Source organism: Paraburkholderia xenovorans (assembly GCF_046030735.1).
Taxonomy (GTDB): domain Bacteria; phylum Pseudomonadota; class Gammaproteobacteria; order Burkholderiales; family Burkholderiaceae; genus Paraburkholderia; species Paraburkholderia xenovorans_A.
In genome coordinates this window covers 57672-173014 of sequence record NZ_JAQQBV010000006.1, presented here as the reverse complement: position 1 = coordinate 173014, position 115343 = coordinate 57672, and the positions used below count along the sequence as shown (strand labels likewise).

The 115343-nt window shown below is 63.6% G+C and carries 95 protein-coding genes and 3 tRNA genes (1 of these 98 only partly in view); 42 read left to right on the top strand and 56 right to left on the bottom strand.

Annotation, left to right across the window (positions count from 1 at the left end; genetic code table 11):
• The 4 genes from PQQ51_RS08135 to PQQ51_RS08120 all read left to right on the top strand — a co-directional run.
• On the top strand, positions 1 to 171 hold the end of the coding sequence (locus PQQ51_RS08135) for a benzoate-CoA ligase family protein (protein WP_408496252.1). The gene continues 1446 nt to the left of window position 1, outside the view; the window shows 171 of its 1617 coding nt (coding positions 1447–1617); the start codon falls outside the window, past its left edge; its stop codon occupies positions 169 to 171.
• Positions 156 to 986, top strand: coding sequence for an alpha/beta fold hydrolase (locus PQQ51_RS08130; RefSeq protein ID WP_408496251.1), 831 nt, complete (start codon positions 156 to 158; stop codon positions 984 to 986). The genes PQQ51_RS08135 and PQQ51_RS08130 overlap by 16 nt, the downstream gene beginning before the upstream one ends.
• A 197-nt stretch (positions 987 to 1183) precedes the next feature.
• Positions 1184 to 1522: a hypothetical protein gene (locus PQQ51_RS08125; RefSeq protein ID WP_408496250.1), complete on the top strand. Its 339-nt coding sequence runs from the start codon at positions 1184 to 1186 to the stop codon at positions 1520 to 1522.
• A gap of 81 nt (positions 1523 to 1603) precedes the next feature.
• Entirely contained in the window at positions 1604 to 3715 is a 2112-nt protein-coding gene (locus tag PQQ51_RS08120; protein ID WP_408496249.1) for a phosphocholine-specific phospholipase C, read from the top strand.
• Between the two features lie 153 nt (positions 3716 to 3868).
• On the opposite strand, the gene PQQ51_RS08115 is transcribed toward PQQ51_RS08120, so the two are convergent.
• Positions 3869 to 4249 (bottom strand): DUF5594 family protein, encoded by a 381-nt coding sequence (locus PQQ51_RS08115; protein WP_408496248.1) that lies wholly within the window; start codon positions 4247 to 4249, stop codon positions 3869 to 3871.
• Between the two features lie 148 nt (positions 4250 to 4397).
• Between PQQ51_RS08115 and PQQ51_RS08110 the strand changes: the two genes are divergently transcribed.
• Positions 4398 to 4766 (top strand): hypothetical protein, encoded by a 369-nt coding sequence (locus PQQ51_RS08110; protein ID WP_408496247.1) that lies wholly within the window; start codon positions 4398 to 4400, stop codon positions 4764 to 4766.
• Between the two features lie 84 nt (positions 4767 to 4850).
• Here the strand turns inward: PQQ51_RS08110 and PQQ51_RS08105 are convergent, their stop codons facing one another.
• From PQQ51_RS08105 to PQQ51_RS08090, 4 genes are all read right to left on the bottom strand, one after another.
• Positions 4851 to 6200 (bottom strand): dicarboxylate/amino acid:cation symporter, encoded by a 1350-nt coding sequence (locus tag PQQ51_RS08105; protein ID WP_408496246.1) that lies wholly within the window; start codon positions 6198 to 6200, stop codon positions 4851 to 4853.
• A gap of 101 nt (positions 6201 to 6301) precedes the next feature.
• Complete coding sequence (leuD, locus tag PQQ51_RS08100) at positions 6302 to 6919, bottom strand: 3-isopropylmalate dehydratase small subunit (RefSeq protein ID WP_408496245.1); 618 nt, start codon at positions 6917 to 6919, stop codon at positions 6302 to 6304.
• The gene (gene leuC, locus PQQ51_RS08095; protein ID WP_408496244.1) at positions 6916 to 8331 is read right to left on the bottom strand and encodes a 3-isopropylmalate dehydratase large subunit; all 1416 of its coding nucleotides are present in this window, start codon (positions 8329 to 8331) and stop codon (positions 6916 to 6918) included. The genes leuD and leuC overlap by 4 nt, the downstream gene beginning before the upstream one ends.
• A gap of 17 nt (positions 8332 to 8348) precedes the next feature.
• A complete protein-coding gene (locus PQQ51_RS08090; protein WP_408496243.1) occupies positions 8349 to 9227 on the bottom strand; it encodes an alpha/beta fold hydrolase in 879 nt (292 codons plus the stop codon).
• 94 nt (positions 9228 to 9321) lie between these two features.
• On the opposite strand from PQQ51_RS08090, the gene PQQ51_RS08085 reads away from it, so the two are divergent.
• Positions 9322 to 10224: a LysR family transcriptional regulator gene (locus PQQ51_RS08085; RefSeq protein ID WP_408496242.1), complete on the top strand. Its 903-nt coding sequence runs from the start codon at positions 9322 to 9324 to the stop codon at positions 10222 to 10224.
• A gap of 46 nt (positions 10225 to 10270) precedes the next feature.
• On the opposite strand, the gene PQQ51_RS08080 is transcribed toward PQQ51_RS08085, so the two are convergent.
• Together PQQ51_RS08080 and PQQ51_RS08075 are read right to left on the bottom strand one after the other, a co-directional pair.
• A complete protein-coding gene (locus PQQ51_RS08080) occupies positions 10271 to 12160 on the bottom strand; it encodes a DUF3857 domain-containing protein (protein ID WP_408496241.1) in 1890 nt (629 codons plus the stop codon).
• Between the two features lie 438 nt (positions 12161 to 12598).
• On the bottom strand, positions 12599 to 13507 hold the full coding sequence (locus PQQ51_RS08075; protein ID WP_408496240.1) for a LysR family transcriptional regulator: 909 nt from the start codon (positions 13505 to 13507) through the stop codon (positions 12599 to 12601).
• 133 nt (positions 13508 to 13640) lie between these two features.
• Between PQQ51_RS08075 and PQQ51_RS08070 the strand changes: the two genes are divergently transcribed.
• From PQQ51_RS08070 to PQQ51_RS08055, 4 genes are all read left to right on the top strand, one after another.
• Positions 13641 to 15767: a 3-hydroxyacyl-CoA dehydrogenase NAD-binding domain-containing protein gene (locus PQQ51_RS08070; RefSeq protein WP_408496239.1), complete on the top strand. Its 2127-nt coding sequence runs from the start codon at positions 13641 to 13643 to the stop codon at positions 15765 to 15767.
• An 81-nt stretch (positions 15768 to 15848) separates the two neighbouring features.
• Positions 15849 to 17057, top strand: coding sequence for an acyl-CoA dehydrogenase family protein (locus PQQ51_RS08065; protein ID WP_408496238.1), 1209 nt, complete (start codon positions 15849 to 15851; stop codon positions 17055 to 17057).
• A gap of 12 nt (positions 17058 to 17069) precedes the next feature.
• Positions 17070 to 18206, top strand: a complete 1137-nt coding sequence (locus PQQ51_RS08060) for an acyl-CoA dehydrogenase family protein (protein ID WP_408496237.1) — start codon at positions 17070 to 17072, stop codon at positions 18204 to 18206.
• Between the two features lie 89 nt (positions 18207 to 18295).
• Positions 18296 to 19876 (top strand): aspartate:alanine exchanger family transporter, encoded by a 1581-nt coding sequence (locus PQQ51_RS08055; protein WP_408496236.1) that lies wholly within the window; start codon positions 18296 to 18298, stop codon positions 19874 to 19876.
• A 31-nt stretch (positions 19877 to 19907) separates the two neighbouring features.
• Here PQQ51_RS08055 and PQQ51_RS08050 read toward each other — a convergent pair whose 3' ends face one another.
• Complete coding sequence (locus PQQ51_RS08050) at positions 19908 to 20810, bottom strand: LysR substrate-binding domain-containing protein (protein ID WP_408496235.1); 903 nt, start codon at positions 20808 to 20810, stop codon at positions 19908 to 19910.
• Positions 20811 to 20955: 145 nt separating this feature from the next.
• Here PQQ51_RS08050 and PQQ51_RS08045 point away from each other — a divergent pair, with 145 nt between their 5' ends.
• Entirely contained in the window at positions 20956 to 22161 is a 1206-nt protein-coding gene (locus PQQ51_RS08045) for an MFS transporter (protein ID WP_408496234.1), read from the top strand.
• A gap of 104 nt (positions 22162 to 22265) precedes the next feature.
• Positions 22266 to 23072, top strand: coding sequence for a 2,5-didehydrogluconate reductase DkgB (gene dkgB / locus PQQ51_RS08040; RefSeq protein ID WP_408496233.1), 807 nt, complete (start codon positions 22266 to 22268; stop codon positions 23070 to 23072).
• A gap of 95 nt (positions 23073 to 23167) precedes the next feature.
• On the opposite strand, the gene PQQ51_RS08035 is transcribed toward dkgB, so the two are convergent.
• From PQQ51_RS08035 to PQQ51_RS07965, 15 genes are all read right to left on the bottom strand, one after another.
• Positions 23168 to 23244, bottom strand: a tRNA-Pro gene (locus tag PQQ51_RS08035).
• 63 nt (positions 23245 to 23307) lie between these two features.
• Positions 23308 to 23757, bottom strand: a complete 450-nt coding sequence (locus tag PQQ51_RS08030; RefSeq protein ID WP_408496232.1) for a MerR family transcriptional regulator — start codon at positions 23755 to 23757, stop codon at positions 23308 to 23310.
• 46 nt (positions 23758 to 23803) lie between these two features.
• On the bottom strand, positions 23804 to 24214 hold the full coding sequence (locus PQQ51_RS08025) for an integration host factor subunit alpha (RefSeq protein ID WP_408496345.1): 411 nt from the start codon (positions 24212 to 24214) through the stop codon (positions 23804 to 23806).
• A gap of 69 nt (positions 24215 to 24283) precedes the next feature.
• Positions 24284 to 26719 (bottom strand): phenylalanine--tRNA ligase subunit beta, encoded by a 2436-nt coding sequence (gene pheT / locus PQQ51_RS08020; RefSeq protein WP_408496231.1) that lies wholly within the window; start codon positions 26717 to 26719, stop codon positions 24284 to 24286.
• Between the two features lie 156 nt (positions 26720 to 26875).
• Positions 26876 to 27889, bottom strand: coding sequence for a phenylalanine--tRNA ligase subunit alpha (pheS, locus tag PQQ51_RS08015; protein ID WP_408496230.1), 1014 nt, complete (start codon positions 27887 to 27889; stop codon positions 26876 to 26878).
• Positions 27890 to 28046: 157 nt separating this feature from the next.
• Positions 28047 to 28406: a 50S ribosomal protein L20 gene (rplT, locus tag PQQ51_RS08010; protein ID WP_006052502.1), complete on the bottom strand. Its 360-nt coding sequence runs from the start codon at positions 28404 to 28406 to the stop codon at positions 28047 to 28049.
• A gap of 29 nt (positions 28407 to 28435) precedes the next feature.
• Positions 28436 to 28633, bottom strand: coding sequence for a 50S ribosomal protein L35 (rpmI, locus tag PQQ51_RS08005; protein WP_006052501.1), 198 nt, complete (start codon positions 28631 to 28633; stop codon positions 28436 to 28438).
• Positions 28634 to 28878: 245 nt separating this feature from the next.
• Positions 28879 to 29403, bottom strand: a complete 525-nt coding sequence (infC, locus tag PQQ51_RS08000) for a translation initiation factor IF-3 (protein ID WP_084585254.1) — start codon at positions 29401 to 29403, stop codon at positions 28879 to 28881.
• Positions 29404 to 29451: 48 nt separating this feature from the next.
• Positions 29452 to 31359, bottom strand: coding sequence for a threonine--tRNA ligase (gene thrS, locus PQQ51_RS07995; protein WP_408496229.1), 1908 nt, complete (start codon positions 31357 to 31359; stop codon positions 29452 to 29454).
• Between the two features lie 250 nt (positions 31360 to 31609).
• Positions 31610 to 31686: transfer RNA gene (locus PQQ51_RS07990), tRNA-Val, on the bottom strand.
• Between the two features lie 108 nt (positions 31687 to 31794).
• Complete coding sequence (locus PQQ51_RS07985; RefSeq protein ID WP_408496228.1) at positions 31795 to 34038, bottom strand: RelA/SpoT family protein; 2244 nt, start codon at positions 34036 to 34038, stop codon at positions 31795 to 31797.
• Between the two features lie 57 nt (positions 34039 to 34095).
• Positions 34096 to 34455 (bottom strand): RidA family protein, encoded by a 360-nt coding sequence (locus PQQ51_RS07980; RefSeq protein WP_408496227.1) that lies wholly within the window; start codon positions 34453 to 34455, stop codon positions 34096 to 34098.
• A gap of 83 nt (positions 34456 to 34538) precedes the next feature.
• Positions 34539 to 35450 (bottom strand): alpha/beta fold hydrolase, encoded by a 912-nt coding sequence (locus PQQ51_RS07975; protein WP_408496226.1) that lies wholly within the window; start codon positions 35448 to 35450, stop codon positions 34539 to 34541.
• 274 nt (positions 35451 to 35724) lie between these two features.
• Complete coding sequence (locus PQQ51_RS07970) at positions 35725 to 36366, bottom strand: CoA transferase subunit B (protein ID WP_408496225.1); 642 nt, start codon at positions 36364 to 36366, stop codon at positions 35725 to 35727.
• 2 nt (positions 36367 to 36368) lie between these two features.
• Positions 36369 to 37073: a CoA transferase subunit A gene (locus PQQ51_RS07965; RefSeq protein ID WP_408496224.1), complete on the bottom strand. Its 705-nt coding sequence runs from the start codon at positions 37071 to 37073 to the stop codon at positions 36369 to 36371.
• 272 nt (positions 37074 to 37345) lie between these two features.
• Here PQQ51_RS07965 and PQQ51_RS07960 point away from each other — a divergent pair, with 272 nt between their 5' ends.
• Positions 37346 to 37891, top strand: coding sequence for a LuxR C-terminal-related transcriptional regulator (locus PQQ51_RS07960; protein WP_408496223.1), 546 nt, complete (start codon positions 37346 to 37348; stop codon positions 37889 to 37891).
• A gap of 45 nt (positions 37892 to 37936) precedes the next feature.
• Here PQQ51_RS07960 and PQQ51_RS07955 read toward each other — a convergent pair whose 3' ends face one another.
• Together PQQ51_RS07955 and PQQ51_RS07950 are read right to left on the bottom strand one after the other, a co-directional pair.
• Positions 37937 to 38368 (bottom strand): acyl-CoA thioesterase, encoded by a 432-nt coding sequence (locus PQQ51_RS07955; RefSeq protein WP_408496222.1) that lies wholly within the window; start codon positions 38366 to 38368, stop codon positions 37937 to 37939.
• Positions 38369 to 38534: 166 nt separating this feature from the next.
• Complete coding sequence (locus tag PQQ51_RS07950; RefSeq protein WP_408496221.1) at positions 38535 to 39311, bottom strand: SDR family oxidoreductase; 777 nt, start codon at positions 39309 to 39311, stop codon at positions 38535 to 38537.
• Positions 39312 to 39500: 189 nt separating this feature from the next.
• Between PQQ51_RS07950 and PQQ51_RS07945 the strand changes: the two genes are divergently transcribed.
• Positions 39501 to 41174: an electron transfer flavoprotein-ubiquinone oxidoreductase gene (locus PQQ51_RS07945; protein ID WP_408496220.1), complete on the top strand. Its 1674-nt coding sequence runs from the start codon at positions 39501 to 39503 to the stop codon at positions 41172 to 41174.
• A 186-nt stretch (positions 41175 to 41360) separates the two neighbouring features.
• Here PQQ51_RS07945 and aroC read toward each other — a convergent pair whose 3' ends face one another.
• The 3 genes from aroC to PQQ51_RS07930 all read right to left on the bottom strand — a co-directional run bounded on the left by aroC (position 41361) and on the right by PQQ51_RS07930 (position 45276).
• On the bottom strand, positions 41361 to 42461 hold the full coding sequence (aroC, locus tag PQQ51_RS07940) for a chorismate synthase (RefSeq protein WP_408496219.1): 1101 nt from the start codon (positions 42459 to 42461) through the stop codon (positions 41361 to 41363).
• Positions 42462 to 42705: 244 nt separating this feature from the next.
• Positions 42706 to 44643 carry an MFS transporter gene (locus tag PQQ51_RS07935; protein WP_408496218.1) on the bottom strand — a complete coding sequence of 646 codons (1938 nt, stop codon included), beginning with the start codon at positions 44641 to 44643 and terminating at the stop codon, positions 42706 to 42708.
• Positions 44644 to 44811: 168 nt separating this feature from the next.
• Positions 44812 to 45276 carry a CBS domain-containing protein gene (locus PQQ51_RS07930; RefSeq protein WP_408496217.1) on the bottom strand — a complete coding sequence of 155 codons (465 nt, stop codon included), beginning with the start codon at positions 45274 to 45276 and terminating at the stop codon, positions 44812 to 44814.
• A 251-nt stretch (positions 45277 to 45527) separates the two neighbouring features.
• Here PQQ51_RS07930 and PQQ51_RS07925 point away from each other — a divergent pair, with 251 nt between their 5' ends.
• The 3 genes from PQQ51_RS07925 to PQQ51_RS07915 all read left to right on the top strand — a co-directional run bounded on the left by PQQ51_RS07925 (position 45528) and on the right by PQQ51_RS07915 (position 48270).
• On the top strand, positions 45528 to 46877 hold the full coding sequence (locus PQQ51_RS07925) for an O-acetylhomoserine aminocarboxypropyltransferase (RefSeq protein ID WP_408496216.1): 1350 nt from the start codon (positions 45528 to 45530) through the stop codon (positions 46875 to 46877).
• Complete coding sequence (locus PQQ51_RS07920; protein WP_408496215.1) at positions 46874 to 47713, top strand: alpha/beta fold hydrolase; 840 nt, start codon at positions 46874 to 46876, stop codon at positions 47711 to 47713. Before PQQ51_RS07925 ends, PQQ51_RS07920 begins: the two co-directional genes overlap by 4 nt.
• 236 nt (positions 47714 to 47949) lie before the next feature.
• The gene (locus PQQ51_RS07915) at positions 47950 to 48270 is read left to right on the top strand and encodes an Mpo1-like protein (protein WP_408496214.1); all 321 of its coding nucleotides are present in this window, start codon (positions 47950 to 47952) and stop codon (positions 48268 to 48270) included.
• Positions 48271 to 48337: 67 nt separating this feature from the next.
• On the opposite strand, the gene PQQ51_RS07910 is transcribed toward PQQ51_RS07915, so the two are convergent.
• Positions 48338 to 49651, bottom strand: a complete 1314-nt coding sequence (locus PQQ51_RS07910; RefSeq protein ID WP_408496213.1) for a YihY family inner membrane protein — start codon at positions 49649 to 49651, stop codon at positions 48338 to 48340.
• A 120-nt stretch (positions 49652 to 49771) separates the two neighbouring features.
• Between PQQ51_RS07910 and wrbA the strand changes: the two genes are divergently transcribed.
• From wrbA to PQQ51_RS07890, 4 genes are all read left to right on the top strand, one after another.
• Positions 49772 to 50374, top strand: a complete 603-nt coding sequence (gene wrbA, locus PQQ51_RS07905) for an NAD(P)H:quinone oxidoreductase (RefSeq protein WP_408496212.1) — start codon at positions 49772 to 49774, stop codon at positions 50372 to 50374.
• Between the two features lie 20 nt (positions 50375 to 50394).
• Positions 50395 to 50835 carry a DUF2069 domain-containing protein gene (locus PQQ51_RS07900; protein ID WP_408496211.1) on the top strand — a complete coding sequence of 147 codons (441 nt, stop codon included), beginning with the start codon at positions 50395 to 50397 and terminating at the stop codon, positions 50833 to 50835.
• An 86-nt stretch (positions 50836 to 50921) separates the two neighbouring features.
• Positions 50922 to 52340, top strand: a complete 1419-nt coding sequence (locus PQQ51_RS07895; RefSeq protein WP_408496210.1) for an FAD-binding oxidoreductase — start codon at positions 50922 to 50924, stop codon at positions 52338 to 52340.
• A gap of 113 nt (positions 52341 to 52453) precedes the next feature.
• Positions 52454 to 53260: a metallophosphoesterase gene (locus PQQ51_RS07890; protein ID WP_408496209.1), complete on the top strand. Its 807-nt coding sequence runs from the start codon at positions 52454 to 52456 to the stop codon at positions 53258 to 53260.
• A gap of 9 nt (positions 53261 to 53269) precedes the next feature.
• Here PQQ51_RS07890 and PQQ51_RS07885 read toward each other — a convergent pair whose 3' ends face one another.
• Both PQQ51_RS07885 and PQQ51_RS07880 read right to left on the bottom strand, forming a co-directional pair.
• Complete coding sequence (locus tag PQQ51_RS07885; protein ID WP_408496208.1) at positions 53270 to 53449, bottom strand: hypothetical protein; 180 nt, start codon at positions 53447 to 53449, stop codon at positions 53270 to 53272.
• A 136-nt stretch (positions 53450 to 53585) separates the two neighbouring features.
• Positions 53586 to 54524, bottom strand: a complete 939-nt coding sequence (locus PQQ51_RS07880) for a LysR family transcriptional regulator (RefSeq protein ID WP_408496207.1) — start codon at positions 54522 to 54524, stop codon at positions 53586 to 53588.
• Positions 54525 to 54679: 155 nt separating this feature from the next.
• Here PQQ51_RS07880 and PQQ51_RS07875 point away from each other — a divergent pair, with 155 nt between their 5' ends.
• Genes PQQ51_RS07875 through PQQ51_RS07860 form a run of 4 tightly spaced genes read left to right on the top strand, consistent with a single transcriptional unit; the run spans position 54680 to position 59615 of the window.
• The gene (locus PQQ51_RS07875; RefSeq protein WP_408496206.1) at positions 54680 to 56332 is read left to right on the top strand and encodes an efflux transporter outer membrane subunit; all 1653 of its coding nucleotides are present in this window, start codon (positions 54680 to 54682) and stop codon (positions 56330 to 56332) included.
• A gap of 8 nt (positions 56333 to 56340) precedes the next feature.
• Entirely contained in the window at positions 56341 to 58554 is a 2214-nt protein-coding gene (locus tag PQQ51_RS07870) for an FUSC family protein (protein ID WP_408496205.1), read from the top strand.
• Positions 58544 to 58744, top strand: a complete 201-nt coding sequence (locus PQQ51_RS07865; protein WP_120345994.1) for a DUF1656 domain-containing protein — start codon at positions 58544 to 58546, stop codon at positions 58742 to 58744. Before PQQ51_RS07870 ends, PQQ51_RS07865 begins: the two co-directional genes overlap by 11 nt.
• A gap of 13 nt (positions 58745 to 58757) precedes the next feature.
• On the top strand, positions 58758 to 59615 hold the full coding sequence (locus PQQ51_RS07860; protein WP_408496204.1) for an efflux RND transporter periplasmic adaptor subunit: 858 nt from the start codon (positions 58758 to 58760) through the stop codon (positions 59613 to 59615).
• Between the two features lie 624 nt (positions 59616 to 60239).
• Here the strand turns inward: PQQ51_RS07860 and PQQ51_RS07855 are convergent.
• Complete coding sequence (locus PQQ51_RS07855; protein ID WP_408496203.1) at positions 60240 to 61919, bottom strand: methyl-accepting chemotaxis protein; 1680 nt, start codon at positions 61917 to 61919, stop codon at positions 60240 to 60242.
• A gap of 498 nt (positions 61920 to 62417) precedes the next feature.
• On the opposite strand from PQQ51_RS07855, the gene PQQ51_RS07850 reads away from it, so the two are divergent.
• Together PQQ51_RS07850 and PQQ51_RS07845 are read left to right on the top strand one after the other, a co-directional pair.
• Entirely contained in the window at positions 62418 to 63680 is a 1263-nt protein-coding gene (locus tag PQQ51_RS07850; RefSeq protein WP_408496202.1) for an MFS transporter, read from the top strand.
• A 242-nt stretch (positions 63681 to 63922) separates the two neighbouring features.
• Positions 63923 to 65827: a propionate--CoA ligase gene (locus tag PQQ51_RS07845; RefSeq protein ID WP_408496201.1), complete on the top strand. Its 1905-nt coding sequence runs from the start codon at positions 63923 to 63925 to the stop codon at positions 65825 to 65827.
• Between the two features lie 42 nt (positions 65828 to 65869).
• On the opposite strand, the gene PQQ51_RS07840 is transcribed toward PQQ51_RS07845, so the two are convergent.
• From PQQ51_RS07840 to PQQ51_RS07820, 5 genes are all read right to left on the bottom strand, one after another.
• Positions 65870 to 66685: a 5'-methylthioadenosine/adenosylhomocysteine nucleosidase gene (locus PQQ51_RS07840; RefSeq protein WP_408496200.1), complete on the bottom strand. Its 816-nt coding sequence runs from the start codon at positions 66683 to 66685 to the stop codon at positions 65870 to 65872.
• Entirely contained in the window at positions 66682 to 69033 is a 2352-nt protein-coding gene (locus PQQ51_RS07835; protein WP_408496199.1) for a UvrD-helicase domain-containing protein, read from the bottom strand. Before PQQ51_RS07835 ends, PQQ51_RS07840 begins: the two co-directional genes overlap by 4 nt.
• Positions 69034 to 69759: 726 nt before the next feature.
• Complete coding sequence (locus PQQ51_RS07830) at positions 69760 to 70788, bottom strand: Gfo/Idh/MocA family oxidoreductase (RefSeq protein ID WP_408496198.1); 1029 nt, start codon at positions 70786 to 70788, stop codon at positions 69760 to 69762.
• A complete protein-coding gene (iolG, locus tag PQQ51_RS07825; RefSeq protein ID WP_408496197.1) occupies positions 70788 to 71804 on the bottom strand; it encodes an inositol 2-dehydrogenase in 1017 nt (338 codons plus the stop codon). The genes PQQ51_RS07830 and iolG overlap by 1 nt, the downstream gene beginning before the upstream one ends.
• The gene (locus PQQ51_RS07820) at positions 71797 to 72678 is read right to left on the bottom strand and encodes a MurR/RpiR family transcriptional regulator (RefSeq protein ID WP_408496196.1); all 882 of its coding nucleotides are present in this window, start codon (positions 72676 to 72678) and stop codon (positions 71797 to 71799) included. Before PQQ51_RS07820 ends, iolG begins: the two co-directional genes overlap by 8 nt.
• Positions 72679 to 72953: 275 nt before the next feature.
• Between PQQ51_RS07820 and PQQ51_RS07815 the strand changes: the two genes are divergently transcribed.
• From PQQ51_RS07815 to iolB, 7 genes are all read left to right on the top strand, one after another.
• Positions 72954 to 74000: a sugar ABC transporter substrate-binding protein gene (locus PQQ51_RS07815; protein ID WP_408496195.1), complete on the top strand. Its 1047-nt coding sequence runs from the start codon at positions 72954 to 72956 to the stop codon at positions 73998 to 74000.
• 145 nt (positions 74001 to 74145) lie between these two features.
• A complete protein-coding gene (locus PQQ51_RS07810; protein ID WP_408496194.1) occupies positions 74146 to 75309 on the top strand; it encodes an ABC transporter permease in 1164 nt (387 codons plus the stop codon).
• 13 nt (positions 75310 to 75322) lie between these two features.
• Positions 75323 to 76153: an ATP-binding cassette domain-containing protein gene (locus PQQ51_RS07805; RefSeq protein WP_408496193.1), complete on the top strand. Its 831-nt coding sequence runs from the start codon at positions 75323 to 75325 to the stop codon at positions 76151 to 76153.
• A 65-nt stretch (positions 76154 to 76218) separates the two neighbouring features.
• Positions 76219 to 78252, top strand: coding sequence for a bifunctional 5-dehydro-2-deoxygluconokinase/5-dehydro-2-deoxyphosphogluconate aldolase (locus tag PQQ51_RS07800; RefSeq protein WP_408496192.1), 2034 nt, complete (start codon positions 76219 to 76221; stop codon positions 78250 to 78252).
• Entirely contained in the window at positions 78249 to 80237 is a 1989-nt protein-coding gene (iolD, locus tag PQQ51_RS07795) for a 3D-(3,5/4)-trihydroxycyclohexane-1,2-dione acylhydrolase (decyclizing) (RefSeq protein ID WP_408496191.1), read from the top strand. The genes PQQ51_RS07800 and iolD overlap by 4 nt, the downstream gene beginning before the upstream one ends.
• Before the next feature lie 10 nt (positions 80238 to 80247).
• Positions 80248 to 81174: a myo-inosose-2 dehydratase gene (gene iolE, locus PQQ51_RS07790; RefSeq protein ID WP_408496190.1), complete on the top strand. Its 927-nt coding sequence runs from the start codon at positions 80248 to 80250 to the stop codon at positions 81172 to 81174.
• Positions 81171 to 81971 carry a 5-deoxy-glucuronate isomerase gene (gene iolB / locus PQQ51_RS07785; protein WP_408496189.1) on the top strand — a complete coding sequence of 267 codons (801 nt, stop codon included), beginning with the start codon at positions 81171 to 81173 and terminating at the stop codon, positions 81969 to 81971. The genes iolE and iolB overlap by 4 nt, the downstream gene beginning before the upstream one ends.
• 63 nt (positions 81972 to 82034) lie before the next feature.
• Here iolB and PQQ51_RS07780 read toward each other — a convergent pair whose 3' ends face one another.
• The 9 genes from PQQ51_RS07780 to PQQ51_RS07740 all read right to left on the bottom strand — a co-directional run bounded on the left by PQQ51_RS07780 (position 82035) and on the right by PQQ51_RS07740 (position 92209).
• Positions 82035 to 84380 carry a hypothetical protein gene (locus tag PQQ51_RS07780; RefSeq protein WP_408496188.1) on the bottom strand — a complete coding sequence of 782 codons (2346 nt, stop codon included), beginning with the start codon at positions 84378 to 84380 and terminating at the stop codon, positions 82035 to 82037.
• A 378-nt stretch (positions 84381 to 84758) separates the two neighbouring features.
• Positions 84759 to 85496, bottom strand: a complete 738-nt coding sequence (locus tag PQQ51_RS07775; protein WP_408496187.1) for an ABC transporter ATP-binding protein — start codon at positions 85494 to 85496, stop codon at positions 84759 to 84761.
• Positions 85493 to 86245, bottom strand: a complete 753-nt coding sequence (locus tag PQQ51_RS07770) for an ABC transporter ATP-binding protein (RefSeq protein WP_408496186.1) — start codon at positions 86243 to 86245, stop codon at positions 85493 to 85495. The genes PQQ51_RS07775 and PQQ51_RS07770 overlap by 4 nt, the downstream gene beginning before the upstream one ends.
• Positions 86242 to 87483, bottom strand: coding sequence for a branched-chain amino acid ABC transporter permease (locus tag PQQ51_RS07765; RefSeq protein WP_408496344.1), 1242 nt, complete (start codon positions 87481 to 87483; stop codon positions 86242 to 86244). Before PQQ51_RS07765 ends, PQQ51_RS07770 begins: the two co-directional genes overlap by 4 nt.
• 58 nt (positions 87484 to 87541) lie before the next feature.
• Positions 87542 to 88480, bottom strand: a complete 939-nt coding sequence (locus tag PQQ51_RS07760) for a branched-chain amino acid ABC transporter permease (protein WP_408496185.1) — start codon at positions 88478 to 88480, stop codon at positions 87542 to 87544.
• Between the two features lie 2 nt (positions 88481 to 88482).
• Positions 88483 to 88932, bottom strand: a complete 450-nt coding sequence (locus PQQ51_RS07755; RefSeq protein ID WP_408496184.1) for an acyl-CoA thioesterase — start codon at positions 88930 to 88932, stop codon at positions 88483 to 88485.
• A gap of 89 nt (positions 88933 to 89021) precedes the next feature.
• Positions 89022 to 89552 carry an NUDIX domain-containing protein gene (locus tag PQQ51_RS07750; RefSeq protein ID WP_408496183.1) on the bottom strand — a complete coding sequence of 177 codons (531 nt, stop codon included), beginning with the start codon at positions 89550 to 89552 and terminating at the stop codon, positions 89022 to 89024.
• A 142-nt stretch (positions 89553 to 89694) separates the two neighbouring features.
• Positions 89695 to 90732 (bottom strand): threonine aldolase family protein, encoded by a 1038-nt coding sequence (locus PQQ51_RS07745; RefSeq protein WP_408496182.1) that lies wholly within the window; start codon positions 90730 to 90732, stop codon positions 89695 to 89697.
• A gap of 151 nt (positions 90733 to 90883) precedes the next feature.
• On the bottom strand, positions 90884 to 92209 hold the full coding sequence (locus PQQ51_RS07740) for a YbfB/YjiJ family MFS transporter (protein ID WP_408496181.1): 1326 nt from the start codon (positions 92207 to 92209) through the stop codon (positions 90884 to 90886).
• A gap of 120 nt (positions 92210 to 92329) precedes the next feature.
• Between PQQ51_RS07740 and PQQ51_RS07735 the strand changes: the two genes are divergently transcribed.
• Positions 92330 to 93244, top strand: coding sequence for a LysR family transcriptional regulator (locus PQQ51_RS07735; protein ID WP_408496180.1), 915 nt, complete (start codon positions 92330 to 92332; stop codon positions 93242 to 93244).
• 259 nt (positions 93245 to 93503) lie between these two features.
• Here the strand turns inward: PQQ51_RS07735 and alaS are convergent, their stop codons facing one another.
• Positions 93504 to 96128: an alanine--tRNA ligase gene (gene alaS, locus PQQ51_RS07730; RefSeq protein WP_408496179.1), complete on the bottom strand. Its 2625-nt coding sequence runs from the start codon at positions 96126 to 96128 to the stop codon at positions 93504 to 93506.
• A gap of 331 nt (positions 96129 to 96459) precedes the next feature.
• On the opposite strand from alaS, the gene PQQ51_RS07725 reads away from it, so the two are divergent.
• A complete protein-coding gene (locus PQQ51_RS07725; RefSeq protein WP_408496178.1) occupies positions 96460 to 97680 on the top strand; it encodes a CaiB/BaiF CoA transferase family protein in 1221 nt (406 codons plus the stop codon).
• Between the two features lie 63 nt (positions 97681 to 97743).
• Here PQQ51_RS07725 and PQQ51_RS07720 read toward each other — a convergent pair whose 3' ends face one another.
• Both PQQ51_RS07720 and ggt read right to left on the bottom strand, forming a co-directional pair.
• Positions 97744 to 98316 carry an RBBP9/YdeN family alpha/beta hydrolase gene (locus PQQ51_RS07720; protein ID WP_408496177.1) on the bottom strand — a complete coding sequence of 191 codons (573 nt, stop codon included), beginning with the start codon at positions 98314 to 98316 and terminating at the stop codon, positions 97744 to 97746.
• 58 nt (positions 98317 to 98374) lie between these two features.
• Positions 98375 to 100126 carry a gamma-glutamyltransferase gene (ggt, locus tag PQQ51_RS07715; RefSeq protein WP_408496176.1) on the bottom strand — a complete coding sequence of 584 codons (1752 nt, stop codon included), beginning with the start codon at positions 100124 to 100126 and terminating at the stop codon, positions 98375 to 98377.
• A gap of 333 nt (positions 100127 to 100459) precedes the next feature.
• Here ggt and PQQ51_RS07710 point away from each other — a divergent pair, with 333 nt between their 5' ends.
• Both PQQ51_RS07710 and PQQ51_RS07705 read left to right on the top strand, forming a co-directional pair.
• Positions 100460 to 102169, top strand: a complete 1710-nt coding sequence (locus PQQ51_RS07710) for a glutamine--tRNA ligase/YqeY domain fusion protein (protein ID WP_408496175.1) — start codon at positions 100460 to 100462, stop codon at positions 102167 to 102169.
• Positions 102170 to 102388: 219 nt separating this feature from the next.
• The gene (locus PQQ51_RS07705) at positions 102389 to 103321 is read left to right on the top strand and encodes a transporter substrate-binding domain-containing protein (protein ID WP_408496343.1); all 933 of its coding nucleotides are present in this window, start codon (positions 102389 to 102391) and stop codon (positions 103319 to 103321) included.
• An 87-nt stretch (positions 103322 to 103408) separates the two neighbouring features.
• Here the strand turns inward: PQQ51_RS07705 and PQQ51_RS07700 are convergent, their stop codons facing one another.
• Positions 103409 to 103858 carry an NUDIX domain-containing protein gene (locus PQQ51_RS07700; RefSeq protein ID WP_408496342.1) on the bottom strand — a complete coding sequence of 150 codons (450 nt, stop codon included), beginning with the start codon at positions 103856 to 103858 and terminating at the stop codon, positions 103409 to 103411.
• Positions 103859 to 103949: 91 nt separating this feature from the next.
• Complete coding sequence (locus tag PQQ51_RS07695; RefSeq protein ID WP_408496174.1) at positions 103950 to 104339, bottom strand: RT0821/Lpp0805 family surface protein; 390 nt, start codon at positions 104337 to 104339, stop codon at positions 103950 to 103952.
• Between the two features lie 260 nt (positions 104340 to 104599).
• On the opposite strand from PQQ51_RS07695, the gene PQQ51_RS07690 reads away from it, so the two are divergent.
• Positions 104600 to 104839 carry a hypothetical protein gene (locus tag PQQ51_RS07690; protein ID WP_408496173.1) on the top strand — a complete coding sequence of 80 codons (240 nt, stop codon included), beginning with the start codon at positions 104600 to 104602 and terminating at the stop codon, positions 104837 to 104839.
• 40 nt (positions 104840 to 104879) lie between these two features.
• Here PQQ51_RS07690 and PQQ51_RS07685 read toward each other — a convergent pair whose 3' ends face one another.
• Positions 104880 to 106259 (bottom strand): cytochrome-c peroxidase, encoded by a 1380-nt coding sequence (locus PQQ51_RS07685; RefSeq protein WP_408496172.1) that lies wholly within the window; start codon positions 106257 to 106259, stop codon positions 104880 to 104882.
• 216 nt (positions 106260 to 106475) lie between these two features.
• Here PQQ51_RS07685 and PQQ51_RS07680 point away from each other — a divergent pair, with 216 nt between their 5' ends.
• On the top strand, positions 106476 to 108056 hold the full coding sequence (locus PQQ51_RS07680) for an acid phosphatase (RefSeq protein ID WP_408496171.1): 1581 nt from the start codon (positions 106476 to 106478) through the stop codon (positions 108054 to 108056).
• 267 nt (positions 108057 to 108323) lie between these two features.
• Complete coding sequence (locus PQQ51_RS07675; protein ID WP_408496170.1) at positions 108324 to 108704, top strand: DUF427 domain-containing protein; 381 nt, start codon at positions 108324 to 108326, stop codon at positions 108702 to 108704.
• Between the two features lie 78 nt (positions 108705 to 108782).
• Here PQQ51_RS07675 and PQQ51_RS07670 read toward each other — a convergent pair whose 3' ends face one another.
• On the bottom strand, positions 108783 to 110153 hold the full coding sequence (locus PQQ51_RS07670; RefSeq protein WP_408496169.1) for a cytochrome-c peroxidase: 1371 nt from the start codon (positions 110151 to 110153) through the stop codon (positions 108783 to 108785).
• A 53-nt stretch (positions 110154 to 110206) separates the two neighbouring features.
• Complete coding sequence (locus PQQ51_RS07665) at positions 110207 to 112690, bottom strand: alkaline phosphatase family protein (protein WP_408496168.1); 2484 nt, start codon at positions 112688 to 112690, stop codon at positions 110207 to 110209.
• 267 nt (positions 112691 to 112957) lie between these two features.
• Here PQQ51_RS07665 and PQQ51_RS07660 point away from each other — a divergent pair, with 267 nt between their 5' ends.
• Positions 112958 to 113653, top strand: coding sequence for a GNAT family N-acetyltransferase (locus tag PQQ51_RS07660; protein WP_408496167.1), 696 nt, complete (start codon positions 112958 to 112960; stop codon positions 113651 to 113653).
• 84 nt (positions 113654 to 113737) lie between these two features.
• On the opposite strand, the gene PQQ51_RS07655 is transcribed toward PQQ51_RS07660, so the two are convergent.
• Positions 113738 to 113814, bottom strand: a tRNA-Arg gene (locus tag PQQ51_RS07655).
• 221 nt (positions 113815 to 114035) lie between these two features.
• Positions 114036 to 114866: an undecaprenyl-diphosphate phosphatase gene (locus PQQ51_RS07650; RefSeq protein ID WP_408496166.1), complete on the bottom strand. Its 831-nt coding sequence runs from the start codon at positions 114864 to 114866 to the stop codon at positions 114036 to 114038.
• Positions 114867 to 115343: the final 477 nt, after the last annotated feature.

Genomic DNA, 115343 nt, shown 5'->3' with positions numbered 1-115343 from the left:
TCTAAGATACTCGTCGACGAACTGAAGGGCTTCGTCAAGGGAAGGCTCGCACCGCACAAGTACCCGCGCGATATCGTGTTCGTCGACGATTTGCCGAAAACCGCGACCGGCAAGATTCAACGCTTCAAATTGCGCGAACTGTCATCAGGTGATCCATGCAGAATCCCGTAAGCGCCGCGACGGCCAGCGGCTTCGCCGAACTTCCCGCCACCGCGACACGCGCGCCGTTGCGCATCGAATATTGCTGGGTGAACGATGCGGCGGCCCATGCGCCGATCGCGGTCTTTCTGCATGAAGGACTCGGTTCGATCGCCATGTGGCGCGACTGGCCGCAAAGCGTGTGCGAGCGACTCGGCATGCGCGGTCTCGTGTATTCGCGCCCCGGCTACGGACTCTCCACACCGCGCGGACACGGCGAAAAATGGCCGGTGGATTTCATGACGGCACAGGCGCGCGATGTGTTGCCCGCGCTGCTGGCTGCACTCGATATCGGTCTGGAAGAACGGCGCCGCATGTGGCTGATCGGCCACAGCGACGGCGGCTCGATCGCGTTGCTCTACGCGGCGCTGCATCCGGATGCGCTGGCGGGCGCGGTGGCGATCGCGCCGCACGTGTTCGTCGAAGACATCTCCGTGGCGAGCATCGCGCAGACCAGGCTGCTGTACGAGACCACGGATCTGCGCAGCAAGCTCAGCCGCTATCACGCCGACGTCGATTCCGCGTTCTATGGCTGGAACGATATCTGGCTCGCCCCCGCTTTCCGCGCGTGGACCATTGCCGCGGAACTGGCGTCGATCCGCCAACCACTGCTCGCAGTGCAAGGTCACGACGACAACTACGGCACGATGGCGCAGATCGACATCATCGGCGAACGGGTGCCGCAAGCCCGGCTGGTGAAACTCGACGCGTGCGCACACTCGCCGCATCGCGATGCGCCCGATGCGTTGAACGACGCGATTGCCGCGTTCGTCGCGGAGCACGCTTAAGCCAGCGTCGTTCACCGACGAGAGGTCGCAAGCCTGGAGCGACTTCGGCCGGCACTTACTTTTTCCTTACTTTCCATTCGTCTCCATTCCTCACCGTCTATTCACAAAAGTTACACGGGTCACCGATTATTCTCCTGCATCGCTGACTTGGGCATCTGAATGCCCAGGCGCTTTTCCCCCGTGCCGGAGATCTCGCCATGTTCATCGTGTCGAAGCGAACTGCTGCCTCGCAGCGCAAACGTTTGGCAGGCGTGCTGTTCGCCGTGTCGCTCTGCGCATCGATCGGCGCGTGCAGTGACGACGACGGCCAGAAACCCGACGCCAACGCGACCACCTCGGCCGACGGCGCGCAGGACAACAACGCAACCGCTGCTTTATCCGCGAACCCGTCGGTAACGAACACGACGCCAGCACCATCGGCAACACCCGATCTCACGATTCAATCCCCTGCATTACCCGCATCGGGCACCGACGCCGCGCTGTCCGCCGCTGCATCGACGCCGCTCGCCACACCTGTCATCCATACCGTTGATTGAGTTCCGCGCCCCATCCGATGCGCGGCACGAGGCCGTGCGCCGGATGGTTCGTTCCTTCGCCGAAGATCGAAAGCCCAAACCATGACTTCAAACAATCGCCGTGATTTTCTACGTTCCGCCGCTTCCGCGGCCGGTTCCTTCACCGCCTTGAGCATGCTGCCGGCCGGCATCCGCAACGCGCTCGCCATTCCGGCCAACAACCGGACCGGCACCATTCGCGACGTCGAACACATCGTCGTGCTGATGCAGGAAAACCGCTCGTTCGACCATTACTTCGGCACGCTCAAGGGCGTACGCGGTTTCGGCGACACGCGCGTGACCACGTTGCCGGGCGGCAAACCGGTGTGGTATCAGCCGCTCGCCGCGGACCTCGGTTATGTGCTGCCGTTCCGCCCGAGCGCACCGAACCTCGGCCTGCAATTCCTGCAGGATCTCGCGCACGACTGGGGCAGCACGCACGCCGCGTGGAACGGCGGCCGCTACGATCAATGGGTGCCGGCCAAGGGCACCACGACGATGGCCTACCTCACGCGCGAAGACATTCCGTTCCACTACCAGCTCGCCGACGCGTTCACGATCTGCGACGCCTATCATTCGTCGCTGATGGGTCCGACCGACCCGAACCGCTACTACATGTGGACCGGCTGGGTCGGCAACGACGGCAGCGGCGGCGGCCCGGTGATCGATAACGCGGAACTCGGCTACGGCTGGTCGACGTATCCGGAAGTACTGCAAAACGCGGGCATTTCGTGGAAGATCTACCAGGACATCGGCACCGGTCTCAACGCGAACGGCGGCTGGGGCTGGGGGCAAAACCCGTACATCGGCAACTACGGCGACAACTCGCTGCTCTACTTCAACCAGTATCGCAACGCGCAGCCGGGCAACCCGCTGTACGACAACGCCCGCACGGGCACCAACGCCGCTGCCGGCGACGGTTACTTCGACATCCTCAAGCGCGACGTACAGAACAACGCGCTGCCGCAAGTGTCGTGGATCGTCGCGCCGGAAGCGTATTCCGAGCACCCTAACTGGCCGACCAACTACGGCGCGTGGTACATCGATCAGGTGCTGCAGATTCTCACGTCGAATCCCGACGTGTGGAGCAAGACGGTGCTGCTGATCAACTACGACGAAAACGACGGCTTCTTCGATCACATCGTGCCGCCGTTCGCGCCGGCCACGAGTGCGAACGGTCTGTCGACGGTCGACACCAGCAACGAAAACTACGCCGGCGATGCGAACAATCAGGCCGGCCCGTACGGCCTCGGTCCGCGCGTGCCGATGCTGGTGGTCTCGCCGTGGTCGAAGGGCGGTTATGTGTGTTCGGAGCTGTTCGACCATACGTCCGTGATCCGTTTCATCGAACAGCGTTTCGGCGAACAGCACAACCTCGGCGAATCGAACATCTCGCCGTGGCGTCGCGCGGTGTGCGGCGATCTGATGTCGGCATTCAACTTCAGCAATCCCAACGACACGTTCCCGACGCTGCCGAGCACGGCCGGTTACGTGCCGCCCGATCAGAACCGTCATCCGGACTATGTGCCGACGCCGCCGCTCGTGCAGTCGGTGCCGAAGCAGGAACCGGGAGTGCGCCCCGCGCGCGCACTGCCGTACGAGCTATTCGTGCGGATTCACGGCGAAGGCGGCAACAACACGGTGACGATGCGCTTCGTGAACACGGGCCGCCGTGCCGCGGTGTTTCTCGTCTACGCGGCGAACAGCGCCGACGCGCCGCGCACTTATACGGTCGAAGCCGGCAAGCGTCTGCAAGACCAGTTCCCGTTGAATGCGGACGGCACCTACGACTACACCGTGTACGGCCCGAACGGTTTCCTGCGCCGCTTCGCGGGCAAGCCGGTTGCGCGCACCTGGTGGCATGGCGGCGATATCGCGCGGCCGGAAGTGGCCGAAGGGTATGACGTCGCGAACGCCAACCTGCAATTGCGTCTGGAGAACGTGGGCAGCGCGCGCTGCCAGTTCACGATCGTCAATGCGTACGACGCGAGCAACGTCATCAAGCAATCGGTGCGCGGCGGCGATACCGATCAGTTGTATCTCGATCTGCGCAATGCGCACGGCTGGTACGACCTCGCGATCACGGTCGATACGGATCCGACGTTCGTGCGCCGCTTTGCCGGCCACGTCGAGAACGGTAAGGTCAGCATGAGCGATCCGGCATTGGGCGGTTAATTTATTCGCTCACGCTGCTGCTTGCTTGCGGGAAACGGAAACGGTCGCTGCTTTTTTGGCAGCGACCGTTTTTTTATGGCGCTTCAGACGGATATCGGCGCACAGGATGTGCCGGTCTGTCCGGGCATGCAGAGCCCGCTGGTGGCGGGAAATCTAGGAACCGAAATCGAGTCCGCCGATCAGCGCGACCGGCTCGGCTTGCGTGTGCGTCAGAAAATCGAGTTCGCGCGCATGCCGCCATGCTTCGAGCTTGCGCGGCAGTGCGGCCAGATACGCGGTAAAGCGCGCCGGGCCGGCGGGCCCCATGAGTTCTTCGATTTCGTCGCTGTCCCAGGTCAGATAGAGATTCAGCGGATGCGCGTAGTGGGCCAGCTCCTTCAGCGGCTCGGCGTAAATGCGCACCCGCGTGGGATGCCCATGGCCGCCGTAGGGCAGCACGTCGGTATGCACCGTCGTGGCAAAACAGGCGGCGAGGGCCTCGGCGATGCGAGGCGCGAATTGCCGGTCGAATCGGGCTGCACTTTCTGGACGCATCAGGTTCCCCACCGCTCTACGCAACGTGCGAAGCATCGTAGCACGCGAAGATCGACGCGCATCGAGCGCACGGGTCGCCTCCCTGCTGCATGCGCGCGCGTTTTCTTTTCTATAATCCGCGGCTCAACCCCACAACACGAGACGGTAGATGAAGTACAGGCGGTTTGCTCTTTTCCTCGCCGGCACAGGTTTGCTCGGCAATCAGGCCATGGCGGCCGATCTGATCGCCACCCAACCCGGCGTGATGTGTGTGTCCACGGCGGCGCTTGCGCAGCTCACGCTGCCCGATGGCGAGAGCCGCAGCCACGGCGCCGACGCGACGCCGGCGCAGCGGGCGCTCGCGCAAGCAGGCGGCTGCGTCGATATCGCGCCCGGCATTACGGTCAGCGTACAGAGCGCGCATAAGAATACCTCCGTGGTCAGTTATCAGCCGCCCGGCGCAGCGGCAAACGAAACCTTCGTGATTCCGAACATCGATTTCACGCCGGTGTTCACCGACGACGCAAGCGCGCCGTAATAAACCGCAGCCTGCCTTCGCGGCTGCGGCGTCGAACCGTCTTCAGAATCCGCGGCCTCGGTTCGTTGAGCGCCGCTCTCTGATTCATGTTCGTTGTTCCTCATTCCTCATTCTCGTCTGACTTACTTCCTTTTGTTCCTCCCGCTTCGTTTCTGTTTCTCTCTGTGGTTTCGCTAGTGCTGCTCTCAGCATGTCCCGGTCCAGTTCTTTCTCCCATGCGGCTATCACTATCGACGCCACGCCGTTGCCCATCGTGTTTGTCAGTGCCCGGCACTCGGACATGAAACGGTCAATCCCAAGTATCAGCACCATCGCCGTCACCGGTACCGTCGGCACCACCGAAAGACTCGCCGCCAATGTGATAAACCCCGCACCCGTCACGCCCGTCGAACCCTTCGATGTCAACATCGTCACCGCCAGCAACGTCACCTCCTGAGCCATCGTCAAATGCGTGTTGGTCGCCTGCGCAAGAAACAGCACCGCCAGCGTCATGTAAATGTTCGTGCCGTCAAGATTGAACGAGTAACCCGTCGGCACCACCAGGCCGACAATCCCCCGCGAACAACCCAGTCTTTCGAGCTTGTCCATCAATTGCGGCAACGCCGCTTCAGATGTCGATGTGCCAAGCACGATCAACAGTTCGTCCTTGATGTACACAACAAAGCGCCACAAACTGAAACCGCAACTCCGCGCAATCAACCCTAGACCACACGCGACAAACAGGAACGCCGTGAGATAGAACGTGCCGATCAGTTTCATCATCGGCAACAACGACACAATCCCGTATTTGCCGATCGTGAACGCAATCGCGCCGAACGCGCCGATCGGTGCAAGACTCGTGATCATCCGCACAACCCGGAAGAATGTTTTCGACAGCAGTTCGATCAGCCCCACCACCGGCTTCGCGGGCTCGCCCATCACGGCGAGTGCTGTGCCGAACAGCATCGCAATCAGCAACACCGGCAAGATGTCGCCCTGCGTGAACGCGCCGACGAACGTCTCGGGAATGATGTGCATGAAAAAACCGGCGAGCCCTTCGCCGTGCGCGGCCTGCGCGGCATAGGCCGCGACCGCGCCGCCGTCCAGCGACGCAGGATCGACATTGAAGCCGACGCCGGGCTTCAATACGTGCGCAGCCAGCAAACCCAGCGCGAGCGCAAGCGTCGACACCACCTCGAAATACAGCAGCGCCTTCCCGCCCACGCGGCCCACCTTGCGCATGTCGTGCATGCTGGCAATGCCGGTCACCACCGTGCAGAAAATCACCGGGCCGATAATCATCCGCACGAGTTTGATGAACGCGTCGCCGAGTGGCTTCATCGCCACTGCATCCGCAGGCAGGCAATGCCCGAACAGCACGCCGATCGCAATCGCGACGATCACCTGCACGTACAGCACCTTATAGAACGGCCTGCGCTTTATCTGTTGTTTCATGTCTCCTCCAATGTCTCAAGGCAAAGCGCAGCCCTTCCCTTCTGGCGGGGAATCGGTCACGCGCGATTTTCGTCTGGATGCGGCGCACGCGCCGCGACGCGTTACAGCACGGCTGCCCAGCTATGCCGCTGGAAATGCGCCCGTTCGAATGCTTCGATGTCCGGTAGCGACGCAAGCGTCAGGTCGATCGTGTCCATCCCTTCGATCACCATCCGCTTATGACGTGCGCCCAGCGGAAAGCTGAATACCTCCGCGTTCGCCGTCGTCACCGTTTGCTGTTCGATGTCGATATGCAATTGCGCGGCGGGTCGTATTTCGGCTTCATGCAGCAGAGCGTCGATTGCGCTGCGGTCGAGTTGAACCAGCAGCAGGCGGTTGTTCATCGCATTCGAATAGAAGATTTCCGCGAAGCTCGGTGCAATCACCGCATCGAACCCGAATTGCTGAAGTCCCCACACCGCATGTTCGCGGCTCGACCCACAGCCGAAATTCGAGCCGCCGATCAGGATGCGCGCGCCACGATACGCAGGCTGATTCAGCACGCAATCGCTACGCGGCGCGCCGTGCTCGTCGAAACGCAAGTCGTATAGCAAACCCTCGCTGAGGCCGGCTTTGTCGATGATCCGAAGAAACTGCTTCGGCATGATCTGGTCGGTGTCGAGGTTTTCGATCGGCAACGGCGCGGCGCACCCGTCGATTTCAGTGAGTCGTGTGCTCATGCTTGCGTCTCCAGCGTGCGGACATCGGTGATGCGGCCGGTCAACGCAGCCGCGGCGGCCATCGCGGGGCTCATCAGATGCGTGCGGCCGCCACGTCCCTGGCGTCCTTCGAAATTGCGATTCGTCGTGGACGCGCAGCGCTCGCCCACCGCGAGAAAATCGTCGTTCATCGCGAGGCACATCGAACAGCCCGGTTCGCGCCATTCGAAACCGGCATCGCGCAACGTCGCCGCGATCCCTTCCTGTTCCGCCTGACGCCGCACGCTGCCCGAGCCCGGCACGACCATCGCGCGCACACCTTGTGCAACGTGACGACCTCGCACGATCGCGGCGACCACACGCAAATCCTCGATACGCCCGTTCGTGCACGAGCCGATAAACACGCGATCGATCGGCGTGCCCGCAATCGGCTGGTCGGCGTCGAGGCCGATGTAGTCGAGCGCGCGGCGCAACGCGGCCGCGGCTTCCGGTGTCGCTTGCGTGGCTGCCGACGGAACGCGCTCATCGATCGCGATCGACTGGTCGGGACTCGTGCCCCACGTGACGAACGGCGCGATGTCGTGCGCGTCGAAACGATGCTCGATATCGAAGCGCGCGCCCGCATCCGATTTCAGATCGCGCCAGTCGTTCATCGCGGCCGCCCATCCGGCGTCGTCGAACGCTTTTGCATGCGCTCGCACGTAGTCGAACGTGGTCGCATCGGGCGCGATCAACGCGGCGCGCGCGCCGGCTTCGACGGTCATGTTGCACAAGGTCATCCGCGCTTCGGCGGACAGCGCCGCGATCGTCGAGCCGTCGAACTCCACCGCGTAACCACGCGCGCCCTGCGCGCCGATGCGGCTGATGACCCACAGGATCACGTCCTTTGCGGAGGTGCCGTACGGCAACGCGCCGTCGATCGTGATCCGCATGGTTTGCGCGACGCGATACACCAGCGTCTGCGTGGCGAGCACGTGCTCGACTTCCGACGTGCCGATGCCGAAGCCCAACGCGCCAAGCGCACCGTACGTGGTCGTGTGGCTGTCGCCGCACAGCACGACCATGCCCGGGCGAATCAACCCACGCTCGGGCGCGACGATATGTTCGATGCCTTGCAGCGGATCGTTCGCCGCATGCAGTTGAATGCCGGCCTGTTCGCAGTTGCGCGCGAGATTGTTCGCCTGCAGCAGCGACGCGGCATCGCGAATCACACGCGGCGATTCCGCGTGCGTCGGAATAATGTGGCTCACCACTGCGAGCTGTTGCCGTGGCCGGCGCACCGGCCGCGATTTTTCCGCGAGTCCGCTGAACGCCTGCGGGCTCGTGTATTCGTTCATCAGATGCAGATCGACGTACAGCAGCACGTTCTGCGCATCGAGCCGCGCCACGGTGTGCGAGTCGACGAGTTTTTCGTAAAGAGTGCGTTTGGACATGACGGGATCGGCCACGGCTAGGAATGCAGAAACGGCAGAACGCGATCGAGCAGCAACTCGGGCGCTTCTTCCGGAATGTAGTGACCGCAAGGCAGCGCTTCGCCGCTCACTCGCGTGGCCCAGCGCCGCCATTCGACGAGCGGCTCGAAGCACTGCTCGATCACGCCCTGCGCGCCCCACAACGCGAGAAACTCGCAATCGATCTTGCGTGCTTCAGCGAGCGACTCGCGGTCGTGTTCCAGATCGATCGTGACGCTCGCGCGGTAGTCTTCGCAGATGCCGTGCGCGGTCGCGGGGTCCGACAGGCAGCGCAGATATTCGGCGTACGCGGCCTCGGTAAACGGCGCGAGCCCTGCGCTGCGCGCGCCGATCGTCTGCTTCAGATAGAGGTCGGGGTCAGCGTTGATCAGCGTCTCCGGAAACGGCGCGGGGCGCACGAGGAAAAACCAGTGCCAGTAAGCGCGTGCGAACGCGAACGAGGTTTGCTCGTACATCGCGAGCGTCGGTGCGACATCGAGTGTGACGAGCTTCGTCACCGCCTGCGGATGATCGAGCGCCATGCGTGCGGCGACACGGCCGCCGCGATCGTGAGCGATCACCGCGAACTGTTCGAAGCCGTGCGCGCGCATCAGCGCGACCTGATCTTCGGCCATCCGGCGCTTCGAGTAGTTGCTGTGGTCAGGCGCGCCTTGCGGCTTGCCGCTGTCGCCGTAGCCACGCAAATCGGCGGCGATGACCGTGAAGTCCTGCGCGAGTCTCGGCGCAACCTTGTGCCAGATCGCGTGGGTTTGCGGATGACCGTGCAACAGCAGCAAAGCCGGACCGGCGCCGCCGCGGATCGCGTGAAGATGAATACCGTCGACCTGCGTCGACGCATCGGTGAAACCTGCAAACATCGTTGCCTCCCATATCTGAATGCAGTCTAATTGATGCCTGCAGGGATAGGGTTTCTATCAAGGCAATCCGGAATTAACTTTTGGGAACGAATCGATGGACGGCTTCTCCGACCTGAATCTGTTCGCGCTGGTCGCGCGCCACCGCAATCTGGCGGCCGCGGCGCGTGAGCTCGGCGTGACGCCGCCGTCGATCAGCAAGCGTCTCGCGCAACTCGAACAGCGGCTCGGCGTGCGGCTCGTCAACCGGACCACGCGCCGCCTGAGCCTCACCGCCGAGGGCGAGATCTATCTGGCGAACGGCTCGCGGATCCTCGACGATCTCACCGAACTCGAACAACTGGTGACGAGCAGCCGCGCCGCGCCGACCGGGCTGTTGCGCGTGAACGCGTCGTTCGGCTTCGGCCGCGCGCATGTCGCGCCGGCCATTTCGCGCTTCAGCGAGCGCTTTGCGTCGATGAAGATCCAGTTGCATCTGACGGACCGGCCGGTGAGCTTGCAGGAAGAAGGCTTCGACCTCGGCATCCGCTTCGGCGAGGTGCCGGATGCGCGCATCAACGCGCGGCTACTGCTGAAGAACCGGCGGCTGGTCTGTGCCGCGCCGGCGTATCTGAAACGGCACGGCGCGCCGGCCATGCCGCACGACCTGACGCGCCACGCGTGTCTCGTGCTGCGAGAAAACGAATCGGCGTATGGCACGTGGCATTTCACGCGCGGCAAGAAATCGGAGACGGTGAAGGTGGACGGCCCGTTGAGCAGCAACGACGGCAGCGCGGTGCTGAAGTGGGCGCTCGACGGCCGCGGCATCGCGGTGCGCTCGGAGTGGGAGATCGCCGGCCATTTGAAGCGCGGCGAGCTGGTGTCCTTGCTCACCGATTGGCCGCTGCCGAACGCGGACATTCATGCGATCTATCTGGAACGGCATCGGCTGTCGGCGAAACTCAGGACGTTTATCGACTTTCTCGGTGATGAGTTGCAGGCGAGCGTTCGCCTGGCGTGAGCGATGCGCTGCTCGAATCGAACTCTCGAGCAGCGCGTTGCTACCGTCAATACATCAGCGGGGTATTGAGATCGCGCCTGATCGCGAGCACCATCGCGCGCAACGCCGGATAATCAGCCGGCTCGACGACGGGACCGCGAGTGGTGATTTCAAGGCTCCGCGTCACCGTGATCTGCTGCCCGGTCCGGGAATAACTCGACGTATAGGTTCCGAACGGCGAAGTGAGCTTGAGCGGTTCGGGCACCGATGCAACCTTCACGCCGTCCGGCAACGTAAGTTCGACCGTTTCGCTCATTGAACGCCCTGAAAAGATCAGCGGCAGCTTACGTTCCTCGGGACCAAACGCGTCGCATGCACCGGCAATGTCGAATAGCGCCGCCAATCCGCGCGGCACGCGCATCGCGCCAGGCCCCGGCACGGCGGCATACGCAGGCAGCTCGAACTGGGTTGAAAGTGCGAACGGTTGCGTCAGATCGCGCGCATCATTGTGACTGAAGCTGCCCGAGCCGCTCTGCCCCGTCGTGGCCAGTACTCTTTCCGCAATCTCCTTCTCCCCGCCGGGCGGCAACGATGCGGCCGCCGATCTGATGGACCAGTCGAGTGCGCCCGACGCCGTCGTCACACTCGTGCCTTTGACGTTCCCTTCACTGTCCACGCTCATCCGGGACTTCGTTTCAACGCGCGAAGTCTGCGGGCTGCTCAGCGGTAACGAAACGAGTGCGGCGTGGCCGGTTCCGTCGTCCGCGATCAACGCCCGCTTTCCCGACAACACGTCGGGCAGCACGCCGAACATCGCATGGGCCGCCGTGGAGTCCGCGTAAAGCTGGAACTCGGGCAGGTAGGTGATCACATGGTTAAACGCACCGGGCGAAGCAGCGGCCTCCGGCACCCAATAGGCTCCTCTCAAATTGACCAGCACAGGGCTGCTCTTGATGCCTTTGACGGCGAGCAACGCTTCCAGCAGGGTCACATGATCCTTGCAGTCGCCGTAGCGCGCATCCAGGATCGATTGAGCACTGTGCGGTACGACGCCGCCATCGCCGAAAAAGATCGCGACATAGCGGATATTCATGCTGACCCAGCGATACAGCGCATCGGCCTGTGCACGTCTGTCGGTGACGCCGGCGGTCACCTGGTTCGCCAGCGCCTCTACTGCGGGAGTCACAGCCACCTGCGGCTCGGCTCGCTCGAGATAAGCCCGGCCAAGCGCATCGAGATCCGGAAAAGTGGTGATCACAACGCGCGGGCTACGATCGCTGCGCGCAGGCGCATTCTGCTCGCTCCGTTGCGCCTGCGTGTTTTTGATCGACCATTGCCAGGTCTGGCGCCCCGCATCGTCGGCAGAGATCAGACCGCCTTTCAGGTCTACCGCATCGATATGGAGCTTGAGCGCCGCCGGGGCATGAACCGTCACGCGAGCCGACTTGATCGGCTCGGCGTCGCTAAACACTTCCTTCGCGAAGAACTGGCCGGGAAACAGCGCGACTTTTTGCGTGAGACGCATGTGCAGCGTCAAAGTCGCACCGATCTCCACCGCGGGAAACACGACGGTTTTTACTTTTCTGTCGTTGAACATCGGGGCCGCCGCGCTAGCCGCACTCTGCTGCTCGAGAATCCTGTCCGCAGCGACGTCGATGCGTTTGCCGGCGGGCGTCGTCGTATAGGCGTCGAGGATTTCGATGCCCTGCATCGACGGGCTGTAGGTGAGCGGCATCTGGCTGAGCGCCTTGACTCCCTGGTCAGTGTCGATACGCACCGATACAGTATCTTCTTGTGTGAAAGTGCCATCGGCATTGACATCGTAGATGACCTCACTGCCAAGCACTGTCATATTGGGTTTGAAATCCGCCGCATACGCACTCGCGCAGAAACCGACCAGGCCTGGCAATATCAGGCCCACGAACGCCCGCACTATCTTCTTTCCTGCATCACCCATGCACGACCTCATCGAAACAACCTTGGATTGGAATAGCCCGCTTCAAGTGACCGTCGAATCGCACGCCCCTTTTTCGAACTCGCGTTTTCCGGATCGGACAGTCAATATCCTCGACAGACGCAACATGCGAGAAATGAAAACGACGCGCTTGATAAAAGAAACCCGCTTGCGAATGCAATCGAGCAGACAACGATGACCAACTTCAATGACAGGATTCTCATCTGGATTACACGGCACTCCTGTCCATAGCGCCCGGCCTCCTCTGCTGGAAGCACGTTCGACATGCGGCCCGTGCGCGACGCGAAGAAACAAACCTTAACGCTTATCGTGCGTCGTGCTAATAACCACCAGACAGGACTCATCGTCCCGACAAACAGGACAAGATGGATCCCCAGCCGGGAATGAGCCCGACAGGCCGGATGCCCCGCGTCTTCTCGATCAGACCGCCGGACCGCGCCCGCTGCCGCGCGCTTTCTCCAGCATGAACTCGATAAACGTGGATGCGGCCCGCGTGTGATGCCGGTTCGGCATATAGAGCATGTACATGTTCGTACCGAAGATACTGAGGCGCCACGCGTCGAGCGCGGTCACCACGTCGCCGCGCCGCAAATCGTCGTGCACCACGTAATCCGGCACGAGCCCGACGCCCAAACCCGCGAGCACCGCCTGGCGCAAAAACAGAAAGTTTTCCGAAATGATCGTCGGTTCGAGCAGCACCTCGTGCCGCTCGTCGCGTAAATAGGCGGCCACTCGCAATTGCCGGCCGACCACCGCCGCGGTGATCAGCGGCGCGGTGCGCAAATCGTCGAGCCGTGACGGCATGCCGTGGCTTTCGGCAAAAGCCGGCGAAGCGCACGCCACGTATTTCACCGGACCCATGTCGCGCGCGACCAGATTCTGCGGCGGCTCCGACATCACCCGCACGGCGATATCCACTTCGTCGCGCATCAGGTCTTCGACGCGGTTCTCGAACAGCACGTCCAGCACGATCCCCGGATAGAGACGCTTGAACGCGATCAGCCAGTCTGACATCACCAGTTGCCCGTAGCCGCTCGGCACGCTCAGCCGCACGCGCCCCTGCAGGCTCTGTCCGAGCGTCGTGACGGATTCGCGCGCGGCCAGCAGCGCGTTCTGGATCGCGCGACCGTGTTCGTAGAGTTGCAGGCCGATCTCGGTCGGCTCGACGCGGCGCGTGGTGCGCCGGACCAGTTGCAACCCGATCGAGCGTTCCAGCTGGTTCAGGTGATAACTCACATTGGCGCGGCTCATTTTCAGCCGGCGCGCGGCTTCGCTCAGGTTGCCCGCGTCCAGAATGTCCACCAGCAAGGTCAGCGAATTGACGTCCACGGTGGCGCCTTTGTCAAAATAATTTTGACAGTCTGTCAACCGTTGATGTAATTGTCAATAAAGCTTATCCAACCGACAATCGGAACACTTCGCCAGACCCGCCACGCCCCGAATCACAAACAGGAGACAGTTGATGACCCCCAGCCCGAACCCGTCGGCCGACGTCGTGACGCGCGAACTGCGCGGCAAAGTGCTGCTCGTGACCCTCGACCACCCGCCGGTCAATGCGCTCTCCGCCGAGGTCCGGCGCGGTCTGCTCGGCGCGATCGAAGCCGCGGATGCCGATTCCGCAGTCGAGGCCGTGCTGATCGTCGGCGCGGGGCGCAACTTCATCGCCGGGGCGGATATTCGCGAGTTCGGCAAGCCGCCGGTGCCGCCCGCGCTGCCCGACGTATGCAATCGCATCGAGGCGTGCACGAAGCCGGTGATCGCGGCGATTCACGGCGCGGCGCTCGGTGGCGGTCTGGAAGTGGCGCTCGCCGCGCATTACCGGATCGCGGTCGATGGCGCGAAGCTCGGGCTGCCGGAAGTGCAACTCGGTCTGTTGCCGGGCGCTGGCGGCACCCAGCGCACGCCGCGTCTGATCGGCGCGCCTGCCGCGCTCGATCTGATGCTGAGCGGCCGTCACGCCGGCGCGCAAGAAGCCTTGGCGCTGGGTCTCGTCGACCGCGTCGGCGCCAGCGACGACATCCTCGCCGAAGGACTCGCGTATGTGCACGAACTGCTCGCCGCGCACGCGCCGGTGCGCCGCACCCGCGACGCCGCCGCGCTCGGCGAGCGCGCCGCGAGCCTCGCCGCCGTCGCCACCGCCCGCGCGGAAACGGCGAAGAAATCGCGCGGCCTGTTCTCGCCGCTGAAAATCGTCGACGCGGTAGAAGCCGCGATCGAACAGCCTTTCGACGAAGGCCTGCGCATCGAACGCAAACTGTTCCTCGACTGTCTCGACAGCCCGCAGCGTGCCGGCCTGGTTCACGCGTTCTTCGCCGAGCGCGAGGTATTGAAGGCGCCCGAAACACGCGACGCAAAACCGCGCGCGCGGCGCACCATCGGCGTGGTGGGCGGCGGCACGATGGGCGCGGGCATCGCCGTCGCGGTGCTCGACGCCGGCTTGCCCGTGACGATGATCGAACGCGACGACGCGTCGCTCGCGCGCGGCCGCGCGCACATCGAGAAGGTGTACGACGGGCTGGTCGCCAAAGGCCGCATGAGCGCCGCAAAGAAAGCGGACGTGATGACGCGCTGGAGCGGCAGCACGTCTTACGATGCGCTCGCCGATACCGACCTCGTGATCGAAGCCGTGTTCGAGGATATCGCCGTCAAGCACGCAGTATTCGCCGAACTCGATCGCGTATGCAAGCCGGGCGCGGTGCTGGCCACCAACACGTCGTATCTCGACATCGACGCGATCGCGGCCGGCACTTCGCGTCCCGCCGATGTAATCGGCCTGCACTTCTTCTCCCCCGCCAACATCATGAAACTGCTGGAAGTGGTGGTGCCGAAGCAGGTCAGCGCGGACGTGGTCGCGACCGCGTTCGAACTCGCGAAGAAGCTGCGCAAGACGCCGGTGCGCGCGGGCGTGTGCGACGGCTTTATCGGCAATCGCGTGCTGGCCGTGTATCGCGCTGCCGCGGACGCGATGATGGAAGACGGCGCGTCGCCCTATCAGATCGATGCGGCGGTACGCAATTTCGGCTACCCGATGGGACCGTTCCAGGTAGTCGATCTGGCGGGCGGCGACATCGGCTGGGCCGCGCGCAAGCGGCGCGCGCCAACACGCAATCCGGCGGCACGCTATGTGGAAATCGCCGACCGTCTGTGCGAGCGCGGCTGGTTCGGTCAGAAGACCGGCCGCGGCTTCTATCTGTACCCCGAAGGATCGCGCAGCGGCGCGCCGGACCCGGAAGTCGAAGCGATCGTCGACGCGGAACGTCAACGCGCCGGCATTACGCCGCGCAGCTTCAGCGACGAAGAGATCATCCGCCGCTACATGGCCGCGATGATCAACGAAGGCGCGAACGTCGTGCACGAAGGTATCGCGCTGAGGCCGCTCGACGTCGACGTGACCTTCCTGTACGGCTATGGCTTCCCGCGCTATCGCGGCGGTCCGATGAAATACGCGGACACGGTCGGCTTGCCGAAGATTCTCGCCGACATCCGCGAGTTCGCGAAAGAAGACCCGCTGTTCTGGAAAGCGTCGCCACTGCTTGTCGAACTGGTGGAACGCGGCGCGGATTTCGCGAGCCTGAATCAGACAGTCTGACCGACGCCGCGCTATCGGGCGCAATCTACCGGCGGCCCTCGCCCGCCGCCGGTCCGTTCAATATCGACGGAACACCTCGCTATGGATCTGAACTTCACCGCTGAAGAAGAAGCTTTCCGCGCCGACGTACTCGCGTTTCTGCGCGACAAGCTCCCGCAACGACTCGCCGACAAAGTCCACGGCGGCCGCCGTCTCACCCGCGACGACATGGCCGGATGGCATGCGATTCTCAACGCGCAAGGCTGGCTCGCGAATCATTGGCCGAAGGAATACGGCGGTCCGGGCTGGACCCCGGTGCAGAAATTCATCTTCGAAAACGAGTGCGCGTTGGCCGGTGCGCCGCGCGTGGTGCCGTTCGGCGTGAACATGCTCGGGCCGGTGCTGATCAAATACGGCAACGAAGCGCAAAAACGTCACTGGCTGCCGCGCATTCTCGACGGCTCCGACTGGTGGTGCCAGGGTTATTCGGAACCCGGCGCGGGCTCCGATCTCGCGTCGGTGAAAACCAACGCGGTGCGCGGCGTCGATGCGGAAGGCGAGCACTACCTCGTCAACGGCCAGAAAACGTGGACTACGCTCGGCCACTACGCGAACATGATCTTCTGCCTCGTGCGCACCGCCACCGACGTGCGCAAGCAGGAAGGCATCAGCTTTCTGCTGATCGACATGAACACGCCGGGCGTCGAAGTGCGGCCGATCATCACGCTCGACGGCGAGCACGAAGTCAACGAAGTGTTTTTCACCGACGTGCGCGTGCCGGTCGACAACCTCGTCGGTGAAGAGAACAAGGGCTGGACCTACGCGAAGTATCTGCTCACGTACGAGCGCACCAATATCGCGGGCGTCGGCTTTTCGGTGGCCGCCTTCAACCGGCTGCGCAAGATCGCCGCAAAACAGCAGCGCAACGGCCGCCCTCTCGCGCAAGACCCGTCGTTCGCCGCACGCATGGCGCGCGTCGAGATCGACCTCGAGAACATGAAGACGACCAACCTGCGCGTGATCGCGGCCGTGGCCGGCGGCGGCGTGCCCGGTGCGGAGAGTTCGATGCTGAAGATACGCGGCACCGAAATCCGCCAGGAGATTTCGTCGCTGACGCGTCGCGCGATGGGACCGTACGCACAGCCGTTCGTCGAGGAAGCATTGCACGAGGGTTTCACCGGCACGCCAGTCGGTCCGGACGAAGCCGCCAGTGCCGCCGCCGCGTACTTCAACAATCGCAAGCTGTCGATCTTCGGCGGCTCGAACGAAATCCAGAAGAACATCATTTCCAAAATGATCCTCGGACTGTAAGGGGCGCCCGCCATGAATTTCCAGCACACCGAAGACCGCCGCATGCTGGCGGACACGCTGAACCGCTTCGTGAGCGAGCAATACGGTTTCGAGACCCGCGACCGTATCGCGCGTTCGGCACAGGGTTTCAGTGCAGAACTGTGGCAGCGATTCGCGGACCTCGGCATGATCGGCGCGTTGTTCGATGAAGCACACGGCGGATTCGGCGGCGACGGTTTCGATATCGCCGTGCTGTTCGAAAGCCTCGGACGCGGGCTCGTGGTCGAGCCGTTTCTGGATACGCTGATGGTCGGCACTGCGCTCGTGCAGAACGGCAACGATGGGCAAAAAAACCTGCTCGGCAGTTTGATCGACGGCTCGCAAATCGTCGCGCTGGCGCATGGTGAGCCTGACGGCCACTACGAACTCGCGCGCGTGACCACGCATGCGCAGCGCAACGGCAATGGCAACGGCTGGCGGTTGACCGGCGCGAAAGCGGTGGTTCAGCACGGCGAGCACGCGAACCTGCTGCTGGTGTCCGCGCGCACGGCCCACGCCGACGATGCCGAAGCAGGCATCACGCTGTTCGTCGTACCGAGCAATACAGTGGGTGTCAGCGTGCGCGGCTATCGCAAGATCGACGGCGGCCGTGCTGCTGAAGTCACGTTCGACAACGTCGCGTTAAGCAACGACGCGCTGCTCGGCGCACCCGGCGAAGGTTTCGCGACGCTCGAAAAAGCGCTGGCTCACGGCGTGCTCGCGCTGTGTTCCGAAGCAGTCGGCGCAATGGACGTAGCCAGGGACTACACGCTCGACTATCTGCGCACGCGCAAGCAGTTCGGCGTGCCGATCGGCAGCTTCCAGGCGCTGCAACACCGGATGGCGGATCTGTCGCTCGAGATCGAACAGGCGCGCTCGGCGGTGATCAATGCGGCCGCCGCGTTGCGCGCCGAACGTCGCGTGCGGGAACGCGCGATCTCCGCGGCCAAATACAGTATTGGGCGGATCGGCGCGCTCGTCGCCGAAGAATGCATTCAGTTGCACGGCGGCATCGGCATGACCTGGGAACTGCCGCTCGCGCATTATGCGAAGCGTCTCGTGATGATCGATCATCAACTCGGGGATGAAGATCATCACCTTCAGCGGTATATTGCGCTTGGGCAGGAGTGACGCGGCGCAATACGTTTAATCAGCCGGCATAAACACTTCGCTAGCAAGGAGACCAGACAGCACCGATCCGATCCACTGCCGGAGCCCCTATGGATTTCCTGAAGACCCTGTTCGAGCATCAGCCGTTGATGACGTTGTTTCTGACCATCGCCGTCGGCTATTTCATCGGCGAGATCAATATCAAAGGGTTTTCGCTCGGCGTGGGTGCGGTGCTTTTTGTCGCGCTGGCGGCCGGCTGGTTCGCACCGAAGTCGGCGCCCGCGCCGATGGTCGGCACACTCGGCCTCGCACTGTTTCTCTATACAGTCGGCGTTCAGTACGGCAAGCAGTTCTTCCTCGGCCTGACGAGCGCGGCGGGCCGTCGCGCGAATATCCTCGCGCTGATCGGCGTGCTCTGCTCGGGCGCCGCGAGCATCGCGATCCAGAAAGTCATGCAGATGAACCCCGGCTACGCGCTCGGGCTGTTCTCCGGTTCCGGCACCAGCACGGCCGCGCTGCAAGCCGCCATTGCGACGCTCGGCAACGACGACGCAGCGGTCGGCTATTCGGTCTCTTACCCGTTCGGCGTGGCCGGTCCGATCCTGCTGCTCTATCTCGCGTTCGTGCTGCTCTCGCCGAAAATCAGGGCCGCCGCGAATGCCGGGCTCGAAATCCTCGAAATCGCGCTGCGCAACCCCGAATACTGCGGCAAGACCCTGGCCGAAGTGCTCGCCGCGCTGCCCGCCGACGTGCAGATCGTCGCCGTGCGCAGCGCGCATCACAATGCGCCGGCATCGGCCGCACTCGTGCTCGCGGAAAACGACGTGGTGCTGGCCGTGAGTCCCAACGGGAGCGCGCTGGCCGAAACCCGCCAGCGTCTTGGCGAGGCCGCGCCCGGGCGCGTGCTGCGCGATCGCGGCGATCTCGACTATCTGCGCGTGTTCGCGTCGCGCGCGAATGTGGTCGGCCGCCCGCTCGGCGAACTCGCGTTGCCGGAAGGGTCGATCGTCGCGCATGTGCGCCGCGGCGACGCCGACATCATGCCGCGCCCCGATCTGATCCTCGAATTCGGCGACCGCGTCGGCCTGCTGACTAAACGCGCGGCATTTCCCGTCGTGCGCGCGTTCTTCGGCGATTCGATCAAAGGCACAGCGGAGTTCAGCTACATCTCGGTCGGGCTCGGCATGGCGCTCGGCTTTCTGGTCGGCGCGATCCAGATTCCGCTGCCCGGTCTCGGCGCGTTGGCGCTCGGCTTATGCGGCGTGTTGATCGTCGCGCTCGTGCTCGGCAAGCTGCGGCGCACCGGCAGCATCAACTGGAGCATGCCGCTGCCCGCGAATCTGGTGATGCGCAATCTGGGTCTGACGATTTTTCTTGCGCAGGTGGGGATGTCGTCCGGACCGAAGTTCGCGGCGACCGTGTCGGAAACCGGTCTGCTGATGCTGGGCCTCGGCGCGCTCGTGCTGCTCGCGCTGGCCGTGCCGATCCTGCTGCTCGGCCTGCTGGTGTACCGGCTGCCTTACGACGAAGTGGCGGGCATCGTCGCCGGCGCTTGCGGCAACCCGGCGATTCTCGCGTTCGCGAACAAGCTCACGCCGACCGACAAACCCGACATCGGCTACGCAATGATCTTTCCGGCGATGACGATCGTGAAGATACTGTTCGTGGATATCGTGCCGGCGTTGTGGTGAGTCGAGCGAGCTTCATCGATCTCATCGAACCTCATCGCGCGAATTCGGTGCCCTTCACTGCTTCGACGAGATAGTCGACGAACGACACGATGCGTGAAGAGATCGCGGTATTGCGGTAATAAACCGCGCTGATCGGCTGACGCACGTCTTCGGTCTGGCGGGGAAACAGCTGCACGAGCCGCCCTTCGCGACGATCGCGCTCCGTCATGAAATCGGACAGGCACACGATGCCGGCGCCCGCCAACGCGAGTTGCCGCAGCGTCTCGCCGCTCGACGACCAGATGGTCGGCGTGATCCGGTACGGCTCATCGTCCGCGCCGGCGAGCGGCCACACGTTCAGCGACTCAGGCTGGCTGAAGCCGAGCAGCGAACGCTTCGCGAGCTCATTGCGGTTCTTCGGGAGGCCGTGCGCTTTCAGATAGTCCGGGCTCGCAAGAATACGCAGACGGCTGCTGCCGATCGTCCGGCTATGCAGCGTCGAATCCTTCAGGCGGCCGATCCGGATAGCGACGTCGGTACGCCGCTCCAGCAGATCGATGATCCCTTCGTTGCTGTTGAACTCCAGTTCCACATGCGGATAGCGCTCGCGGTAACCCTGCACGAGCGGCACGATCACATGCAGCATGAACGGCGTGGCCGCGTCGATACGCAAGCGCCCCGACGGCCGCTCGCGACGCGCGGCCATCTGCTCTTCCGCGCCTTCGACCGACGCGATGATCGCCCGCGCGTCCTGCAGAAAGACGCGCCCTTCTTCCGTCAGCTCGAGGCGGCGCGTGGTTCGACGCAAAAGCGTGGTCTTGAGCTTGCTCTCGAGCCGACCCAACGTGCGGCTCGCGGCCGAAATGGTCAGATCGAGCTGTTGCGCGGCCGCGGTGATCGAGCCGCTGTCGACCACCGTGACGAAGGCCTGCAACTCATCCAGTGTGATATTCATTGTTGATTTCAAATCAAAACATATTCTTTTATAGACGAGTTTTTAATCAAAAGTAAAGGGCGCACACTGCGTCCTCGTCCTGATGGCGTTTTGTATTTGTTTCGCCGACAGCCTTCCAGATCGACCTCTCCACGGAGCAAACCGCATGATCCAGTCTACTTCTGCCTCCGCGCAGAACAGCCGCGGCGCGGCGCTCGCGCTACTGGCGCTCGCCATCGGCGCATTCGGCATCGGCACCACCGAGTTCTCGCCGATGGGCCTCTTGCCCGTCATCGCCGAGGGCGTCCACGTGTCGATCCCGAGCGCCGGCATGCTGATCACCGCGTACGCGATCGGCGTGATGCTCGGCGCGCCGCTGATGACGCTCGCGCTATCGCGCTGGTCGCGGCGCAGCGCGCTGATCACGCTGATGGGCATTTTCACCGTCGGCAATCTGTTGTCGGCGGTTGCGCCGAACTACACGACGCTGCTGCTCGCGCGCCTTGTCACGAGTCTCAATCACGGCGCGTTCTTCGGGCTCGGTTCGCTGGTCGCCGCGAGCGTGGTGCCGCGTCACAAACAGGCCAGCGCGGTCGCAACGATGTTCATGGGTCTGACGATCGCCAACATCGGCGGCGTGCCGGCTGCGACGTGGCTCGGCCAGACGATCGGCTGGCGCATGTCGTTCGTCGCCACCGCCGGCCTCGGCGTGCTCGCGATCCTGAGCTTGCTGGCCGCCTTGCCGCGAGGCGAAGCGGGACAACGCCCGCACGTGCGCGGCGAGCTGCGCGTGCTGACGCGGCCCGTCGTGCTGACGGCGCTCGCCACCACCGTGCTCGGCGCCGGCGCGATGTTCACGTTGTACACGTACATCGCGCCGACGCTCGAACACATCACCGGCGCGTCGCCCGGTTTCGTGACCGCGATGCTGGTGTTGATCGGCGTAGGCTTTTCGATCGGCAACATGGCCGGCGGGCGGCTGGCCGATCGATCGTTGAACGGCAGCCTGATCGTGTTTCTGTCGCTGCTCGTCGCCGTGATGCTCGCGTTCCCAGTTCTCGCAAGAACGCACCTCGGCGCCGCCGGTAGTGTTCTCGTGTGGGGCATCGCGACCTTCGCGGTCGTTCCGCCGTTGCAGATGCGCGTGATGCGTGCGGCGAGCGAAGCACCGGGGCTCGCGTCTTCGGTGAACGTCGGCGCGTTCAATCTCGGCAACGCGCTCGGCGCAGCGGCAGGCGGAGCGGCTATTTCGGCGGGATTCGGTTATGACGCGGTGCCGCTCGTCGGCGCTGCGATCGCGACCAGCGGGCTGTTACTCGTGCTGCTGCAGATGGCTCAGCAGCGACGGGCGAAACTCGTTGCGGCGTCTTGATGGCTTTTAGCAGCTTCGTAGCGGTTTTATAGCGGTTGCGTTGTGTCGTACACCTTGAACGTAGTCTCGCATTTTCATTTTTCATTAACGTGTTGGAGAACCTCATGAGCAGCATTCCCGCTTTCGGCCTGGGCACATTCCGTCTGCAAGGCCAGGTGGTGATCGATTCCGTGCGCAACGGCCTCGAACTCGGCTACCGCGCGATCGACACCGCGCAGATCTACGGCAACGAAGCCGAGGTCGGCGAAGCGATCGCAACGTCCGGTGTGGCGCGCAAAGACCTTTTTCTGACCACCAAAATCTGGGTCGACAACTACGCGAAAGACAAGCTCGTGCCGAGCCTCGAGGAAAGCCTGAGCAAGCTGCGCACAGACCACGTGGACCTCACGCTGATCCATTGGCCGGCGCCCGGCAACGGCGTATCCGTCGACGCATTCATGAGCGCGCTCGCCGACGCGAAAGCAAAAGGCCTGACCAAGCAGATCGGCATTTCGAACTTCAATATCGCACTGACGCGCGAGGCGATGGCCGCGGTCGGCAAGGATACGATCGCGACCAATCAGATCGAGCTGAGCCCTTATCTGCAGAACCGTAGAGTGGTCGGGTTTCTGCAGGACGAAGGCATTCACGTCACGTCGTATATGACGCTCGCGTACGGGAAGGTTCTGCAGGACCCGGTGATCGGCGCGATCGCGCAACGGCATCAATCGACGCCCGCGCAGATCGCATTGGCGTGGGCGATGCAGCTCGGTTATTCGGTGATTCCGTCGTCGACAAAGCGCGAGAATCTGGCGAGTAATTTGCTGGCGGCGAGTGTGCGATTGTCCGATGAGGATATGCGTGAGATCGCTGCGCTTGAGCGGAATGGGCGCGAGGTTAGTCCGCAAGGGCTTGCGGCTGAGTGGGATTGAGGAGCGTTTTTACTCCTTCGACGCACAGCGTGTTTTGCCCAGGCGGCGTAAACGAGAAAGCCCGGAAAACCTTGCGATTTTCCGGGCTATGTCTTTGGTCGGGGCGAGAGGATTTGAACCTCCGACCACCTGCACCCCATGCAGGTACGCTACCAGGCTGCGCTACGCCCCGAACAGCTAAAAATTATAACAGACACTTCATTCGATTAGAACCGTTGTCCGCCAACAAAGCGAACTAGTGACCCAACAGATCGATCACGCCGAGCAATTCCTTACGCAACTGTTCGACATCGACCGCAGCCGCCGCTGTAGTTGCCGCTGTAGTTGCCGCTGTAGTTGCCGCAGGAGCCGCTGCTGCTGCCAAACCCTCATGGGCTTCATTGGCAACCTCAGCGGGCGCCCCCTGTGCGCCACCACCATGCGAATCGAGCCGGTTGCGCGCGCCGTTGATCGTGAAACCCTGCTCATACAACAACTCACGAATCCGCCGGATCAACAGCACCTCATGATGCTGGTAGTACCGACGATTACCGCGCCGCTTCACCGGCCTCAACTGCGTGAACTCCTGCTCCCAGTAGCGCAACACATGCGGCTTCACGCCACATAGTTCGCTGACCTCACCAATCGTGAAGTAGCGCTTCGCCGGAATCGGAGGCAAGACGACTTTTTCGATCGTCGCTGTCATCGTCAGTTAGCCGTCGTGGTGGGTTGCGCAGGAACGCGCCGGTCGATCAGCGCGCGAAGCTTGCTTCGGCGCCGTTCTCGACCAGTGCTTTCAGCTTTTGACTTGCATGGAACGTCACGACACGGCGCGCGGCGATCGGGATCGCCTCGCCGGTCTTCGGGTTTCTGCCGGGACGCTGGGGCTTGTCGCGCAACTGGAAGTTGCCGAACCCCGACAGCTTCACGCTGTCGCCACTTTCCAGCGCATCGCGGATCACCTCGAAAAACGCTTCGACCATGTCTTTCGCTTCCCGCTTGTTGAGCCCGACATTGTCGAACAGCAACTCGGCAAGTTCAGCTTTAGTCAGCGTCGGCGTTTCGCTGGAAACGGTCGCGGGTGATGTCGGAATATCGCGAATCATGGCGCTGCGTTGCGCCGTAAGAAGGGCTTCGAAATCACTCGAGTTCATTTCATTCATATCTATCAAATGGCGCGCCAAGCTAAAAACATCGAATGCGGAAACAGCCGTGCAATTGTTAAATGCGGGTTATCCGCGCAACCGTGCGCCATATACTCGAGCCAGACGTTCCACCAGAGTTTGAATGGCCAGATCGACCGTCTCATCCTGAAGGGTTCCGCCAGTATCTTGCAACGTAACGCGGAACGCAAGGCTTTTCTCGTGAGCGGCCAGACCACCGGAAGTGTTTGATTTTGGACGGAATTCGTCGAAAAGCGCAACCCTCTGGACGGTCTTGCAAGCCACCTCGGACTGAGCCTTCTGCAGCTCGTCCAACAGCGCCTGAACCTCGATTTTCTGATCGACGACCACCGCAATATCACGGCGCACCGGCTGGAATCTAGAAACTTCAGACGGCGTCGGCAATACACGGTGCATTAATGCTTCTGCTTCGATTTCAAAAAGAATCGGTGCATGCGGCAAATCATATTTCTGCATCCAGCGCGGATGCAATTCACCAATCCAACCCACCGCGCGGCCGTCGAGTTCGATACGCGCGCTGCGTCCCGGATGCAATGCCGGATGCTCGGCCTTCACGAAACGTGCCACCGCCGGCGCGAGCAGCGCTTCCAGATCGCCCTTCACGTCGAAGTAATCGACGGTGCGGGTCGGCGCGCCCCACTGCTCTTCGAGCGCGGGACCGTACGCGAGACCGCCGATCATCTTCGGTTGCGCGAAGCCTTCGACGGTCAACTCACCCGCCTTGATCGACGGATCGTGCAGGAACACGCGACCGGCTTCGAACACGCGCACGCGATCGGCTGCGCGGCGATTCAGGTTCGTGCGCAGCACGTTGATCAGGCTGCCGAACAGCGTGGTACGCATCACGGACAACTGGCTCGCGATCGGATTCAGCAGACGCACCGGCGTGTCGTTGCCGGCGAAATCCTGTTCCCATTCCGCGTCGACGAAACTGAAGTTGACCGTTTCCGCGTAATCGCGCGCGGCGAGCGCGTGACGGATCACGTGAATCGAGCGCTGCGTTTCGTTGGTCGGCAGCATCTCGCTGGTCGCGACCGGCGGACGCGCCGGAATCTTTTCGAAGCCGTAAATACGCGCGACTTCTTCAATCAGGTCTTCTTCGATTTCGATATCGAAACGGTACGACGGCGGCAGCACGGAGAACGTATCGCCGTCGCGTTCGAACGTGAGGCCGAGACGCGTGAAAATCTGCGCGATTTCTTCCGCGCCGATCTCGATACCGATGATGCGGTTCGCGCGCGCGACCCGCATTTTCACCGGCTCGCGCCTGGGCACATTGACGATCTGATCGTCGACGGGACCGGCTTCACCACCGCAAATGTCGAGGATCAGTTGGGTGATGCGTTCGATATGATCGACGGTGGTCGCGTAGTCGACACCGCGCTCGAAACGATGACCCGCATCGGTCGAGAAGTTGTACTTGCGCGAGCGGCCACGAATGCTGTCCGGCCACCAGAACGCGGCTTCGAGATAGATGTGGGTGGTGTCGAGCGTAACGGCCGTGCTGTCGCCGCCCATGATGCCGGCCAGACTTTCGATATGCTGCTCATCGGCGATCACGCCGACGCTTTCGTCGAGTTCGACCGTATTGCCGTTCAACAGCTTCAGCGTTTCGCCTTTGCGGCCCCAACGCACGTCCATACCGCCGTGGATCTTGTCCAGATCGAACACGTGCGACGGCCGGCCGAGTTCGAGCATCACGTAGTTCGAAATATCGACGAGCGCGGAAATGCTGCGCTGACCCGAACGCTCCAGACGCTGCACCATCCATTGCGGCGACTTCGCGCGTGCGTTCACGCCACGGATCACGCGGCCGGAAAAACGGCCGCACAGATCGGGCGCCGAAATTTTGACGGGCAGCGTTTCGTTCAGCTTTACTTGCGCCGGCTTGATGTCGAGTGGACGCAGCGGTGCGCCGGTGATCGCCGAGGTCTCGCGCGCCACGCCGAACACCGACAGGCAGTCTGCCTTGTTCGGCGTCAGCTTGATTTCGAAAACGGTGTCGTCGAGATTGAGCGTTTCGCGGATGTCCTGGCCGATCGGCGTATCTTCCGGCAGGATCATCAGGCCGCTATGATCTTCCGACAGCTTCAGTTCGCGTGCCGAGCACAGCATGCCCTGGCTTTCCACGCCGCGCAGCTTCGAGAGCTTGATCGCGAACGGCGCGGCGCCCTCTTCGGCCGGCGGCAATTGCGCGCCAACCAGTGCGACGGGCACCTTGATGCCCGGCGCGACATTCGGCGCACCGCACACGATGTTCAGCGTCGCGCCCGTGCCTGCGTCGACCTGACACACGTTGAGCTTGTCCGCGTCCGGGTGCTTGACGACTTCCAGCACCTGGCCGACCACGATCTTCGAAGTCGGCGGCGCGGCCGGCCGCAGGTCTTCGACTTCGAGACCCGCCATCGTCAACGCGTGCGACAGTTCGTCGGTCGTCAGTTGCGGATCGACAAAGGTTCTCAGCCAGGATTCCGGGAATTGCATGGTTCTGTGTACGTTCTGATCAGGTTGGGTCCACGTCCGGCGGTGCCGATTGCTGCGTGATTCTGCTGCATGTTCATCAGGCACTGCCGGGGACGCTGGCGGCACGCACGCTGTGCGGTGCCGCGCTCTATGCTCGTCGCGTCGATACGCGCGGGCTCACGCGAATTGACGCAGGAAACGCAGGTCGTTTTCGAAAAACAGACGCAGGTCCTGCACGCCGTAACGCAACATCGTGAGCCGCTCGAGGCCGCTGCCGAAAGCAAAGCCGATATAGCGCTCCGGGTCGAGACCCATGTTGCGGATCACGGTTGGGTGAACCTGGCCGGAACCCGAAATTTCGAGCCACTTGCCCGCGTTCTTGCCCGTTTCGAACTTCATGTCGATCTCGGCCGACGGTTCGGTGAACGGGAAATACGACGGACGGAAGCGCACGAGAATGTCGTCGCGTTCGAAGAATTTTTTCAGGAAGTCGGTATAGACGCCCTTCAGGTCCGCGAAGCTGATGTTCTCGTCGATCCACAGGCCTTCGACCTGGTTGAACATCGGCGAGTGCGTCGCGTCGCTGTCCACACGATACGTGCGGCCCGGCACGATCACTTTGATCGGCGGCGTGTTGGTGCGCGCATAGCGCACCTGCATCGGGCTCGTATGGGTGCGCAACAGCAGTTGACGGCCGTCGGCATCCTTGCCGTCGACGTAGAACGTGTCCTGCATCGAACGCGCCGGATGATTCTCCGGGCTGTTCAGCGAGGTGAAGTTGTACCAGTCGGTTTCGATTTCGGGGCCGTCGGCCACGTCGAATCCGATCGTACGGAAAATCTGTTCGACGCGCTCCCACGTGCGCATCACCGGGTGCAGGCTGCCTGCACCGGTGCTGCGGCCGGGCAGCGTGATGTCGATGGCTTCAGCGGCGAGGCGCTGGTTCAGCAACGCGTCGGCGAGAGCCTGACGGCGGGCCGTCAACGCGGCTTCCACTTGTTGCTTGACGAGGTTGATCCGTGCGCCTTCGGTCTTGCGCGTTTCGGGATCGAGTTTGCCAAGGCCCTTCAACAGCTCGGTCAGCGCACCCGATTTACCAAGAAAGCGGGCTTTCTCGTTCTCGAGGGTGGTGACGTCGGAGGCTTCTGCGAAGGCTTTTTGCGCGTCGGCGACAATCTGGTCCAGATCCATTGATCCCATCTTTCAACGTCAGTGTTCAATCGAAGCAAAACTGGTTCAACCAACAAAAACGGGGCTCGGTGAGGAGCCCCGTTTTTGCTGCAGCGTCACCGAGACTACCGGATGTTCGCTGCAACGAACCACGCAGTGTTAATTGCCAGAAGCGCAATCAGGCTGCAACGGCGGCTTTCACCTGCTGAACGATCGCAGCAAAAGCAGCCTTGTCGAACACAGCCATGTCGGCCAGCACCTTGCGGTCGAGTTCGATCGAAGCCTTCTTCAGGCCGTTGATGAACACGCTGTACGTCATGTCGTGCTGACGCACCGCCGCGTTGATACGCGTGATCCACAATGCACGGAACACACGCTTCTTGTTGCGGCGATCGCGGTAGGCGTATTGGCCTGCGCGCATGACCGCCTGCTTGGCGATGCGATAGACGTTATTGCGACGGCCGCGGTAACCCTTGGCCAGCTTGATGATCTTCTTGTGACGGGCCCGTGCGGTAACCCCACGTTTTACTCGAGGCATGTCTTGCTCCTATGAGTGTCGGTTAAGGGTTAAGCGAACGGCAGCATTGCGCGCACGGAGTTCAGATCGGAATCATGAACTGCCGTCGAACCGCGCAAATGGCGTTTGTTCTTGGTGGTCTTCTTGGTAAGAATGTGGCGCTTGAAGGCTTGACCGCGCTTGACGGTACCGCCCGGACGCACCACGAAGCGCTTTGCAGCACTCTTCTTGGTCTTCATCTTCGGCATGACAACTCCATTATTAGATGGACATGGGTGTGCGGTCGGTCTGATGACCATTACCCGCCCTTCGAAACCCATTCCACTTGGTATGCAGACCGCCGATACCCCCAGCAGCCGCTTTTCGGGAAGCAGTGCGCTTTTATACGCACCATTCCGAAACCTGCCGATGCCGCACCGGACACCCGGCACGACATCCTTCAACCTTTAACACCCGAAGCTCGCGCCACACGGCGCGCCGCCACTCCGGCTGCTTACTTCTTTTTCTTTGGAGCGAGCACCATGATCATCTGGCGCCCTTCCATTTTCGGCATTTGCTCGACCTGACCGACTTCGTCGAGGTCGGTGCGCAGGCGTTCGAGCATGCGCATACCGATTTCCTGGTGGGCCATTTCGCGGCCGCGGAAACGCAACGTGATTTTCGTCTTGTCGCCGTCTTCAAGGAAGCGGATGAGGTTGCGCAGCTTGACGTTGTAGTCGCCGTCGTCGGTACCCGGGCGGAATTTGACTTCCTTGACCTGGACGACCTTCTGCTTGAGCTTGGCCTCGTGCTGCTTCTTCGCTTCCGAGTACTTGAACTTGCCGTAATCCATCAGACGGCAGACCGGCGGAACCGCTTGCGGCGCGATTTCGACCAGATCCACATCCTGCTGTTCCGACATGCGGAACGCATCAGCGAGTTTCACGATGCCGAGCGGTTCGTTCTCGACTCCGACCAGACGCACCTCGGGTGCCGTAATTTCACCGTTGATGCGGTGCGCAGACTTATCAGTAGCGATGTTACGTTTCCTCTAAAAATTAAAAAAACGAGCCGGGCTGCAAGTGGCTCAGTTGAACGACTGCACGTCCTGGCGCAGACGATCAATGAAAGTATCGAGAGGCATCACGCCCAGATCGACACCACCACGGGCACGCACGGCTACCGTTTGGGCTTCACGCTCTTTATCGCCGACCACCAGCAGGTACGGGACCTTTTCCAGCGTGTGCTCGCGTATTTTATAGCTAATCTTCTCGTTGCGCAAATCGGCCTCTACTCTAACCCCTTGTTTTTGCAACGATTGGGCCAGCGACTGCGCATATTCCGCCTGACTTTCGGCGATATTCATCACCACGACCTGCATCGGAGCAAGCCACGACGGCATTGCACCAGCATGGTGCTCGATCAGAATGCCGAGGAAACGCTCCATCGAACCGACGATAGCCCGGTGCAACATGATCGGCCGGCGGCGGCTATTGTCTTCCGCGACATATTCGGCGCCGAGGCGCTCCGGCAGCACCATATCGAGCTGCAACGTGCCGCATTGCCACGAGCGGCCCAGCGCGTCCTTGATGTGGTACTCGACCTTCGGCCCGTAGAACGCGCCCTCGCCCGGCAATTCTTCCCACGTCACGCCGCAAGCGGTGAGCGCGTCACGCAGACCCTGCTCCGCGCGATCCCAGGTTTCATCCGTACCCGCGCGCGAATCCGGGCGCAACGACAGCTTGATCTCGACGTTGTCGAAACCGAAGTCCTTATAGACGCTCATCGCCAACGTATTGAACGCGATCGATTCGCTGATGAACTGGTCTTCGGTACAGAAAATGTGCGCGTCGTCCTGCACGAAGCCGCGCACGCGCATCAGGCCATGCAGCGCGCCTGACGATTCGTTGCGATGGCACGAGCCGAATTCCGCGTAACGCAGCGGCAGATCGCGGTACGAACGCAGGCCGTGATTGAACACCTGCACGTGACCCGGGCAGTTCATCGGCTTGATCGCGTAGTCGCGCTTTTCCGATTCCGTCGTGAACATGTTTTCACGATAGTTCTGCCAATGGCCCGACGCTTCCCAGAGCGAGCGGTCCATGATCATCGGCGTCTTGATTTCGAGGTAACCGGCGTCGTTCACGCGGCGGCGCATGTACTGCTCCACCTGCTGCCACAACGTCCAGCCACGCGGATGCCAGAACACCATGCCCGGCGACTCGTCCTGCATGTGGAACAGATCGAGTTGCTTGCCGAGCTTGCGGTGGTCGCGCTTTTCCGCTTCCTCGAGCATGTGCAAGTACGCTTCCTGATCTTCCTTCTTCGTCCAGGCCGTACCGTAGATGCGCTGCAACTGCTCGTTCTTCGAGTCGCCGCGCCAGTAGGCGCCGGCAACCTTCATCAACTTGAAGACCTTCAATTTGCCGGTGGACGGCACGTGCGGGCCGCGGCAAAGATCGGTAAAGCTGCCGTGCGAATACAGTTTGATGTCGTCGCTGGACGGAATCGATTCGATGATTTCAGCCTTGTACTTCTCGCCGATGCTCTTGAAGTAGTCGACCGCTTCGTCGCGCGACACCACGCGGCGCGACACCGGCTCGTCTTTCTTCGCGAGCTCCTGCATGCGCTTTTCGATCTTCTCGAGATCTTCCGGCGTGAAAGGACGGCTGTACGCGAAATCGTAGTAAAAGCCGTTGTCGATGACCGGACCGATCGTGACTTGTGCTTGCGGAAACAGATCCTTCACCGCGTACGCGAGCAAGTGAGCCGTGGAGTGGCGAATGATATCGAGGCCGTCGGCATCTTTCTCGGTGACGATGGCCAGCGCCACGTCGTGATCGATCAGCGTGGACGTATCGACCAGCTCACCGTCGATCTTGCCGCCGAGCGCGGCCTTCGCGAGGCCGGGGCCGATCGACGCGGCCACTTCGGCGACGGTCACCGGATGCTCGTACTGTCGAACAGAACCATCAGGCAGACGTATCGAAACCATTGCGTTCTCCGTGGTGCCGACCGGCGGCGGCACATACAACCATCAAACAAGCCAAAAAAAATGCGGCCCCGCTTTCGAGGGGCCGCATTCACATTTCCTGCAAACTACATTGGCGAAAGTGGTCCTCGACTAGCGTCGCTCCGAAGTGGTTTCGGTCAACGTTCGCGGTGTCATAACCGTATTCGCCTTTTGCGCCAAAGCGCTTGCTGCAGTTTGCGAAACCCCGGCAAAACCGGAATTTCTCTTTCGTTGGTAGGCTCGATTGGACTCGAACCAACGACCCCCACCATGTCAAGGTGGTGCTCTAACCAGCTGAGCTACGAGCCTGAAGAAACGAGATTATATGGAGCGCCACAGCAGTTGGCAAGTACTTTTATGCACCGACTTTAAATCCGTGCCCACGTGCTTTTGTCACGGCACACGCATCGCAGCCCATCAGTTCTTTCTCGACGCGCGCACCACGCCCGTCACTTCGCCGAGTATCGTGCACGCGCGCTGAATCTGCGCGGCGCTCGACACCTCGACCGTGAATTGCATGAACGCAGCGTTGCGGCGCGATTGCGTCTTCACGCCGATCACATTCATTTTCTCGCGCGCGAACACTTCGGAAATATCGCGCAACAGACCCTGCCGGTCGGTCGCTTCGATGCTGAGATCGACCGGATAAACGGACTGGCCGCGCCCGCTCATCACGTCCGCCGACCACGCGGTTTGCAGCACACGCTCCGGCGCACGCTCGGCCATCCGCAGAAACGTCGGGCAATCGCTGCGATGAATCGACATGCCCTTGCCGCGCGTTACAAAACCGCTGATGTCGTCCGGCGGAGCGGGACGGCAGCAACGCGCCAGTTGCGTGAGCAACGCGTCGACGCCGACCACCAGCACGCCCGTGGAAGCACCGCGCGCAACACTCGCGCCGCTGCTGCGCTTCTCGAAGTGCTCGGGCGCCTCGACTACCGGCTCGGGCGGCGGCGCATCGTGCAGCGCCTGTTCGACGAGCCGCAGGCTGAACTCTTCCTTGCCGACCACGGAGAACAGATCGTCGGTCGTCTTGAAGCCGAGTCTGGCGGCAAGCTGATCGAGATTGACCGAAGTCTTGCCCTCGCGCTGCAAGGTCTTTTCAACCATCGCGCGGCCGCTCGAGATGTGCTCCTGCACTTCGACCGCGTTGAACCACGCGCGCACCTTCTGCCGCGCCCGATGGCTTTGCAGATAGCCTAGTTGCGGATTGAGCCAGTCACGCGACGGCCCACCTTCCTTTACCGCAACGATCTCGACCGTCTGCCCGTTCTGCAACTGCGTATTGAGCGGCACCATCGCACCGTCGACGCGCGCGCCGCGGCAGCGATGCCCCAACTCGCTATGCAGGTGGTACGCGAAGTCCACCGGCGTCGCGCCGTGCGGCAACGGAATCACGCGCGCTTGCGGTGTCAGCACGTAAATGTGGTCGTCGTCGAGCGTGGCCTGGCGTAGTTGCTCCCACGGTTGGGCCGCACGCTTCTCGCCGTGCTCGCCTTCCGAGACTTCGTCTTTCCACGCAAGCAGTTGACGCAACCACGCGATCTTCTCGTCGTACTTCTCATTGGCGCTGAACTGGCCCGCGTAACCGCGCGTGCCGGCTTCCTTGTAACGCCAGTGCGCGGCCACGCCGTATTCGGCGAACTGATGCATTTCCTGCGTGCGGATCTGGACTTCGAACGCACGACCGTCGTCGCCGATCACCACCGTATGCAGCGACTTGTAGCCGTTCGGCTTGGGCCGCGAAATGTAGTCGTCGAACTCTCTCGGCACGGGTTGCCACAGGTTGTGCACGATGCCGAGCACGGTGTAGCAATCCTTGATGTCCGGCACGATCACGCGAAACGCGCGCACGTCGTACAACTCGGCGAAGTCGATCTCTTTGCCGTGCATCTTGCGCCAGATGCTGTAGATGTGTTTCGGCCGGCCGCTGACCTCGGCCGGGACGTGCGCCGCAGCCAGTTCCTGCTGCAGGCGCGCGATCGCCTGCGCGACATAGCTCTCGCGCTCGACGCGTTTTTCATCGAGCAGCTTCGCAATGCGCTTGTAGGTAGCCGGTTCCTCGAAACGGAACGCGAGATCCTCGAGCTCCCACTTCAGTTGCCAGATACCGAGCCGGTTCGCGAGCGGCGCGTAAATATCGAGCGTTTCGCGCGCGACATCCGGCGACGGCGTGATTTTCGCGGCCGCGTAATAGCGCAGCGATTGCACACGCGACGCGAGGCGGATCAACACCACCCGGATGTCCTGCGCGAACGCAAGCAGCATCTTGCGCAGCGCTTCGACCTGCGCGCGGCGTGCGGCCTGCGCGTCGCGCCCGGCTTCGGGAATCGCATTCTGCGCGGCGCGCAAACTGACCGTGCCAAGACGCAGCAACTTGCGCACGTCGCTAACCAGTTGCGCGACTTCTTCGCCGAAGTTGTCCGCGATCACCCGCTCCGGGTCCTGCAGATGCGGCGTGAGCGCGAACAGCGCCGCCGCCAGCACCGCGGGCGGATCGACGTTGAGCGTGCGCATGATCGACGCGGTACCCGCCGCATGATCCGCGAGCATTTCGCCCGACGAGAGCCGCACCTCGCCCGCATGTTCGCGCACGAACGCCATCGCTTCGTCGAAGGAAGGGATGCGGCTCGGCGTACTCGGAACGATTTCGGTAGTCATGGTGCGACGGCCCACCGGGCCATACGGATCAACGGAGTTTCAACAACGGCTTCTGCACTATGCCTGGCTGCGCTGCGCCGCGACCACGACGATCTCGACGAGGCACTTCGGGTTCGCGAGCCGGGCTTCGACCGTGGCGCGCGGCGGCGTGTCGCCCTGCGCGACCCACTCGTCCCACACCGCGTTCATGCCGGCGAAATGCACCATATCCGAGATGTAGATCTGCACCGACAGCAACTGCGACTTGTCGCTGTTCACTTCGCCGAGCAGACGGTCGATGTGGCCCAGCACTTCGCGCGTCTGCCCCGTGATGTCCTGATCGTCGTCTTCGGCAATCTGGCCCGCGAGGTACACGGTGCCGTTATGCACGGCGATTTCCGAGAGGCGCTTGCCGACGTGGTGACGAATGACTGCCATGAAAGATCCTGAAGTTGGTTGAAAATTAAGCGAAGATACGTGCCGCATTGCGCACTGACAAGGACGCTGCGCGCAACTGCATATTATGACCCGTCAACGGAGGCACCGATAAAGAACTGCCGCGCGAGGTCGATCTGATCCGCCGCAAGAAAGGCCGGTGCGTGCCCGACACCCGCAATTTCCGCGCTCGACACAGCGCGCCCGGTCTCGACCATCTTCGCGACGGTTTCACGCGAGAGCAGATCCGAATGCTCGCCACGCACCACGAGGACGGGCCCCTGGAACGCCGCCAGCGAATGCCACAGCGCGGCTTCACCGAGTTTGGCCGCCTCCTCGGTGGTCGCCGCGAACGGCTGTGCGATGCGCGGGTCGTAGCGGAATTTCCAGACTCCGTCCTGCTCGTGCAGCAACGGCGTATTGATGTCGCGCCATTCGTCAGGCGTGAGTGGACCGAAAGTCTGCGCAAGCAACGCCGCGTGATCGATGCCTTGCTGCAGCGTCTCGAATTGAACGGGCTTGCCGAGATAATCGCCGATGCGCTGCACGGCCACCGGCTCGAGATGCGGACCGACGTCGTTGAGCAGCAATGTGCGGATCGGAGTGTCCGGCAAGCCGGCAAGCGCGAGCCCGATCAGGCCGCCCATCGAGGTGCCGAACCAGTCGACCGTTTCGACATTCAGCCGCGCGATCAGCGTGACCATGTCCGCGACATACTGCGGCACGCTATAGAAGTTGGGGTTGGCAAGCCACGATGACAAGCCCCGCCCCGCCACATCCGGGCACACCACACGGTAAGTCCCGGCGAATTGCGCCGCGACGCGGTCGAAATCACGCCCGGATCGCGTCAACCCATGCACGCACAGCAGCACACGCGGATTGGCAGGATCGCCCCACTCGGTGTAAGCGATACGATGCAGGCCGCCGGCGCTTGCACACTGCACATAACGTTGGCGCGGAGCGGGCCGCCCGGTGGTAGAGGCGATCGTTGCGGTCATCGGGGTTCCTTGCAAAAGCGCTGCGGGTTCGACTCGGACCCGGCTGAGGCGAGTCGAGTCGACATCGAATATTCATCCGATTGTAAACCGCTTTGCCGCTCAGCAAGGATCGGCCGAACGTCATAAGACGAGCCGGCACACATGCGAACGCACGCCGAGCAACCGCGCCGACGACAATAAAAAACGAAACGGGCGAGACTCGCGCCTCGCCCGTTTTTGAAACCGCTTCAGGCCCAAACTTTATGGCCTTCGTGACAGCCCACCCTCAGCTCATTCAGCTCACCGCGCTCACATCGAGCGGCGCGCCCGTCTTCGCCTTGATTTCCTCGACGGTGACGCCCGGCGCCAACTCGGTCAGCTTCAACCCGTCTTCAGTCACGTCGATCACACCCAGATCCGTGATGATCTGATCGACCACGCCCACGCCCGTCAACGGCAGCGTGCATTCGTCGAGAATCTTGTGCTGATCGCCCTTCGCGACGTGCTCCATCAGCACGACCACGCGCTTGACGCCCGCCACCAGATCCATTGCGCCGCCCATGCCCTTGATCATCTTGCCCGGAATCATCCAGTTGGCCAGATCGCCTTTCTTGCTGATCTGCATCGCGCCCAGAATCGCGAGATTGATGTGGCCGCCGCGAATCATCGCGAACGAATCCGCCGACGAAAAAATCGACGAGCCCGGCAGCGTAGTGACCGTCTGCTTGCCGGCGTTGATCAGGTCGGCGTCCACTTCCTCTTCGGTCGGCGACGGGCCGATGCCGAGCAGGCCGTTCTCCGACTGCAACCACACCTCGACACCGGCCGGCACGTGGTTCGCCACCAGCGTCGGCAAGCCGATGCCGAGGTTCACGTAAAAGCCGTCCTGCAATTCCTTCGCCGCGCGCGCGGCCATTTCGTCACGAGTCCATGCCATGATCAGTCTCCTTTCGCGCGGACGACGCGTTGTTCGATGCGTTTTTCCGGATGCGCATTGAGCACGATGCGCTGCACGAAAATGCCCGGCGTGTGGATCGCGTCCGGATCGAGTTCGCCCACTTCGACAATCTCCTCGACTTCCGCGACGGTGATCTTGCCCGCCATCGCGCACATCGGGTTGAAGTTGCGCGCAGTGCGGCGATAGATCAGGTTGCCCGACTTGTCGGCCTTCCAGGCCTTGACGAGCGCGACGTCCGCCGTCAGCGAATGTTCGAGCACGTAATGGTTTTCGCCGAACTGGCGGGTTTCCTTGCCTTCGGCGATCAGCGTGCCGTAGCCGGTATTCGTGAAGAACGCCGGGATGCCCGAGCCGCCCGCGCGCAGCTTCTCGGCGAGCGTGCCTTGCGGCGTGAATTCGAGTTCGAGTTCGCCGGCCAGATACTGGCGCTCGAACTCCTTGTTCTCGCCGACATACGACGAAATCATCTTCTTGACCTGGCGCGTTTCGAGCAGCAGGCCGAGGCCGAAACCGTCGACGCCCGCGTTGTTGCTGATACAGGTGATGCCCTGCACGTTGGAATCGCGCAGCGCGGCGATCAGCGCCTCCGGAATGCCGCACAGCCCAAAGCCGCCGACGGCAAACGTCTGGCCGTCCTTGACGATGTCTTTCAGCGCCTCGGCGGCGCCTGGATAGACCTTGTTCATCAGTATGTCCCTTCCTTTATGGAAACCCGAAACCGGTACACGGTGGACGGATCGTTGCGGCTGGTATGACGTTCCGCGGGCGCGAGCCCGACACGTCATTCTAGTCATCCCCGGCGCGCTGTGCGCTGAGGTTTCCCTGCACGCTCGTGCGACCGCTCGTCGCGGATGGCTGCGCCGCGTTGCGATGTGCCGCGTTGTGATGTGCGAAAGAGTACGCTGCGCGCGCCGTACGGCACAATACGCAAAACTACATAAGTACTTGCCGCCTGCCCATGCCCGCACTGGATTATCAAACCGCGTTCCACCTCGCGCCGATCGGACTGGTGCTGTCGCGCGAACGGATCATCGAAGACTGCAATGAGGAACTCGCGTCGATTTTCGGCTGCCCGCGCGAGGCGCTGCTCGGCCAGTCGTTTCAGATCCTGTATCCGACCGAGGACGAATTCGAGCGCATCGGCGTGCGCATCCCGCCGATCATGACCGCGCAAGGCAGTTATGCGGACGACCGCATCATGAAGCGGGCCAACGGAGAATTGTTCTGGTGCCACGTCACCGGACGCGCGCAGCAGCGCACCGACCCGCACGCGGCGGGCGTCTGGACGTTCGAAGATTTAAGCGCGACGCGGCGCGTGGCGGTCGAATTGACGCCGCGCGAGCGCGAAATCGCCGCACAACTCGTGACCGGCAAAACCAGCAAGCAGATCGGGCGCGCGCTCGATATCAGCCCGCGCACGGTCGATGTCTACCGCGCGCGGCTGATGCGCAAATACGATACGGGGAACGCGACCGAGCTATTGCAGCGGTTGCTCGGGCATTGAGCGGGTGGAGGGCGGCGGGGTTCGCCGCAACCGCACACTCGCCTCTCAAGCCACCTTGACGAGCGCGGCGCGCTCGACCGTCGCACGCAACGAGTCAGGCACAGGCACCGACTTGCCGGCCGCGTAGTCGATCCACACGCAGCGCGCGGCGCCACGTGCGTAGACGGTAGTAGGGTCGTCGGCGCGCACGAGCTCGAAGGCCGTGTCGAAACTGCTGCGGCCCGGCGTCGCCACCGACATCCGGCCAATCACGTCGCCCGGATAGTGAAGCTGTTTCAGAAACTCCATCGATGCATTGACGATCACAGGCCCCTGCCCGTCCGCGTTACTGCCCACAAGCCCCAACTGCTCGAACCAGGAAATCCGCACCTGCTCCATGTAGCGGAAATAGACCGTGTTGTTCACATGGCCGAACGCATCCATGTCGCCCCAGCGGATCGGCATCGCCATCTCAAAAACTGCGTGAAAATCGCTCATCGTGCTTCTTTCGTACTTCTTTGACAGGTTGAAACAGGTGGAGGCGACGCGCGGCCTGCAGCAAGACAGCAGACAACGTCGACCCTCACGGTGCGTGACGATCGGCGCCTGTAAAACAGTGTGCTTCGGGCCGACTTCTGCGTCGCAACGCGGCGTCGAAACGCGCTCAGGACAGACCGAAACCGTCGTCGGCGGCGATCACCGAGCCGTTGATGAACTGCGATTCGTCCGCGGCGAGCAGCAGCAAAAGACCGTCCAGATCTTCCGGCGTGCCGACCCGGTGACGCGGCAGCAGCGACACCAGCTTCTGCCCCTGCTCGGTCGACCAGTGGTGATGGTTGATCTCGGTGTCGATATAACCCGGGCAGATCGCGTTCACATTGATCCCGTGGCGGCCCCACTCGAGCGCCATCGCCTTGGTCATGTGGATGACCGCCGCCTTGCTGATCGAATACAGACCGATCTGCGGCAGCACGCGCAAGCCCGCCATCGACGCGATATTGATGATCCGGTACGACGGTTTCTGCGCGCCGTTGCCGCGCATGATCATGCGTTTGGCGACTTCCTGCGCGACAAAAAACGCGCCGCGGGTGTTGGTGTCGAACACGTATTCGAAGTCGGCGGGCGTGACCTCCGAAAGCTTCTGCGTGGTCGAGACGCCGGAGTTGTTCACCAGAATGTCGATCGTGCCGGCCTCGGTTTCCGCGTGCGCGACCGCCGACTTGATGCTCTGATAATCCGTCACGTCGAGCGACACCACGTGCGCCGCGCCGCCCGATGCCTCGATCTCGGCCCGCAATTCCTTCAGACGCTCGGTGCGGCGACTCGCCAGTACGACCTTGGCGCCGGCCTGCGACAATACCTGAGCAAAGCGCTTTCCCAACCCGCTCGAAGCGCCGGTGATCAGCGCGACTTTGCCTTCCAGATTGATCGAACGGCCCATAGTCGTTCCTCTGTTCGGTTGTTATTGCAGATGCGGTTGACAGACGCGGTAAGACCGTCAATGCGGGTCGATACCGTATCACATAAATAGAACGATCGTGCTAATCTCGACTCGTCTGGTTGCAGTGCAAGAGACCATCGCCCACAATACGATCCCGAAAAAAGCATTCTAACGGTAAGAGGAGCATCAATGACCCCCACAAGTCTCATTGAGCAATACGGTCCACGCGAGTCGATGGAATACGACGTCGTGGTCGTCGGCGGCGGCCCGGCTGGCCTGTCCGCAGCGATCCGCCTGAAACAGCTCGCCGCTGAAAAAGGCGTCGAGATCGGCGTGTGCGTACTGGAAAAGGGCTCGGAGATCGGGGCGCATATCCTGTCGGGTGCGGTGATGGATCCGCGCGCAATCACCGAACTGATCCCGGACTGGAAGGAAAAAGGCGCGCCGCTCACCGTGGACGTGACCGAAGACAGATTCCTGTTCCTCACCGAAACCGGCTCGAAGAGCGTGCCGCCCTGGGCGCTGCCGGACAACTTCAGGAACCACGGCAACTACGTGATCAGCCTCGCAAACGTCACGCGCTGGCTCGGTCAGCAGGCCGAGGCGCTGGGGGTCGAGATTTTCCCGGGCTTTCCGGCCGCTGAAATTCTCTATCACGACGACGGCCCGGTCAAAGGCGTTGCCACCGGCAACCTGGGTATCGGCAAGGACGGCGAGCCCACCGAAAACTTCCAGCTCGGCATGGAATTGCACGCGAAGTACACGCTGTTCTGCGAAGGCGCGCGCGGACACCTGGGCCGTCAACTGGGCGATCGATTCAAGCTGCGCGAAGGCGCCGACCCGCAGGTCTACGGGATCGGCATCAAGGAACTGTGGGAGATCGATCCCGCGAAGCACAAGCCGGGGCTCGTGATGCACACCGCCGGCTGGCCGCTGGAGAACGACACCTACGGCGGCTCGTTCCTCTATCACATGGACAACAACCAGGTGGTGGTCGGCTTTGTCGTGGGTCTTGGGTACACCAATCCGTATCTGTCGCCGTTCGAGGAGTTCCAGCGCTACAAGACGCATCCGGCAATTCGCGCGGTGCTCGAAGGCGGCAAGCGCGTGTCGTACGGCGCGCGGGCGATTACGGCCGGCGGCCTGCTGTCGCTGCCGAAGCTGGTGTTTCCGGGCGGTGCGCTGGTCGGCGACGATGCGGGTTTCCTGAACGCGTCGCGGATCAAGGGTTCGCACGCGGCGATCAAGACCGGCATGCTGGCGGCGGATGCGGCGTTTGAAGCCGTGCAGGCTGGCCGGACCAGCGATGAACTCACGGCCTATCCGGAGAGCTTCAAAACGTCATGGCTGCACACTGAACTGCATCGCGCCCGCAACTTCAAGCAGTGGATGAGCAAGGGCTTGTATCTCGGCACGCTGATGGTCGGCGTGGAGCAGAAGCTGCTCGGCGGCAATGTGCCGTGGACGCTGCATCACCAGCACTGGGATCACGAGATGCTGAAACCGGCCTCGCAGTGCAAGCCGATCGTGTATCCGAAACCGGATGGCAAGCTGACGTTCGATCGTCTCTCTTCGGTGTTCATCTCGAACACGAATCACGAGGAGAACCAGCCGGCTCACCTGACGCTGAAAGATCCGTCCGTGCCGGTGAACGTGAACTGGCAGACGTACGCAGGGCCGGAATCGCGTTATTGCCCGGCGGCCGTGTACGAGTTCGTGAAGAACGACGACGGCAGCGAGCGCCTCGTGATCAACGCGCAGAACTGCGTGCACTGCAAGACCTGCGATATCAAGGACCCGACGCAGAACATCGTGTGGGTGACGCCTGAGGGCGGCGGCGGTCCGAATTATCCGAATATGTGATCGCAGTTCGGTTTGCCGTGCGCCGTGGACTGGCTCCGCTGCCGCACGGCGCCCATTATCGGCACCCAGTCACTCACAGCCCGCAGACGGGCGCCGGTATACCTCGATGGAATTCCGTCAGATCGTACTGATCGAGCGAAAGCGAAGATCGAACGGCTTGCGTCGCGGCCTCGCTTACCGCTTCCGTTAAGGCGCGCTTGCCGCGATCTTTGGCGTGCTCACCGCAACGTCGCCGCATTGCGCGCGATGGCGCAACGCGTGGTCGATCAACACCAGCGCGAGCATCGCTTCAGCGATCGGCGTGGCGCGAATACCGACACACGGATCATGCCGCCCGAACGTTTCGACAACGGCCGGCTGCCCCGCCTTGTCGATCGAACGACGCGGCGTGCGAATGCTCGAAGTCGGCTTGATCGCAATCGACACGGTGATGTCCTGCCCGGTAGAAATACCACCGAGCACACCGCCCGCGTGATTGCCGACAAACCCCTCCGGCGTCAGTTCGTCGCCATGCACCGAGCCGCGTTGCGCGATGCTCGCAAAGCCCGCGCCGATCTCCACACCCTTCACCGCGTTGATGCCCATCATGGCGTGCGCGATGTCGGCGTCGAGGCGGTCGAACAACGGTTCGCCAAGACCCACGGGCACGCCGGACGCCACCACGTTGATGCGCGCGCCGATCGAATCGCCGTCTTTGCGCAGCGCGTCCATGTAGTCTTCGAGTTGCGGGACGATCTGCGCGTTCGGCGCGAAAAACGGATTCTCGCGCACGTGCGACCAGTCGACGAACGGCACGTCGATCTCGCCGAGCGCCGCCATATAGCCGCGGATTTCGGTGCCGAGATGCTCGCGCAGCCACTTCTTCGCGACCGCGCCCGCCGCCACCGTGGGCGCCGTCAGACGCGCCGATGAACGGCCGCCGCCGCGATAGTCACGGATGCCGTACTTCTGCCAGTAGGTGTAGTCGGCGTGGCCCGGACGGAAGGTGTCGACGATGTTGCCGTAGTCTTTGCTGCGCTGATCCGTGTTGCGAATCAGCAGCGCGATCGGCGCGCCGGTAGTCTGGCCTTCGAACACGCCCGACAGGATCTCGACCTTGTCCTCTTCCTGGCGCTGCGTGACGTGGCGCGACGTGCCGGGTTTGCGGCGGTCCAGTTCGAGCTGAATGTCGGCCTCGGCGAGCAGCAAGCCCGGCGGGCAGCCGTCGATCACACAGCCAATTGCGGGGCCGTGCGATTCGCCGAAGGTGGTCACAGTGAAAAGCGTACCGAGCGTGTTGCCGGACATGGGCGTCGTCCAAATGAAATGCGGGGGAAGCGCTATTATGCCAGCCCCTCGGGCGCCAAGGCCGCGCTGTGCGCGCGCTTATGACGTCTGGACAAGTCCGGGGGAGCTCACGTTGAGCGTGGGGGCGAGCCGGAATGACGGTCGTGCGTGCGAACAGTAACGTGTGGACCGCGCGTCGCCCAGTGACAATCCTGGCCATAGTGCAAGTCGTGGCCGCTCCACGGCATCCAACTCAATCACCGCACTACTTACGCGCCCCACGCAACTCGGTGACGATGCGTTGCAACTCCTCCGGCGACGCCGCGTCCGGCTCGATCGGCTCACCCACGGCCAGCGTCAGCCGGCTCATCACCCCCTTCTGGACGGGCCGCGGCCAGCGCGCGTCGTTCGCGCGCGAAAACACACTGCCCCACAGCCCACGCAGCGCCATCGGTATGACAGGTGCCGGCGTGCGACGGATGATCTCAGTCACGCCGTGGCGAAATGGGTTCATCTCACCGGTTTTCGTCAGTTTGCCTTCCGGGAAGATGCACACCAGTTCGCCGTCGGCCAGCGCCTGCGCGCAGCGCTCGTAAGCGCGCCCGAGCAACTCGGGATCCTGGTGCGCGGGCGCGATCGGAATCGCCTTCGCATGCCGGAACACCCAGCCGGCAAGCGGCGTGCTGAAAATCTGGTGATCCATCACGAAACGGATCGGCCGCGGGCTCTCGGCCATGATCACAATGGCATCGACATAACTCACGTGGTTGCACACCAGCACGGCCGCGCCCTCTTCCGGAATCCGCTCCGCATGCACGAGACGGATCCGGTAGAACGTGTGGACGAGCACCCATGCGACGAAACGCAGCAAAAACTCCGGCACCAGCGAGTAGATGTAAGTCGCCACCACGATATTGAGCAGCGCCGTGACGAGGAAAATGGCCGGAATGCTGAAACCGGCGGCGGTGAGGCCCATCGCCATCAACGCGGAGACGATCATGAACAGCGAGTTCAGAATATTGTTCGCGGCGATGATGCGCGCCCGGTGGCTCGGCTGACTGCGGCTCTGGATCAGCGCATAAAGCGGCACGCTGTACAAACCGCCGAACATCGCGAGCAGAAACAGGTCGGCCAGCACGCGCCAGTGCGCCGCTCGCAAGAGAAACTCGCCGACGCTCAGGAGATGCCCGGCCGCCGGCAGCGCATGGCTGGCGAAAAACAGATCGATCGCGAACACGCTCATCCCGATCGAGCCGAGCGGCACGAGACCGATCTCGACGCGCCGCTTCGAAAGCTTCTCGCACAGCAGCGAGCCGATGCCGATGCCGATCGAGAACGTACCGAGCAACACGGTCACGACGTCCGGGTCGGCGGACAGCACGTTCTTCGCGAAGCTGAAAAACGACGACAGAAAAGTCGCCCCGACGAACCACAGCCAGGAAATACCCAGCAGGCTCAGAAATACCGTGCGGTTCTCACGCGCGAGCTTCAGGTTGCGCCACGTTTCGCTGACCGGGTTCCAGTTGATGCGCAGATCCGGCTGCGGCGCAGGCGTGACGGGCACCCCGTTCGACACCACGCGCCCGACCAGCGCGATGGCTACACAAGCGCAGGCCAGCACCACCGCGCCGTGCTCGACGAAACCTGCGGCCACGCCACCGACGATCGTGCCGATCAGAATCGCGACGAACGTGCCCATCTCGACCATCCCGTTGCCGCCCACCAGTTCCGATTTCGACAGATGCTGCGGCAAATACGAGTACTTGACCGGCCCGAATACGGTCGAGTGAACGCCCATCAGAAACGTGCACAGATACAGCAGCGGCGCACTGTGCAACCAGAAGCCGGCGCCGCCGATCAGCATCACCACGATCTCGAAGTTCTTGACGAAGCGCGTGAGCATCGCCTTGTCGTATTTGTCCGCGATCTGGCCGGAGGTAGCCGACAGCAGCACGAACGGCAGGATGAAAATCGCCGAAATAAGGAAGGCTGCCGTTTTCGGATCGACGCCGGAAAACCGCGCGGCCTGGTAGGTCACGAGCGACGTGAAGCCGATCTTGAAGACGTTGTCGTTCATCGCACCGAGGAACTGCGTCCAGAAAAACGGCGCGAAACGGCGCTGCCCGAGCAGGCTGAACTGGGATTCGTGCGCGTCGTGAGCGCGGGCGGCGCGACGGCCGGCAGGTAACGGACGATCGCTCATGAAGTTCGCGGAGTGGGCTGAAAGAGCATCAAAGGAGAAAGACGAAAGTGGCGCGCAACACAGTTGGCGGGTAACGCAAGCGCAAAAAAAGCGCACGCTTTCGCGCGCGCTCCGACCGTATTTTCAGGCTTGCAGCGGCGCTTCGTGCGCCGCGCGAGCCGCCGCGCATCACCGTGCCGGCTGCTGTTCCTGCGGCTGTTCTTCCGGCCAGTCGCGGATATAGGCTTTGAGCATGCGGTTTTCGAAGCCCTGTTCTTCAACGACCGCCTTCGCGACGTCGTAGAACGAGATCACGCCCATCAACGCGCGGCTTTCCATGACCGGCAGATAGCGCACGTGGTGCTCAAGCATCATGCGGCGCACTTCGTTCACGTCCGTTTCCGGCGTGCAGGTGAGCGGGTGGTCGTCCATCACCTTACGGATCGTGGAGGTGCCGACACTGCCGTCGTTCTCGCTCAGCGTCAGGATGATCTCGCGGAATGTCAGCATGCCGACGAGATCGCCGTATTCCATCACGACCAGCGAGCCGATATCGTGCTCGGCCATGGTGGTGACTGCGTCGTGCAGCGTCTCATCCGGCGTGACCGTGAAAAGGGTGTTGCCTTTGACCTTAAGAATGTCGCTGACTCGCATGATCTGTCTCCCGAGATACCGGCTAAGCTGGTAATGCATGAATGATTTTCGATCCTAGCGGAAAGGCCCATAAAAGGAAAGCGGGCCGCCCACCCTGACGCAGCGGGCTTCCGCGCACCGCGCGACGCCCATTTATCGCGGCCCCGAAAGCACCGGCATCGGGAAAACCGCGCTTGAAGCGATTCATGCCGATGATAGGATGGCCGCCACTTTCACCTTTCGCGAGGCCCTCCGCGGCCTCGCCGCCCACGATGTCCGCCAACCGTTTCGATACGCTTGCGCTGCACGCCGGCGCAGCACCCGACCCCGCCACCGGCGCGCGCGCCACGCCGATTTACCAGACTACCTCGTTTTCGTTCCGCGACTCGGACCACGCCGCGGCGCTGTTCAACATGGAGCGCGCCGGCCATGTCTATTCGCGCATCTCTAACCCGACCGTGGCCGTGTTCGAAGAACGCGTCGCCGCGCTGGAAAACGGCGCGGGCGCGATCGGCACGGCGAGCGGCCAGGCCGCGCTGCATCTGGCGATCGCCACGCTGATGGGCGCGGGCGCCCATATCGTTGCATCAAGCGCGCTGTACGGCGGCTCGCACAATCTGCTGCATTACACGTTGCGGCGCTTCGGCATCGAAACGACTTTCGTCAAACCGGGCGACCTCGACGCGTGGCGCGCCGCGCTGCGTCCCAACACGCGCCTGCTGTTCGGCGAGACGCTCGGCAATCCGGGCCTCGACGTGCTCGACATTGCCGCCGTCGCGCAGATCGCGCATGATCACCGCGTGCCGCTGCTGGTCGATTCGACGTTCACGACGCCGTACCTGCTCAAGCCGTTCGAACACGGCGCGGACTTCGTCTACCACTCGGCGACCAAATTCCTCGGCGGCCACGGCACGACGATCGGCGGCGTTCTGGTGGACGGCGGCACGTTCGACTTCGACGCGTCCGGACGCTTTCCCGAATTCACCGAACCGTATGCGGGCTTTCACGGCATGGTGTTCGCCGAGGAAAGCACCGTCGCGCCGTTTCTGCTGCGCGCGCGCCGCGAAGGTCTGCGCGATTTCGGCGCGTGCCTGCATCCCCAGGCGGCCTGGCAACTGCTGCAAGGCATTGAGACGCTGCCGCTGCGAATGGAACGGCACGTTGCAAATACGCGCAAGGTGGTCGAATTCCTCGCCGCTCATCCTGCGGTCGAGGCCGTCGCGTACCCCGAACTGGCTTCGCATCCCGACCATGCGCTCGCCAAACGTCTGCTGCCAAGAGGCGCGGGCGCGGTGTTCAGCTTCAACCTGCGTGGCAACCGCGCGACCGGACGCAGCTTCATCGAAGCGTTGTCGCTGTTCTCGCATCTCGCGAACGTCGGCGACGCGCGCTCGCTGGTGATCCACCCCGCATCGACGACGCACTTTCGCATGGACGCCGCCGCGCTCGCCGCGGCCGGCATCGCCGAAGGCACGATCCGCCTGTCGATTGGTCTCGAAGACCCCGACGATCTGATCGACGACCTCAAGCGCGCGCTGCAAGCGGCCCAGAAAGCGAGCGAAACTACAACGCCTCAAGGCGCACCGTCCACGGCTGCCACACCACGCCCGGAGTCCGCATGATTCTCACCGTCCAGGGCAAAGCCGCATACGTCTACAACGGCGGCAAACCATTCGACCCCACGCTGCCGACTGCCGTATTCATTCACGGCGCCGAGCACGACCATAGCGTGTGGGCATTGCAAACGCGTTACTTCGCGCATCACGGCTTCGGCGTGCTGGCCGTGGATTTGCCCGGCCACTGCCGCAGCGCCGGCCCGGCGCTCACCACGGTGCCCGCGCTCGCCGACTGGCTGGCCGCGCTGCTCGATGCCGCCGGCGTGCAACGCGCGTTCGTGGCCGGCCACAGCATGGGGTCGCTCGTCGCGCTCGACTTCGCCGGCCGCTATCCGGAGCGCGTCACGCATCTCGCGCTGCTGGCCACCGCGATGCCAATGGCCGTCTCCGACACCCTGCTCGACGCCGCGATGAACCGCGAGCCCGACGCGATCCGCATGGTCAATCAATGGTCGCATTCGACGTTCGCGGCCAAACCTTCGTGCCCCGGCCCCGGCTTCTGGCTGCACGGGATGAACCAGCGGCTGATGGAACGGGTGTCGGCGAACGGCGAGCCACGGCTTTTCCATACCGATTTCACCGCCTGCAACGCCTACGCGGACGGCCTCGCTCGCGCCGCCCAGGTGCGCTGCCCGACGCGGCTCGTCGTGGGCCGGCTCGACGCGATGACGCCGCCGCGCGCCGCCAGAGCGCTCACCGACGCGCTAGCGCAAACCGGCGTATCGATCGAGGTCGACACCGTTACGCTCGAAGCGGGCCATGCGCTGATGACCGAGCAACCCGATGCAACACTCGACGCGCTATTCAGCTTCGCGACGAAACCCGCAAGCGCCGCTCGATAGCGATCCGGGCGACGCCATCTCGACAGCGCCGAAACCCCCGTCGAGCCGTCAAGATAACCGTCCCGCAGCACGCGCGCCATCGGCCGAATGGCCAGGTTGCGCGCATTTCCCGATGGCCGCACAATGAGTCAGCCTGTGCAGTAACGAACTCGCACGAACACGCCGCGAGCCTGCGGGCACGGCGCAGCATAGAAACCAGGCACGGAGTCGCCCCACGTCGAAACCCGGAGGCCGTGATGGCTCAAACCACACACACCGAACACTTCGCGAGCTTTGCGGAGTTCTATCCGTACTACCTGAGCGAGCATCGCAACACGCTGTCGCGCCGGCTGCATTTCGTCGGGTCGCTCGGCGTGATCGGCTGCCTCGCGATGGCGCTCGCCACCGGCGACTGGCTATGGGTGCCGGCGGCCATCGTCTGCGGATATGGATTTGCGTGGGTCGGGCATTTTTTCTTCGAGAAAAACCGGCCGGCAACTTTTCGTCATCCGCTCTATAGCCTGATGGGCGATTGGGTGATGTTCAAGGACATCTGCGTCGGCAAGATTTCGCTGTAGTTTTATTCGAGTTTTGCCGGGACGCTGCGTGAGGCGTGCGGATCTTGCCAGGCTTCTCACCGCCATTTCAAGCGGTTTGCTGCGGCATGGAAGAAGCGCCCTGCTCGCTTTGTTCCGCACGCGCCGCCCGCGCAGCAGCGCGTGCCGTCAGCAGCGCGGCTAGGGTCACTTGCAGTCTGTCGTTATCGAGTGCGGCCAGCAGCGTTGCGCCGTCCACGCGAGTCGAATCCAGTTCGAGCTGATACTTGAGCTCCGCGTGGTCGATCACGAACATGTCGAACAGCCGCTCGACCGTGATCTGCGCCGGGTTCGCGAGCAACAGGAAGTGCGCACGCTTGCCGTCCTCCTGCAAGCGCGCGATCCATTCGATCTCTTCCAGCTTCAGCAGAAGGTTGACCGTGGTGCCCATGTCGCGGCGAAGCATCCGCGAGAGTTCTTGCAGCGTGTAGCCAGGTTTGCCGGCGTCGCGTGCTTCGGAAAGCCGCGCAAGCAATTCGAGCGAGTCGAACAGATCGCTGCCTTCGAACGTGGGCCGATGGAACTGGCCGATGCGAATCGCCGGCAACGCAGAGGCGATCATCGCGCCGGCCAGCGTGATGAACCAGCACAGGTACATCCACAACAGGAAGAGCGGCACCGCGGCGAACGCGCCATACACCGCGGTGTAAGTGGGGATGCGGCGCACGTAGTAACCGAAGCCGCGCTTCGCGAGTTCGAAAGCGATCGCGGCGGTCACGCCGCCGATCACCGCATCACGCCATTCCACGCGGCAGTTCGGCAAATAGACGTAGAGGATCGTGAAGGCGAGCGCGGTCAACGGTAATGCGGCGCCCGCGAGCGCCCACTCGATCACCGGCGTCATGCGCTGAGCCGCGGTGAACGTCATGGACTGCGTGAACAGATACGACGAAATCGACAGGCTCACGCCGATCAGAATCGGGCCGAGCGTGATGATCGCCCAGTACACGAGGATGCGCTGCGCGATCGGCCGCGCCTTGCGCACCCGCCAGATCACGTTGAACGCGGACTCGACCGTCATCATCGTCATTACGGACGTGAGGAACAGCAGGATCATGCCGATCGTGGTCAGCCCTTTCGCCTTCGACGCGAACTGGTTCAGATACTTGAAGATCTGACTATTCAGTTGCGCGGGCATCAGGTGGTCGGCGAGAAAGAACTGCAGCGACTCCTGAAACGAACTGAAAATCGGAAACGCGGTGAACAACGCGAACGCGACCGTGGCGAGCGGCACCAGCGCGAGCATCGTAGTGAACGTGAGACTGCCGGCCACCTGCGGAATGCGGTCTTCGCTGCTGCGTTGCGCGGCAAATTGCGCGAGCCGTTTGAGCGTGTCGAGATCGAAACGCACCCTGGACAACAAACCTACCTCCTGGCTTCGTGAACCGGTGTTACAGGACAGTGTGCGAGGCCTGGCCGAATGGCCATGGAGAGCCTGCGCAGCAGACCCAACCCCTATAATACCCGTTCACCGATGAGGACTATGAAAGACATTCTCGTGCTCTATTACAGCCGTCACGGCGCCACGCGCGAGCTTGCGCTGGCGATCGCGCACGGCGTCGACAGCGTGCCCGGCATGCAGGCGCGCGTGCGCACCGTGCCGGCGGTTTCCACCGTCTGCGAAGCGACGCAGCCGGATATTCCCGCGGAAGGTCCACCCTACGTCGAACTGCGCGACCTCGAGGAATGCGCGGGTCTAGCGCTCGGTTCGCCCACACGCTTCGGCAACATGGCCGCGTCGCTCAAGTACTTTCTGGACGGCACCACGCCGCAGTGGCTGGCCGGCGCGCTGTCGGGCAAACCTGCGTGCGTGTTTACGTCCACCGGCAGTTTGCACGGCGGCCAGGAGTCCACGCTGCTGTCGATGATGTTGCCGCTTCTGCATCACGGCATGCTGATCGTCGGTATTCCGTACACCGAGAGCACGCTGTCCACCACGCAGACGGGCGGGACACCCTATGGCGCATCGCATTTCGCGCGGGCCGGCAGCGCCGAACACGGCATCTCGGCTGATGAAAGAACGCTTGCCATCGCGCTCGGCGCACGCGTTGCACGCACCGCGGCTTCAATGAGCGAACGGCCGTGAACGAGCCGGAGGTGAGATCGGTGTCCGCGAACACTCTGCCGGTCGAACGCAAACGCGCCGCCGCATTCGGCGCAACGGTCTCGCTGCTGCTGCTCATCGTGCTGTCGGTCGGCTGGGAGTGGTGGCTCGCGCCGCTGCGGCCCGGCGGCTCGGCGTTGGTGCTCAAGGCCGTGCCGCTGCTGCTCGCGTTGCCGGGCGTCTGGCGGCAACGGCTTTACACGCTGCAATGGGCGTCGATGCTGATCCTGCTGTACTTTGCCGAGGGTGTCGTACGCGGCTGGAGCGACCGTGGTTTGAGCGCGCGGCTCGGCTGGCTCGAAGCCGCGCTCGCCGTCGTCTTTTTCGTCTGCGCGCTAATCTATGTCGCGCCATTCAAACGCGCGGCAAAACGTGCGGAGAAGCAGGCAAAGCAGCAGGCCAAGCGAACGAACGGGACCAACGAAATGGACGCAACAAGCTAGTCAAGCGAACCGCAGACGAACCCGAACCCCTGATCGAAACGCCATCCACCGCGCGACACTACCGCCCGAATACCTGACCGACCACCATGACCCAAGCCGCTTTCCTCACTGCCTGCCGCGATGCGATCGGCGCCGCCCAGGTGCTGACCGATCCGCACGACACCGCTCCCTATCTGACCGACTGGCGCCGCCGCTACACCGGCGCGGCCTGCGCGGTGCTCTGCCCGGCCACGCCTGACGAAGTCGCGGCACTGGTCAAACTGGCGGTCGAACATCGGATCGCGCTGGTCCCGCAAGGTGGCAACACCGGCCTGGCCGGCGGCGCCACGCCGGACGCGAGCGGCGCGCAGGCAGTGGTCAGCTTGCGGCGTCTGAATCGCGTGCGCGATATCGATCCGCACAACAACACGATCACCGTCGAAGCCGGCGTCATCCTCGCTGAAGTTCAGAAGCACGCCGAAAACGCGGGCCGCCTGTTTCCGCTGAGCCTCGCCGCCGAAGGCAGTTGCACGATCGGCGGCAATCTCGCCACCAACGCGGGCGGCACCGGCGTCCTGCGCTACGGCAACACGCGCGAGCTGTGTCTGGGCCTCGAAGTGGTCACGCCGCAGGGCGAACTGTGGGACGGGCTACGCGGCTTGCGCAAGGACAATACCGGCTACGATCTGCGCGATCTGTTCATCGGCGCGGAAGGTACGCTCGGCATCATCACCGCTGCCGTGCTGAAGCTGCACCCGCAACCGGCCGCGCGCGTCACCGCGCTCGCCGCGCTCGCGTCACCGCACGCGGCGCTCGACTTTCTGTCGCTCACGCAGCGCATCGCCGGGCCGCTTCTGACAGGCTTCGAACTGATGTCGGACTTCTGCCTGCAGCTGGTCGGCCGGCACTTCGCGCAGATGCGCTATCCGTTCGCCGAACCGCACGCGCAGGTCGTGCTGCTGGAACTGTCGGACAGCGAGAGCGAGGAACATGCGCGCGGACTGTTCGAGCGTCTGATGGAAATCGCGCTCGAGGAAGGGCTCGTGGAAGACGCGGTGGTCGCGGAAAACCTCGCGCAGTCGCGCGCGTTCTGGAATCTGCGCGAACATATTCCGCTCGCGCAGGCCGAGGAAGGCCTGAACATCAAGCACGACATCGCGGTGCCGATCTCGCGTATCGGCCACTTCATCGACGCAACCGACGCGGCGATCGCACAAGCGGCGCCGGGCGCACGCATGGTCACGTTCGGCCATCTCGGCGACGGCAATCTGCACTACAACGTGCAGGCGCCCGAAGGTGTCGATGCAAAATCGTTTCTCAAGGAATGGCAGAGCCCGATCAACCAGATCGTGTACGACAGCGTGCATCGGCATCGCGGCAGTATCAGCGCGGAACACGGGCTCGGCCAGTTGAAGATCGACGAGGCGATGCATTACAAGCAGGACGTCGAAGTGCAATTGATGCGCGCGGTCAAACGCGCGCTGGATCCGCTGAACCTGATGAATCCGGGCAAGGTGCTACGCTGAAGCCTGCCGCGTTGAAGTCTGCCGCTCGTCTGCGGCATTCGACACGGACTGAACAGCCGGCGTCCGACGCCTCGCCCCGGCCCGCGTGAATGTCCATTGCAGGAGTCGTAGCCGTGAAGATTCGAGTGCTGTCCGATCTGCATCTGGAGAACGACGAGCCCGAACTGATCCCGCATGTCGACGCGGATTTGATCGTGCTGGCCGGCGACATCCACAATCATGCGGCCGGTCCGCGCTGGGCCGCGCAAACCTTCGACGGCGCGGTGCAGGTGGTCTACGTGCCGGGCAATCACGAGTACTACGACGGTGAGTTCGGCGCGCTCGAAACGGCGCTCTACGATGCGGCGGCCCAGGTGGACAACGTCCATGTACTGAACAATGCCGCGCTGGTCGACCCGCAGCGCCGCTGGCGCGTGCTCGGCACCACGTTGTGGACCGATTTCGCGCTCTACGGCGACGACGAAAACACGCTCGCCGATTCGATCGACGCTTCGCGGCGCGCGATGCTCGACTTCAACGGGCCGATCCAGATGAGCTGGCCGCAAGACACCGGGGATACGTCGCGTCAATTCAGCCCCGCCGATTCGCTCGCGCTGCATCGGCAAGCACGTGCGTGGCTCGAAAGCGAACTCGCCAAACCGTTCGACGGCAAAACGATCGTCGTCACGCACCACGCGCCGCATCGGCAGAGTCTGGCGGAACGTTATGCGGAAGATCGCGCGTCAGCGGGGTTCGTCAATCATTTGCCCGAACTGGTGCAAACGCCTGTCGCGCTGTGGATTCACGGCCATACGCATACGCCGTTCGATTACACCGTGAACGGCACGCGTGTCGTCTGCAATCCGCGCGGGTATTTCGACCGGCGCACCAGGCAATGGGAGAACCCGCGGTTTGCGTGGGATAAGGTCGTCGAGATCTAGCGCCAGCAGTCAGCAGCGCACGTGACGCGTGGGCTCAGCGATCGTGCCGTTGCCCCTCACCCGGCGCTCGATCCTGATCGGCGCCAGTTGCGGCTGCTGCTCACGCAGCCGGCGCAGCAAATCGCGCGATCCGGCAATTGCGATCAGTCCAAACATGACGGCCACGCCGATCATCAGGTGCGTATCCATGAATCCCTCGTCTTCCAGTAAGTGCGATTTGCCGAACGGCGGCGCCTGAACCACACGTTAGCAAATCGTCCGCAGCTGAGAAGTAAGGAAATGTTGCGACGCGGCAGCGATGTAACAGACTACGCGATCCGCGATGTCAGGTCCGCGCGAATTGCCGCAATTCTTCGTGGTCGACGGCGAGCGTGGCCGGTAGCTCGTCGCGCAGAAATTCGATCCAGGTGCGGATCTTCGCGTCCAGATACTGCCGCGACGGATACAGCGCGTACAGATTCATTTCCTGCGACGTGTATTGCGGCAGCAGCCATTGCAGCGCGCCGCTACGCAACCCGCCGATCGCCGAATAGATCGGAATCAGCCCGACGCCCATCCCGTTCGACACCGCCACCGCCATCGCCTCGGCAACGTTCACCTGGAAACTGGTCGCCCCGAGCGTGACGGTTTCCTCGCCGTTCGGGCCGTCGAAAGTCCATTTGTCGGGCGGAAACACCGGCGTGACCATTTGCAGACAGGTATGTTGAGCGAGGTCCGCGGGCGTTTGCGGCACCCCGCGCCGCTCCAGATACGCCGGCGACGCGCACGCAATGCTGAATGCGCTGCCGAGGCGCTGCGACACGAGACCCGAATCCGGCAGCCCGGTGGCGAGCGTGAGCGACACGTCGAAACCCTCGTCGAGCAGATCGGGCATGCGCTGCGCGAGCGTCAGTTCGATCTGCACCTCCGGATAGCGCTCCTGATAGCGGCCGACCGCCGGCACCACGTAGTGCTGGCCGAAGCTCGTCATCGCATGGACCTTGAGCTTGCCGGACGGGCGCGCATGCGCGTCGCTCGCCTCCGCTTCCGCCTGGTCCACGTACGCGAGAATCTGCTCGCAGCGTTGCAGGTAGCGCTCGCCCGCCTCGGTCAACGCGATGCGCCGCGTGGTGCGGTTCAACAGACGCGTACGCAGATGCGCCTCCAGATCGGAGACCGCGCGCGACGCGTACGCGGTGGTCGTATTCAAGTGTTGCGCGGCACCCGTAAAGCTGCCCGCTTCGACGACGCGGACAAATACGCGCATGTTTTGAAGCGTATCCATGATCTTCCTTACTGACTGGCAGCGATTGTTACACGAATCGCAAAGACGATTGTCTCATATCGCGTAAGAATCCCTTGCACCCTTACCGGTTATTCCCCAATCAATCGAAAAATATAATGACGGGCAAGCTTCTATAGTCAATTTTGGAGGAAATCGTGCAGTCTCCGGTACAGAAAGGGATCGCCGCAGCCGCGGTTCTTACGATCCTGATAACAATCGCCGGCTGTGCCAGTACCGGAGGCATCGCACCGCAAACTAGCGGAGTCGAGCCCTCGTCGCTCGACGCCGGCAATGCGATCCGCGCGGCCGATGCCGACGCGCAATGGCCGGCCGCCGACTGGTGGCGCGCGTATAACGACCCGCAACTCGACGAGTGGGTCCAGGCCGCGCAGGCGGGCAATCCGAGTCTCGCGGTCGCTCAGGCGCGCGTGCGCGAGGCGCTTTCGATGGCGGGCGTCGCGCGTTCGGCGCTGGCGCCGCAGGTCAACGGCAGCCTGTCGATCCAGCGGCAGAAGTGGGCCGACAACGTGTATTACGGTCCGGGGCCGCTCGCGGGCGAGCAATCGTGGAACAACACCGGCACGCTCGGCCTGTCGTATCACCTCGATCTGTGGGGTAAAGACAGGAACGCCGCCGAGCGCGCGCTCGACGCCGCCCACGCGAGCGCCGCCGATTTTCGCGCCGCGCAGCTCGAACTGGAAGGCAACGTGGTGCGCACGTACATCGAGATGTCGCTGAACTACGCGCTGCTCGACATCGCCGAGGCGACGTTGAAGCAACAGCAGCAGATCGTCGATCTGGCCACGCGTCGTCTGAAAGGCGGGATCGGCACGCAGCTCGAAGTGAGCCAGGCCGAAACGCCGATGCCGGAATACGAGCGGCAGATCGATGCAATTCAGGAAAAGATCGCGCTCGGCCGCAACCAGCTCGCCGCACTGGCGGGCAAGGGTCCGGGCGCGGGCGATTCGATCCAGCGCCCGACACTGTCGCTCGGCGCGCCCGCCGGCCTGCCGAGTGCGCTGCCGGCGGACCTGATCGGCCATCGGCCGGACGTGGTCGCGGCGCGCTGGACGGTGGCGGCGCAGGCGCGCGGCATCGACGTGGCAAAAGCGGACTTCTATCCCGACATCAACCTGCTGGCGTCGATCGGCGGTTATGCGGCGATGGGGCCGCTATTCCAGTTCCTGAAGAATCCGTCGCATAGCTGGAGTGCGGGTCCGGCGCTGTCGTTGCCGATCTTCGACGGCGGCCGGCTGCGCTCGCAACTCGGCGCGGCGTCCGCCGGTTACGACGAGGCTGTCGAACGCTATAACCAGTCGATTGTCGATGCGTTGAAGGACATCTCCGATCAGGTGATCCGGATCCGCTCGCTCGCGACCCAGGCGAACGACGCCGACCGTTCCGTGGCCGCGGCGCGCAAGAACTACGACCTGTCGCGCGAAGGTTACAAGCGCGGTCTGACCGACTACCTGAACGTGCTGATCGCGCAAACCCAGTTGCTGCGCGCGCAGGAAGGCGTCGCGAAAATTCAGGCCGAGCGGCTGGGCGCGCACGCGTCGCTGGTCACGGCGTTGGGCGGCGGCCTCGACGAGCCGGCCAATGGACCGCAGCCGGGCGAGACGTTGCCCGCGTATGGCAAGGGCCACGCGTTGGGTTCGACCGCCACCGGTGCCGCCGCACAAGCCGCGAACGCCGGCAACCAGAACCCGGACACGGCAGCGAAAGAGCCGGCAGACGCGCGTCGACACGTCGCCAACCATGACGTGTTGAGCGCGGCGAAGCCGGGCCGCCAGCCCGCGGCCGAGTGACCCAGCCCATGTCCACCGCCCCCTCTCCCGCTCCCCGCCCGTCGTCGTTCGCCGCGCTGTACGCGTCGGCCGCCGACTGGGCGCGTACCGACGGCCTCACATGGGTCTATCTGTTCAAGGCGCTCGGCGCCTGCTTCCTCGCGCTCGGCATCGCGATGAAGCTCGATCTGCCGCAACCGCGCACCGCGATGACCACCGTGTTCATCGTGATGCAGCCGCAAAGCGGAATGGTGTTCGCGAAAAGCTTCTACCGGATCTGCGGCACGCTGGTCGGCCTCGTGGTGATGCTCGCGTTCATCGGCCTGTTCGCGCAGCAGCCGGAACTGTTCATCGTGGCGACCGCGATCTGGGTCGGCATCTGCACGGCCGGCGCCGCGCGCAACCGCAACTTCAGGTCGTACGGTTTCGTGCTGGCCGGCTATACCGCCGCGTTGATCGGCATTCCGGCTTCGCAGCATCCGGACGGCGCGTTTCTGAGCGCGCTGACACGGGTTGCCGAAGTGGTGGTCGGCATTGTTTGCGCGGGCGCCGTCAGCGGCCTCGTGTTTCCGCAGTTCGCCGGCTTGCAGATGCGCAGCACCGTGCGGGCGCGCTTCTCGGCGTTTGTCGAGTACGTGTCGGCGTCGCTGGCCGGGCGTAACGATCGCGCGGAAATCGAAGCGAGCAACGCGCGTTTTGTTGCGGACATCGTCGGCTTCGAAGCGGCGCGCAGCGTCGCCGTGTTCGAAGGCCCCGACTCGCGGATGCGCGGCGGCCGTCTCGCACGCCTGAACAGCGAGTTCATGACCGCGTCGACACGCTTTCACGCGCTGCATCAGCTGATGAACCGGCTGCGCGACGCGGGTGCAGGCGGCGGCGCGGCCGTCGCGGTCGGCGCGCTGGAGCCGTACTTCAAGGAGATCGCGCCACTGCTCGCGAGGTCCGGCGAACCGGTGCTGAGCGCCGCCGATGCCGCGCACGCCGCCGCGCAACTCGACGCGTACAAGGCCGATTTGCCCAAACGCGTGCGAGCGACGCGCGCCGAACTCGAAGCGCTGCCGGACGCTCCGCTGCTCGACTTCGACACCGGCGCCGAGTTGCTGTACCGCTTCATCGACGATCTGCACGCGTACGCGGCCACCTACGCATCGCTGGCCGTCGACACGCACGAGCGCGAGCGCTGGATCGAGCGCTACGAGCCGAAGACGAACGCGATCGCCGCGGGCGTCTCCGGGGTGCGCGCCGCGATCGTGATGATGGTGCTAGGCGCATTCTGGATCGCGACCGCATGGCCGAGCGGCTCGACGCTGACGTTGAATGCCGCGGCGGTGTGCGCGCTGGCGTCGGCGTCGCCGAATCCGAAACGCACCGTGTTCCAGATGGCCGGCGGCACGCTGGTCGCTTCGGCGATGGCGATGCTCGCGATCTACGGCGTGTATCCGCATGTCGACGGCTTTCCGCTGCTGTGCGTCGCGCTTACGCCGTTCCTGCTGCTCGGCGTGTTCATGACGACGCGCCCGGTGCTGGCCGGATACGGCGTCGGCTACTGCATCTTCTTCTGCTTTATGGCCGGTCCGGACAACGTGATTCATTACGACCCGAGCGGCACCATCAACGACGCGATCGCGCTGGTGTTGTCGATGCTGGTGTCGTCGATTGCGTTTGCCGTGCTGCTGCCGCCGTCGACGCCGTGGCTGCGCAACCGTCTGCTGATCGATCTGCGCCGCCAGGTGATGCTGGCGAGCCATGCCGGGATGCGGCGCGTGCGTTCGCGCTTCGAGAGCGGCGCGCGCGATCTGATGTTCCAGATCAACGCACTCGCGCCGGGCGAGCCCGCGTTGAAGCGCGACACGTTGCGCTGGCTGTTTTCGGTGCTCGAAGTGGGCAACGCGGTGATCGATTTGCGCCAGGAAATCGCGGCGCTGCCTCGCGATCCCCGCTATGCGAAGTCGATGCCGTGGCGGGTTTCGCTGCACGCGATGCGCGATGCGTTGACCGCGCTGTTCGAGAAGCCGCGCGCCGACCGCATCGACCGTGCGCTTGCGGCCACCGTCGATGCGATTGCCGCCGTTCAGCAGATGCTCGCGACGTTTACGCCGCCGCGTGAAGAGCGGCACCGGTTGCAACGCATTCTTAGCCAGTTGCATTTCATTCGTACCGCGCTGCTCGATCCGCAATCGCCGCTTGAACCGCTGATGAGCGGACGTGCCGACGCGTCAGAAGGAGTTCGTCATGCCACGTGATATCGCCGTTTTCGACGCGTACGTGCCGGCCATCGTGCTGCTGTTCATTGCGGGCGCCGCGCTTACCTGGGTGCTGGATCGCGCGATTGCCTATACCGGGCTGTATCGCGTGGTGTGGCATCCGTCCTTGTTCCGGGCCAGCTTGCTCGTGTGTGTGTGCGGCGTGCTGGGTCTCGCCGTTTATCGTTGATCAGAGTCGAAACATGACCATCCGAAATCTTGTTGGCTTCGTCGCGACGGCCATTATTTTTATCGTCGCCATTCTGCTTGGACGCGTGTTGTGGGTTCATTACATGGATGAACCGTGGACTCGCGATGGGCGTGTGCGCGCCGAGATCGTCAATGTCGCGCCGGACGTGTCGGGCGCGGTTGTCGATTTGCCGGTGAAGGACAACCAGCTCGTGAAGAAGGGTGACTTGCTGATGCAGATCGATCCGTCGCACTACGAGATCGCGGTCGAGCAGGCGCAGGCGGCGGTGGCCGCGCGCAAGGCCGAATTGCAGATGAGACGCGACGATGCGCAGCGGCGCGCGGATATGGATGCGTTGGTGGTGTCGAAGGAGAGCCGTGAGAATGCGACGCATACGGCGTCGGCGGCGGAGGCTTCGTATCAGCAGGCGCTGGCCGCGCTCGATGCTGCGAAGTTGAATCTGGCGCGTACGCGGGTGGTGGCGCCGGTGGACGGCTATGTAACCAATCTGAACGTGTTTCGCGGTGACTATGCGACTACGGGTGTTGCCAAGCTGGCGATCGTCGATAGTCACTCGTTCTGGGTTTATGGGTATTTTGAGGAGACCAAGCTTCCTCACGTGCGGGTTGGGGATAAGGCTGAGATCCGGTTGATGAGTGGGGGGACCTTGCAGGGGCATGTCGAGAGTATTTCTCGCGGGATTTATGATCGGGACAATCCGCAGAGCCGCGAGTTGCTTGCTGATGTTAATCCGACTTTTAATTGGGTCAGGTTGGCGCAGCGCGTACCCGTTCGGGTGGGGATTGATTTTGTGCCTAACGGTGTTGTGCTGGCTGCTGGGATTACTTGTACTGTTGTTGTTAAAGGGTGAGTTTTTTCCTGCGGTGGTTGCGGTTTTTTCATTTCATTTCATTTCATTTCTTTTCTTTTTGGTTTGCCAGGGTTGCCCCTGTGCGGGGCGGCACTTACTTTCTTTGCCGCGGCAAAGAAAGGTAAGCAAAGAAAGCCGCTCACACCGCCAGTGCTATGAGTTATCAGTAGCACTTATCTGCCAGTGGCCCCGGAGCATCCGGGTCATCGCGCATTCCGCGTGAGTGACAAGGCCATCGCACATCCCGTCTCGCACTGCGTGCTCGCCGGACCGGTCCGCGCAAACCGAAGGTTTGCATGGGGCATCGCGCCGAGCGAAGCGACGGCTCGCGCTAACGCGCGGCGAAGAGAGTGGTTGATGACGTACCGCTCGGCGCGCGCAGCGCCGCCGGAACTGATGACGGCCTTGTCACTCACGCCGAATGTGCGACACGCCGGATGCCCCGGGGCCACTGGCAGTGACGTACTCTGGGCAACTTCTAGCACTGGCGGTGTGAGCGGCTTTCTTTGCTTATCTTTCTTTGCCGCGGCAAAGAAAGTAAGTGCCGCCCCGCACAGGGGCAACACAAATAGACCACAAACAAATGAAAAAAACCCCAAAAAAACCGCCGCAGGCAAAAAAAAACTACAACCTAAACTTCCCCACCATAACCTTCAACCCCCTAGCCTGATCATCCAGAGACCGAGCAGCCGCAGTAGCCTGCTCCACCAAAGCAGCATTCTGCTGCGTCCCCGAATCCATCTGCGCCACCGCGAGGTTAATCTCCTCAATCCCGGCACTCTGCTCGGACGAAGCAGCAGAAATCTCCCCCATGATGTCGGTCACGCGCTTCACCGCCTTCACGACCTCATCCATGGTCTGCCCGGCATCCTGAGCCAACGTCGACCCATTACCCACCCGCTCGACCGACGTACTGATCAACCCCTTGATCTCCTTCGCCGCCCCGGCGCTGCGCTGAGCCAGATTCCGCACCTCGGCGGCCACCACCGAAAAACCCCGTCCCTCTTCCCCCGCCCGCGCAGCCTCAACCGCCGCGTTCAAAGCAAGAATATTGGTCTGGAAAGCAATTCCCTCGATCACGCCGATGATGTCGCCAATACTGCGCGCACTATCGTTGATCTCGTTCATCGTCGCGACCACCCGGCTCACCACCGCGCCGCCCTTCTCCGCAATCTCCGACGCGTTATTCGCCAACGTGCTCGCCTGCTTCGCGTTGTCCGCGTTCTGCCGCACCGTCGACGTCAGTTGCTCCATGCTGCTCGCCGTACGCTCGAGCGCCATCGCCTGCTGCTCGGTGCGCTGCGACAGATCCAGGTTGCCCATCGAAATCTCGCCCGACGCCGTCGCAATCGCATCCGCGCTCGAAGCAATGTCGGCCACCGTGGTCGCAAGCCCGCTCTGCATGTCGTGCAGCGCAAACAGCATGCTCGACGTGTCCTTGCGACCCAACGCGATCTCGTTCGACAAATCCCCCGCCGCAATCCGGCTGGCAATCTCCTTCGCGTAAGCCGGTTCGCCGCCGAGTTGCCTCGCAAGCCGGCGCACCACCCATTCGCTGATCGCGAAAGCCAGCACGATCAGCCCGATCGTCATCACCGCCAGCATCACGAACGACGAGTGGTAGATGAAGCCGGATGCGTCGATCGTCGCCTTCGCCGCCGTGCCGCGTTGCGTGACGAGTTCGTCGACGAGTTTTTCGAGCTTGCCGGTTTCCACCAGCAGCGAAACGTCCTGCGTGCCGACCTGCCAGTTCATCTGCGACAGATCGAGCGGCTGCGCCTTCACGAGCGTCACGAAATCGCGCAAGTGGCCGCTCCACACGGCAACGGCGGCGGCGAATTTCTTCTGCTGGTCGACGGACTTTGCGTCGGAAGTATCGACGTACTGCTGCAACGTACCGAGTTCGCCGTTCAGGCCGCTCAAGCCCTTGTCGATGTCGGCGCCGAGATCGTCGCGCTCTCTGGCAGTCGTCGCGGTGAGCAGCATTTTTTGCGCACGGCTCGCGCGCAACATGTGGCCGCGCGCTTCCTCGGCGGCACGGCTCGCAACGTAGCCCTGGTCGTAGATGGATTGCGTGGATGCATTCAGGCGGCTGATCTGCGTCAGCGAAAAAATGCCGATCACGAGCGTGCCGATCAACAGAATGGCAAACGCGACGCGCAATGTCGTCTTGACGGACATCCCTCCTAGCCGCACCGCGCCCGAGCGCCGCTTGCCCTGCCCGCGCGACGGCAACTTGCCCGCCGCGTCCCCCTCGGGCACGAATCCGGCACCCGTCTGGCCACTCAGCGAAACTGCTTTCATATTTCTTGTCCCCACGTTCGAACTGCCGGAAAGGTCGGTCCCGACACTGCGTCTTATCTCTCCGGGTCTACGGCATAAACGGCCGCGTTCTTTAACGCCGCCCGCCCGATGCCGCCTTCGTGTCGCCCGGTCCTCGACGCGCCGCTCGGTAAGCAGCACGCCAGCGACCGTTTTATACACGGCCAAAATTCCCCGCCTGCATTTATCAGACAACTTGCCAGCCGGACGTTGTCATGGCAGCACACGTGCCAGCCGGCTTCGTTCGGCACCGTCACGGTGCGCCCCCGCAGCGCTTTCATCAGCGGAAAGTTGGCCTGAACCCACCGATCGTGTCCGATTCTCGACAAAATTTGTCCTTACAATTCGCTCAAGCCACATTAAAATTCGACACATCATTGACACGGCCACACGCCGCGTCAAAATGCCGCGGACCTGATGCCACAAGACCAGGACAGGCCGGCAGCCGTCACTTCCTTTCCCCCTCTCTCATCAAACGTAATGGACACGAGCCTCGATAAAAGCGCCCTTGCAGGCGCATCAGCCGCAGCCGGTACGTCGACGTCGTCGCCGGCGGCCCCAAAAATCCAGCGCACGGTTTACTCCGTGCTCGGTGCGATCAGCTTCACTCACCTGCTCAACGACATGATCCAGTCGCTGATTCTGGCGATCTACCCGATGCTGAAAGACAACTTCTCGTTGTCGTTCGGGGAAATCGGCCTGATCACGCTGACCTATCAGATCACCGCATCGCTGCTGCAACCGCTCGTCGGCAGCTATACCGACAAGCATCCGAAGCCGTATTCGCTGCCCGTCGGCATGGGCTTCACGCTCTCGGGCCTGCTGCTGATGTCGATCGCGCCGAATTTCGGCGTGCTGCTGGTCGCGGCGGCGCTGGTCGGCTGCGGTTCGTCGGTGTTCCATCCGGAGTCGTCGCGGGTCGCGCGCCTCGCGTCGGGCGGCCGTCACGGTTTCGCGCAGTCGCTGTTCCAGGTGGGCGGCAATGCGGGCTCGTCGCTCGGACCGCTGCTCGCGGCGCTGATCGTGATTCCGCATGGCCAGCGCAGCATTGCGTGGTTCTCGCTGGCGGCGCTCGTCGCGATCGTCGTGCTCACGCAGATCGGCCGCTGGTACAAGGCACACCCGGCGGTGAAGAAGGCACGCAGTCAGGTCGGCCACGCAACGCTGTCGCGCAATCAGGTGATCTTCGCCATGAGCGTGCTGATCCTGCTGGTGTTCTCGAAGTACTTCTATCTCGCCAGCATCAACAGCTACTTCACGTTCTATCTGATCGACAAGTTCCATCTGCCGGTACAGGCCGCGCAGGTGCATCTGTTCGTGTTCCTCGCCGCGGTGGCGGCGGGCACGATGATCGGCGGTCCGATCGGCGACCGGATCGGCCGCAAGTACGTGATCTGGGTGTCGATTCTCGGCGTGGCGCCGTTCACGCTGCTGCTGCCGTACGCGAATCTGTTCTGGACCGGCGTGCTGACGGTGGTGATCGGCGTGGTGCTGGCGTCGGCGTTCTCGGCGATCCTCGTCTATGCGCAGGAGTTGATCCCCGGCAAGGTGGGGATGGTCGCCGGGCTGTTCTTCGGTTTCGCGTTCGGGATGGGCGGGATCGGCGCGGCAGTGCTCGGACAACTGGCCGACGCCACCAGCATCGCGTATGTGTACAAGGTCTGTTCGTTCCTGCCGCTGATCGGCGTGTTGACGGTGTTCCTGCCTGACGTCGAAGGCAAACGCGCCGCGGCGAAGGCCTGATCGGGTCGCACGGCATCGAATGACGAAAAAGGCGCTGCGGCGCCTTTTTTGTCGCACGCGCGGCGGTGAACCCGCCGCTCATGCTCATGGAGAACCCGCGTTGTCCGCGAGGCTGCGCCTGCTCTATGCTTGAGCGCACGCACGTCCCGCCCGGCGCCAACGTTGTACGCCGTTGCCTGCCGTCGATTCGTCGTGTGTTCCGCCATCCGCGCTTCATTCACGCAGCAGAAGGATTGCCGTCGATGACCAGCTACCGCGACTTCCACCGCCGTTCGATCGAGAACCCCGAGGAATTCTGGCGCGAACAGGCGCAGCGGATCCACTGGAACACGCCGTTCGATACCGTGCTGGACCGCTCGAATCCGCCGTTCGTGCGCTGGTTCGTCGGCGGCCGTACGAACCTGTGCCATAACGCGGTCGACCGGCATCTGGCCGACCGCGCGCAGCAGAACGCGCTGGTGTATGTGTCGACGGAAACCGGTATCGAGCGGCACTACACCTACGCCGAGCTATACGGCGAGATCAACCGGATGGCCGCGGTAATGCGCTCGCTGGGCGTAAAGCGCAGCGACGTCGTGCTGCTCTATCTGCCGATGATCCCCGAGGCGCTGTTCGCGATGCTCGCCTGCGCGCGTCTCGGCGCGATTCACTCGGTGGTGTTCGGCGGCTTCGCGGCGCCGAACCTCGCGGCGCGCATCGACGACGCAAAGCCCGCACTGATCGTGACCGCCGATGCCGGCGCGCGCGGCGGCAAGGTGATCGACTACACGCCGCTCGTCGACGAAGCGCTGGCGCGCGCGGCACACAAGACGCCGCATGTGTTGCTGATCGACCGGCAACTCGCGCCCGAACGGCTCAACGCGAGTTACCTCGTCGCCTACGAACCGCTGCGCGAGCAGTTCTTCAACGCGCACGTGCCGTGCGAATGGCTCGAATCAAACGAGCCGTCGTACGTGCTGTACACGTCGGGCACCACCGGCAAGCCGAAGGGCGTGCAGCGCGACGTCGGCGGCTATGCGGTGGCGCTGGCGGCGTCGATGGAACATATCTTTCAGGGCCGGCCCGGCGACACGATGTTCACCGCGTCGGACGTCGGCTGGGTGGTCGGCCATAGCTACATCGTCTACGCGCCGCTGATCGCCGGACTGACCACCGTGATGTACGAGGGCACGCCGATCCGGCCCGACGGCGGCATCTGGTGGCGGCTCGTCGAACAGCACAAGATCAACCTGATGTTCACCGCGCCGACCGCGTTGCGCGTGCTGAAGAAGCAGGACCCGGCGTTGATGAAGAAAGCGGACCTGTCGAGCCTGCACACGCTGTTTCTGGCCGGCGAGCCGCTCGACGAACCCACCGCGTCGTGGATCGCCGATGCGCTCGGCAAACCGGTCATCGACAACTACTGGCAAACCGAAACCGGCTGGCCGATGCTGGCAATTCCGCGCGGCGTCGAAGCGCTGCCGACCAGGCTCGGCTCGCCGGGCGTGCCGTCCGCGGGCTTCGCGCTGTGCCTGCGCGACGAACTGAGCGGCGAACCTTGCGCCCCCGGCGAGAAAGGCGTGCTGACGCTCGGCTATCCGCTGCCGCCGGGTTGCATGTCGACGGTCTGGGGCGACGACCAGCGTTTCGTCAGCACGTACTGGTCGAGCATTCCGAACCAGCAGGTGTATTCGACTTTCGATTGGGGCATTCAGGACGAAGACGGCTACGTGACGATCCTCGGCCGCACCGACGACGTGATCAACGTCGCCGGCCATCGGCTCGGCACGCGTGAGATCGAGGAAGCGCTGTCGAGCCATGCAGCGGTCGCGGAAGTGGCGGTGGTCGGCGTGACGGACGCGCTCAAAGGCCAGGTGGCGATGGCGTTCGTGGTGCTGCGCGACGCGCAGGCCTTCGCGACGGAGAAAACCCGCGCGAAGCTCGAGGCCGATCTGTCCGCGACGGTCGACCGGCAACTCGGCGCAATCGCGCGACCGGCACGCGTGCATGTGGTGTCGATGCTGCCGAAGACACGCTCCGGCAAGCTGCTGCGCCGCGCGATCGCGGCGCTCGCCGAAGGGCGCGAGCCGGGCGATCTGCCGACGATCGAAGATCCGGCCGCGTTGCAGCAGGTGAAGGAAGCGTTGGGCGGGGCCGTAAAAGGATAGTCTCGACAGTTCGGGCGCAACAACGCGCGTAATGACGCGCCCTCAAGCCGCCCGGCGCGCGTCCAGAAACCGCGTGAGGATCGCATTCGAATACGTGCCGGCGATCTCCGTCAGAAACGACACGAACGACTGCGGCGCGTGATCGTCCGCGGTATCGGAAATGGTTCGCACGACCGCGCACGGCACGCCGTACTCGTGGCAAACCTGGGCGATCGCCGCCCCTTCCATCTCGACCGCGAGCGCGTCCGGCAGCGCATCGCGCAACGCGGCGACACCCGCCGCACTCGCCACGAACTGGTCGCCGCTGATGATCAGGCCGCGATGCACACGCGGCGTTTGCGTGCCGAAACGCGCCGCCAACGCCGCGCCCTCTTCGGCGACGAAACGCTCGCACGCGGTGGCGAGCTGAGCGGCAAGCGCGGGCTCGGCGGCAAAGCGCGACACGCCGAGCAAAGGCACTTCGAAGCGCGGAAACAGCGGCGACGCATCGAGATCGTGCTGCATCAACGTATCCGCGACGACGATATCGCCGACCCGCACCTGCGGCCCCACGCCGCCGGCCACGCCGGTGAACACCACGGCTTCGACGTCGAACGCATGAATCAGCGCGCTGACCGTTGCCGCGGCCGCGACCTTGCCGACCCGCGCGAGCGTCACCACGCACGGCGCGCCGTGCACGCTGCCGAGGTGATAGTCACGCCGGCCGTGCGTGACGGTGCGCACACCCGACTCCGCGCGCATCGCTTCGATGAGGTCGCCGAGTTCCTGCGGCAAAGCCGCCAGAATGCCCAACGGACGATGCGACACCGGCGCACCGCCCGACGCATTCAAAGTTGAAGAAACGCTGTCCGCGCTCATTCGACCGCCTGCAATTTGGCGACCGCCAGCGCGAGCCACTTCTCGCCGTGCCGCTTGAATTTGACCTGTGCCTTCGCGTCGGTGCCGCCGCCTTCGAGCGCGGTGACGGTGCCTTCGCCGAACTTGGTGTGGAACACCTGCTGGCCGACGCGAAAACCGGTTTCGGCCGCGCGCGTTTCATTGGCGAACGCCGGCAGCGAAGCGGGCGTCGACGACGACGGCCCCGTGTAACCCGGCCGCGCAAACCAGTCGCGCCCGTATCCCGCGTTGTCCGAACGGCCGCCCCAACGCGCGCCCGCCTCGACCTTCGGCGTGAGCCACTTGAGCGTTTCCTGCGGCAGTTCGTCGAAGAAACGCGAACGGATGTTGTAGCGCGTCTGGCCGTGCAGCATCCGGCTTTGCGCGAACGACAGATACAGCCGCTCCTTCGCGCGCGTGATCGCGACGTACATCAGGCGGCGCTCTTCTTCGAGACCGTCCGATTCCATCGCGCTGTTCTCATGCGGGAACAGCCCTTCTTCCAGACCCGTGATGAACACCGCGGTAAATTCGAGGCCCTTCGCCGCGTGCACCGTCATCAGTTGCACGGCTTCCTGACCGGCTTGCGCCTGGTTGTCGCCGGCTTCGAGCGACGCGTGCGACAGGAAACCCGCGAGCGGCGTCATCGTGTCGGGGTTTTGCGCGGGATCGGTGACACTGGGCGCGTCGAGCACGACGGTGTTCGGATCGTCGGTGGCGACCGCCAGTTCCGGCGCGGCGCTCGCACCCGGGCGCAGCGGAATCGAGCGCGCCGGCGTATCCATCCCGTAGCCCTCTTCGCTGACGAACGCGGCGGCCGCGTTGACCAGTTCCTGCAAGTTCTCGAGCCGATCCTGGCCTTCGCGTTCGTTCTGATAGAACTCCGTGAGTCCGCTCGTGCGCACCACGTATTCGACCGTTTCCGGCAGGCTCATCTGCTGCGTTTCCGCGCGCATCTTGCCGACCAGATTCGCGAAGCCTGCCAGACTCGAACCGGCCTTACCCGCAACGTACGGAATCGCCGCGGCCATCGAGCAGTTGTACAGACGCGCTGCGTCCGCGAGTTGCTCGATCGAACGCGCGCCGATGCCGCGCGTCGGGAAATTGACGACGCGGGCGAACGCGGTGTCGTCGTTCGGGTTGTCGATCAGGCGCAGATAGGCGAGCGCGTGCTTGACTTCCTGACGTTCGAAAAAGCGCAGACCGCCGTACACGCGATACGCGATGCCCGCGTTGACCAGCGTGTGTTCGATCGTGCGCGACTGCGCGTTGCTGCGGTAGAGAATGGCGATTTCGCTGCGCGACGTGCCGGTGCTGATCAGCGCCTTGATTTCCTCGACGATAAAGCCGGCTTCCTGGGTGTCGGTCGCCGATTCGTAGACGCGCACCGGTTCGCCGTGACCCGCGTCCGTGCGCAGGTTTTTGCCCAGCCGCCGCGAGTTGTTGGCGATCAGCTGGTTGGCCGCGTCGAGAATATGGCCGTGCGAGCGATAGTTCTGTTCGAGCTTGATCAGATGACGGACGTTGAACTCGTGTTCGAAGTCGCGCATGTTGCCGACGTTCGCGCCGCGGAACGCGTAGATCGACTGATCGTCGTCGCCGACGGCGAAGATCGAGTTGGTCTGGCCAGCGAGCATTTTCAGCCACGCATATTGCAGCTTGTTGGTGTCCTGGAACTCGTCGACGAGAATGTGGCGAAAGCGCGCCTGATAGTGCGCGCGCAGCGGCGGATTGTGTGCGAGGAGTTCGAAACAGCGCAGCAGCAGTTCGGGGAAATCGACGACGCCTTCGCGCTGGCATTGCTGGTCGTAGGCTTCGTAGAGTTCGACGAATTTGCGGTTGAAGTTGTCGGTGGCGTCGACGTCTTTGGGACGCAGCCCTTGTTCTTTCGCGTTGTTGATGAAGTACTGGAGGTTTTTGGCCGGGTACTTTTCATCGTCGATGTTGAGGCCCTTCATCAGACGCTTGATCGCGGAGAGTTGGTCTGCGGTATCGAGAATCTGGAATGTGGCGGGCAAACCTGCATCGCGATGATGGGCGCGCAGCATGCGGTTGCACAGGCCGTGGAACGTGCCGATCCACATGCCGCGTGTGTCGATGGGCAGGAGCGCCTGCAGGCGCGACATCATTTCGCGCGCGGCTTTGTTCGTGAAGGTGACCGCGAGAATCGTGGCGGGCGATGCGAGGCCCTGCTGGATGAGCCACGCGATCCGCGTGATGAGCACGCGGGTTTTGCCGCTGCCCGCACCGGCGAGAATCATGGCCGGTTCGTTGGGGAGCGTGACGGCGGCGTGTTGTTCGGGGTTTAGATTGGCTAGCAGGTCGGGCATTTGTCTGGGGGGGCGGCGGGTCGTTCGGTATTATATGCCCCTCCGGGGTGGGGGGTTTTTTGGTGTCTGTGGGGTGGTTTTGTTTTGGTTTTTTTTGTTTGGCTGTGGTGGCTTCGTTTCTTTGGTCTGCCTGCGGCGGCTGGCTTTCATTTCTTTTTGGTCCATTAGCGTTGCCCCTGTGCGGGGCGGCACTTACTTTCTTTGCCGCGGCAAAGAAAGGTAAGCAAAGAAAGCCGCTCACACCGCCAGTGCTAGAAGTTACCCAGAGTACGTCACTGCCAGTGGCCCCGGAGCGTCAGTGTCGTCGCGCACTCCGCGTGAGTGACAAGGCCATCGCACATCCCGTCTCGCACTGCGTGCTCACCGGACCGGTCCGCGCAAACCGAAGGTTTGCATGGGGCGTCGCGCCGAGCGAAGCGACGGCCCCCGCTAACGCGAAACGAAGAGAGTGGTTGAGTGAAGTACCGCTCGGCGCGCGCAGCGCCGCCGGAACTGATGACGGCCTTGTCACTCACGCCGAATGTGCGACACGCCGGATGCCCCGGGGCCACCGGCAGTGACGTACTCTGGGCAACTTCTAGCACTGGCGGTGTGAGCGGCTTTCTTTGCTTATCTTTCTTTGCCGCGGCAAAGAAAGTAAGTGCCGCCCCGCACAGGGGCAACACAAATAGACCACAAACAAATGAAAAAAACCCCAAAAAAAACCGCCGTAGGCAAACCCAAGCCCTACAAATCAACAGCCCCCCCACGCAACAGCGACTCCCTCAAAGCAACCCCGATCCTGGTAGCCTCAAGCGCATCCCCAAGCGAAGCGCCAACGCCGGCATCCACACCCGCCACAGCATCAACAAACTCCCTGGCCTCAAACAAAAACGCCTCCTCGAACCGCTCAAAAAAACTCCCAGTACATTCATTCCGAACGCCAGAGGCATCAAAAATCTCAACCCGATTCACCCGCGGATTGCGCCCGATCGCCAGCGCCCCAGCCGTACCAATCACTTCGCTATGCGTATCATTCCCATGCGCCTGCGTCCGCGACGCATAAAACATCGCGAGTTGGCCGCCCTCGAACTCACAAATCGCAACGCCGTTATCCACGTCGCCATACTCCCGCAACCCCTCGTGCAACGCCACCGCGCCCGCCGCGAACACGCGTTTCGCCCGCGGCTTGCCCAGCAACCACCTCGCCACGTCAATGTCATGCACGGTGCAGTCGAGAAAAATCCCGCCAGACGTCGCCGCGAACCGTACGAAAAAACCATCTTCGTCGTTCTTATCCGTAGTCTGCGAACGCACCAGAAACGGCCGGCCAATCACGCCGGCTTCAATCTTGTCGAATGCGTCCCTGTAGCTCGGATCAAACCGCCGCATGAAACCGATCGTCGCCTGCAAATGCGGATAACGCGCTGCCTCGGCCAGCACGCGCTCGCATTCGCCAACATCCAGCGAAAGCGGCTTCTCGCAAAACACATGCTTGCCCGCCTGCAACGCATCCACGATCTGTTGCGCGTGCAACGACGACGGCGTGACAAGCCACACCGCATCCACCTCGCGATCCGCCAGCAGCGCGCCGTAATCGTCGTAAAGACGCGGCTCGGGCAAGTTCTCCCGCGCCCACGTCAGCTCATCTTCCACCGGACTGCACGCAGCCACCAATGCCGCGCCCGGCACCCGATAGGCCAGATTCTCCGCATGCCGCTTGCCCAGTCGGCCCAGGCCGACCACGCCCACCCGAAGTCGCGCCGCCGAGGTCATTACGATGCCTCGCCGAGTTTCACCGCGCGACCCTCGCGCCACGAACGCGTCGCCGCGTCGGCAAGCTCCAGCGCCTTCAGGCCGTCCGCGACTGTCGTGCGCACCGGCTTGCCATGCGTGACGGCGTCGAAGAAATGCGCGATCTCCAGCGCGTACGCCGCACGGTATCGCTCGAGGAAAAACGCTTCGGGCACGTCGCTCGATACTTCCGTCTTCGAATACGCGGTCACCTCGGTGGGCCGCACATTGCCCGCCTGCAACATCCCCGTGCTGCCGAGCACCTCGAAACGCTGGTCGTAGCCGTACGCCGCGCGCCGCGCCGTGTTGATCTGGCACAGACGCCCACGCTTCGTGCGAATCGTCACCGCCGTCGAATCGATATCGCCGGCATCGGCAATAGCCGGGTCGGACAGGCAACTGCCGGTCGCGTGCAGCGTGTCGGCTTCGTCGTCGAGAATCCAGCGGAAGATGTCGAAGTCGTGGATCAGCATGTCCTTGAAAATGCCGCCCGAGTGCTTGATGTACTCGACAGGCGGCGCGCCCGGATCGCGGCTCGTCACCACCAGCATTTCCGGCGTGCCGATCTCGCCCGCGTCGATGCGCGCTTTCAGCGCCGAAAACGTCGGATCGAAACGGCGCTGAAAGCCGATCATGCACACCACCCCCGCCCGCTCGACCGCTTCGGCGCAAGCACGCGCACGCGCAAGCGTCAGGTCCACCGGCTTCTCGCAAAACACGTGTTTCTTCTGCGCAGCCGACTTCATGATCAGGTCCGCATGCGTGTCGGTGCTTGAGCAGATCACTGTCGCGCCGATCGACGCGTCGCCGATCGCGCCATCGATATCCGCAACCTGCGCGCCATGTTCGGCAGCAAGCGCCGCGGCCGCTTCGCGGTTCACGTCCACCACGTACTTGAGCCGCACGCCCGGCTGGCGCGCGAGATTCGCTGCATGAATCTTGCCGATGCGCCCCGCGCCGAATACCGCAACGTCGATCGTCCTTACTGCGTCAGTCATCGTATCCTCCAGTGTCTTTGGATTCTTCTACGTTCAGTTCAAGCTTGTACGCAAGCGCAATGAACAATGCCTGGCACAAACAGATCGTGCTGGTCAGCGAGCGAAACGCGAACGCGCTGCCCTCTTTCACATACAGTTGCGTTCTCGCGTAACGCGACAGCGGAGATAGTTGGCTATCCGTAATAACCAGCGTCTTCGCCTGATGGTGATGCGCGACGCGCAGGCAATACTGCGTTTCCTTGCCGTACGGCGCAAAGCTGATCGCGATCACCACGTCGCCTTTCTTCACGCTGCGAATCTGCTCGCGATACATGCCGCCGAAACCGGACACCAGATGCACGCGCTTGGGCGTGTGCTGCAACGCGTAGACGATATAGCTCGCCACCGGAAACGAACGCCGCACACCGATCACATAAATGTTGTCGGCCTGCTGCAGCATTTTCACGGCGGCGTCGAACTGCTTGTCGTCGAGGCCGGCTTCGAGTTCTTCCAGCCCGCCACGCGACGCCGCGATGAATTCGCGCGCCACCGAACCGCCCGACAGCGCGCCCGGCTTCTCGTCGATCAGCTTGCGAATCCTCTGCTGATAACTCGGCGACGACGTGCCCTGCCCCGTATAAGCCTGACGAAATACCGCCTGCAGATCGGAAAAGCCGGAAAACCCGAAGCGCTGCGCGAACCGCACGACCGCCGACGGATGCACACCGCAACTCGCGGCGATATCACTGGTGCGATCCACCATCACACTCGAGCGATGCTGCTCGATATAGGTCGCGACATTCTTCAATTGACGCGGCAATGCCTCGTAGTTTTCTGCGATGCGCTGCATCAATTCTTCGACGCTCGGCAATTCTTCGGTGCTCGGTTCCGCCATGGCTCTCTCTTCAGTGCTTTATTGCAGTGCGCAAGCGCCTTTCAAGGCTTGCACCAGCGCCTGCTGACGCTGCCGATTATAGGCAGGCACTCATTCAAATGGAACGTATTTTCCATTTTTATTTGTCATGAAATTTTCATTGCAACGCGTTGCAAGTTGGCCTAATCTTGGTCGTGAGCGATGGCGCAACGCTGGACAGTCGCGGCAGGAATGCGATGAAAAACCGCCCGCCAGACGCTCCCTTCAATAACGACAGACCGAAAAAGGTGGAGACAATGAGACTTTGCAAGGGCAAGGCCACGCTCAGGATTCTGGTAACGGCATTGACGTTGGCGACGGGATTCGGTGCAGCGTCCGCCGCCCGCGCGGCTGACGCCAAGTTCGTACTGATCAGCCACGCGCCGGATTCGGATTCGTGGTGGAACACCATCAAGAACGCGATCAAACAGGCCGACGAGGATTTCAACGTCGAGACCGACTATCGCAATCCGCCGAACGGCGACATCGCCGACATGGCGCGCCTCGTCGAACAGGCGGCCGCGCGCAATTACGACGGCGTGATCGTCACGATCGCCGACTTCGACGTGCTGAAGAGTTCGATCAACAAGGTGACGGCGAAGAAGATTCCGCTCGTCACGATCAATTCCGGCACCGAGGAACAGAGCGCGCAACTCGGCGCGATCATGCATGTGGGACAACCCGAATACGTGGCGGGTAAAGCGGCCGGCGAGAAAGCCAAGGCGGCCGGCGTGAAATCGTTCCTGTGCGTGAACCACCTCGCCACCAACACCGTTTCGTTCGACCGTTGCCGCGGCTTTGCCGAAGCGCTCGGTGTCGACTACAAGAGTTCGACCATCGATTCCGGTCAGGACCCGACCGAAATCCAGTCGAAGGTCAGCGCCTATCTGCGCAATCACCCGAACACCGGCGCGATCCTGACGCTCGGACCGACCCCGGCTTCGGCCACGCTGAAAGCGGTTCAACAGATGGGCCTTGCAGGCAAGATCTACTTCTGCACGTTCGACTTCTCCGACGACATCGCAAAAGCCATCAAGGACGGCACGATCCAGTTCGCGATCGATCAGCAGCCGTACCTGCAAGGCTATATCCCGGTCGCGGTGCTGGCGATCGTGAAGAAGGAGCACACCACCGATCCGGCGAAGATCCGCCAGATTCTCGAAGCCAATCCGAAGTTCAAGGCGCGTCTCGCCACTTACGGTCTCGCGCCGTCGTATGGTCCGAAGAATATCCGCTCGGGCCCGGGCTTCATCACCAAAGACAATCTCGACAAGGTCATCAAGTACGCAGGTCAGTACCGCTGATTCATTTCTCTAGCTAGTCCGCGCGAAGGCGGGCCCGCATCGCTCCCGATGCGGCCCCACCCGCCGCCACCGCGCATTTCACCGGCTGTCGTTCGCGCAACGCTCTCCGCGCGAGCCGGACACAGCCGGGCATCGAGGAGACATCATGGGTGTAGCCGGCAAACATTTCCCACCGCACGTGAAGACGAGCACCGCCGACGCGCAGCGCAGCACCGCGCTGCCCGATTCGGATGAACGCGTGCGCAAGGAATCCTGGTTCGGGCATTTGCTGAACCGTCCCGAATTCGCCGCGATTTCCGGCGCGGTACTGGTGTTTCTCGTCTTCGCGATCGGCGCCGGCAACTCCGGCATGTTCAATCTCGACGGCGTAATGAACTGGTCGCAGGTGTCCGCGTATCTCGGCATTCTGTCCGTCGGCGCGTGTCTGTTGATGATCGCGGGCGAGTTCGATCTGTCGATCGGTTCGATGATCGGTTTTGCCGGGATGATGGTCGCGATTCCGTCGGTCTATTTTCACTGGCCGATTTCGCTCGCGATCCTGTTCGCGTTCGCCGGTTCGATGCTGCTCGGCGCGCTGAACGGCTATCTGGTGATGCGCACGCGCCTGCCCTCGTTCATCGTCACGCTGGCGTTTCTGTTCATCCTGCGCGGCCTGACGCTCGCGCTGTCGATCATGTTCGCGGACCGCACCATCGTGTCCGGCGTCGGCGATCTCGCGCAACAGGACTGGCTCGCGAATACGCTGTTTCATGGCGTAGCGCTGCATGGCCTCTTTACGATGCTCGCGCATCACGGGATCGGCTCGCTGCTCGATAACGGTCAGGCACTGGTGCCGGGAATTCCGAAGGTGATTCTGTGGTGGTTCGCGCTGGCCGCGGTCTGCGCGTTCGTGCTCGCGAAAACGCGCGCGGGCAACTGGATTCTGGCGGTCGGCGGCGATGCGAATGCCGCGAAAAACGTCGGCGTGCCGGTGCGGCGCGTGAAGATCTCGCTGTTCGTGCTCACCGCATTCTGCTCGTGCCTGTTCGCGGTGCTGCAAGTGTGCGACATCGGCTCGGCCGCCGCGGACCGCGGTCTGCAAAAGGAATTCGAAGCGATCATCGCCGCGGTGATCGGCGGCACGTTGCTGACGGGCGGCTACGGTTCGGTGGTGGGCGCGTGCTTCGGCGCGCTGATCTTCGGCGTCGTGCAGATCGGCATCACGTACACCAATGTCAGTTCCGACTGGTTCCGCGTGTTTCTCGGCGTGATGCTGCTGCTGGCGGTGCTGTTCAATCACTATGTGCGCCGCCGCGTCGCGCAATCGTAACGAGGTAACGACCATGTCCGATACGAATTCCGTCAGCACGTCGCCCGCGAGTGAACCGCAGGACGACGTGATCCTCGCGCTCGAAAACGTCAACAAGTTCTTCGGCAAGGTGATCGCGTTGAGCGGCGTGACCTTGCGCCTGAAGCGCGGCGAAGTGCACTGTCTGCTCGGCGATAACGGCGCGGGCAAATCCACGCTGATCAAAACGCTCGCGGGCGTGCATCAGCCCTCTTCCGGCCAGTATCTGGTGGACGGCAAGCCGGTGCTGTTCGACTCGCCGAAAGACGCGCTCGATCTCGGCATCGCCACCGTCTATCAGGATCTGGCGCTGGTGCCGCTGCTCTCGGTCGCGCGCAATTTCTTCATGGGCCGCGAGCCGCAGAAAAAACTGTTCGGCTTTCTGAACGTGATGGACCTCGACAGGAGCGCGACCACCGCGCGCGACAAGCTCGCCGAAATGGGCATCAACGTGCGCGATCCGCATCAGCCGATCGGCACGATGTCGGGCGGCGAGAAACAGTGTCTCGCGATCGCGCGGGCGATTCACTTCGGCGCGCGCGTGCTGATCCTCGACGAACCGACCGCTGCACTCGGCGTGAAGCAGAGCTTCAACGTGCTGAAGCTGATTCACACGGCGCGCGCGAAGGGCATTTCGGTGATCTTCATCACGCACAACGTGCATCACGCGTATCCGATCGGCGATTCGTTCACGCTGCTCAATCGCGGCAAATCGCTCGGCACCTTCACGAAAGACACCATCAGCAAGGACGAAGTGCTCGACATGATGGCCGGCGGCGCCGAGATGCAGAAGATGATCGGCGAACTCGAAGGCGCGGAAATCTGATTCATTCGCGCGGCAAGCCGGTGCGCTCAGCGCCGCAAACCGCGCCCAGCCATTCAGGACATTTCATGGATCATTCCAGCACATCAGGCGCGGCCGGCACCGTTGCCGCCAGCCGTTTCGCGCCGGGCCGCAGCCGCGACATCGTCTGTCTCGGCCGCCTCGCGGTCGATCTGTACGCGCAGCAAGTCGGCGCGCGGCTCGAAGACGTGTCGAGCTTCGCAAAATATCTCGGTGGTTCGTCCGCGAATATCGCGTTCGGCTGCGCGCGGCTCGGCCTTGCCGCGTCGATGCTCGCGCGCGTCGGCAACGATCATATGGGCCGCTTCCTGACCGAGACGTTGGGCAAGGAAGGCTGCGATGTCAGCCACGTGCGTGTCGATCAGGAGCGTTTGACCGCGCTCGTGCTGCTCGGCCTGAAAGACCGCGATACGTTCCCGCTGATCTTCTATCGCGAGAACTGCGCGGACATGGCGGTGGACGAAGCGGATTTCGACGAAGCGTATATCGCGTCGTCGAAAGCATTGCTGATTACCGGTACGCACTTCTCGACCGAGCAGGTCAATCGCACGAGCCGCCGCGCGCTCGAGTACGCGCGGCGCAATCAGGTGCGCACCGTCCTCGATATCGACTATCGTCCGGTGCTGTGGGGCTTGACCGGCAAAGCCGACGGCGAAACGCGTTTCATCGCGAACGAAAGCGTGACCGCGCATTTGCAGCGCATCCTGCCGCTGATCGATCTGGTGATCGGCACGGAGGAAGAATTCCGCATCGCAGGCGGCAAGAGCGAACTGATCGACGCGCTGGCGATGGTGCGCGCGGTGACGCCCGCCACGCTGGTCGTCAAACGTGGTCCGCTCGGCTGCCAGATCATCGACGGCGCGGTGCCCGCATCGCTCGACGACGCGCCGATCCACGGCGGCGTCGAAGTGGAAGTACTGAACGTGCTCGGCGCGGGCGACGCGTTCGCGTCGGGCTTTCTGTCCGGCTGGCTGCGCGACCAGCCGCTCGAAGCCTGCGCGCGCGCGGCGAATGCGAGCGGCGCGCTGGTCGTGTCGCGGCACGGTTGCGCACCGGCGATGCCGACTCCCGCCGAACTCGACTACTTCCTGCGTGAAGCGAAGGCCGATCCGCAGCGCATGCGCCGCCCCGACCGCGACGCGACGCTCGCGCGCCTGCATCGCGTAACGCCTGCCCGCAAGCAATGGGACGAGGTGCTCGGCTTCGCATTCGATCACCGCAATCAGTTCTTCGAACTCGCGCAGCAGACGGGCGCCGACGAAGCCCGCATCGCGCAGTTGAAGGGGCTGTTCATCGAAGCGGTCGCGCAGACGGAAAGCGCACTGGATTTGCAAGGCCGCATCGCCGTGCTGATCGACGACCGCTACGGTCAGGAAGCGTTGAACGCCGCCACCGGCCGCGGCTGGTGGGTGGGACGTCCGGTCGAATTGCCCGGCTCCGTGCCGCTCGTGTTCGATCACGGCCGCTCGATCGGCACGTCGTTGATCGCGTGGCCGCAGGAGCATATCGTCAAGTGTCTGGTGCAGTTTCACCCGGACGAACCCGTCGAACAGCGCCTCGAACAGGAAGCGCAATTGCGCGCGCTCTACGACGCGACGCAGGCCAGCGGCCACGAGTTGCTGCTCGAAGTGATTCCGCCGAAGCACGCGCATCTGCCGCAAGGGCCGGAGATCGTGTATCGCGCGTTGAAGCGGCTGTACAACATCGGCATCTATCCGGAATGGTGGAAGCTCGAACCGATGGACGCCGCGCAATGGCAAGCCGTCGATGCGCTGATCGCCGAGCGTGATCCGTACTGCCGCGGCGTGGTGTTGCTGGGCCTTTCGGCCGCGGTCGAACAATTGAACGACGGTTTTCGCGCGGCCGCGCAATCGGCAAGCTGCCGCGGCTTCACGGTGGGTCGCACGATCTTCCACGAACCGAGCCACGCGTGGCTCGCCGGCGAAATCAACGACGACGAATTGATCGCCCGGGTCCGGCGCACGTTCGAAACGCTGATCGCGTCATGGCGCGCGACGCGCGGCGCGAAGGCCGCGCAGAACGGCGCGTCGGCCCATGTTCATCAGGAGCAGGCGGCATGAACCAGCTCGTGTTGCATCACGATACGGCGTCCGCCAACGACGCCACTCACGCACGCGCGCCGGCGGGCGGCACCGTCCGCCTGACCACCGCGCAGGCGCTGGTGCGCTATCTGGCCGCGCAACGTGTCGCGACCGAAGACAGCCGCGGCACCGAGCCGCTGTTCGGCGGCGTGTTCGCGATCTTCGGACACGGCAATGTCGCCGGCCTCGGCGAAGCGCTGCACCAGCATCGCGACGAATTGCCGACGCTGCGCGCGCACAACGAACAGGCGATGGCGCATGCCGCGATCGCGTACGCGAAAGCGCATTTCCGCCGCCGGATGATGGCGGTCACCACGTCGATCGGACCGGGCGCGACCAATCTGGTCACGGCGGCGGCGCTTGCGCATGTGAACCGCCTGCCGGTGTTGTTGCTGCCCGGCGACGTGTTCATCTCGCGCGCGCCGGACCCGGTGTTGCAGCAGGTGGAAGATTTCCACGACGGCGGCCTCTCCGCCAACGACGCGTTCAAACCCGTGTCGCGTTACTTCGATCGGATCGTGCATCCGGCGCAATTGCTCAACGCGTTGCCGCGCGCGCTGCGCGTACTCACCGACGCCGCGTTGTGCGGACCGGTCACGCTCGCGTTGCCGCAAGACGTGCAGGCGATGGCGTGGGATTTCCCGGCGGACTTCTTCACGCCGCGCGTGGTCACGTTCCATTCGCCGGCGCCGCGCGTCGACGACATCGAAGCGGCCATCGCGCGGTTGCGGCACGCGAAACGGCCGCTGATCGTCGCGGGCGGCGGCGTGTTGTACGCGCACGCGAGCGACGCGCTGCACCGTTTTGCGGCCGCGCACGGCGTGCCTGTCGCCGAGACTCAGGCGGGCAAAGGCTCGCTCGCCTGGAACGATCCGTTGAATGCGGGCGCGCTGGGCGTGACGGGTTCGTCCGCGGCCAATGCGCTCGCCCACGACGCCGACTGCGTGCTCGCAATCGGCACGCGCTTGCAGGACTTCACGACCGGCTCGAATACGCTTTTCACGCAGGCCGACGTGATCGGCATCAATGCGAATGCATTCGACGGACTCAAGCATCGTGCACTGGTCGTCGAAGCCGACGCGCGTCTCGCGCTCAATGCGCTCGGCGAACAGTTGCAAGGCTGGCATGCGGAGCGCACGTGGACCGCGCTCGCGCACAAACTGTCGACGAGCTGGCGCGACACCGTGAGCACGCTCACGCATGCGCCGCAGCGCGAAGCCGTGCTGCCTTATGAAGGCGACGTGATCGGCGCGGTGCAGCGCTCGAACCCGCGCTCGGCGACGGACGACATCGTCGTGTGCGCGGCCGGCACGCTGCCCGCCGAACTGCACAAGCTGTGGCGCGCAGGCAAACCCGGCGCGTATCACGTCGAATATGGCTATTCGTGCATGGGCTACGAGATCGCCGGCGGCCTCGGCGTGAAGCTCGCGCGGCCGGCGCGCGAGGTGATCGTGATGCTCGGCGACGGCAGTTATCTAATGATGAACAGCGAGATCGCGACCTCGGTGATGCTCGGCGCGAAGCTGATCGTCGTGGTACTCGACAATCGCGGTTACGGGTGCATCAACCGCTTGCAGCAGGCGTGCGGCGGCGCGCCCTTCAACAACCTGCTCGACGACTGCGTGCAAGGCCCGCTCGGCGCGCCGAAGATCGATTTCGCCGCGCATGCCCGCGCACTCGGCGCCGAGGCCGAACACGTCGCCGATCTCGCGGGACTCGAAGCCGCGCTGCAACGCGCGCGCGCTGCGGATCGCACCTACGTGATCAGCATCGACACCGATCCGGCGCGCACCACCGAAGACGGCGGCTGGTGGTGGGAAGTCGTCGTGCCCGAAGTGTCCACACGCGAAGCCGTGCGCGCCGCGCGGGCGCGCTACGACGCGCAACTTGCCGCGCGCGCGCTGCCCGGCGACGCCGCCGATGCCATCGATTCCACGGGCTCCGGCCACCCCGACCACGAATGAGGACGCTCGCATGACTGCTTTCGACGTACGTATCGGCATCAACCCGTTATCGTGGATGAACGACGATCTGCCGTCGCTCGGCGGCGAAACGCCGCTCGAACTCGCGCTGACCGAAGGACGCCAGATCGGCTATCAGGGTTTCGAACTCGGCAACAAGTTTCCGCGCGAACCGCAGGCGTTGAAGACGCTGCTCGCGCAATACGATCTCGCGCTGGTTTCCGGCTGGTATTCGGGGCGTCTCGCGCGACGCAGCGTGGAAGATGAAATCGCCGAGGTGGGTCCGCACCTCGAACTGCTCGCGCAAAACGGCGCGACGGTGATGGTCTACGGCGAAGTGGCCGACTCGATCCAGGGCGCGCCGCAGCCACTGTATCAACGACCGCGTTTTTTCAGCGACGCGCAGTGGGCCGCGTACGCGGCACGCGTCGACGAATTCGCGCGCTATACGCTGAGCCGCGGCGTGCGGCTCGCTTATCATCATCACATGGGCGCGTATGTGGAGACGCCCGCCGACGTCGATCAACTGATGGCGCGCACCGGCGATGCGGTCGGCCTGCTGTTCGACGCGGGGCACATCACGTTTGCTGGCGGCGATCCGTCGGCGGTGCTCGACAAATACATCGCGCGTGTCTGCCATGTGCATTGCAAGGACGTGCGTCCGGCCGTGATGAAACTCGCGCGCAATCGCAACTGGAGTTTTCTCGACGCGGTGCTCAATGGCGCGTTCACGGTGCCGGGCGACGGCGCGGTGAACTTCCCCGCGATCATCGACAGGTTGAAGCGCCACGGCTATCGCGGCTGGCTGGTGGTCGAAGCGGAACAGGATCCGGTGGTCGCGCCTTCGTACGAATATGCGAAGAAAGGCTTCGAGACCTTGAAGGCATTAGTCGACGCGCCGCTCGACGCCGGCAACGACACTCAGCAGGAGGCAGCATGAGCTTATTGGTGAAGGCACAGCGCGAAGGCCAGACGATCGCGCGGGTCACGCCGGAGTCGGCGTGCTGGCGCTACGTCGGGTTCGCCGCGTACCGGCTGGGCAAGGATGAAGTGGTGCATGTGCTCGAGCCGTCGCGCGAGGTGTGCATCGTGGTGCTGACCGGCGCGGTGGATATCGAAACGGCTGGGACTACCTGGCGTTCGCTAGGTTCGCGCGACAGCGTGTTCGAGGACGCCGCACCGTATGCGGTGTACCTGCCGCCCAACGTGAAAACGACGATTCGCGCGTGCCGCGATGCGGAGATCGGCGTCGCGAGCGCGCCCGCGAAGGGCGAGCATGAGGCGCGTCTGATCGAGCCCGGCACGATGAAGCGCTCGACTCGCGGCAAAGGGGCGAATACGCGCTACGTATGCGATATTCTTCCGCAGACCGAGCCTGCCGAATCGCTGCTGGTCGTGGAAGTGCGAACGCCCGGCGGCCACGCGTCGAGCTATCCGCCGCACAAGCACGATACGGACAACGTCCCGCACGAGAGCTCGCTCGAAGAGACTTACTATCACCGGCTCGATCCGCCGCAAGGCTTCGCGTTTCAGCGCGTGTACACCGACATGCGCGACATCGACGAATCGATGGCCGTCGAGAATCACGACGTGGTGATGGTGCCGCGCGGCTACCATCCGGTGATCGTGCCGTACGGTTACGACAACTACTATCTGAACGTGATGGCCGGCGGCCAGCGTGTCTGGCATTTCCGCAACGATCCGGCCCACGAATGGATCATAAATAAGGATGTTTGATTTCTGCTGTCGTCGGCTTAAGGGGCGCTTTGCTGCACCAGGCGCCCCGCTCTTCACCGGCGATCACGGCTTGCGCGCCGCCAGATCCACGTCCAGACCGCCGTCCTGGCCCATCTTCACCGTCCCTTTCGACACATCCCGGCGATAGCCGTACAGATCGAACCTCATCACGCCGGGGTTCGAACTGTCCTTGATGAACGTGCGCGTATTCGTGACCAGCGAGTTGAACATCTTCACGTCGCCGGATTCGATCCACACGAAGCTCTTTGCCGCGCTCGCGGGCGGCCTCGCCGCCGCCACGCTCGTGTCGCGCTTGAACTTCAGCACCAGGCCTTCGTCGGTGACGGTTGCGCTCGCGAGACGTCCTTGCAACACCGGTGGCGGAAACACCGTGTACTGATCGAATACGAGTTCGTTGCCCTTCAACTCGACACCTTTGCGCGTAAAAGGCGTCAACGACTCCAGCGGAATATCCAGCGCACGCAGCAACCCCGCTTGCGGCACGCCGAGCACCTTGACCGAAGTCGGCGCGTACACGAGATGCCGTTCGTCTTTCGCGACGATCGTGCCGCTCATCGTGGTCGGCAGCCACACGCCGGGGAAGTGATTCCACAGCTTGATCCCGCCGCTTACCTGCAACTGGCCGTCCACCGGTTTCAGTTGCAGATCGTTCAGCGAGCGCGGCGCGTAGTCGAGCAGGTAATCGTTGAAGAGCGCGGCCATCGCCGGCCACGGTTCCACCACCTCGCCGCCGATGATGCGGATGTCGTACTGGTCGGGATCGTCGAGGTCCACCGGTTGGCCGGGCTTTTTGGGCACCATTTGCGCATCGAGCGAACGCACGTGAAAGCCGATCCGCCCCGCTACGTAGAAGTCCACGTTCTCGACGTGAATCAGCGGCGTGGGTCCGTTCGAATGGCGTTCGTCGCCGATCGTCGAACCGGGTGTCGCCATGCTCTGCCCCGCGAACGCCGCGCGCGTGCCGACCGGAATCGCGTGCGCCGTCGATGCCGTGCGCAACGCTGACGGCACGTGTTGCCACACGAGCCGCGCCTGCGCCAGCGACGCCTGCTGCGCGCGCAGAAAGCTGTCGTTGTAACGCGCGCTCGCGCTGCCGGTTTGCTGCGGCGTGTCCTGCGTGGTGCTGGTGGTGCTGGCAGTGCTGGCGAGCGTCGTGTACGACGGCAGATGCACATCGAGTGCGCCTGCTTCGTCGAACGTGAAATAGCCGGCCGCCATCTGGTCGCGATAGTGGTACAGGTCCAGCACGAACGGGGCGTTCGTGTCGATCGGCGTCAACGCCATGTCGATGTTCATCGGCATCGAGCGCATGAACTTCACGTCGCCGCCTTGCACCAGCATCCCGCGCGCGGGCATCGTCGCGGGCCACGCGATGTTCGGCAGCGTGCGGTCGTCGAGCGTGAAGCGCACGCCCGCAGCGCTGGTGTCGATACGCGTGATGCTCATGCGCAACGCGGGCGGCGGCGTCAGTCTGGCCACCTGCATCACGACGTCGTCGCCTTCCAGCCGCGCGATCGGTGTGTCGACTTTCAGCAGGTCGGCCATTTTCACGCGCGCCGCCTGCATCAGCTTGTCGGCGCTCACGCCCGCTACTTCGATGTGGTCGGCGTGAAAGACGAGTTCATCGGCGCTGCGCATCGACAGCGAACCGCCGAGCACGATCGGCACCCAGCCGTCGCGATGCATCTCGCCCGTGATCCGCAAGCTGCCGCCGTCCTGCGGCACTACTCGCATATTGCGCAGCGGCGAGCCTTGATACTGGAACAGATAGCGGTTGAAGATCGCGGTGAGCTTCGCGCTGTCGAGCGTGACCTCGCCACGGTGCACGGCGATTGTCACGCTGGTCGGATCGTCGAATACGATCGGCTGGCCGGCCTTCGCGGGTATCAAGGTCGCCGCCATGTCGTGAATCATGAAGCCGATGTCGCCGGTCACGCGGAAGTCGACATCGCGCGCGAACATCAGCGAGCCGTCGATGCCGGAGTCGCGCAGCGTCAACGGCCGGCTGCGTTTTTCGGTCATGCCGCTCGCGGACGGCACGCGTGCCGCGATGCTTTGCTCGGCGGCCAGTTGTCTGGCCTTGGCGAGTTCGAGCGACGCTCGTGTGGGTTGGCTAGCGTCGGGGCGATGGCTGGCGGTGTCGGCCGCGCTCGCTGCGGTGGTCGTCTGTGGCTGTGTCGAGGGTGCGGAGGCCGCGTCGCCGGTGCTCGAACTGGCGTCGGCGCAGGCGGACATCAGCAGCGCGGCCGTGACGAGCGCGGCGCCGGTGCCGAAGCGGGTTCGCCATGTGTCGCCGCGGAGTGGACGCTGCGGCGAGGCCGCTTTAGCCAATGCTTGCGCTTCGCGAACATAAGCCGCTGTGCGGGCCAATGCGCTTGTCTGTTTCATCACGTCTCCTCCTGAAACCTCGACGCACTTTTTCGCGCGCCGGGCACGGCATGGTTTTGTCGCGCCTACGCCGGCTTTAAACACAGCTCGCCGTTGCGCGCCTTTGACCTGATTGTCTTGATTTGTCAGCGCGCTGCCGACAAGATTTCTGGAGGACGCTCACCAAACGATCAAGCGTTTGAATCGCCACCGGGAGTGAACGGAAAGCCGTATGGGCCGGGCGAGAGCAAGCGTGTCGCGGGCGGGATTCAAACGGTATGAACAACGCGATTCCGGCGTTTTTTGGCAGACGCGACACATCGAGTGCTTAAGGGAATCGCAAAACGATCGCTTCCGCGGATGCCGCGCCGCAATAAAACGCCGTGCTTCACGCTTGTGCTAGCCGACGCCGAGCCACTCGCGCATCACGTCGGGACGCTGCAAAAACGCCGCGAGCGTGTCGTCGAACACGATCTCGCCATGACCCATCACCGCGACCCGGTTCGCCAGTTCCTGCGCGATCACGAGCCGCTGTTCGATCAGCAGCATCGCGACGCCGCGCTCACGCAGCGTTTGCAAACATTGCGTGATCTGACGCATCACCTGGCTCGCGAGACCTTCGCCGGGTTCGTCGATCACCAGCAAATCGGGGTCGCCGAGCAGCGCCCGCGCGAGCGTCAGCATCTGCTGCTCGCCGCCCGACAACGCGCCGGCTCGCGTGCGCTTGCGTTCGAGTAGCACGGGAAACAACGCGTAGGCGTCGTCGATGGAAAAGCGCGGTGTGCGGCCGCGCGCTCGGGGTGCTGCTGGGGACACCGCTGGGGACACAATACCGAGTTGCAGATTCTCGTGGACGCTCAACGCCGGAAACACATCGCGATGTTCGGGCACGTAGCCGAGCCCCAGCCGCGCGATCTCGAAGGTACGCCGTCCGCCGAGCGCGTGGCCTGCGAAGCGCAGTTCGCCTTCGCTGCGCACGAGGCCCATGATCGCGCGCGCGAGCGTCGAGCGGCCCGAGCCGTTGCGGCCGACCAGCGCGACCACCTCGCCCGCGCCGATCCGCAACGTGACCCCATGCAGCGCCTGGCTTGCGCCGTACCACGCGTTCAGTCCGCGAATGTCGAGGAGCGCCGTCATGCCGCGAAGCCATCGCCGAGATAGGCGGCGCGGACTGCCGCAGCCGCGCGGATCGCCGCGGGTGTGCCGGTCGCGATGATGCGGCCTCGCACCAGTACCGAGATGCGGTCGGCGATCGCGAACACTGCGTCCATGTCGTGCTCGACCATCAGCAGCGTGCGGCCCGCAGTGGTCTCGCGGATCAGTTCGATCGCGCGCGCCGCTTCGGCGCGATTCATGCCGGCGGTCGGCTCGTCGAGCAGCAACGTGTGCGCGCCACCCGCGAGCGCGAGGCCGAGGTCGAGCGCGCGCTGTTCGGCATAGCTGAGCGTGCCGGCCACCACGTCGCGACGTGCGGCGAGGCCGACGGCTTCCAGCACCTGAGCCGCGCGGGCATCGACGGTGCGCGAGCCGCTGAACCGCTGCCACCAGCGGGTGCGGTCGCGCTCGGCGAGTTGCGCCGCGCAGCGCAGGTTGTCGAGTACGGACAGACGCGTGAACACGCTGGTGGTCTGGAAACTGCGCGCGAGCCCGCGGCGTGCGATTGCGGCTGGCGCGAGACGCGTTATCTCGGCACCGAACAGATCGATGCGGCCGGCGTTCGGCCGCGCGCCGCCTGCGATCAGATTGAAGAGCGTCGACTTGCCCGCGCCGTTCGGACCGATCAACGCATGACGCTCGCCGGGTTCGACCGCGAGATCGACGCCGCGCAGAATCTGCGTAGCGCCGAAGTTTTTTTCGATGCCGTAAAGCGCGAGAGCCGGAATCATTGCGGGCCTCCGCTTGCAGTGACCGCGCGGACATGAGCGGCAAGCCGCGTCTGCGCGCGCGCCGTGAAATGCGCGGCAATCGCACCCAACGCGGTCAGCATCGCCAATGCAAGACCCAGCCGAACCTGCGACGCCACAGCCGTCACCGGCACGCCGACGAAGCCCAGCGCCGCGCCGTCGTCCGCGCCGAATTGCACGGCGTATGCCCATTGCACGGCGAGCACGACAGCCAGCGTCCACAGCAACACACACGCCGTGCCCCATAGATAAAGCGCGCCGCACGCGCGCCAGCCGTGCGTCGCGATACGCGCGATATGCCGCTGCACGAAGCCCGCGAGACCGTCCGGCGAAGCCACCACGATCATGATGAAGAACAGCCCCAGATAAAACAGCCACGCGCGCGTCACGCTCGCCACCGCGACGCTGAAAAACGTCAGCACGATCGCGCCGGCCACCGGCCCGAAAAACGCCGCGGTGCCGCCGATCACCGTCGCGATCAGCACGGCCCCCGAGCGCATCATGCCGACGCTTTCCGTCGACACCAACTCGACATTGATCAGCCCCAGCGTGCCCGCAATCCCCGCAAAAAACGCCGACAGCACCACCACGCCATAGCGAATACGTCGCGGATAGCAACCGATCGCCGCGGCGCGCGCGGGGTTGTCGCGCACGGCGTTGGCGATGCGCATGAACGGCGTGCGCGACAGCGCGAACATCGCCACGCTCGCCAGCAAACACCACACCGCGATCAACCCATACGCCTCACGCGCCGGGCCGAAGCTCCAGCTTCCGAGCAACGCGCCGCTGGCGCGGTCGATCGGCACGCCGGCCTCGCCGCCGAACCAGTCGGGCAACGTCCACGCGGCCGCCGCCACGAGTTCGCCGATGCCGAGCGTGATCATCGCGAAGGCGGTGCCCGCGCGCCGCGTCGAGACGAAGCCGAACAGCACGCCGGCCGACGCGCCGCCGATCCCGCCGACCAACGGCAGCAGCACGAGCGGCACGCCCACGCGATTGAACACCTGCGCGGCGATCAGCGCGCCGAGTCCGGCATACGCGGCATGACCGAAGGACAGCAAGCCCGTTTCACCGAGCAGCAGGTTGTAGGACAGCGCGAACACGATCATCGTCGCGGTCTGCGCGAGATAGGCGAGCAGCCAGCTTTGCGGCCAGATCAGCGGCGGCACGGCGAGGAACAGCACGAGCGCAATCCACGCAATGCTCGTGCGCACGCTCATGTGCGCGATCAGGCGCACCGTAACGGGTACGTTGGAAGCCGAGTCCCCGGCACGCGCGTCACGCATGATCGTCGCGCCGGCCGAACAGTCCGCGCGGGCGCAGCGCCAGCATCGCGATCAGCAGCAGATACGGGAGCAGCGGCGCGAGTTGCGCGAGCGTCAGCGCGTCCCAGGCAGGCGGCAACGGCTCGCCGAACAGCGCCACCAGATCGCCGAGCGACACGCTGCTCGCGACCGCAAAGGTCTGCACACAGCCGACCAGCAGCGACGCCACCAGCGCCCCGCTCAACGAACCGAGGCCGCCGATCACCACCACCACGAACACGATCGAGCCGACCGATTCGGCCATCGCCGGTTCGACGACGAACAGCGGCGCGCCGATCACGCCGGCCAATGCGGCCAGCGCGGTGCCCGCCGCGAATACGCCGGTGAACACGCGCGGCACGTTGTGGCCGAGCGCCTCGACGGCGCTCGCATGCGTGAGCGCGGCACGCACGATCAAGCCGGCTTTCGACACGCGCAACACCGCGTACAGCACCGCGAGCATCGCCAGCGACACCGCCATCATGAACGCCCGATAGCGCGCAAAAGTCGCGCCGTAAAGCGTGAAGAGCGGTCCGTCGAGCAGCGTCGGCACCGGCGCGTTGAGCGCGCTCAAACCCCAGCCGAGCTTGACCAGTTCGCCCAGCAGATACGCCGCGCCGAACGTCAGCAGCAACTCGGCGAGATGACCATGCGTGCGCACACGGCGCAACAGCCAGCGCTCCAGCGCCGCGCCGAGCAAACCGACGACGAGCGGCGCGATGACCAGCGCGCTCCAGAATCCGGCGCGCGCCGCCACCGAATAACCGACATACGCACCGAGCATGTAGAAGCTCGCGTGCGCGAAATTCAGCACGCCGAGCATGCTGAAAATCAGCGTCAGGCCGGCCGACAGCATGAACAGCAACAGGCCGTAACTGACGCCGTTGAGCAGATTGACGGCGAACGATTGCACGCCTAGTCCGCTTGATCCGCGACGACGAGCGGCGCGAGCGCCGCGCGCAGATCGGCGGGCAGCGTCACCGGACGGCGCGTCGCGCGATCCACGTACACATGCACGAAGTGGCCTTGCGCGGCAGGCTCGGCGTTGCCTTCGCTGAAGAGGCCGACTTCGTAGCGGACGCTCGACGTGCCGAGGCGAACCACGCGCAGGCCCGCGTCGATGCGCTCGGGAAACACCAGCGGCGCGAAGTAGTTGCAATGCGTTTCGACCACGAGGCCGATCGTCGCGCCGTGCTCGAAGTCGAGTACGCCTGCGCGGATCAGATATTCGTTCACCACCGTATCGAAGTAGCTGTAATAGACGACGTTGTTCACGTGGCCGTAGACGTCGTTGTCCATCCAGCGCGTGGTGATCGGCAGGAAATGCGGGTAGGCGTCGCGCGCGGCGGGTGCGGGTTTGTTCATCGGTGCTTGGGTCGTGGTGCTTGGGTCGTGTTTCTTGTGTTGGGTCGGGTCGTTGTCGTTTCAGGCAACGCTTATGCTGTCGCTCGAATCTATTGTCCGGGCTTCTCGACGAACTCGAACGGCAAGCCACGGCGACGCATCCATTCGCCGAGCGCCTGGCCGGTGCCCGCGCGCCACGGACGCAATTTCGCAGGCTCGATCAGCCGGTACTCGAGCAATTCCGGCGACAACGCCACCGTGCCATACGCTTTCACGTGATACGCGATGATCAGCTCGTTCTTGCGAATGAATTCGTACACGCCGACCAGTTCCACGGTCTCCGCGTGCAGCGGGGTTTCTTCGAGCACTTCGCGGGCAATGCCCTCTTCCGGCGTCTCGCCGTTCTCAAGGAAGCCGGTGATCAGCGCGAACATGCCCTCGGGCCACGCGGCATTGCGCGCGAGCAGAATCTTGCCCTCGTACTCGACGATCGCCGCCACCACCGGCAGCGGATTGTTCCAGTGGACGTAGCCGCATTCCGTGTCGGGACAGGTCTGGCGGATGCGGCCGCCCTCGTGCTCGGCATCCGCGCGTTCGATCAACGGGGTGGCGCAGCGCGGACAAAATCGATAGTCGGTCATGGGGAGTGGATGGATGGGGTTATGTTCTTCTGGGCGGCGGCCTGGGGTTTGAACGGGAGCCTGGAGGGACCTGTGCGCGTGTTTTCGGGCTCAGATTTCGGAATCAGGCTCAGGTTGCAAGCTCAGGTTTCAAGCTCAGGTTTCAAGCTCCGGCCGCGCAGAGTTCGCGCACTTCCGCGGCGAAGCGTTCGACCGTTTCCGGCTGCGTGTCCCACGCGCACATCAACCGGCAGCCGCCCGCGCCGATGAACTCGTAAAACTTCCAGCCGCGCGCGCGCATCGTCTTCGCGGCCTGCGCGGGCAACTGCGCGAACACCGCGTTCGACTCGCCGGGAAACATGATGCTCACGCCGGGAATCTCCTGCAACCGCGTGCGCAGCAGCGCCGCCATGGCGTTCGCGTGACGCGCGTTGCGCAGCCACACGTCGTTGTCCAGCAAACCGAGCCACGGCGCCGAAATGAAGCGCATCTTCGAGGCCAGTTGGCCGGCCTGCTTCAGACGGTAGGCGAAATCGTCGGCGAGCGCGCGGTCGAAGAACACCACCGCTTCACCCACCGGCAAGCCGTTCTTGGTGCCGCCGAAGCACAACACGTCGACGCCCGCGCGCCACGTGATCTCCGACGGATGCACGTCGAGCGCGGCCACCGCGTTGGCGAAGCGCGCGCCGTCCATATGCACCTTCAAATGCCGCCGTTTCGCGATCGCCGCGATCGCCCTGATCTCTTCGACGGTGTAGACGGTGCCCACTTCCGTCGATTGCGTAAGCGTGACAACTTTGGGCTTCGGATAATGGATGTCCGCGCGGCGCGTGACGATCGCTTCGATCGCATCCGGCGTGAGCTTGCCGCCGATGCCCGGCGCGGTCAGCAGCTTCGAGCCGCCCGAGAAGAACTCAGGGCCGCCGCATTCGTCGGTTTCGATATGCGCGAGTTCATGGCAGATCACCGAGTGATACGACTGGCACAGCGACGCCAGCGCCAGCGAATTGGCCGCCGTGCCATTGAAGACGAAAAACACTTCGCAGTCGGTCTGAAACAGATCACGCAGACGGTCGCAGACCTGGTTGGTCCAGGAGTCGTCGCCGTAAGCCGGTTCGTGGCCGCTGTTGTTGGCGGCGATCAGCGCCTCGAGCGCCTCGGGACAGATGCCGGCGTAGTTGTCGGACGCGAAATGTTGCATGGCTGGCGAGGCGCCCGGCGACGGACGCGCTGAGATGACCGGAAAGCGGTCATTTTAGTGCGGCGGGGGTTTATTTGTGTCTGGTTGTCGGGGGGAGGTGTTGGAGAGGCGTTGGGGTCGTGTTTTGCGCAAATGCTAGTAAATGCCAGTGCTAGCTGCAACCACAGTCAGGCATACGCCCGCGGCCACGCGGCAGATGCGCGACGAGCACCAGCCCTGCCGCGCCCAGCAGCAACGCTCCCGCAGCCAGCCAGAGCGCCGGCGAAAACGAGCCCGTGTGGTCGGCGATCGGCGCGGCCACCAGCGGCCCGACGATCTGCCCGACGCCGTAAGCAGCGGTCGCATAGCCCATCAGCCCCGCGGCATTGTCGCCATGCAGACGCCGCGCTTCACGCATCGCAAACAGCGTGATCGCCGTGAACGGCAGGCCGATCAGCATGCTGCCGAGCGCGAAGCCGCCGACCGTCGGCCAGACGATCCCGAGCCCAATGCCGCAAGCCTGCAACACATAACAGCCGGCGAGCAGCGTGCGGTTGTCCCAATGCGTCGGCAGACGGGCCGCCAGCAATGCGCCGACGATCAGCGCCGCGCCGAACATCGGCCAGAACAGGTCGGGCCAGACCGAGCCCGGCAACGCGTGGCGCGCGATCACCGGCAGGAACGTCGCGGTGATGATGTAGCCGAAGCCCGGAATGCCGTACAGCAGCATCAGCCAGATGGCGTCGGCGCGGTGGGCGATAGCGGTGCTCCGGTGGGCGCTCGCGGGCTGCGAAACGGCCGGGTGCGGGTTCGCCGGATGCCCGCTGGCATGAGCCTTCGCGTTATCCGCACTCGCGAAACGCTGCGCCCGATCCCCGCGAACCTTGGACCCGGCACTCACCGCGAAAACCGGCCACACGACGGCCGTCAACACCGCCGCGATCAGCCCGAAGCCGATCCATCCGAGCCTCGCGCCGTGGCCGCCCGCCACGCTGACCAGCACCCCCGTGCCGACGATGCCGAGACCCGGCCCGGTATAGATCACGCCGCCCCACCCGTGCGCGCCGAGTTCGGCGAGCCGCCGCAAGCCCCACTGCGAAGCGAATACGAACGTCCACGCGCTGACCGCCCCGCCGACGAAACGCACCGCCGCCCACACCCAGAACTGACCGGTGACGCCCATCGCCAGCGTCAACAGAACGGTGGCCGCGAGTCCGACGCGGACCATGCGCGCCGCGTCGACGCGCAACGCCGCACAAGTCACCGCGCCGACGAAATAGCCCGCGTAGTTGAACGATGCAAGCCAGCCGCCATGCCGGATGTCGAGTTGCGGCTGGCCGAACGCGCTGCCATGAAGCATCAGCGGCAATAACGGCGTGAACGCGAAGCGCCCGATACCCAGCGCGACCGCCAGCGTCACCATGCAGGCAAGCGCGGCGCGCAACGCCGCGTGATGCCCAGCCACCGTGCCCTGTGCGTTTGAGGCGAAATCGTTCATAACAGGGCAATCCATGCAAAACGAACCGGCCACATGCCGGTCCCGTTAATGCATATTAGCTTGACCTTTTAATCACGAAAAATGAATAATCAAGATGCCAACCATCGCCTGGAGAGAACTATGGATCTGGCCGCTCTGGCCATCTTCCGTGCGGTCGTACGGGAGAACGGCGTCACGCGCGCCGCCGCCAAGCTCAATCGCGTGCAATCGAACGTCACGACGCGCATCAAGCAGCTCGAAGAGCAATTGGGCACCGCGCTGTTTATCCGTGACGGCCGGCGTCTGGTGTTGACGCCCGCGGGCGAGACCTTGTTGCCGTATGCGGAGCGCCTGCTCGCCCTCGCCGACGAAGCGCGCCACGCGGTGCGCGAGGACCGTCCAAGCGGGCGGCTGCGTCTGGGCACGATGGAAAGCGTCGCGGCAACGCGCCTGCCCGGCTTGCTCGCCCGCTATCACCAGAAATGGCCGGACGTCGCGCTCGAACTGGAAACCGGCACCACCGGCAAGCTGATCGAGCGCGTGCGCGAATTCGAAGTGGATGCGGCTCTGGTTGCGACGCCGCTCGACCCCGCCACGCTCGGCGAATTATTCGAGTCGGTGCCGGTATTCCGCGAAGAACTCGTGATGCTGACGCCGCGCGGACATCGGCCGATTCACGAAGTGCGCGACATCGCGCTTTCCACGCTGGTCGCGTTCGAGCGCGGCTGCGCTTACCGGACCTATATCGAGAAGTGGTACACGGAGCATGGTGTGAGCCCGGCGCGCGTGCTGGAGCTTGGTTCCTATCATGCGATCGTCGCGTGTGTCGCGGCCGGCGCGGGAGTGGCGGTGGCGCCGCGCACTGTGCTGAATCTGCCAATCGACGCAGACAATATCGCGATTCACGAGCTGCCCGACATCGGCATGATCGACACGCTTCTGGTGTGGCGACGCGGGCATTTTTCGTCCGCATTGAATGCGCTGCGGCAGACGCTGGTGGCGGGTGAGGATGCGGTGGGCGCGGTGGCCGGTGCGGGGACTGCGGCGGTGGTTTAGCTGGTTTGGTGAATCGGGCCGTCGGCGCTGGCTGCGGTGGCCGCATTGGCTGCGTTAGACGCCCTAACTCAACGTCTTCAGCCCGTTGCCCACGTTGCGGCGAACAGAAACGACTCGGGCCGTGGGAACGCCATAACCACTGACGCCCCGCACGGCCCGATCAAACTCGGCGCGAATCAGACTCGAGCACGACTGAAGCGCAACCTAAGCACCACCTAAGCACCACCCAAGCGCGCGTCAATCGCCAATCAAACGCGCATCAAAGCTGCGCTTCGACCCAACCCTTCACGCCAGCCAATGCCGCCGGCAGATTCGCCGGTTCGGTGCCGCCGGCCTGCGCCATATCCGGCCGGCCGCCGCCCTTGCCGCCGACCTGCTGCGCAACGAAGTTGACCAGCTCGCCGGCCTTGACCTTCTTGCTCGCATCAGCCGTGACGCCGGCAATCAGGCTCACCTTGCCGCCTTCCACTGCAGCCAGCACGATCGCCGCGCTCTTGAGCTTGTCCTTCAGCTTGTCGACCGTTTCGCGCAGCGTCTTCACATCCGCGCCCTCGAGCGTAGCGGCCAGCACGTGCACGCCGGCCACTTCGATTGCCTGACCCGCGAGCTCGTCGCCCTGGCTCGACGCCATCTTCGACTTCAACGCGCTCAATTCCTTCTCGAGCGACTTGACCTGATCCTGCACCTGCGCGATCCGCTGCGTCAGCTCCGACGGCTGCGCCTTCAACACAGCCGCAGCCGCATTGATGCGCGCATCGAGCTCCTGCACGAAGCGCACCGCGTTGTCGCCGGTGATCGCTTCCACGCGACGGATACCCGCGGCCACGCCGCCTTCCATCACGATCTTGAACAAGCCGATGTCGCCGGTGCGCTGCACGTGCGTGCCGCCGCACAACTCACGCGAGAAGCCGAGGTCGAGCACGCGCACTTCGTCGCCGTACTTTTCGCCGAACAGCGCCATCGCGCCGCCCTTCACCGCTTCGTCGAACGACATCAACTGCACGACGCCCGGCGCGTTCGCCAGCACTTCGGCGTTGACGATTTCCTCGACGCGGCGAATCTGCTCGTCCGTCATCGGCGCGTTGTGCGCGAAGTCGAAGCGGGTCTTGTCCGGATCGACCAGCGAACCCTTCTGTTGCACGTGCGTGCCGAGTACTTCACGCAGCGCCTTGTGCATCAGGTGGGTGGCCGAGTGATTGCGGGCCGTGCGCGCGCGGCGCACCGTGTCGATCTCCGCCTTCACGACGTCGCCGACCTTCAGCGTGCCCTGCTCGAGCGTGCCGTGATGGCCGACCACGTCCGCCTGCACCTTCAGCGTATCGAGCACCGCGAAGCGCACGCTTGCGTTGGCCAGCACGCCCTGGTCGCCGACCTGGCCGCCCGACTCGGCGTAGAACGGCGTGTGGTCGAGCACGACCACCGCCTGCTGACCGTCCTCGACTTGCTGCACCGATGCGCCGTCAACATACAACGCGATCACCTTCGCGTCGTCGAAGGCGATTTTTTCGTAGCCGTGGAACGTGGTCTTCGCGCCCGAGTAGTCGAGGCCCTGCGCCATCTTGAACTTGCCGGCCGCGCGAGCCTGTTCGCGCTGACGCGCCATCGCTTCGTCGAACGCGGCCTCGTCGACCGTGACTTCGCGCTCGCGGCACACGTCCGCCGTGAGGTCGAGCGGGAAACCGTACGTGTCGTGCAACTTGAACGCGAGTTCGCCGTCGAGCGTCTTGCCGCCCTTCGCGTCCAGATCGGCCAGCGCGCTTTCGAGAATCGACATGCCATGCTCGATGGTCTCGAAGAAGCGCTCTTCTTCCTGACGCAGCACGTCGGTCACGCGCTGTTCGGCGTCCTTCAATTCCGGATAGGCGTCGCCCATTTGCGCGACGAGATCCGGCACCATGCGGTGGAAGAACGAACCTTTCTTGCCCAGCTTGTAGCCGTGGCGAATCGCGCGACGCACGATCCGGCGCAGCACGTAACCGCGCCCTTCGTTGCCGGGAATCACGCCGTCGACGATCAGGAACGAACACGCGCGGATGTGATCGGCGATCACCTTCAGCGAGTTGTTGGTCAGATCAGCGACGCCGGTTTCGCGGCCGGCCGCCTTGATCAACGCCTGGAACAGGTCGATCTCGTAGTTGCTGTGCACGTGCTGCAGCACCGCGGCGATACGCTCGAGACCCATGCCGGTGTCGACGCACTGCTTGGGCAGCGGCGTCAGCTTGCCTTGCGCGTCACGGCTGAACTGCATGAACACGAGATTCCAGATCTCGATGTAGCGGTCGCCGTCTTCCTCAGGCGACCCCGGCGGGCCGCCCCACACGTCCGGGCCGTGGTCGTAGAAGATTTCCGAGCACGGGCCGCAGGGGCCGACGTCGGCCATCTGCCAGAAGTTGTCCGACGCGTAGCGCGCGCCTTTGTTGTCGCCGATGCGGATGATGCGCTCGACCGGCACGCCCACTTCCTTCGCCCAGATGTCGTGCGCTTCGTCGTCTTCGTGATAGACGGTGACCCAGAGCTTTTCCTTCGGCAACTGGTACACGCCTGTCAGCAATTCCCACGCATAGTGGATCGCGTCGCGCTTGAAGTAGTCGCCGAACGAGAAATTGCCCAGCATTTCGAAGAACGTGTGGTGACGCGCGGTATAGCCGACGTTTTCCAGATCGTTGTGCTTGCCGCCCGCGCGCACGCTGCGCTGCGCGGTCGTGGCGCGCGAGTACGGACGCGATTCCGCGCCGAGGAACACATCTTTGAACTGCACCATTCCCGAATTGGTGAAGAGCAGTGTCGGGTCGTTGCCGGGCACAAGGCTCGACGAGCGAACGATCGTATGGCCCTTCGATTCGAAGAACTTGAGGAATTTCTCGCGGATTTCGGCGGCTTTCATGGCGTGCGGGGACGGGTCCTGGCTGTTACCGGCGGCGGCATCAGGCGATGCGCCAACTGATTGTTTCTTAAACGACTGATTATACGGGATCGGCGCCCATGCGCGGCGGCGTGCGTCCCGCCGAGACGCGGCGTTAGCCATCCGGCCAGGTGGCGCCGGGTATCGTGACACAGGGCGAAGCACGGGTGAGACATCGCGAGACCGGGGCCACGCGCGCGCTTCGTCCTATGCCGTTTGGCCGAGTGTGCCGGCGCACGGGAATCGCTTAAGATTGGCCTCATTCGCGGGCGCCTTCAGCGCCGTGGCGGCTACACAGGAGACATCGAAAAATATGGGCGCTCTCAGTCACATCCGCGTGCTCGACCTGACACGCGTACTCGCCGGCCCCTGGTGCGCACAAACGCTCGCCGATTTCGGCGCGGACGTCATCAAGATCGAACGCCCCGAAGTCGGCGACGACACGCGCCACTGGGGCCCCCCGTATCTGAAAACGCCGCAGGGCGACGACACGCGCGAGGCCGCGTACTACCTGGCCGCAAACCGCAACAAGCGCTCGCTCACCGTCGACATCGCGTCGCCCGAAGGCCAGCGGATCATCCGCGAACTGGCCGCACAAAGCGACGTGGTGCTGGAAAATTACAAGGTCGGGCAACTGCAGAAATACGGGCTCGACTATGCGTCGCTGAAAGAGGTGAAGCCCGATCTGGTCTACTGCTCGGTAACCGGCTTCGGCCAGACCGGCCCGTATGCGCAGCGCGCCGGCTATGACTTCATCGTGCAGGGCATCGGCGGGTTCATGAGCATCACCGGCGAGCGCGACGGTCAGCCGGGCGGCGGTCCGCAAAAGGCCGGCGTGGCGATCGCCGACCTGATGACCGGCATGTATTCGACGATTGCCGTGCTCACCGCGCTCACCCACCGCGACCGCACCGGCGAAGGCCAGTACATCGACATGGCGCTGCTCGACGTACAGGTGGCGATGCTCGCAAACATGAATTCGAATTACCTCGCGAGCGGCCAGCCGCCGGCGCGCTGGGGCAATGCGCATCCGAACATCGTCCCGTATCAGACCTTCCAGACGAGCGACGGCTGGATCATCGTCGCAGTGGGCAACGACGGGCAGTTCCGCAAGTTCGTCGCCACCGGCGGACGCCCGGAGCTAGCCGACGACGAGCGTTTCGCGACCAATCCCGCGCGCGTGCGGCACCGCGACCTGCTGGTGCCGATCCTCGCCGACATGGTCCGCCTGCAAGGCAAGCAGCAATGGATCGCCGCGCTCGAAGCGGCGGGCGTGCCGTGCGGGCCGATCAACGATCTCGGCGAGGTGTTCGAGAACGAACAGGTGATCGCGCGCGGCCTGCGGGTCGATCTGCCGCATCCGTCGGGCGGCACGGTCAAGCTGGTGCGCAACCCGATCAACATGAGCGGCACGCCGCCCGAGGCGCTCGCGCATCCGCCCACGCTCGGCGAGCATACCGAGCGAATTTTGCGCGACGTGCTGGGTTACGACGACGCGCGAATCGCGGCGCTACGGGAGCGGTCGGTGATCTGAGCGGCCTGCGCGCGGGTCACTGCGGGTGACTGCGCGGGTGAATGCGGGAAGCCCCCTCCCCGACTAACCCGCCGCGCCGCCCAGCGAATCCAGCCACGCGCGGCCTTCGTCCCAATCGCCCAGTCCGCTGTCCGCATTGATATGGCCACGATCGCCGACGCCGATCCAGCGGCTGCCCCACGCGCTCGCGCAGGTTTGCGAAAACGGCACGCCGCCATACGGATCGTCGCTGCTCGCCACCACGATGCTCGCGAACGGCAAGCGGCTCTGCGGCACCGGTGCGAAACCGCTGATCCCGTCCGGGAAATGTGCGCCGGACGGGTCGGGCACGGCCACCAGCAACGCGCCCACGACCTTCGCCAACTGCGCGGCGCTCGCATAGTGCGTCGCCCAGAAGGCCGTGGTCAGGCAGCCGAGGCTATGGGCGGCGAACAGCACCGGGCTGTCGGCGGCGGTCACCGCGGCGTCCAGCGTGCGGCACCACGCATCGCGCGCCGGGTGATCCCAGTCCGTCATCTGCACTCGCTCGAAACGCGGATCGAGCGCCTCCCAACGCGTTTGCCAGTGCCCCACCCCGGAGTTCTGATAACCCGCCAGCACCAGCACCTTGCGCACCTGTGGTTGTTGATCGCTCATCGTATTCCCCGTCTTCATTCGTTCTTTTATCGATAGTTACAGCAGGCCAAACCGCAGCTTACTGGATCACACGCGCCACTCCCACCCCGCGCGGATCCGCCGCCGGCACCGGGTTCGTGCCATCCACGCGAATCATCTGCACGTCGCCGTTGAAAGACTGCTGCTCCACCGCGTAGCCGAGCGTCTTCAACTGCGCGGCCAGTTCGCCCGGAGCGGGACGGAACGGCTCGAAGTAAATCGTCTTCTGCGGCAGCAACTGATGATGAAAACGCAGCGCGGCGAGCGCATCGGCAGGCGTCATGTTGAAGTCGTACAGATCGGTCATCACCTGGAAGATCGACGTGAAGATTCGCGAACCTCCCGGCGTGCCGATCACGAGCGAGACCTTGTTGTCCTTCAGCAGGATCGTCGGCGTCATCGACGAAAGCGGGCGGCGCCCCGGCGCCACCGTGTTCAGCCCATCGTCGCTCGCGCCCGGCTGGGCAGCGGCAGGCTTCGTTTCGAAGTCGTCCATCGCGTCGTTCAGCACGAAGCCGGCGCCGTCCACCACCACGCCGGAGCCGAACGAGCCGTTCAGCGTGTACGTGTTCGACACCGCGTTGCCCCACTTGTCGACCACCGAGAAATGCGTGGTTTGCGCTTTCTCCAGCGCCACGCCGTCGAGTCCGCCCTTTACAGGTGCGGCGCCCGGCACTTCGTCGGGCTTCACTTCGTCCGCGCGTTGCGCGAGATACGCGTCGTCGGTCAATCGGGCGACCGGCACCTTATAGGTATCCGGATCGCCGATATATTGCTGACGGTCGGCGAACACGCGGTCTTCGATCTGCGCGATCAGATGAATGTACGGCGCCGAATTCAGCTCGAGTCCGTCGAAACCCTGCTTCAGCGCGGCCTTCATCTTCAGCATCTGGATCAGGCCGACGCCGCCCGAGCTGGGCGGCGGCGCGGTGACGATCTGGTAGCCGTTCCAGTCGGCGGTGAGCGGCTGGCGCCAGACCGCCTTGTACTGGATCAGATCCTGTTTGTTGACGAGGCCGTGGCCGTACATCTGCTGCGCGATCAGATCGGCGGTGCGGCCTTCGTAGAATTCGCGGCCGCCGTCGCCGGCGATGCGCGTCAGCGTTTGCGCGAGCTCGGGCTGGCGGAACGTCGCGCCGGCCTTCAGCGTCGAGAAATACGCGTCGAAGTTGGTCTTGCCGGCAAAGCTTTTCGCTGCGTCGTCGCGCTGCTTCTGCAGCCACGGCTCGACCAGGAAGCCGTCGCTCGCATAGCGGATCGCCGGCGCGAGCACCTGCTTCCACTTCAGCTTGCCGAAGCGCTGCTGCGCCTCCCACATGCCTTCGACCGTACCGGGCACCGCCACCGCGCGATGACCGACCGCGCTCATGCCGGCGACGAGCGCGCCCTTGCCGTCGAGATACATGTCGCGGGTCGCCTGTTGCGGCGCGCGCTCGCGGTAATCGAGGAAGTACGGTTTGCCGTCCACGAACAGCGTCATGAACCCGCCGCCGCCGATGTTCCCCGCTTCCGGATCCGTCACGGCGAGCGTGAAGGCGATCGCGACCGCGGCGTCCACCGCGTTGCCGCCGGCCGCGAAGATCTGCTGCGCGGCGTCGGCGCTATAACGGTCGGGCGCGGCCACCGCGGACGCATCCAGCACCGGCCTGGGCGGTGCCGTTTTCGCGAACGCGAGCGTCGGCGCGACGGCGCTGCCGGTGAACGCGGCGCACACGGCCACGGCCGTCAGCACACGGCCGAGGCGGAAAAAGGCGAAAGGCGCGCGCGGCGCATCGTGTTTCGGGACAGACATCCGAGATACTCCGGGAACCAAAGGGACTAGACGAACCAGACGAACCAAAGGGGGCATGTTGCACGAACGGCGGAGGCAGGCGCAAAAAGGCCTGATAACAGCATGCAGACGGCAGACGGAGCCTCGCGAGGCTCGCATCCTAAAGCGGCACGGCGCGTGCGGCCAAAACGTTTTACCTCCTGTTACAGCGGCGCTTGCGCCCCTAAAACGCCGTGCGGGCCGCTCGAACGTTGGCTGTGCGCCGCACTCGCCTGCCGCGAAGGGATGCGTCAGGTAGAATTGTCGGATAAGTGAGCGCATTTGCGCGCCCCCGACAGACTCTCACCTTCTCGCATGAATACCGAACGCAACGACGCGCCAGCGGCATCCAATTTCATCCGCAACATCATCGACGACGACAACCGCACCGGCAAGTGGGGCCAGCGCGTCGAAACACGCTTTCCGCCCGAGCCGAACGGCTATCTGCACATCGGTCACGCGAAGAGCATCTGCCTGAACTTCGGCGTGGCGCGCAGCTATGGCGGCGTGTGCCATCTGCGTTTCGACGATACCAACCCGGAAAAGGAAAGCGTCGAATACGTCGACTCGATCATCGACTCCGTGCGCTGGCTCGGCTTCGAATGGGCCAAAGACGGCAAGGAACAGCTCTACTACGCGAGCGACTACTACGACAAGCTGTACGAATTCGCCGAGTTGCTGATCCAGCGCGGCAAAGCGTATGTAGACAGCCAGTCGGCCGAAGAAATGCGCGCGAACCGCGGCTCGGCGACCGAAGTCGGCACGCCGTCGCGTTTCCGTGAGCGCTCCGTCGAAGAAAACCTCGACCTGTTCCGCCGCATGAAGGCCGGCGAGTTCAAGGAAGGCGAGCACGTGCTGCGCGCGAAGATCGACATGTCGTCGCCGAACTTCAACATGCGCGACCCGGTGATCTACCGGATCCGCTTCGCGCATCACTACCGTACCGGCGACCAATGGTGCGTGTACCCGATGTACGACTACACGCATTGCATTTCGGACGCGCTCGAAAACATCACGCATTCGCTGTGCACGCTCGAGTTCGAAGACCATCGGCCGCTGTACGACTGGATTCTCAACGAACTCGCCGAAGCCGGCATTTTCACGCGCCCGCTGCCGCAGCAAATCGAGTTCTCGCGCCTGAACCTGACCTACGCGATCACCAGCAAGCGCAAGCTGCTGCAACTGGTGAACGAAGGCCACGTCGACGGCTGGGACGACCCGCGCATGCCGACCATCGTCGGCGTGCGTCGCCGCGGCTTCACGCCGGAAGCGATCCAGTTGTTCTGCGAGCGGATCGGCGTGACCAAGGTGGATTCGTGGATCGACATGAGCGTGTTCGAAGGCGCGCTGCGCGACGATCTGGACGAGAAGGCGCCGCGCACCGCGGCCGTGCTCGACCCGCTCAAGCTGATCATCGACAACTTCCCTGAAGGCGTCACCGAACCGTGCACCGCGCCGGTCCACCCGCATCATCCGGAACAGGGCGTGCGCGAGTTTCCGATTTCGCGCGAGCTGTGGATCGAACGCGACGACTTCACCGAAGCGCCGCCGAAGGGCTATTTCCGTCTGTTCCCCGGCAACAAGGTACGCCTGCGCTACGGCTATGTGATCGAATGCACGGGCGCGGACAAGGACGAAAACGGCAACGTCGTCGCGGTCCATTGCAACTACTTCCCGGACAGCAAATCGGGCACCGAAGGCGCGAACAACTACAAGGTCAAGGGCAATATTCACTGGGTCAGCGCGGCAGGCGCGGTGCCGGCGGAAGTGCGCATTTACGACCGCCTGTTCAAGGAAGCGCAACCGGACGCCGGTGGCCGTGACTTCCTCGAAGCGCTCAATCCGGACTCGAAGCGCGTGGTCAATGCATACCTCGAACCGGGCGCGCGCGACGCAGTGCCGGAGCAGCGCTATCAGTTCGAGCGCCACGGCTATTTCGTCGCCGACCGGGTCGATTCGAAGCCGGGTAGGCCGGTATTCAACCGGATCGTCAGCTTGCGCGACAGTTGGGGCAAGCCGGCGTAAGCTGAAGCAACGGCCGCCAGGTCTCGGCGGTTCAAACACGGCGTGCATTTCGTGAGCGGGATGCACGCCGTTTTGTCACCATGATCCATCGATCAATGACAGCGCGGCGGGCGTGTACACGCCCGTTCGGGAGGTCCAATGACAGTTGCAGTCCACGGCGGGCCGGGCACACGAGGCATCTCCCGCCAACCCGACACACGTAGCGCACTGGCGGCGCCTATGGTGCGCTCAGTGCGCCCGGTGCGCATGGTGCGGCGCCTGCGTTACGCACTCGCGGCGCTCGCCGCCTGCTGCGTGGCGACGTTCGCGCACCCCGCCGAAGCGGACGATCTCAGCGGCACACTCCGTAAGATCCACGACGACGGCGTCGTGCTGCTCGGCGTGCGTGAAGCATCGATTCCATTCTCGTATTTCGACGGCAAGCAGACGATCGGCTACTCGCAGGCGATCGCGCTGCAGATCGTCGACGAAATCAGAAAAACGCTCGGCATGCCGCAACTGAAGGTGCATGAAATCACCATCACGTCGTCGAACCGCACGCCAATGCTGCTCAACAACCAGATCGACCTGGAGTGCGGTTCGACTACGCATACGGTCGAACGCGAGAACGTGGCCGCCTTCTCGAACAGCTTCTTTCAATACGCAGTGCGGATGATTTCGCGCAAAAGCAGCGGGATCAACGACTTTCCGGACCTGGCCGGCAAAGCGGTCGTGACGACCGCGGGCACCTCGGACGAGCGCTTACTGCGCCGCCTGAACACCGACAAGCATCTGAACATGCGAATCATGAGCGCACGCGATCACCAGGAAGCGTTCACCGCGCTCAAGGAAGACCGCGCGGTAGCCTTCGTGATGGACGAGCCGATCGTGTACGGCTTCAAATCGGCCGATCCGCGGCCCGACGACTTCGTGGTCAACGGCACGCCGCTCGGATACGAGGTCTACGCATGCATGTTCCGCAAGGGCGACGAGCCGTTGCGCAATCTCGTGAACGGCGTGATCGCACGCAGCCAGACGTCCGGCGAAGCGGAGCGCATGTACCGGCAGTGGTTCACGCAACCGATTCCACCGCGCGGGATCAATCTGAATTTCCCGCTGTCGGAGCAGAACCGCGCGTTGTTTGCGCATCCGAACGACCACGCACTCGACTGACGCCGCTCATTGCCGCCGGGCGTCGCATACAAACAAACGCGCCATGCAAACCCAAAGGCCAAGCACGAGCACAAGCACGAGCAACCGTCACAGCGAACGATGCAGTTCGACGAGCGACAGCGTGGTCTGAAAAAGCCGTGTGAGACTCCGGCTCGCATACCGTTCGACCTGGTCCGGCGCGGCCCAGCGATAAGCGTCCATTTCGGGAATCATCGTGCCGTCCGAACGGCGCGGAAACAGCGACGTGCAGGTGCAGCGCGACAGATCGAGTTCGTCGGCGCCAGCGCGCGTGGCGAACAGATGCAGGTCCTTGTCGCGCCGGTAGACGAACAACCCGAGATCCTTCAGACGCCCGGGCTCGAGCGCGATGCCGGTCTCCTCGACCATTTCGCGCAGCGCCGTGACATGCGGCGCCTCGCCCTCCTCGCCATGTCCCTTCGGAATATCCCAGTGCGACGTTTCGGTGGCGTGGGCGAGCAGCACGCGCCCATCCGGATCGAGCAGCACGATGCCGCACGACACGACCCGCGCGCTCATCGCCGCAATGCGCGCTGGCAACGCGCAGCTTGGTGCCGCAACGGCCACGAAACCGCGGACATCGCGGACATCGACTTACCGGCGCACATGCTCAGTGTTTTTTCTGCAATTGCCAGGCGCCGCTGCCCTGCTTGCAGAACTGCGGCTTCAGATTCATCGACTGGCCCTTCGCGTTCAGCACGACGCCCAGGTCGCGACAGGTGCGCTCGCCGTCCTTTGCCGTGCCGACGATGTTAATGGTCGCGTCGATCTTCACGCTATTGCCGGTGCCTTCGTTGACCCAACTGGCGCTTTCGCCGTCCTGCTTGTCTTCCAATGCGGCGAACACGGCCTTCTTGATCGAATCGACGTCGCGTTGCTTCATGTAGCTGATCGGCGTGTCGTTCAGAAAACCGAGATTCGCCGCTTGTGCGCCGATCGCGCCGCCCAGCAGCAAGCCGCCGACGGTCAGGTGAGTCAGGACACGGGTTCGCATCGACATGAAGAATTCTCCTCGAAGAGTAGTGCGGACGATCAGGAGCGCGCAGGCATCGGCTCATGATCTGGACCCCAAAAGCATAGCATGTCGTCTGAAGAACGGGCCCTGGAGCGGCCCGTGGCCGCGAGAGGGAAAGCGCGCGCACGCTCAGGCGCGCGGTATCCGCTGACATTTTTAGGAAGTGTCTCATTGGTTCATAGGAAGTGCTTGCTTAAGCTTGGGCACCTTTCTTCCTGCCCCAATCGAACCTCGACTACTTCGCTATGGACACCGCTCACGCTCTCGAAATTCTGACCATCTCCCTCGCACTGCTATGCATCGTGCTCGTGCCCGTCGCGATCCGCCGCGATCCCGGTCTCGCGCGCCGCGTCGTGCGGATGGATGCGCTGCCCCGCGCGCGCTGGCCCAACCTGTTGACACGCGTCGGCGTCGCTTTTTTGCTAGTGTCGTTCGCGTTGCTGCTGCTTGGCTGCTATCTGATGCTCGGCGGCGCCGGCCGCTAGAGCAGGCAGTTCGGACGGCGCGGCCGCCGCCCGGTCACGTCTACTGCGCGCCAGGCTTGTAGCCATCCGTCAGCGTATTCAGAAACGCCACCACATCCTTGATTTCGGCCTCGTCGAGCACGGGCTGGTCGCCCGGCTTGCGATCGAACGGCGGATCGGTGTTCAGATTGCTCCAGTAACGCCGCGGCAAATCGTCGAACTTCTGCACTTTCCCCTTCACCACCGGATAGAACTTCTGCGGGTTCGTATCGCGCTCGGCGTAAAAGCGCAGTACTTCGTCGAGCGAATGATAGATACCGTTGTGGAAGAAGCTCTTCTTCAGCGCGACGTTGCGCAGCGTCGGCGTGCGGAAGATGCCGCAAAATTCCGCACGGCCCTTCAGGTCGGTACGCTCGGGCCCGCAAGCGCCGAGGTCGTAGAAATGCGGATCGCGATTCACCGGCAACGCGCGATTGCGCGGCACGCCGATCGCAATCAGGCCGAAATCGCTGAACTGCGGCGGCGCGCCGTCTTTCGTGCGCTGGCTGATATGGCAGCTTGCGCAATTGCCCTTCTGCTCGTCGTTGAAGACCTGCAAACCGTGCAGTTCGGCTTTCGTGAGTTGCGCTTTGCCCGCGAGGTACGCGTCGTACTTGCTGCTGTACGGATAGAAAAGCTCGGGCGTCTGCTCGAAGGTTTCCAGCGATTGCAGCACCGCGTTGAAGGTGGCGTCGTCGCTATCGAAAACATGTTCGCCGAACGTCTTGCGGAAGTCGTCCGCGTAAGACGCCGCCTTCACCGCGGCAGCGACCTTCGCCGGCGTGCTGCCCATTTCGAACGACGACAGCAGCGGGATCCGCGCCTGATCCCCGCCGCGATCGACGCGGCCGTCCCACGTCAAGCCGCCGGTCGGCCCGGCATCGATGCTTTCGTCGCCTTCGTCGTCCGACTCGTGATAGTGCTCGGCGAACGCCGGCACCGACTGGAGGTACTTGAGCGTCGGCGCGGCGCGCATGCCGGTGCGGTGCATGTCGTTGCCGCCGAGTTGCACCGACAGCGAATTGGCCGGCGAAAACGCGTGATCCGGGCTGTGGCACGACGCGCACGCGAGCTTGCCCGAACCGGACAGCGACGCATCGAAGAACAGTTGCTTGCCGAGCGCCGACATGTGCCGTACCGATTCGTAGACTTGCGCGCGAGTTTGCGTCACGTCGTGCGCGGCGCCGTGAGCGGCCACTTGCTGCACGGTTGATGCAGCCGCCGCCTCTGCCACCGCCGCCGGTGCTTTGGCGTCGCACGCGGCGAGCGCCATCGCGACGCTGACAGCCAGCAGCACACCGACCCAGCCCCGCCCGACGGCAGCGTCCCGCCGCGCGCGAGTTCCAACCCAGGCCTTCGCCCGAGTCGCCGTTTGTTGAATCCCCGCCAGACCGCTTCGCATAGAAATGATGTGAGTTTGCGATATTGAAGTCCGCGAGCGTATTTCAAATACATGTCGTCTAAATGACATAAAGCCGACAGCAAATCGATACGACAATGCATTCGTAATTAATTACATCTTTCTGTCAAATTGCCTTGCGAAACTTTCGCCCGCGGTCAGCCGTGTAAGAAATGCACGGCGGCCCGTCCCCAACGCGAGAGAGAGAACAGACACCACATGAACAAGAAACTGATCTGCGCGACGCCGTTCGCGATCGCAGCAGTGCTAAGCCTGCACGCATGCGGCGGCGACGAAGTCACCCCGCCGCCCGACATCACGTCGATCAAAACGGTCGTCGTGATCTACGCGGAGAACCGCAGCTTCGACAATCTGTACGGCAACTTTCCGGGCGCCAACGGCTTACAGAACGTGAGCGCGGCGAGCGCGAAACAGCTCGATCGCGACGGCTCCGTGCTCGCGACGCTGCCGCAGGTGTGGAACGGTCTCACGCAAACCGGCGTGACGCCGGTGGTCACGCAGGCGATGACGGCGAACCTGCCGAACAGCCCGTTCGCGATCGACGACCCGAACGGTTTCAACACGCCGATCACCGCGACGACGCGCGACCTGTATCACCGCTTCTACGAGAACCAGATGCAGATCAACGGCGGCAAGAACGACAAGTTCGCCGCGTGGGCGGATTCGGGCGGCCTCGTGATGGGCCATTACTCGCTCGACGCCGACAAGCTGCCGCTGTGGAAGATCGCGCAGCAATACACGCTCGCCGACAACTTCTTCATGGGCGCGTTCGGCGGCTCGTTCCTGAATCACCAATGGCTGGTGTGCGCCTGCACGCCGACCTATCCGAATGCGGACAAGAGCCCGGCGGCGGGTTCGGTCTCGTCGGTGGAAGCCGACGGCGTCACGCTGAAACTCGCGGCCAACTCGCCGGCCTCCGCACAGAGCGGCCCGCCGAAGTACGTGAACTCGGGCAACCTGACGCCCGACTTCTACGCGATCAACACGATGCAGCCGCCGTATCAGCCGAGCGGCAACAAGCCGGCCGCGGGCGGCGACGCGAATCTCGCCGATCCGACGGCCGCCACCACGCTGCCGGCGCAGACGCAGCAGCACATCGGCGATCTGCTGAACAACGCGAAGGTGTCGTGGGCGTGGTACGGCGGCGCATGGGGCGCGGCCATCTCGGCGGTGCAGAACGGCACGCCTAACGTGGTCTACGGTGCGAATCTGACGGCGCCGAATTTCCAGACGCACCATCAGCCGTTCAACTACTTCGCCGACCTCGCACCGGGCAGCGCGAACCGCTCGCAGCATCTGCTGGACGGCGGCCTCGCCGGCTCCGAGTTCATCAAGGCCATCGACGCGGGCACGCTGCCGCAAGTGTCGTTCTACAAGCCGCAGGGCAACCTGAACGAGCACGCGGGCTATACCGACGTCGCATCGGGCGATCAGCACATTGCCGATGTGATCTCGCATCTGCAGAAGAGCCCGCAGTGGAACAACATGCTGGTGGTCGTGACCTACGACGAAAACGGCGGCTTCTGGGATCACGTCGCGCCGCCGAAGGGCGACCGCTGGGGTCCGGGCACGCGTATTCCGGCGCTGATCGTTTCGCCGTATGCGAAGAAGGGTTATGTCGACCACACGCAATACGACACGACGTCGATCCTGCGTTTCATCACGCACCGCTTCTCGCTGCCGACGCTGCCGGGCATCGCCGCGCGCGACGCCGCGCTGGTGAGCAACGGCGCGAAGCCGATGGGCGATCTGACGGCCGCGCTGAACATCCGCCCGTAACGGAGCGGCGATCGAACGGCGCCAGGCGCCACACAATAAGCGCCAAGCAATAAGCAACAGTCCGCCTGTGCGCGCGACTTCCTGACGGGGCAGCTTCGGCTGCCCTTTTTTTCGGCCGCATGGGGCCATCTGAATGACGAAGCGAACACAACGCGTTTTCGTCACCGGCGTATGCTTCGACGCAGGACGCGCTCGTTTCCGTCGAACGCGGCTCGACTTTCATCGCAGCATTCGCAGGCTGGTCCACTCATCCAGGAGCTCGACAGCATGACTGAAAAAACCATCAAGGTCCCCGGCGCCGATCATCCGATCACGGTCGAGCCGGGCAACGTGCGCGTGGTCGTGACCGTGGCCGGCCGCGTCGTTGCCGATACGCGCAACGCGCTGGTGCTGCGCGAAGCGTCGTATCCGCCGGTGTATTACATCCCGCGTACCGATGTCGAGATGACGCTGCTCGAACGCACCGATCACGCGACCTATTGCCCGTACAAAGGCGATTGCGCGTACTACAGCATTCCGATCGGCGGCGAGCGGACGGTGAATTCGGTGTGGACCTACGAGTCGCCTTATGCGGCGGTGAAGGAGATCGCGCAGCATCTCGCGTTCTATCCGGACCGGGTCGATTCGATCGACGTGCAGGCGGCCTGAACGGCTAGCGCGGTGCCTGGCATGTTGAAGTGCCCGGCACCGCGTGAACGACGATGAACATGCGCGTTGCGAAGAGCGTTACTGGTTTTTCGGGCGCACCGTCGCAGACGCAACACTACGCACTTGCGGGCCGCCCGCCTGATCCGAATAGCCGTCGTCGAGTGTCTTCATGAACGCGATCACATCGCGGATCTCGGCCTCATTGAGGGCCGGCTTCGCCCCGAGCTTCCGGTCGAACGGCGCATCGGCGACATCCGCGTTCTGACGGTAACGCACCGGCAGATCATCGTACTTGTCGACCTTGCCGTTCGCCGCCCGCGGATACCACCTCCCCGGATTCGTATCGCGCTGAACATAGAAGCGCATCACATCTTCAAGCCGATGGTATCGGCCGTTGTGAAAGAACACCGATCGCGTTGCCGCATTGCGCAGCGTCGGCGACTTGAACATCCCGCAAAAGCTCTTCTCGTTCGCGAGCTCCGGCCGCCCACACAAGCCCAGATCGTAATGATCCGGATCACGATTGGCCGGAATCTCGGGGTTACGCGGCACACCTAGCGCGGCAAACGAAAAATCCGCAAACTGCGCCGGGCGACCACCGGGCCCCGGCGTATCGAGGTGGCATTTCGCGCAGTTCCCCTTGGCCGGATCGTTGAAGAGCGACAGCCCGTGCAGTTCCGCCGCGGTAAAGGTCGCATGATTCGACATCACCGCATCGAACTTGCTCGTGTACGGGTGGAAGCTCGGATCCTCGGACTGGAACGCCTCGAGCGCGAGCCCTATATCCACGAATGCCTGCTGCGGCTGCGAGAAAATCTGCTGCCCGTACACCGCGCGAAAACGCCCGGCATTCGCGCCACGCCGCAGCGCATCGACCACCGAAGCCGCGTCGCGATTCGCCATCTCGTCCGGATTCAGCAGCGGCATGCCGGCCTGCGCGTGCAACGACGCCGCCGCGCCGTCGCGCATGAAGCCGCCCGTCGGCCCTTCGTCCTCGACGTCTTCCGACGCCGGGGTATAGAAGTGGCGGCTGAACATCGGCGTGAAGCTCAGGTAGCGCAGCGACGGCACCGAACGCGCGCCCGGATGCTTCAGATCGGGGCCGCCCAGTTGCACCGCGAGCCCGTTCGGCGGTCCATAGGCATGGTCCGGACTATGACAGCTCGCGCACGACATCCGGCCGGAACCGGACAGCGAGTTGTCGAAGAACAACTGCTTGCCGAGTTCGGCGGCCGGGCTCAGTTGCGCCGGCACCGCCGGATAGCGGACCCACACATTGACCTTGAACGGCGCGGCAGCTTGACGGCCGGCCTTGGTCGCGGCTTTCGTCACCGCTTTCGTCGCCGAGGCGGGTGCCGGCCCCGCATCGGCGGCCTGCGGAAACTGCACGGCAGCCGCGCTGCGCATCGCGATCGGGCCGAGCAGCCCGATCGCGGCGGCAGCGATCATTACACCGGCAACCGCGCAGCGGGGCCGGCCGGCCCGCTTCAATCCGTTTCCCATCAGAAGCTGAACATCGACATCAGATCGCCGATCGACGTCGTGTTGACGGGCAGGTAGGCGTTTTGCGCGGTGCCGACCGGGTTCGGCAAGCGGTCACGGCTGCGCGCCGAGAGCGGCTGCAGACGCCAGTTGCGCTCGATGAATTTCAGCACCGAACCATGATCGGAATAAGTGTGGTCGACCGCGCCCTTGCGAGCGTAAGGCGACACCACCAGCATCGGAATCCGCGGACCGTCGCCGAAAAAGTCGAGGTTCTGGATCGCGCCGGAATCGAAGTGGCCGCCGCCTTCGTCCGTGGTGATCACGATCGCGGTATGCGCCCACAGCGTCGGGTTCGCCTGCACGTTGCCGATCAGCGTCTTCAGGAAGTTCTCATAGGTGGCCGGCGCCGAATAACCCGGATGGCCGCTATCGAGATTCTTCGGCACGACGAACGACACTGCGGGCAGCGTGCCGTTCTTCACGTCGTTGTTGAAGGTCGTCAGGCCGACCAGGTTCGCACGCAGCGACGCATTGGTCATCACGTTCGACGAAGCGACCAGCGGGTCGCCGATATTGTTGTACTGCGTGGCCTGCGCCGTGGCTAAGGCCTGCGCGGGCGGCAGCGAATCAACCGTCTCGAGCAACTGCGTCTCGCCGGTCAGGTCACCCGTCTCGCGCCCGCCTGTGTACCACTTCCACGACACGTTCTTCGCGGTCAGCGCCTCGGCGATGGTCGGCACCGTCTGCGGCGGATAGTTGAAGTTGTTCGCGCCGATCGGCTGCACGTTGCCGTTCAGGTCGTAGCCGGGGTTGTAGTTGTTGACCAGGTAGTACTTGCCCGGATCGCAGTTGCTTGCGACGTGCTTGCCGGCGAGGAAGTCGAGAATCGGCTTCACGCCCGGCTGGCTCGCGTCGGAGCAGTTCACATACGAGCCGCCTTCATAGCCGTCCTGCGTATAGAAGTTCGGCGTGCCCGATAGCGGGTTCGGGTTTTCGATCTGGTTCGCGGGCGGCGACGCGACGGCGCCTGCGTTGTTGAAGAACGGCGAATCGGCGGTCGCGATCGAGAAGAAGTTCGCGCCCGTGCCGCCCATGATCGACTGGTGGTAGTTGTCGCTAAGCGCGTACGTCTGCGCGAGCGACTGGAAGTACGGCGCGTCGCCGGTCGACATGTTCATGAAGCCCATCAACTCGCCGCCCTGCGACGGGTTCGTCGGCGTGATGCCGCTCGTGTCGCCGCCCTGGCCCACCGTATCGGCCACCCACGTGAACATGTCGTGCTTGCTATTGTCGCCGCCCGTCTGCTGCCACATCTGGAAGAAGCGGTGCACCGGATCGCCCGTCATCGTGAACAGCGTCAGGCCGAACGGCTCGAGCTGCGTGATTTCCTGCGCGTACGGCACGTACTTGCTGATCTGGAACGGACCGTCCGGCAGGTTCGCCGGGAAGCGCGTATCCGGCACGCCGGTACCCGTCGAGAAGTTCTGCAGGTTCACAATGCCGATCTGCTCCGGCTGCGGCAGAGTTGCGTACGGCGTCGAACGTGCCGGTTGCAGCGAGTAGGCGGTCTGCGTCGCGCCCTGGTTCTGCTGCGCGAGCGAGAAGTTCGGGCCGGGCGAGCCGTCCGCGTTGATGATGCCCTCGGACAGCAGGTTCTTCACCGTCTGGCCGGTCGGCGCCACATAGCCGCCGAACAGACCGTCGAAGGTCTGGTTCTCGCCCACCACGACGATCACGTGCTGGATCGGCGTGGTCGTCGCGCCGTTGCTGAGCGCGAGCGCGGAAGCCACCGCCGCCGCCGGCACCGGGCCGGACGTCGCGCCGGTCACCGGAATCGAGACGGTCGCGCGGCTCGCGTCGGCGCCCACTGCGATGCTGCCGGCATGCACGTTGAAATGCACGATGTCGAACAGGTTGTCGAGCGGATTGCTTGCGTTAGCGACATACGTGCCGTCGCTGATCGGATTGTTTGCCGCGTTCGCCGACACGCCGAATGCGGTGAAGAGCGGCTGCAATGCGCTCGTCACGTCCTGGCCGGCCTGCGCGATGCTGCCCGGCGTGATCTTCGCGGCACCGATCTGCGCGGCGCTCGGCGCGCCGGACGGCACGAGGCCGAGCACGCGCTGCGTCTGCAGCGAGGTCAGCGGATTCAGGTTCGCGACGGCAGCGGCCGCGCTGCCCGGCGCGTTCGTGGCGGGATCGATGACGGCCGACAGCGTGGCAGCGCTGCCGTCGACGTCGTTGAACGGCGCCGTCAGCACGAACGGGGGCGTGCCGCTGAAGGCCGCGGTGAACCTGCCCTGCGCGTCGGTGACCGCCGTGTTGGTCGACTTTCCAGTGCTGTCGGTGACCGTCACCGACACGCCGACGATAGGCGCGCCAGCGGCGACGATGCCGGACAGGTTCATGCTGGAGGTCGTGGAGATGCTGTCGGAATTGCCGCAGGCGTTCAGAAACAGCAGCGTCGCGGCGCAAGCTAGCGTGGAGATGCGTGGGCTCATGAGGTCTCGTCGAGGGGATAGCGACCACGTCGGATTCTGATGTACCGTGCTTGCGGTATCAGTGGGGTCGCATTAGCGGCAGCATGTTCGGTGATGTGCGTGACAGCTTCGTGTAACACCTTCCGGCGCAATGACGGACCAGGTGAGCCGCTCAGCCACGCGCAGATGCCATTTCGCTTATTTTTTGACCGTCCGGCGAATATTGCCGGCCGTGCGGTGTTCATGATGAGACTGCATCGCCGTCAAACTTACAAGGAGCTTCGCTCAGTGCATCCTCTCGACAACCCGGCGTGGAACGCGCTCACTACATTGCAGCGCCCGGTCAGCTCGGGCAACGAATTGGCTCGCCGATTCGAACCGTCCATTTCACCGATTGCCGCCGTCGCGGATTCCGCCGATCCGACTTGCTGGCGCGCTCTGGCCGAGGTGGTGGGCTCGGGTGCGCTGATCGGCCTATTCGCCATTGCGAAGAACGCGCCGCCCGAAGAATGGACCGTCGACTGGCGCCATACCTTCGCGCAGATGACATGCACCAAGGCGACGTATAAAGCAACCGCTCGCACGGCCTCTTTGCCTTCGATGCGCGTACTCACGCTTGCCGATAGTCCTGCGATGGTCGAACTCGCTGCGTTGGCACAGCCCGGTCCGATGGAAATGCGAACGGTCACGCTAGGCCGGTATCTGGGTATCTTCGACGACGACAACGCGCTCGTCGCAATGGCTGGCGAGCGCATGCGGCTCGATGGCGCAACCGAGGTGAGCGGTGTTTGCACCCACCCTGAGCACCGCGGCAAGCGCTACGCGCAGGTACTGAGCGCGGCTATCACGGAGCACATTCTTGAGCGCGGCGACACTGCGTTTCTTCACGTGAGAGAGGGGAACACAGGCGCAGCCGGCGTGTACGAAAAGCTCGGGTTCGGGGTCCGCGCGGTGTTCGATATTGCGGCGGTGATGAAGCGCTAGGTGCGGATCGTCGCGGAGCTTCGTTCCCGCGTCGCGATCACAAGCGGCGCGATGGTGTTACCCACCATGCTCTTCTGATTTTGTTGGTACGGCAGGAGGGACTCGAACCCCCCACCCTCGGCTTAGAAGGCCGATGCTCTATCCAGCTGAGCTACTGCCGTATTGACGTGAGGCGATGCAACGACGTAACAACCATTCGCAACGTGCATCGCCCACAACGAGAACCCGCTCTCGGGCGCTGAGAAACCTTGGAGCGCTTGAGGCCCGCTTGGATTCCTTCACGCCGCAGGTTTCGTGGGATATCGAAATTCTAACCGACCACGCGGTGGACGGGAATTCCGGCCCATTGAACCGGGCCCGGATTATAACCGATCGCCGTTGCTCAGACCGGCTGCGGATGCGTGATGAACCAGCCGAGGAAAAAGATCCCGGCAATCACGCAATACAGACCGAACGACGCAAGACGTCCGCGGCCTTCGAAATAACGCATCAAGAAGCGCACGCTCAGATACGCGGCAATCGCGGTCAGCACGCCGCCGAGCAACGCGTCGGCGAGCTGGCCCGGTGCGTGGAACAGCTTCGGCAATTCGAGAATGCCGGCCGCGAAGATGATCGGTGTGCCGAGCAGGAACGAGAACTCGGCGGCCTTTTCGGTGGTGAGACCGGCGGCGTTGCCGGCGATCATCGTCAGACCGCTGCGCGAGAAGCCCGGAATCAGCGCGCCGATCTGCGCGAGGCCGACGAAAAACGCCTGGCGGAAAGTCAACTTCTCCGGCGCCGGATGCGCACGTGAACGCTGCAGCCTATCGCCGAACCACAGCAGCACGCCGTTGACGATCAGCGCGATCGCGACGATGCGCAGGTCGTGAAACAGCAGTTCGAGCTTCTTCTCGAGAATCAGCCCGACGAGACCCGCCGGAATCGTGCCGATGATCAACGCCCACATCATGTGCGCGTCGTCGTTGCGACGGCCGCCGAACGATGCGAAGAAGCCGCGCACGAGAGCGCACCAGCGCTTGCGGAAGTACCACAGCAGCGCGAGCGCTGTCCCGAGATGCAACGCGACGAGGAAAGGCAGCAATTGCGGCGCATGTTTGTCGATATGCATACCGAACACGGCAGGCACGAGCAACGTGTGGCCGAGACTGCTCACCGGAAACAACTCGGTGACGCCTTGCAGCACACTCAGGAAAATCAGGAACGACAGGTTCACGCGGCGGCCCTCTATGTAAGGAAAATGTCGGGGAGCAGCGCGCCGCACAACGGGGAAACGGCGCGTCAGAGGCGCACCGATTATGCCTGGCTGCACTCGCAGCGCCAAGCGTTTGGCCCACATTCGGGCAAATAATGATGCAGCGCGTCACAACTGGAAACCGTTGTTACGCCGCAGAAAAGACTCGGGCCGCCGTGTGGGCAGCCCGCAGGGTGATGCAGAATTCTTCGCGCCTGATTACACGCGAGGCGTCGGTCTCTCGGCCCCTGCCTCGACAGCAGGCTCGCCGCCCGACAGCACAGCCGGAAGCCGCGTTCAGCGCTCCAGCTTGTAGAAAAAGTAGACCGTGCTCGCCGCGAACATGCCGAACAGCGCGACACCCATTGCCATTGCCAGATCCATCCCGCCTCCTGAGCCGTCTCGCCCGAACGTCGAATAGAACGGGCCGTCGGTTCATTATCGGCAAGGACGGCGCCC

Excerpts from the sequence above, each read along its gene's own strand:
- iolD (WP_408496191.1), top strand. The coding sequence starts at position 78,249 with ATGAACCAGCTCGTGTTGCATCACGATACGGCGTCCGCCAACGACGCC.
- PQQ51_RS08070 (WP_408496239.1), top strand. The coding sequence starts at position 13,641 with ATGACCCCCAGCCCGAACCCGTCGGCCGACGTCGTGACGCGCGAACTG.
- PQQ51_RS08080 (WP_408496241.1), bottom strand. The coding sequence starts at position 12,160 with ATGGGTGATGCAGGAAAGAAGATAGTGCGGGCGTTCGTGGGCCTGATA.
- PQQ51_RS07745 (WP_408496182.1), bottom strand. The coding sequence starts at position 90,732 with ATGCAACATTTCGCGTCCGACAACTACGCCGGCATCTGTCCCGAGGCG.
- PQQ51_RS07775 (WP_408496187.1), bottom strand. The coding sequence starts at position 85,496 with ATGACGGCGCTCCTCGACATTCGCGGACTGAACGCGTGGTACGGCGCA.
- PQQ51_RS07855 (WP_408496203.1), bottom strand. The coding sequence starts at position 61,919 with ATGAAAGCAGTTTCGCTGAGTGGCCAGACGGGTGCCGGATTCGTGCCC.
- PQQ51_RS07945 (WP_408496220.1), top strand. The coding sequence starts at position 39,501 with ATGACCCCCACAAGTCTCATTGAGCAATACGGTCCACGCGAGTCGATG.
- PQQ51_RS07675 (WP_408496170.1), top strand. The coding sequence starts at position 108,324 with ATGACTGAAAAAACCATCAAGGTCCCCGGCGCCGATCATCCGATCACG.
- PQQ51_RS07845 (WP_408496201.1), top strand. The coding sequence starts at position 63,923 with ATGACCAGCTACCGCGACTTCCACCGCCGTTCGATCGAGAACCCCGAG.
- PQQ51_RS07915 (WP_408496214.1), top strand. The coding sequence starts at position 47,950 with ATGGCTCAAACCACACACACCGAACACTTCGCGAGCTTTGCGGAGTTC.
- PQQ51_RS07975 (WP_408496226.1), bottom strand. The coding sequence starts at position 35,450 with ATGACCGCAACGATCGCCTCTACCACCGGGCGGCCCGCTCCGCGCCAA.
- pheS (WP_408496230.1), bottom strand. The coding sequence starts at position 27,889 with ATGGATCTGGACCAGATTGTCGCCGACGCGCAAAAAGCCTTCGCAGAA.
- PQQ51_RS08125 (WP_408496250.1), top strand. The coding sequence starts at position 1,184 with ATGTTCATCGTGTCGAAGCGAACTGCTGCCTCGCAGCGCAAACGTTTG.
- PQQ51_RS07895 (WP_408496210.1), top strand. The coding sequence starts at position 50,922 with ATGACCCAAGCCGCTTTCCTCACTGCCTGCCGCGATGCGATCGGCGCC.
- PQQ51_RS07960 (WP_408496223.1), top strand. The coding sequence starts at position 37,346 with ATGCCCGCACTGGATTATCAAACCGCGTTCCACCTCGCGCCGATCGGA.
- PQQ51_RS07870 (WP_408496205.1), top strand. The coding sequence starts at position 56,341 with ATGTCCACCGCCCCCTCTCCCGCTCCCCGCCCGTCGTCGTTCGCCGCG.
- PQQ51_RS08065 (WP_408496238.1), top strand. The coding sequence starts at position 15,849 with ATGGATCTGAACTTCACCGCTGAAGAAGAAGCTTTCCGCGCCGACGTA.
- PQQ51_RS07820 (WP_408496196.1), bottom strand. The coding sequence starts at position 72,678 with ATGGCGGAACCGAGCACCGAAGAATTGCCGAGCGTCGAAGAATTGATG.
- PQQ51_RS07700 (WP_408496342.1), bottom strand. The coding sequence starts at position 103,858 with ATGAGCGCGCGGGTCGTGTCGTGCGGCATCGTGCTGCTCGATCCGGAT.
- PQQ51_RS08110 (WP_408496247.1), top strand. The coding sequence starts at position 4,398 with ATGAAGTACAGGCGGTTTGCTCTTTTCCTCGCCGGCACAGGTTTGCTC.
- PQQ51_RS08130 (WP_408496251.1), top strand. The coding sequence starts at position 156 with ATGCAGAATCCCGTAAGCGCCGCGACGGCCAGCGGCTTCGCCGAACTT.
- PQQ51_RS07750 (WP_408496183.1), bottom strand. The coding sequence starts at position 89,552 with ATGACCGACTATCGATTTTGTCCGCGCTGCGCCACCCCGTTGATCGAA.
- PQQ51_RS07925 (WP_408496216.1), top strand. The coding sequence starts at position 45,528 with ATGTCCGCCAACCGTTTCGATACGCTTGCGCTGCACGCCGGCGCAGCA.
- PQQ51_RS07830 (WP_408496198.1), bottom strand. The coding sequence starts at position 70,788 with ATGACCTCGGCGGCGCGACTTCGGGTGGGCGTGGTCGGCCTGGGCCGA.
- rplT (WP_006052502.1), bottom strand. The coding sequence starts at position 28,406 with ATGCCTCGAGTAAAACGTGGGGTTACCGCACGGGCCCGTCACAAGAAG.
- PQQ51_RS07685 (WP_408496172.1), bottom strand. The coding sequence starts at position 106,259 with ATGCGAAGCGGTCTGGCGGGGATTCAACAAACGGCGACTCGGGCGAAG.
- PQQ51_RS07860 (WP_408496204.1), top strand. The coding sequence starts at position 58,758 with ATGACCATCCGAAATCTTGTTGGCTTCGTCGCGACGGCCATTATTTTT.
- alaS (WP_408496179.1), bottom strand. The coding sequence starts at position 96,128 with ATGAAAGCCGCCGAAATCCGCGAGAAATTCCTCAAGTTCTTCGAATCG.
- PQQ51_RS07690 (WP_408496173.1), top strand. The coding sequence starts at position 104,600 with ATGGACACCGCTCACGCTCTCGAAATTCTGACCATCTCCCTCGCACTG.
- iolE (WP_408496190.1), top strand. The coding sequence starts at position 80,248 with ATGACTGCTTTCGACGTACGTATCGGCATCAACCCGTTATCGTGGATG.
- PQQ51_RS07770 (WP_408496186.1), bottom strand. The coding sequence starts at position 86,245 with ATGATTCCGGCTCTCGCGCTTTACGGCATCGAAAAAAACTTCGGCGCT.
- PQQ51_RS08085 (WP_408496242.1), top strand. The coding sequence starts at position 9,322 with ATGGACGGCTTCTCCGACCTGAATCTGTTCGCGCTGGTCGCGCGCCAC.
- PQQ51_RS07665 (WP_408496168.1), bottom strand. The coding sequence starts at position 112,690 with ATGAGCCCACGCATCTCCACGCTAGCTTGCGCCGCGACGCTGCTGTTT.
- leuD (WP_408496245.1), bottom strand. The coding sequence starts at position 6,919 with ATGAGCACACGACTCACTGAAATCGACGGGTGCGCCGCGCCGTTGCCG.
- PQQ51_RS07920 (WP_408496215.1), top strand. The coding sequence starts at position 46,874 with ATGATTCTCACCGTCCAGGGCAAAGCCGCATACGTCTACAACGGCGGC.
- iolB (WP_408496189.1), top strand. The coding sequence starts at position 81,171 with ATGAGCTTATTGGTGAAGGCACAGCGCGAAGGCCAGACGATCGCGCGG.
- PQQ51_RS07885 (WP_408496208.1), bottom strand. The coding sequence starts at position 53,449 with ATGGATACGCACCTGATGATCGGCGTGGCCGTCATGTTTGGACTGATC.
- pheT (WP_408496231.1), bottom strand. The coding sequence starts at position 26,719 with ATGCAATTCCCGGAATCCTGGCTGAGAACCTTTGTCGATCCGCAACTG.
- PQQ51_RS07705 (WP_408496343.1), top strand. The coding sequence starts at position 102,389 with ATGGTGCGCTCAGTGCGCCCGGTGCGCATGGTGCGGCGCCTGCGTTAC.
- PQQ51_RS07740 (WP_408496181.1), bottom strand. The coding sequence starts at position 92,209 with ATGAACGATTTCGCCTCAAACGCACAGGGCACGGTGGCTGGGCATCAC.
- rpmI (WP_006052501.1), bottom strand. The coding sequence starts at position 28,633 with ATGCCGAAGATGAAGACCAAGAAGAGTGCTGCAAAGCGCTTCGTGGTG.
- PQQ51_RS08050 (WP_408496235.1), bottom strand. The coding sequence starts at position 20,810 with ATGAATATCACACTGGATGAGTTGCAGGCCTTCGTCACGGTGGTCGAC.
- PQQ51_RS07930 (WP_408496217.1), bottom strand. The coding sequence starts at position 45,276 with ATGCGAGTCAGCGACATTCTTAAGGTCAAAGGCAACACCCTTTTCACG.
- PQQ51_RS07880 (WP_408496207.1), bottom strand. The coding sequence starts at position 54,524 with ATGGATACGCTTCAAAACATGCGCGTATTTGTCCGCGTCGTCGAAGCG.
- PQQ51_RS08055 (WP_408496236.1), top strand. The coding sequence starts at position 18,296 with ATGGATTTCCTGAAGACCCTGTTCGAGCATCAGCCGTTGATGACGTTG.
- PQQ51_RS07850 (WP_408496202.1), top strand. The coding sequence starts at position 62,418 with ATGGACACGAGCCTCGATAAAAGCGCCCTTGCAGGCGCATCAGCCGCA.
- PQQ51_RS08115 (WP_408496248.1), bottom strand. The coding sequence starts at position 4,249 with ATGCGTCCAGAAAGTGCAGCCCGATTCGACCGGCAATTCGCGCCTCGC.
- PQQ51_RS07970 (WP_408496225.1), bottom strand. The coding sequence starts at position 36,366 with ATGGCATGGACTCGTGACGAAATGGCCGCGCGCGCGGCGAAGGAATTG.
- aroC (WP_408496219.1), bottom strand. The coding sequence starts at position 42,461 with ATGTCCGGCAACACGCTCGGTACGCTTTTCACTGTGACCACCTTCGGC.
- PQQ51_RS07725 (WP_408496178.1), top strand. The coding sequence starts at position 96,460 with ATGGGCGCTCTCAGTCACATCCGCGTGCTCGACCTGACACGCGTACTC.
- dkgB (WP_408496233.1), top strand. The coding sequence starts at position 22,266 with ATGAGCAGCATTCCCGCTTTCGGCCTGGGCACATTCCGTCTGCAAGGC.
- PQQ51_RS07835 (WP_408496199.1), bottom strand. The coding sequence starts at position 69,033 with ATGCCCGACCTGCTAGCCAATCTAAACCCCGAACAACACGCCGCCGTC.
- PQQ51_RS07680 (WP_408496171.1), top strand. The coding sequence starts at position 106,476 with ATGAACAAGAAACTGATCTGCGCGACGCCGTTCGCGATCGCAGCAGTG.
- PQQ51_RS07800 (WP_408496192.1), top strand. The coding sequence starts at position 76,219 with ATGGATCATTCCAGCACATCAGGCGCGGCCGGCACCGTTGCCGCCAGC.
- PQQ51_RS07765 (WP_408496344.1), bottom strand. The coding sequence starts at position 87,483 with ATGAGCGTGCGCACGAGCATTGCGTGGATTGCGCTCGTGCTGTTCCTC.
- PQQ51_RS07840 (WP_408496200.1), bottom strand. The coding sequence starts at position 66,685 with ATGAGCGCGGACAGCGTTTCTTCAACTTTGAATGCGTCGGGCGGTGCG.
- PQQ51_RS08030 (WP_408496232.1), bottom strand. The coding sequence starts at position 23,757 with ATGACAGCGACGATCGAAAAAGTCGTCTTGCCTCCGATTCCGGCGAAG.
- wrbA (WP_408496212.1), top strand. The coding sequence starts at position 49,772 with ATGAAAGACATTCTCGTGCTCTATTACAGCCGTCACGGCGCCACGCGC.
- PQQ51_RS07865 (WP_120345994.1), top strand. The coding sequence starts at position 58,544 with ATGCCACGTGATATCGCCGTTTTCGACGCGTACGTGCCGGCCATCGTG.
- PQQ51_RS08105 (WP_408496246.1), bottom strand. The coding sequence starts at position 6,200 with ATGAAACAACAGATAAAGCGCAGGCCGTTCTATAAGGTGCTGTACGTG.
- PQQ51_RS07950 (WP_408496221.1), bottom strand. The coding sequence starts at position 39,311 with ATGGGCCGTTCGATCAATCTGGAAGGCAAAGTCGCGCTGATCACCGGC.
- PQQ51_RS07695 (WP_408496174.1), bottom strand. The coding sequence starts at position 104,339 with ATGTCGATGCGAACCCGTGTCCTGACTCACCTGACCGTCGGCGGCTTG.
- PQQ51_RS08060 (WP_408496237.1), top strand. The coding sequence starts at position 17,070 with ATGAATTTCCAGCACACCGAAGACCGCCGCATGCTGGCGGACACGCTG.
- PQQ51_RS07710 (WP_408496175.1), top strand. The coding sequence starts at position 100,460 with ATGAATACCGAACGCAACGACGCGCCAGCGGCATCCAATTTCATCCGC.
- PQQ51_RS07985 (WP_408496228.1), bottom strand. The coding sequence starts at position 34,038 with ATGACTACCGAAATCGTTCCGAGTACGCCGAGCCGCATCCCTTCCTTC.
- thrS (WP_408496229.1), bottom strand. The coding sequence starts at position 31,359 with ATGGTTTCGATACGTCTGCCTGATGGTTCTGTTCGACAGTACGAGCAT.
- PQQ51_RS07980 (WP_408496227.1), bottom strand. The coding sequence starts at position 34,455 with ATGGCAGTCATTCGTCACCACGTCGGCAAGCGCCTCTCGGAAATCGCC.
- PQQ51_RS08045 (WP_408496234.1), top strand. The coding sequence starts at position 20,956 with ATGATCCAGTCTACTTCTGCCTCCGCGCAGAACAGCCGCGGCGCGGCG.
- PQQ51_RS07805 (WP_408496193.1), top strand. The coding sequence starts at position 75,323 with ATGTCCGATACGAATTCCGTCAGCACGTCGCCCGCGAGTGAACCGCAG.
- PQQ51_RS07935 (WP_408496218.1), bottom strand. The coding sequence starts at position 44,643 with ATGAGCGATCGTCCGTTACCTGCCGGCCGTCGCGCCGCCCGCGCTCAC.
- PQQ51_RS08120 (WP_408496249.1), top strand. The coding sequence starts at position 1,604 with ATGACTTCAAACAATCGCCGTGATTTTCTACGTTCCGCCGCTTCCGCG.
- PQQ51_RS07955 (WP_408496222.1), bottom strand. The coding sequence starts at position 38,368 with ATGAGCGATTTTCACGCAGTTTTTGAGATGGCGATGCCGATCCGCTGG.
- PQQ51_RS07815 (WP_408496195.1), top strand. The coding sequence starts at position 72,954 with ATGAGACTTTGCAAGGGCAAGGCCACGCTCAGGATTCTGGTAACGGCA.
- PQQ51_RS07670 (WP_408496169.1), bottom strand. The coding sequence starts at position 110,153 with ATGATCGCTGCCGCCGCGATCGGGCTGCTCGGCCCGATCGCGATGCGC.
- ggt (WP_408496176.1), bottom strand. The coding sequence starts at position 100,126 with ATGTCTGTCCCGAAACACGATGCGCCGCGCGCGCCTTTCGCCTTTTTC.
- PQQ51_RS07735 (WP_408496180.1), top strand. The coding sequence starts at position 92,330 with ATGGATCTGGCCGCTCTGGCCATCTTCCGTGCGGTCGTACGGGAGAAC.
- PQQ51_RS08025 (WP_408496345.1), bottom strand. The coding sequence starts at position 24,214 with ATGAATGAAATGAACTCGAGTGATTTCGAAGCCCTTCTTACGGCGCAA.
- PQQ51_RS07965 (WP_408496224.1), bottom strand. The coding sequence starts at position 37,073 with ATGAACAAGGTCTATCCAGGCGCCGCCGAGGCGCTGAAAGACATCGTC.
- leuC (WP_408496244.1), bottom strand. The coding sequence starts at position 8,331 with ATGTCCAAACGCACTCTTTACGAAAAACTCGTCGACTCGCACACCGTG.
- PQQ51_RS08090 (WP_408496243.1), bottom strand. The coding sequence starts at position 9,227 with ATGTTTGCAGGTTTCACCGATGCGTCGACGCAGGTCGACGGTATTCAT.
- PQQ51_RS07810 (WP_408496194.1), top strand. The coding sequence starts at position 74,146 with ATGGGTGTAGCCGGCAAACATTTCCCACCGCACGTGAAGACGAGCACC.
- iolG (WP_408496197.1), bottom strand. The coding sequence starts at position 71,804 with ATGACTGACGCAGTAAGGACGATCGACGTTGCGGTATTCGGCGCGGGG.
- PQQ51_RS07780 (WP_408496188.1), bottom strand. The coding sequence starts at position 84,380 with ATGAAACAGACAAGCGCATTGGCCCGCACAGCGGCTTATGTTCGCGAA.
- PQQ51_RS07720 (WP_408496177.1), bottom strand. The coding sequence starts at position 98,316 with ATGAGCGATCAACAACCACAGGTGCGCAAGGTGCTGGTGCTGGCGGGT.
- PQQ51_RS07755 (WP_408496184.1), bottom strand. The coding sequence starts at position 88,932 with ATGAACAAACCCGCACCCGCCGCGCGCGACGCCTACCCGCATTTCCTG.